This window comes from Aphanothece stagnina RSMan2012, from assembly GCF_046764815.1.
Lineage (GTDB): Bacteria > Cyanobacteriota > Cyanobacteriia > PCC-6307 > Cyanobiaceae > NIES-981.
This window is the reverse complement of the sequence record NZ_JBKOUC010000001.1, coordinates 1-108446: the sequence shown is the minus strand read 5'-3', so window position 1 is coordinate 108446 and position 108446 is coordinate 1. Positions and strand designations below refer to the sequence as shown.

Annotated in this window: 112 protein-coding genes, 1 tRNA gene and 1 pseudogene (1 of these 114 running past the window's edge); 54 read left to right on the top strand and 60 right to left on the bottom strand. The window is 69.9% G+C overall.

The window, feature by feature from the left end:
• On the bottom strand, nt 1–196 hold the 5' portion of the coding sequence (locus tag ACLNEE_RS00570; RefSeq protein ID WP_412006667.1) for a DUF3370 family protein. Its footprint begins 1400 nt before the window's first position; only the first 196 of its 1596 coding nucleotides appear in the window; it begins with the start codon at nt 194–196; the stop codon falls past the left edge of the window.
• Between the two features lie 391 nt (nt 197–587).
• On the opposite strand from ACLNEE_RS00570, the gene ACLNEE_RS00565 reads away from it, so the two are divergent.
• Nucleotides 588–779 carry a hypothetical protein gene (locus ACLNEE_RS00565; protein WP_411423479.1) on the top strand — a complete coding sequence of 64 codons (192 nt, stop codon included), beginning with the start codon at nt 588–590 and terminating at the stop codon, nt 777–779.
• Here ACLNEE_RS00565 and ACLNEE_RS00560 read toward each other — a convergent pair.
• The 5 genes from ACLNEE_RS00560 to ACLNEE_RS00540 all read right to left on the bottom strand — a co-directional run bounded on the left by ACLNEE_RS00560 (nt 727) and on the right by ACLNEE_RS00540 (nt 5339).
• Nucleotides 727–1527 carry a sigma-70 family RNA polymerase sigma factor gene (locus tag ACLNEE_RS00560; protein WP_411423478.1) on the bottom strand — a complete coding sequence of 267 codons (801 nt, stop codon included), beginning with the start codon at nt 1525–1527 and terminating at the stop codon, nt 727–729. The two genes, ACLNEE_RS00565 and ACLNEE_RS00560, sit on opposite strands and share 53 nt — an antisense overlap.
• Before the next feature lie 114 nt (nt 1528–1641).
• Entirely contained in the window at nt 1642–2484 is an 843-nt protein-coding gene (locus ACLNEE_RS00555) for an ATP adenylyltransferase family protein (protein ID WP_411423477.1), read from the bottom strand.
• Nucleotides 2474–3409 (bottom strand): SpoIID/LytB domain-containing protein, encoded by a 936-nt coding sequence (locus ACLNEE_RS00550; protein WP_412006666.1) that lies wholly within the window; start codon nt 3407–3409, stop codon nt 2474–2476. The genes ACLNEE_RS00555 and ACLNEE_RS00550 overlap by 11 nt, the downstream gene beginning before the upstream one ends.
• Before the next feature lie 44 nt (nt 3410–3453).
• Nucleotides 3454–4407 carry a PhzF family phenazine biosynthesis protein gene (locus tag ACLNEE_RS00545; RefSeq protein WP_411423475.1) on the bottom strand — a complete coding sequence of 318 codons (954 nt, stop codon included), beginning with the start codon at nt 4405–4407 and terminating at the stop codon, nt 3454–3456.
• On the bottom strand, nt 4404–5339 hold the full coding sequence (locus tag ACLNEE_RS00540) for an NAD(P)H-dependent glycerol-3-phosphate dehydrogenase (protein ID WP_411423474.1): 936 nt from the start codon (nt 5337–5339) through the stop codon (nt 4404–4406). The genes ACLNEE_RS00545 and ACLNEE_RS00540 overlap by 4 nt, the downstream gene beginning before the upstream one ends.
• 63 nt (nt 5340–5402) lie before the next feature.
• Between ACLNEE_RS00540 and ACLNEE_RS00535 the strand changes: the two genes are divergently transcribed.
• A complete protein-coding gene (locus ACLNEE_RS00535; RefSeq protein ID WP_411423473.1) occupies nt 5403–6197 on the top strand; it encodes an SDR family NAD(P)-dependent oxidoreductase in 795 nt (264 codons plus the stop codon).
• Nucleotides 6198–6228: 31 nt separating this feature from the next.
• Here ACLNEE_RS00535 and ACLNEE_RS00530 read toward each other — a convergent pair whose 3' ends face one another.
• Nucleotides 6229–6621 carry a DUF2237 family protein gene (locus ACLNEE_RS00530; protein ID WP_411423472.1) on the bottom strand — a complete coding sequence of 131 codons (393 nt, stop codon included), beginning with the start codon at nt 6619–6621 and terminating at the stop codon, nt 6229–6231.
• A 114-nt stretch (nt 6622–6735) separates the two neighbouring features.
• On the opposite strand from ACLNEE_RS00530, the gene ACLNEE_RS00525 reads away from it, so the two are divergent.
• Nucleotides 6736–7002, top strand: a complete 267-nt coding sequence (locus tag ACLNEE_RS00525; RefSeq protein WP_411423471.1) for a hypothetical protein — start codon at nt 6736–6738, stop codon at nt 7000–7002.
• Between the two features lie 100 nt (nt 7003–7102).
• On the opposite strand, the gene ACLNEE_RS00520 is transcribed toward ACLNEE_RS00525, so the two are convergent.
• From ACLNEE_RS00520 to ACLNEE_RS00510, 3 genes are read right to left on the bottom strand one after another with little or no spacing between them, the layout of a single operon-like run.
• Nucleotides 7103–7375, bottom strand: coding sequence for a small RNA NsiR4-regulated ssr1528 family protein (locus ACLNEE_RS00520; protein ID WP_411423470.1), 273 nt, complete (start codon nt 7373–7375; stop codon nt 7103–7105).
• A gap of 47 nt (nt 7376–7422) precedes the next feature.
• Nucleotides 7423–11172 (bottom strand): methionine synthase, encoded by a 3750-nt coding sequence (gene metH / locus ACLNEE_RS00515; RefSeq protein WP_411423469.1) that lies wholly within the window; start codon nt 11170–11172, stop codon nt 7423–7425.
• 11 nt (nt 11173–11183) lie between these two features.
• On the bottom strand, nt 11184–12101 hold the full coding sequence (locus tag ACLNEE_RS00510; protein WP_411423468.1) for a branched-chain amino acid transaminase: 918 nt from the start codon (nt 12099–12101) through the stop codon (nt 11184–11186).
• A 68-nt stretch (nt 12102–12169) separates the two neighbouring features.
• On the opposite strand from ACLNEE_RS00510, the gene cobN reads away from it, so the two are divergent.
• Entirely contained in the window at nt 12170–15952 is a 3783-nt protein-coding gene (cobN, locus tag ACLNEE_RS00505; protein ID WP_411423467.1) for a cobaltochelatase subunit CobN, read from the top strand.
• A gap of 93 nt (nt 15953–16045) precedes the next feature.
• Here the strand turns inward: cobN and ACLNEE_RS00500 are convergent, their stop codons facing one another.
• The 3 genes from ACLNEE_RS00500 to hemJ are packed head-to-tail and all read right to left on the bottom strand — an operon-like array spanning nt 16046 to nt 17874.
• Nucleotides 16046–16588 (bottom strand): hypothetical protein, encoded by a 543-nt coding sequence (locus ACLNEE_RS00500; protein ID WP_412006665.1) that lies wholly within the window; start codon nt 16586–16588, stop codon nt 16046–16048.
• A gap of 30 nt (nt 16589–16618) precedes the next feature.
• Nucleotides 16619–17281: a PHP domain-containing protein gene (locus ACLNEE_RS00495; RefSeq protein WP_411423465.1), complete on the bottom strand. Its 663-nt coding sequence runs from the start codon at nt 17279–17281 to the stop codon at nt 16619–16621.
• Between the two features lie 5 nt (nt 17282–17286).
• Complete coding sequence (gene hemJ / locus ACLNEE_RS00490; RefSeq protein WP_411423482.1) at nt 17287–17874, bottom strand: protoporphyrinogen oxidase HemJ; 588 nt, start codon at nt 17872–17874, stop codon at nt 17287–17289.
• 118 nt (nt 17875–17992) lie between these two features.
• Here hemJ and ACLNEE_RS00485 point away from each other — a divergent pair, with 118 nt between their 5' ends.
• Nucleotides 17993–18388 (top strand): DCC1-like thiol-disulfide oxidoreductase family protein, encoded by a 396-nt coding sequence (locus ACLNEE_RS00485; RefSeq protein WP_412006664.1) that lies wholly within the window; start codon nt 17993–17995, stop codon nt 18386–18388.
• Nucleotides 18389–18458: 70 nt separating this feature from the next.
• On the opposite strand, the gene ACLNEE_RS00480 is transcribed toward ACLNEE_RS00485, so the two are convergent.
• Nucleotides 18459–18773, bottom strand: coding sequence for a hypothetical protein (locus ACLNEE_RS00480; RefSeq protein ID WP_412006663.1), 315 nt, complete (start codon nt 18771–18773; stop codon nt 18459–18461).
• 151 nt (nt 18774–18924) lie between these two features.
• Between ACLNEE_RS00480 and ACLNEE_RS00475 the strand changes: the two genes are divergently transcribed.
• The 4 genes from ACLNEE_RS00475 to ACLNEE_RS00460 all read left to right on the top strand — a co-directional run bounded on the left by ACLNEE_RS00475 (nt 18925) and on the right by ACLNEE_RS00460 (nt 21689).
• Nucleotides 18925–19503, top strand: coding sequence for a superoxide dismutase family protein (locus ACLNEE_RS00475; protein WP_412006662.1), 579 nt, complete (start codon nt 18925–18927; stop codon nt 19501–19503).
• A 71-nt stretch (nt 19504–19574) separates the two neighbouring features.
• Entirely contained in the window at nt 19575–20528 is a 954-nt protein-coding gene (locus ACLNEE_RS00470; RefSeq protein ID WP_411423461.1) for an orange carotenoid-binding protein, read from the top strand.
• A gap of 19 nt (nt 20529–20547) precedes the next feature.
• Nucleotides 20548–21456, top strand: a complete 909-nt coding sequence (locus ACLNEE_RS00465; RefSeq protein ID WP_411423460.1) for a fatty acid desaturase — start codon at nt 20548–20550, stop codon at nt 21454–21456.
• Nucleotides 21363–21689, top strand: coding sequence for a hypothetical protein (locus ACLNEE_RS00460; protein ID WP_411423459.1), 327 nt, complete (start codon nt 21363–21365; stop codon nt 21687–21689). The genes ACLNEE_RS00465 and ACLNEE_RS00460 overlap by 94 nt, the downstream gene beginning before the upstream one ends.
• Nucleotides 21690–21744: 55 nt before the next feature.
• Here ACLNEE_RS00460 and ACLNEE_RS00455 read toward each other — a convergent pair whose 3' ends face one another.
• On the bottom strand, nt 21745–21945 hold the full coding sequence (locus ACLNEE_RS00455; RefSeq protein ID WP_412006661.1) for a hypothetical protein: 201 nt from the start codon (nt 21943–21945) through the stop codon (nt 21745–21747).
• A gap of 210 nt (nt 21946–22155) precedes the next feature.
• Between ACLNEE_RS00455 and ACLNEE_RS00450 the strand changes: the two genes are divergently transcribed.
• On the top strand, nt 22156–22368 hold the full coding sequence (locus ACLNEE_RS00450; RefSeq protein ID WP_411423457.1) for a hypothetical protein: 213 nt from the start codon (nt 22156–22158) through the stop codon (nt 22366–22368).
• A gap of 95 nt (nt 22369–22463) precedes the next feature.
• Here ACLNEE_RS00450 and ACLNEE_RS00445 read toward each other — a convergent pair whose 3' ends face one another.
• Entirely contained in the window at nt 22464–22709 is a 246-nt protein-coding gene (locus ACLNEE_RS00445; protein WP_411423456.1) for a hypothetical protein, read from the bottom strand.
• Nucleotides 22710–22807: 98 nt separating this feature from the next.
• Entirely contained in the window at nt 22808–23176 is a 369-nt protein-coding gene (locus ACLNEE_RS00440; protein ID WP_411423455.1) for a DUF1830 domain-containing protein, read from the bottom strand.
• A gap of 79 nt (nt 23177–23255) precedes the next feature.
• On the opposite strand from ACLNEE_RS00440, the gene ACLNEE_RS00435 reads away from it, so the two are divergent.
• On the top strand, nt 23256–23492 hold the full coding sequence (locus tag ACLNEE_RS00435) for a hypothetical protein (protein ID WP_411423454.1): 237 nt from the start codon (nt 23256–23258) through the stop codon (nt 23490–23492).
• On the opposite strand, the gene ACLNEE_RS00430 is transcribed toward ACLNEE_RS00435, so the two are convergent.
• Nucleotides 23471–23890, bottom strand: coding sequence for a nuclear transport factor 2 family protein (locus ACLNEE_RS00430; RefSeq protein ID WP_411423453.1), 420 nt, complete (start codon nt 23888–23890; stop codon nt 23471–23473). The genes ACLNEE_RS00435 and ACLNEE_RS00430 overlap by 22 nt on opposite strands.
• Before the next feature lie 417 nt (nt 23891–24307).
• On the opposite strand from ACLNEE_RS00430, the gene ACLNEE_RS00425 reads away from it, so the two are divergent.
• Nucleotides 24308–24451, top strand: coding sequence for a hypothetical protein (locus tag ACLNEE_RS00425; RefSeq protein ID WP_411423452.1), 144 nt, complete (start codon nt 24308–24310; stop codon nt 24449–24451).
• A 71-nt stretch (nt 24452–24522) separates the two neighbouring features.
• Here ACLNEE_RS00425 and ACLNEE_RS00420 read toward each other — a convergent pair whose 3' ends face one another.
• From ACLNEE_RS00420 to ACLNEE_RS00400, 5 genes are all read right to left on the bottom strand, one after another.
• Complete coding sequence (locus ACLNEE_RS00420; protein WP_411423451.1) at nt 24523–25431, bottom strand: MBL fold metallo-hydrolase; 909 nt, start codon at nt 25429–25431, stop codon at nt 24523–24525.
• A 37-nt stretch (nt 25432–25468) separates the two neighbouring features.
• Nucleotides 25469–25885 (bottom strand): dTDP-4-dehydrorhamnose 3,5-epimerase, encoded by a 417-nt coding sequence (locus tag ACLNEE_RS00415; RefSeq protein WP_412006660.1) that lies wholly within the window; start codon nt 25883–25885, stop codon nt 25469–25471.
• A gap of 110 nt (nt 25886–25995) precedes the next feature.
• Nucleotides 25996–26445, bottom strand: a complete 450-nt coding sequence (locus tag ACLNEE_RS00410) for a tellurite resistance TerB family protein (protein ID WP_411423449.1) — start codon at nt 26443–26445, stop codon at nt 25996–25998.
• 190 nt (nt 26446–26635) lie between these two features.
• Nucleotides 26636–27745, bottom strand: coding sequence for a transporter substrate-binding domain-containing protein (locus ACLNEE_RS00405; RefSeq protein ID WP_411423448.1), 1110 nt, complete (start codon nt 27743–27745; stop codon nt 26636–26638).
• A gap of 34 nt (nt 27746–27779) precedes the next feature.
• Entirely contained in the window at nt 27780–29420 is a 1641-nt protein-coding gene (locus tag ACLNEE_RS00400) for an ABC1 kinase family protein (protein WP_412006659.1), read from the bottom strand.
• A gap of 49 nt (nt 29421–29469) precedes the next feature.
• On the opposite strand from ACLNEE_RS00400, the gene ACLNEE_RS00395 reads away from it, so the two are divergent.
• From ACLNEE_RS00395 to msrA, 3 genes are all read left to right on the top strand, one after another.
• Complete coding sequence (locus ACLNEE_RS00395; protein ID WP_411424663.1) at nt 29470–30342, top strand: GNAT family N-acetyltransferase; 873 nt, start codon at nt 29470–29472, stop codon at nt 30340–30342.
• A 238-nt stretch (nt 30343–30580) separates the two neighbouring features.
• Nucleotides 30581–30814 carry a hypothetical protein gene (locus ACLNEE_RS00390; RefSeq protein WP_411424662.1) on the top strand — a complete coding sequence of 78 codons (234 nt, stop codon included), beginning with the start codon at nt 30581–30583 and terminating at the stop codon, nt 30812–30814.
• A 73-nt stretch (nt 30815–30887) separates the two neighbouring features.
• On the top strand, nt 30888–31574 hold the full coding sequence (gene msrA / locus ACLNEE_RS00385; protein ID WP_411424661.1) for a peptide-methionine (S)-S-oxide reductase MsrA: 687 nt from the start codon (nt 30888–30890) through the stop codon (nt 31572–31574).
• Here msrA and ACLNEE_RS00380 read toward each other — a convergent pair.
• From ACLNEE_RS00380 to ACLNEE_RS00365, 4 genes are read right to left on the bottom strand one after another with little or no spacing between them, the layout of a single operon-like run.
• Complete coding sequence (locus tag ACLNEE_RS00380; RefSeq protein WP_411424664.1) at nt 31571–33118, bottom strand: cryptochrome/photolyase family protein; 1548 nt, start codon at nt 33116–33118, stop codon at nt 31571–31573. The genes msrA and ACLNEE_RS00380 overlap by 4 nt on opposite strands.
• On the bottom strand, nt 33115–33414 hold the full coding sequence (locus ACLNEE_RS00375) for a hypothetical protein (RefSeq protein WP_411424603.1): 300 nt from the start codon (nt 33412–33414) through the stop codon (nt 33115–33117). Before ACLNEE_RS00375 ends, ACLNEE_RS00380 begins: the two co-directional genes overlap by 4 nt.
• 5 nt (nt 33415–33419) lie before the next feature.
• Complete coding sequence (gene uvrC / locus ACLNEE_RS00370) at nt 33420–35426, bottom strand: excinuclease ABC subunit UvrC (protein ID WP_411424602.1); 2007 nt, start codon at nt 35424–35426, stop codon at nt 33420–33422.
• 37 nt (nt 35427–35463) lie between these two features.
• On the bottom strand, nt 35464–35958 hold the full coding sequence (locus ACLNEE_RS00365) for a flavin reductase family protein (RefSeq protein WP_411424601.1): 495 nt from the start codon (nt 35956–35958) through the stop codon (nt 35464–35466).
• Between the two features lie 78 nt (nt 35959–36036).
• Between ACLNEE_RS00365 and coaD the strand changes: the two genes are divergently transcribed.
• Both coaD and ACLNEE_RS00355 read left to right on the top strand, forming a co-directional pair.
• The gene (coaD, locus tag ACLNEE_RS00360) at nt 36037–36540 is read left to right on the top strand and encodes a pantetheine-phosphate adenylyltransferase (RefSeq protein ID WP_411424600.1); all 504 of its coding nucleotides are present in this window, start codon (nt 36037–36039) and stop codon (nt 36538–36540) included.
• Nucleotides 36533–37417 carry a coiled-coil domain-containing protein gene (locus ACLNEE_RS00355; RefSeq protein ID WP_411424599.1) on the top strand — a complete coding sequence of 295 codons (885 nt, stop codon included), beginning with the start codon at nt 36533–36535 and terminating at the stop codon, nt 37415–37417. Before coaD ends, ACLNEE_RS00355 begins: the two co-directional genes overlap by 8 nt.
• A 57-nt stretch (nt 37418–37474) precedes the next feature.
• Here the strand turns inward: ACLNEE_RS00355 and dacB are convergent, their stop codons facing one another.
• Genes dacB through dapF form a run of 5 tightly spaced genes read right to left on the bottom strand, consistent with a single transcriptional unit; the run spans nt 37475 to nt 42498 of the window.
• Nucleotides 37475–38773: a D-alanyl-D-alanine carboxypeptidase/D-alanyl-D-alanine endopeptidase gene (dacB, locus tag ACLNEE_RS00350; RefSeq protein ID WP_411424598.1), complete on the bottom strand. Its 1299-nt coding sequence runs from the start codon at nt 38771–38773 to the stop codon at nt 37475–37477.
• A gap of 4 nt (nt 38774–38777) precedes the next feature.
• Nucleotides 38778–39308 carry a DUF4330 domain-containing protein gene (locus ACLNEE_RS00345; RefSeq protein ID WP_411424597.1) on the bottom strand — a complete coding sequence of 177 codons (531 nt, stop codon included), beginning with the start codon at nt 39306–39308 and terminating at the stop codon, nt 38778–38780.
• A 59-nt stretch (nt 39309–39367) separates the two neighbouring features.
• Nucleotides 39368–40060, bottom strand: a complete 693-nt coding sequence (locus ACLNEE_RS00340) for a DUF1995 family protein (RefSeq protein WP_412006658.1) — start codon at nt 40058–40060, stop codon at nt 39368–39370.
• A 25-nt stretch (nt 40061–40085) separates the two neighbouring features.
• On the bottom strand, nt 40086–41309 hold the full coding sequence (locus ACLNEE_RS00335; RefSeq protein ID WP_411423857.1) for a cysteine desulfurase family protein: 1224 nt from the start codon (nt 41307–41309) through the stop codon (nt 40086–40088).
• 10 nt (nt 41310–41319) lie between these two features.
• Nucleotides 41320–42498 (bottom strand): diaminopimelate epimerase, encoded by a 1179-nt coding sequence (gene dapF, locus ACLNEE_RS00330; RefSeq protein WP_411423856.1) that lies wholly within the window; start codon nt 42496–42498, stop codon nt 41320–41322.
• A gap of 31 nt (nt 42499–42529) precedes the next feature.
• Here dapF and ACLNEE_RS00325 point away from each other — a divergent pair, with 31 nt between their 5' ends.
• From ACLNEE_RS00325 to ACLNEE_RS00315, 3 genes are read left to right on the top strand one after another with little or no spacing between them, the layout of a single operon-like run.
• Nucleotides 42530–42781 (top strand): Hfq-related RNA-binding protein, encoded by a 252-nt coding sequence (locus tag ACLNEE_RS00325; RefSeq protein WP_411423855.1) that lies wholly within the window; start codon nt 42530–42532, stop codon nt 42779–42781.
• Nucleotides 42782–42823: 42 nt separating this feature from the next.
• On the top strand, nt 42824–45496 hold the full coding sequence (gene leuS, locus ACLNEE_RS00320; RefSeq protein WP_411423854.1) for a leucine--tRNA ligase: 2673 nt from the start codon (nt 42824–42826) through the stop codon (nt 45494–45496).
• Nucleotides 45493–45960: an EamA family transporter gene (locus tag ACLNEE_RS00315; RefSeq protein WP_411423853.1), complete on the top strand. Its 468-nt coding sequence runs from the start codon at nt 45493–45495 to the stop codon at nt 45958–45960. Before leuS ends, ACLNEE_RS00315 begins: the two co-directional genes overlap by 4 nt.
• A 9-nt stretch (nt 45961–45969) precedes the next feature.
• Here ACLNEE_RS00315 and ACLNEE_RS00310 read toward each other — a convergent pair whose 3' ends face one another.
• Together ACLNEE_RS00310 and ACLNEE_RS00305 are read right to left on the bottom strand one after the other, a co-directional pair.
• Nucleotides 45970–46698, bottom strand: coding sequence for an alpha-ketoglutarate-dependent dioxygenase AlkB family protein (locus ACLNEE_RS00310; protein WP_411423852.1), 729 nt, complete (start codon nt 46696–46698; stop codon nt 45970–45972).
• Nucleotides 46695–47591: a PfkB family carbohydrate kinase gene (locus ACLNEE_RS00305; RefSeq protein ID WP_412006657.1), complete on the bottom strand. Its 897-nt coding sequence runs from the start codon at nt 47589–47591 to the stop codon at nt 46695–46697. The genes ACLNEE_RS00310 and ACLNEE_RS00305 overlap by 4 nt, the downstream gene beginning before the upstream one ends.
• Before the next feature lie 72 nt (nt 47592–47663).
• On the opposite strand from ACLNEE_RS00305, the gene ACLNEE_RS00300 reads away from it, so the two are divergent.
• From ACLNEE_RS00300 to ACLNEE_RS00290, 3 genes are read left to right on the top strand one after another with little or no spacing between them, the layout of a single operon-like run.
• Entirely contained in the window at nt 47664–48893 is a 1230-nt protein-coding gene (locus tag ACLNEE_RS00300) for an exonuclease SbcCD subunit D (protein WP_411423850.1), read from the top strand.
• Nucleotides 48890–52036 carry an AAA family ATPase gene (locus ACLNEE_RS00295; protein WP_411423849.1) on the top strand — a complete coding sequence of 1049 codons (3147 nt, stop codon included), beginning with the start codon at nt 48890–48892 and terminating at the stop codon, nt 52034–52036. The genes ACLNEE_RS00300 and ACLNEE_RS00295 overlap by 4 nt, the downstream gene beginning before the upstream one ends.
• On the top strand, nt 52033–54510 hold the full coding sequence (locus ACLNEE_RS00290; protein WP_411423848.1) for a CPBP family glutamic-type intramembrane protease: 2478 nt from the start codon (nt 52033–52035) through the stop codon (nt 54508–54510). Before ACLNEE_RS00295 ends, ACLNEE_RS00290 begins: the two co-directional genes overlap by 4 nt.
• Before the next feature lie 16 nt (nt 54511–54526).
• Here ACLNEE_RS00290 and ACLNEE_RS00285 read toward each other — a convergent pair whose 3' ends face one another.
• The 4 genes from ACLNEE_RS00285 to ACLNEE_RS00270 form a co-directional block, all read right to left on the bottom strand.
• Nucleotides 54527–55138 carry a hypothetical protein gene (locus ACLNEE_RS00285; RefSeq protein WP_412006656.1) on the bottom strand — a complete coding sequence of 204 codons (612 nt, stop codon included), beginning with the start codon at nt 55136–55138 and terminating at the stop codon, nt 54527–54529.
• A gap of 126 nt (nt 55139–55264) precedes the next feature.
• Nucleotides 55265–56119, bottom strand: a complete 855-nt coding sequence (locus tag ACLNEE_RS00280; protein WP_412006655.1) for a sulfotransferase domain-containing protein — start codon at nt 56117–56119, stop codon at nt 55265–55267.
• A 55-nt stretch (nt 56120–56174) separates the two neighbouring features.
• Nucleotides 56175–56657, bottom strand: a complete 483-nt coding sequence (locus ACLNEE_RS00275) for a hypothetical protein (protein WP_411423845.1) — start codon at nt 56655–56657, stop codon at nt 56175–56177.
• A 170-nt stretch (nt 56658–56827) separates the two neighbouring features.
• Nucleotides 56828–57031, bottom strand: a complete 204-nt coding sequence (locus tag ACLNEE_RS00270; protein ID WP_411423844.1) for a hypothetical protein — start codon at nt 57029–57031, stop codon at nt 56828–56830.
• Between the two features lie 110 nt (nt 57032–57141).
• On the opposite strand from ACLNEE_RS00270, the gene ACLNEE_RS00265 reads away from it, so the two are divergent.
• Genes ACLNEE_RS00265 through ACLNEE_RS00255 form a run of 3 tightly spaced genes read left to right on the top strand, consistent with a single transcriptional unit; the run spans nt 57142 to nt 58728 of the window.
• Nucleotides 57142–57420, top strand: a complete 279-nt coding sequence (locus ACLNEE_RS00265; protein ID WP_412006654.1) for a DUF427 domain-containing protein — start codon at nt 57142–57144, stop codon at nt 57418–57420.
• A 37-nt stretch (nt 57421–57457) separates the two neighbouring features.
• Complete coding sequence (locus tag ACLNEE_RS00260; RefSeq protein ID WP_411423842.1) at nt 57458–58411, top strand: isopenicillin N synthase family dioxygenase; 954 nt, start codon at nt 57458–57460, stop codon at nt 58409–58411.
• Nucleotides 58412–58449: 38 nt separating this feature from the next.
• On the top strand, nt 58450–58728 hold the full coding sequence (locus tag ACLNEE_RS00255) for a TFIIB-type zinc ribbon-containing protein (protein WP_411423841.1): 279 nt from the start codon (nt 58450–58452) through the stop codon (nt 58726–58728).
• 13 nt (nt 58729–58741) lie between these two features.
• Here ACLNEE_RS00255 and ACLNEE_RS00250 read toward each other — a convergent pair whose 3' ends face one another.
• Nucleotides 58742–59650, bottom strand: a complete 909-nt coding sequence (locus ACLNEE_RS00250; RefSeq protein WP_411423840.1) for a cation diffusion facilitator family transporter — start codon at nt 59648–59650, stop codon at nt 58742–58744.
• Nucleotides 59651–59732: 82 nt separating this feature from the next.
• Here ACLNEE_RS00250 and ACLNEE_RS00245 point away from each other — a divergent pair, with 82 nt between their 5' ends.
• From ACLNEE_RS00245 to maeA, 4 genes are read left to right on the top strand one after another with little or no spacing between them, the layout of a single operon-like run.
• Nucleotides 59733–60368 (top strand): PCC domain-containing protein, encoded by a 636-nt coding sequence (locus tag ACLNEE_RS00245; protein WP_412006653.1) that lies wholly within the window; start codon nt 59733–59735, stop codon nt 60366–60368.
• A gap of 30 nt (nt 60369–60398) precedes the next feature.
• Nucleotides 60399–60980 carry a hypothetical protein gene (locus tag ACLNEE_RS00240; protein ID WP_411423838.1) on the top strand — a complete coding sequence of 194 codons (582 nt, stop codon included), beginning with the start codon at nt 60399–60401 and terminating at the stop codon, nt 60978–60980.
• A gap of 23 nt (nt 60981–61003) precedes the next feature.
• A complete protein-coding gene (locus tag ACLNEE_RS00235) occupies nt 61004–61447 on the top strand; it encodes a hypothetical protein (protein ID WP_411423837.1) in 444 nt (147 codons plus the stop codon).
• A 9-nt stretch (nt 61448–61456) separates the two neighbouring features.
• Nucleotides 61457–63982: an oxaloacetate-decarboxylating malate dehydrogenase gene (gene maeA / locus ACLNEE_RS00230; protein ID WP_411423836.1), complete on the top strand. Its 2526-nt coding sequence runs from the start codon at nt 61457–61459 to the stop codon at nt 63980–63982.
• Nucleotides 63983–63993: 11 nt separating this feature from the next.
• Here the strand turns inward: maeA and ACLNEE_RS00225 are convergent, their stop codons facing one another.
• Both ACLNEE_RS00225 and ACLNEE_RS00220 read right to left on the bottom strand, forming a co-directional pair.
• The gene (locus ACLNEE_RS00225; RefSeq protein ID WP_412006652.1) at nt 63994–66042 is read right to left on the bottom strand and encodes a glycosyltransferase family 2 protein; all 2049 of its coding nucleotides are present in this window, start codon (nt 66040–66042) and stop codon (nt 63994–63996) included.
• On the bottom strand, nt 66042–66749 hold the full coding sequence (locus ACLNEE_RS00220; RefSeq protein WP_411424297.1) for a DUF4079 domain-containing protein: 708 nt from the start codon (nt 66747–66749) through the stop codon (nt 66042–66044). The genes ACLNEE_RS00225 and ACLNEE_RS00220 overlap by 1 nt, the downstream gene beginning before the upstream one ends.
• A gap of 273 nt (nt 66750–67022) precedes the next feature.
• Here ACLNEE_RS00220 and ACLNEE_RS00215 point away from each other — a divergent pair, with 273 nt between their 5' ends.
• Together ACLNEE_RS00215 and ACLNEE_RS00210 are read left to right on the top strand one after the other, a co-directional pair.
• Entirely contained in the window at nt 67023–67322 is a 300-nt protein-coding gene (locus ACLNEE_RS00215; RefSeq protein WP_411424296.1) for a hypothetical protein, read from the top strand.
• Between the two features lie 106 nt (nt 67323–67428).
• Complete coding sequence (locus ACLNEE_RS00210) at nt 67429–67668, top strand: hypothetical protein (RefSeq protein ID WP_412006651.1); 240 nt, start codon at nt 67429–67431, stop codon at nt 67666–67668.
• On the opposite strand, the gene ACLNEE_RS00205 is transcribed toward ACLNEE_RS00210, so the two are convergent.
• The gene (locus ACLNEE_RS00205) at nt 67665–68282 is read right to left on the bottom strand and encodes a cysteine hydrolase family protein (RefSeq protein ID WP_411424294.1); all 618 of its coding nucleotides are present in this window, start codon (nt 68280–68282) and stop codon (nt 67665–67667) included. The genes ACLNEE_RS00210 and ACLNEE_RS00205 overlap by 4 nt on opposite strands.
• A gap of 53 nt (nt 68283–68335) precedes the next feature.
• On the opposite strand from ACLNEE_RS00205, the gene ACLNEE_RS00200 reads away from it, so the two are divergent.
• Nucleotides 68336–69697 carry a type I glutamate--ammonia ligase gene (locus ACLNEE_RS00200; protein WP_411424293.1) on the top strand — a complete coding sequence of 454 codons (1362 nt, stop codon included), beginning with the start codon at nt 68336–68338 and terminating at the stop codon, nt 69695–69697.
• A gap of 13 nt (nt 69698–69710) precedes the next feature.
• Nucleotides 69711–70865, top strand: coding sequence for a DUF819 family protein (locus ACLNEE_RS00195; protein ID WP_411424292.1), 1155 nt, complete (start codon nt 69711–69713; stop codon nt 70863–70865).
• Here the strand turns inward: ACLNEE_RS00195 and ACLNEE_RS00190 are convergent.
• Nucleotides 70808–72472 (bottom strand): NCS2 family permease, encoded by a 1665-nt coding sequence (locus ACLNEE_RS00190; protein ID WP_411424291.1) that lies wholly within the window; start codon nt 72470–72472, stop codon nt 70808–70810. The two genes, ACLNEE_RS00195 and ACLNEE_RS00190, sit on opposite strands and share 58 nt — an antisense overlap.
• 53 nt (nt 72473–72525) lie before the next feature.
• Here ACLNEE_RS00190 and ACLNEE_RS00185 point away from each other — a divergent pair, with 53 nt between their 5' ends.
• Genes ACLNEE_RS00185 through ACLNEE_RS00170 form a run of 4 tightly spaced genes read left to right on the top strand, consistent with a single transcriptional unit; the run spans nt 72526 to nt 75693 of the window.
• Nucleotides 72526–73050: a hypothetical protein gene (locus tag ACLNEE_RS00185; protein ID WP_412006650.1), complete on the top strand. Its 525-nt coding sequence runs from the start codon at nt 72526–72528 to the stop codon at nt 73048–73050.
• Nucleotides 73051–73061: 11 nt separating this feature from the next.
• Entirely contained in the window at nt 73062–74045 is a 984-nt protein-coding gene (locus ACLNEE_RS00180) for an ABC transporter ATP-binding protein (RefSeq protein ID WP_411424289.1), read from the top strand.
• Nucleotides 74042–74872 carry an ABC transporter permease gene (locus ACLNEE_RS00175; RefSeq protein ID WP_411424288.1) on the top strand — a complete coding sequence of 277 codons (831 nt, stop codon included), beginning with the start codon at nt 74042–74044 and terminating at the stop codon, nt 74870–74872. The genes ACLNEE_RS00180 and ACLNEE_RS00175 overlap by 4 nt, the downstream gene beginning before the upstream one ends.
• On the top strand, nt 74872–75693 hold the full coding sequence (locus ACLNEE_RS00170; protein ID WP_412006649.1) for an ABC transporter permease: 822 nt from the start codon (nt 74872–74874) through the stop codon (nt 75691–75693). The genes ACLNEE_RS00175 and ACLNEE_RS00170 overlap by 1 nt, the downstream gene beginning before the upstream one ends.
• Before the next feature lie 39 nt (nt 75694–75732).
• Here the strand turns inward: ACLNEE_RS00170 and ACLNEE_RS00165 are convergent, their stop codons facing one another.
• The gene (locus tag ACLNEE_RS00165; RefSeq protein ID WP_411424286.1) at nt 75733–77328 is read right to left on the bottom strand and encodes a glucose-6-phosphate isomerase; all 1596 of its coding nucleotides are present in this window, start codon (nt 77326–77328) and stop codon (nt 75733–75735) included.
• 163 nt (nt 77329–77491) lie between these two features.
• Here ACLNEE_RS00165 and ACLNEE_RS00160 point away from each other — a divergent pair, with 163 nt between their 5' ends.
• Nucleotides 77492–78403, top strand: coding sequence for a hypothetical protein (locus tag ACLNEE_RS00160; RefSeq protein WP_411423368.1), 912 nt, complete (start codon nt 77492–77494; stop codon nt 78401–78403).
• 31 nt (nt 78404–78434) lie between these two features.
• On the opposite strand, the gene ACLNEE_RS00155 is transcribed toward ACLNEE_RS00160, so the two are convergent.
• From ACLNEE_RS00155 to ACLNEE_RS00145, 3 genes are read right to left on the bottom strand one after another with little or no spacing between them, the layout of a single operon-like run.
• The gene (locus ACLNEE_RS00155) at nt 78435–79307 is read right to left on the bottom strand and encodes an N-acetylmuramoyl-L-alanine amidase (protein ID WP_411423367.1); all 873 of its coding nucleotides are present in this window, start codon (nt 79305–79307) and stop codon (nt 78435–78437) included.
• Nucleotides 79304–81028 carry a M61 family metallopeptidase gene (locus tag ACLNEE_RS00150; protein ID WP_411423366.1) on the bottom strand — a complete coding sequence of 575 codons (1725 nt, stop codon included), beginning with the start codon at nt 81026–81028 and terminating at the stop codon, nt 79304–79306. Before ACLNEE_RS00150 ends, ACLNEE_RS00155 begins: the two co-directional genes overlap by 4 nt.
• A gap of 25 nt (nt 81029–81053) precedes the next feature.
• Nucleotides 81054–81395 (bottom strand): DUF1257 domain-containing protein, encoded by a 342-nt coding sequence (locus ACLNEE_RS00145; protein WP_411423365.1) that lies wholly within the window; start codon nt 81393–81395, stop codon nt 81054–81056.
• Nucleotides 81396–81402: 7 nt separating this feature from the next.
• On the opposite strand from ACLNEE_RS00145, the gene purN reads away from it, so the two are divergent.
• Entirely contained in the window at nt 81403–82092 is a 690-nt protein-coding gene (gene purN, locus ACLNEE_RS00140) for a phosphoribosylglycinamide formyltransferase (protein WP_412006648.1), read from the top strand.
• Here the strand turns inward: purN and argC are convergent.
• Nucleotides 82072–83136 carry an N-acetyl-gamma-glutamyl-phosphate reductase gene (argC, locus tag ACLNEE_RS00135; protein ID WP_411423363.1) on the bottom strand — a complete coding sequence of 355 codons (1065 nt, stop codon included), beginning with the start codon at nt 83134–83136 and terminating at the stop codon, nt 82072–82074. The genes purN and argC overlap by 21 nt on opposite strands.
• A gap of 160 nt (nt 83137–83296) precedes the next feature.
• On the opposite strand from argC, the gene ribBA reads away from it, so the two are divergent.
• On the top strand, nt 83297–84940 hold the full coding sequence (gene ribBA / locus ACLNEE_RS00130; protein WP_411423372.1) for a bifunctional 3,4-dihydroxy-2-butanone-4-phosphate synthase/GTP cyclohydrolase II: 1644 nt from the start codon (nt 83297–83299) through the stop codon (nt 84938–84940).
• Nucleotides 84941–84969: 29 nt separating this feature from the next.
• Here ribBA and ACLNEE_RS00125 read toward each other — a convergent pair whose 3' ends face one another.
• Nucleotides 84970–85410: a peptidylprolyl isomerase gene (locus ACLNEE_RS00125; RefSeq protein ID WP_411423362.1), complete on the bottom strand. Its 441-nt coding sequence runs from the start codon at nt 85408–85410 to the stop codon at nt 84970–84972.
• A gap of 120 nt (nt 85411–85530) precedes the next feature.
• Here ACLNEE_RS00125 and mtnP point away from each other — a divergent pair, with 120 nt between their 5' ends.
• Nucleotides 85531–86418: an S-methyl-5'-thioadenosine phosphorylase gene (gene mtnP / locus ACLNEE_RS00120; RefSeq protein ID WP_411423371.1), complete on the top strand. Its 888-nt coding sequence runs from the start codon at nt 85531–85533 to the stop codon at nt 86416–86418.
• Here the strand turns inward: mtnP and murQ are convergent.
• From murQ to dnaK, 4 genes are all read right to left on the bottom strand, one after another.
• Entirely contained in the window at nt 86384–87346 is a 963-nt protein-coding gene (murQ, locus tag ACLNEE_RS00115) for an N-acetylmuramic acid 6-phosphate etherase (RefSeq protein ID WP_411423361.1), read from the bottom strand. The two genes, mtnP and murQ, sit on opposite strands and share 35 nt — an antisense overlap.
• Nucleotides 87343–87804 (bottom strand): DUF3110 domain-containing protein, encoded by a 462-nt coding sequence (locus ACLNEE_RS00110; protein ID WP_411423360.1) that lies wholly within the window; start codon nt 87802–87804, stop codon nt 87343–87345. Before ACLNEE_RS00110 ends, murQ begins: the two co-directional genes overlap by 4 nt.
• Before the next feature lie 76 nt (nt 87805–87880).
• Complete coding sequence (locus ACLNEE_RS00105; protein ID WP_411423359.1) at nt 87881–88840, bottom strand: DnaJ C-terminal domain-containing protein; 960 nt, start codon at nt 88838–88840, stop codon at nt 87881–87883.
• 5 nt (nt 88841–88845) lie between these two features.
• Nucleotides 88846–91158: a molecular chaperone DnaK gene (gene dnaK / locus ACLNEE_RS00100; RefSeq protein WP_411423358.1), complete on the bottom strand. Its 2313-nt coding sequence runs from the start codon at nt 91156–91158 to the stop codon at nt 88846–88848.
• A 148-nt stretch (nt 91159–91306) separates the two neighbouring features.
• Here dnaK and pstC point away from each other — a divergent pair, with 148 nt between their 5' ends.
• The 3 genes from pstC to pstB all read left to right on the top strand — a co-directional run bounded on the left by pstC (nt 91307) and on the right by pstB (nt 94138).
• Entirely contained in the window at nt 91307–92296 is a 990-nt protein-coding gene (gene pstC / locus ACLNEE_RS00095) for a phosphate ABC transporter permease subunit PstC (RefSeq protein WP_411423357.1), read from the top strand.
• 12 nt (nt 92297–92308) lie between these two features.
• Nucleotides 92309–93259, top strand: coding sequence for a phosphate ABC transporter permease PstA (gene pstA / locus ACLNEE_RS00090; protein ID WP_411423356.1), 951 nt, complete (start codon nt 92309–92311; stop codon nt 93257–93259).
• Between the two features lie 69 nt (nt 93260–93328).
• A complete protein-coding gene (pstB, locus tag ACLNEE_RS00085; protein WP_411423370.1) occupies nt 93329–94138 on the top strand; it encodes a phosphate ABC transporter ATP-binding protein PstB in 810 nt (269 codons plus the stop codon).
• 106 nt (nt 94139–94244) lie between these two features.
• On the opposite strand, the gene ACLNEE_RS00080 is transcribed toward pstB, so the two are convergent.
• A tRNA-Ser gene (locus ACLNEE_RS00080) sits at nt 94245–94331 on the bottom strand.
• Between the two features lie 38 nt (nt 94332–94369).
• On the opposite strand from ACLNEE_RS00080, the gene ACLNEE_RS00075 reads away from it, so the two are divergent.
• From ACLNEE_RS00075 to ACLNEE_RS00040, 8 genes are all read left to right on the top strand, one after another.
• On the top strand, nt 94370–94738 hold the full coding sequence (locus tag ACLNEE_RS00075; RefSeq protein WP_411423355.1) for a 2Fe-2S iron-sulfur cluster-binding protein: 369 nt from the start codon (nt 94370–94372) through the stop codon (nt 94736–94738).
• Nucleotides 94731–95702, top strand: a complete 972-nt coding sequence (locus ACLNEE_RS00070) for an inositol monophosphatase family protein (protein WP_411423354.1) — start codon at nt 94731–94733, stop codon at nt 95700–95702. Before ACLNEE_RS00075 ends, ACLNEE_RS00070 begins: the two co-directional genes overlap by 8 nt.
• A 31-nt stretch (nt 95703–95733) precedes the next feature.
• A complete protein-coding gene (locus ACLNEE_RS00065; RefSeq protein WP_411423353.1) occupies nt 95734–96912 on the top strand; it encodes an ATP phosphoribosyltransferase regulatory subunit in 1179 nt (392 codons plus the stop codon).
• A gap of 26 nt (nt 96913–96938) precedes the next feature.
• Complete coding sequence (locus ACLNEE_RS00060) at nt 96939–97163, top strand: indolepyruvate ferredoxin oxidoreductase subunit alpha (protein ID WP_411423369.1); 225 nt, start codon at nt 96939–96941, stop codon at nt 97161–97163.
• 85 nt (nt 97164–97248) lie between these two features.
• The gene (gene htpG / locus ACLNEE_RS00055) at nt 97249–99168 is read left to right on the top strand and encodes a molecular chaperone HtpG (protein ID WP_411423352.1); all 1920 of its coding nucleotides are present in this window, start codon (nt 97249–97251) and stop codon (nt 99166–99168) included.
• 75 nt (nt 99169–99243) lie between these two features.
• The gene (rpmB, locus tag ACLNEE_RS00050; RefSeq protein ID WP_411423351.1) at nt 99244–99480 is read left to right on the top strand and encodes a 50S ribosomal protein L28; all 237 of its coding nucleotides are present in this window, start codon (nt 99244–99246) and stop codon (nt 99478–99480) included.
• A gap of 64 nt (nt 99481–99544) precedes the next feature.
• On the top strand, nt 99545–100141 hold the full coding sequence (locus ACLNEE_RS00045) for a peroxiredoxin (RefSeq protein ID WP_411423350.1): 597 nt from the start codon (nt 99545–99547) through the stop codon (nt 100139–100141).
• 102 nt (nt 100142–100243) lie between these two features.
• Nucleotides 100244–101536, top strand: coding sequence for a Rieske 2Fe-2S domain-containing protein (locus tag ACLNEE_RS00040; protein ID WP_412006647.1), 1293 nt, complete (start codon nt 100244–100246; stop codon nt 101534–101536).
• A 4-nt stretch (nt 101537–101540) separates the two neighbouring features.
• On the opposite strand, the gene ACLNEE_RS00035 is transcribed toward ACLNEE_RS00040, so the two are convergent.
• On the bottom strand, nt 101541–102572 hold the full coding sequence (locus tag ACLNEE_RS00035) for a zinc-binding alcohol dehydrogenase family protein (RefSeq protein WP_411423348.1): 1032 nt from the start codon (nt 102570–102572) through the stop codon (nt 101541–101543).
• Nucleotides 102573–102654: 82 nt separating this feature from the next.
• Nucleotides 102655–103203, bottom strand: a complete 549-nt coding sequence (locus ACLNEE_RS00030; protein WP_411423347.1) for a methyltransferase domain-containing protein — start codon at nt 103201–103203, stop codon at nt 102655–102657.
• Nucleotides 103204–103317: 114 nt separating this feature from the next.
• Between ACLNEE_RS00030 and ACLNEE_RS00025 the strand changes: the two genes are divergently transcribed.
• Nucleotides 103318–105024: a glycosyltransferase family 2 protein gene (locus tag ACLNEE_RS00025; RefSeq protein ID WP_411423346.1), complete on the top strand. Its 1707-nt coding sequence runs from the start codon at nt 103318–103320 to the stop codon at nt 105022–105024.
• Nucleotides 105025–105044: 20 nt separating this feature from the next.
• Here ACLNEE_RS00025 and ACLNEE_RS00020 read toward each other — a convergent pair whose 3' ends face one another.
• The 4 genes and pseudogenes from ACLNEE_RS00020 to ACLNEE_RS00005 all read right to left on the bottom strand — a co-directional run.
• The gene (locus tag ACLNEE_RS00020) at nt 105045–105983 is read right to left on the bottom strand and encodes a hypothetical protein (protein WP_411423345.1); all 939 of its coding nucleotides are present in this window, start codon (nt 105981–105983) and stop codon (nt 105045–105047) included.
• 57 nt (nt 105984–106040) lie between these two features.
• Nucleotides 106041–106883 carry a methyltransferase domain-containing protein gene (locus tag ACLNEE_RS00015; protein WP_411423344.1) on the bottom strand — a complete coding sequence of 281 codons (843 nt, stop codon included), beginning with the start codon at nt 106881–106883 and terminating at the stop codon, nt 106041–106043.
• Nucleotides 106880–107755, bottom strand: a complete 876-nt coding sequence (locus ACLNEE_RS00010) for a sulfotransferase family 2 domain-containing protein (protein ID WP_412006646.1) — start codon at nt 107753–107755, stop codon at nt 106880–106882. The genes ACLNEE_RS00015 and ACLNEE_RS00010 overlap by 4 nt, the downstream gene beginning before the upstream one ends.
• A pseudogene (locus ACLNEE_RS00005) lies at nt 107745–108446 on the bottom strand (hypothetical protein); the annotation flags it as partial. The gene ACLNEE_RS00010 and the pseudogene ACLNEE_RS00005, both read right to left, overlap by 11 nt.

Below are 108446 nucleotides of genomic sequence, written 5' to 3'. Positions count from 1 at the left end.
CCGCATAGGAGACACCGGGGGCCGTGCTGATCAGGATCCCCGGGCCCTCCACTTCCTCGGGCTGGTTGGAATGCAGCACCGGGACGGTGTTGAAGATGCCATTGAGGGGCCTGGCCCTCTGGCCGGCCATCAGGGCGACATCGGCGTGGGCTGAGGGGCACGGGGCGACGATCGCCGCAGCCACTCCCAGCACCATCAGGGGGCGCCAGGACGCTCCAAGCATGGAACCGGCAGGGCCTGCGGATTTCAAATGTTGTCGGGGGTAAGGGACAAGGGGCAGGTCATCCCCGATCCCTTCCTGGAACGTTCCCTGGACTCGGGAGCGGCGTCCTGGTTGAAGGGCTGGACGAACCTGGCGATCGGGAGCTCCGCGGAACTGGATGGCCCCGACCGAAGGCTGGGGGAAAAGGTTACCCGGGACCTCCGCTGACTGACGAACGCTGAGCACGCCGCGGACGGCCGGTCGGCCATGGCACAGGGTGGGCTGGAGGGCTGAAGGAGACAGGCGACCCAGCCGGTGGAGGGGACCCGGCCTCCCGGCAGCGGGCTTGTGCCCGCTAGAACCTTGGGGTTGATTCCATCGTCCCATGTTCCCCCCCTTCGCCTGCTGCAGCGACGGCGACCACGGTCGCGACTCCATGCGGCGTCACCAGGAACGCAAGCTGCGGATGCTGCGCTTCTGGAGGGACGGGGTGGAGCGTCAGCTGGCCGCCGTCACGGCCGCGATCAGCACCCTGGAACAGCAGATGCAGCGGGACGAGTCGGCGGCCTCGAACTGACCAGGAGTTCGCGCAGCCTGCCCAGGCCCTTGTGCAGACGTCGCTGCACCGTCATCGGGCTGACCTGCAGGGCCTCGGCCGTACGGCGATAGCTCCAGCCCCCGAGCACAACCCGCTCCACCACGCTCCTGAGGGGCTCCTCAAGAAGCTGGAGGATGCTGGTGGAGCTGCCGTCCCCGAGCGCGTCGCCGTCCCCCGGGTTCTCCAGCTGCCAGGTCATGGCTCCGGATCCCAGCGCGTCGTCGGCAGGCCCATCCTGATCCGACTGCGGCGGCTCGAGGTCTGCGTGGTTCCGGGGGGCATCCAGCGACTGGACCCGCAGCATCAGCTCGGCGGCGATCAGGCGGCACCAGTGGACCTGATCGACACCGAGGGCCTGCCGTAGCTCAGCCTCGCTTGCCGTCCGATGGTGGAGGGTCAGCCAGTCCCGGCGCAGCCGGGCCAGTTGCAGGCGCTGTTCGTCGATCCGCCGGGGCAGTCGGATCGGCTGGGCCACGTCCCGGAGGTAGTGGAGAACCGCACCCCGGATGTGGGGCCTGGCAAAGGCCTCGAAGGGGGTGGCTGACGCGTCGCGGTAGAGCTCGGCAGCCCGCAACAGCCCCAGCAGGCCCACCTGCACGAGGTCGTCCAGGGGCTCGTTGCACCGCTGGCGGTAATGCAGAGCGATCGGCCGCACCAGGTCGCGGTAACGGCTCACCCGCAGGTTGCGGGCCTCGATGGCTGCCGAAGGGGATGGAGAGGTGGTCATAGGAGGAGATGGAAGGGAGCGACGGCGTGGGTGCCGTCCCCCTTCCAGCCACGCCCCTGCTGGCCCGGGTTGACAACCGTGGCGCCACTGAACCCTGCCGTCCCGATCCCGGGCTCAGGGTCCGCCGGCCGCGAGCGGTGTGGCCACCCGGCGCAACAACTCCAGCGGGCCATGGTCCTGCAGCCAGGCGAGGTCGGAGTGCTCGGTGGCCAGCAGATAGCCGCCAAATCCCAGCGCGTTGACGCTGTAGCCGGCGCAGTGCTCCTGCCGGCGGCGCAGCATCAGGAACCAGTCGTCATCGAAGAGCAGGTTGTAGGGATGGCGCGGCTGGGGATGCAACCCAGGGCGACCGAGCCCGAGGGCCTCGGCATGGTCCCGGTACAGCCGGTCCAGCTCATCGGGGTCATCCGGAGCGCTCCGGCGGCTGAGCTGGAAGCTCCAGGGCCAGGGGAGCGGATCACCCCGCAGATGCCGTTGAAAGGCTTCGGCCAGGGGGCAGCTGGGCTGACCGGCGTGGCGGGGGAGCAGCTGCAGATGACGATGGGGCTGGCTGGCGCCGGCCTCGGCGCAGCTGTTGAAGAACCAGAACCCGCCCGTGTCGGTGGACACCTGGACCACGGCCTGCCAGTCGACGGGATCCAGCCAGCCGGCCTGGGATTGCCACTGCTGGCTGATCACCAGCAGGTGACCGGGTTGCACCGGAAACTTGTTGAGCAGCACGACGTGGGTGGTGCCGAGCCGCTCGAGTTCGAGCTCCGCGTCCCAGGGAAGGAACGGATTGGGCCTCGGGCCGCCCGGCCGGAGGTGCTTGGGGGTGCGGCTGAGCAGCCGGCGCAGCACGAAGGGCTCCAGCCCAGCCAGGGCGACCAGCTCGGTCTGCAGCGGCACGAGGGCACCGGCCGCCTCGGCATGCTGTGCCCGTTGAAGAGCGCCGCGCCAGAGCCTTTCAGCCCGCACCGGCCTTGAGGCGGGCCAGGGAAGCGCCCTGGTAGTAATGACCCAGGATCTGGTTGTAGCGGAACCCCTGCTGGGCAAGATCCTGGGCACCGTGCTGGCTCATGCTGGCGCCGAGGTGGCCGTGGGCTTCCAGGCTGATCTGGCGGTTGGCGGCGTAGAGACTCTCGACGATGGCCCCCTGGTAACTGAGGATCAGCCCGGCCGTGGCGGCCGTGGCCTGCCGGGTCCGGTCGGTGACACTCCCCTGGCCGCGGTAGGCCTGCCAGCGGGTCGTATCGCCCAGATGCCAGTGGCGGTTGGCCGGCCTGGCCATGTGGGCGAGGGCATAGGAGCGGGCCGCCACCGCCTGGGCGCGCAGGGCCTCCATGGACCAGCTGCTGGGCATCTCGGCGCCCACCACCGAGCTGATGTACTCCTCCAGCGCCAGGTGGTTCACCAACCTCAGCCCGGAGCTCTCCTGGATCAGCCGGAGGCGACCGCCATAGGGCTGACCGTTGACGAGCAGGGCCGGCCCGGTGGTCTGCAGCCAGGTCTCGGGGCCGGCCTGCCAGAGGGCACCCAGATCGACGCTCTGACCGGCCGCCCCCTGCTGCAGCAACTGGCCATCGCGGCTCAGCAGCTGCCAGGGCCCTTGAGCGGAGAGGCTGGGGCTGCCGCCGGCCCTGAGCAGTGCGACCCGGATCTCGAGATCCACAGGGTCCCCCGCCTCCGGCTCGGCCAGTCCCAGCTGGGGCGGGCGTGGAGCAGCGCCGGGAGCGGCGCGGCGGGCCTCGAGGTTGCGCAGCTGCTCAGCCGCGGCGGTCGTGTCCGGCGGCGGGGGTGGAACCGCCATCAGGGTGTCCAGCAGCTCCCCCTCCACCGCGGCATAGGGGCGCGGGGCGTGCCCCTGGGCGACGAAGCCCACGGTCACCGCCACCACCGCCATGGGGGTGGCGATCAGGAACTGGCGGGCAACCGGGGAACTGAGCCTCAGGCCAAGAGGCCATCCCAGCCGCAGCCGGCCCGGATGGCACCAGGAGGGGAGGGCTGGCCGGGGGATTCGCCCCCGCAAGCCCTGGAATCGAGATGCAAGGTTCCGTCCCACAGGAGATGGCCCGATCCGCACAGGCGGATCATGCCTGAAGATGCGTGTTCGCACAGCATCCCTCCTGGACGGTGGGAACACTGCCAGCCCGCGACGCGCTCCAGCGCCAGCCGCTCGAGCCACCACGGGGCCACCAGGGCATGGGCCGACCCGGTGACCGGATCTTCATCGATCCCCAGCCCGGGGGCCAGGAACCGCAGCTGATAGCGGCACGGCATGTCCAGCACCCTGGGGCCAGTGCAGGGGTCCAGGGGCTGCATCAGCACCAGGCCTCCCTGATCGGCTTCGGGGAGGTCGCGGGATGGCAGCACGGCCGTGGCCAACGCAGCGTCGGCGGGCAGCAGGCCCACCGTGTACCCCAGCGGTGACGTCCAGTAGCCCTCCAGGGCCGACTGGAGCCGCTCCTGCACGAACACCTCAAGGGCAGGAGATGGCCCGGCGGGGATCAGCCCGGAGCTGGGCAGCACGATCTGGGCGACGCCGTCGACTGCCGCGTCCAGCTGGGCCCACAGGGGACCGCTGCGGCTGTGAAGCGTCAGCGGTTGCCCGGCCGCGAGCCGGCCCCAGTGGCCCAGGGCCAGCACGGCCGCCAGGGTTCCGTGCCCGCACAGGGGCACCTCGCAGGTGGGCGTGAACCAGCGCAGCAGCCACTGCCCCCCGTGCGGGAGCAGGAACGCCGTCTCGGACTGGTTGAGGCTGCGGGCCAGCGCCTGCATCTCCCCGTCCTCCAGGGGACGATCCAGCAGCACCACGGCGGCCCCGTTGCCTTCACAGGGCCTGGAGGCGAAGGCCTCCACCAGCACGGCAGGGTGGAGGCCTGGGTCGGCGGCCCGGCTCATGGCTGCCGCTCCGACCTGAGATCCCGTTCCATCAGCGCCTGGACGGCCTCCCGGGGAAGCGCGCTGCCCTGGAGCACCCGCACCACCTGCGCACAGATCGGCAGGGACCAGCCATGCCGCTGCGCCAGACCCACCGCCGCACGGGCGGTGCGCGGCCCTTCCACCGTCGCGCCGATGCGCCGTTCCGCCTCGGCGGGCTCCAGGCCCTCGGCCAGGAACAGCCCGAAGCGGTAGTTGCGGCTGAGCTCACTGGTCGCCGTGGCCAGCAGGTCCCCCAGCCCGGCCAGGCCGTACAGCGTGCTGCAACGCCCCCCCAGGCCCTCCAGCACCACGCCGATCTCCGCCAGGCCGCGGCAGAGGAGGGAGGCCCGGGCATTGGCACCCAGGCTGAGGCCATCGGAAATCCCAGCCGCCACCGCCATGACGTTCTTGAGGGCACCGGCGACCTCCGTGCCCACCGGATCGTCATTGGTGTACAGCCGCAGGCTGGGGCCGCTCAGCCGGAGCTGAAGATCGGCCGCCAGGTCCGCCCGGTCGCTGGAGAGCACACTCGCGGCCGGCAAGCCGCGCCGAAGCTCCGTGGCGAGGTTGGGACCACTGAGCACCAGCAGGGGGACCTGGGGGGGGAGGTGGCGGCGCCAGAGCTGGGTCGGGGTGGCCAGCCGGTCGAGGTCGATGCCCTTGCTGCAGCTCAGCAGCGGTATGGCGTCAGGCCAGTGGCCGGCCAGCTGCAGGCCGATCGGTTCGATTCCCGCCATCGAGACGGCCGCCACGACCAGCTCGGCCTCGGCCAGCAGGTCCGGGGGGAGGGGGCCATCCCGGCGGGACCAGGAGCGGATGCTGTGCCCCTGGCCGCTCCAGAGCGCCGCCAGGGTCTCCCCCCAGGCCCCACGGCCGAGCAGGGCGATGCGAAGGCCCAGGCGGAGGCCCATGGACAGCGCGTGTCGTCGGGGAGCTCCAGGTTGCCATCATGCGGATCCCCGGAGGCTGCGGCCGTGTCCAGTCCCCAGCCCCCCCTCGCCGACTGGGTCGGCCGGGCCCTCGTGGTGGGCTGCGGCGGGATCGGCAGGGCGCTGCTCGCCGAGCTGGAGCAGCGGGCCCCCGGCCTGCAGCTGGTGGGGGCCTCCCGTCATGACTTCCGCCGTGACGTTCGCCGCGACTCCCGCGAGGACGTTCGCAGCGGCGAGAAGGCCTCCTGGGAACGGGTGAGCCACTGGCCGCTCGACCTCACCGACGACGGCAGCCTCGCCCGCCTGGGCGATGCCCTGCAGGATGGTCCGCCGCTGCGGCTGGTGCTGAACACGGCCGGGGTGCTGCACGACGGAACCCTGCGGCCCGAGAAGCGGCTGGCCCAGGTGTGCCGGGCCAACCTCGAGCGCAGCTTCGCCGTCAACGCCTTCGCCCCGGTGCTGCTGGCCCAGGCCGTCGAACCGGCGCTGCCCCGCCAGGCCCCCTTCCATTTCGCCAGCCTCTCGGCGCGGGTCGGCAGCCTCGGCGACAATCGGCTCGGCGGTTGGTACAGCTACCGCTCCGCCAAAGCCGCCCAGAACCAGCTATTGCGCACCCTGGCCCTGGAGTGGAGCCGGCGCCTGCCGCTCGGCTGCGTCAGCCTGCTCCATCCGGGTACGACGGCCACGCCGCTGTCAGCACCGTTCCAGGCCTCCGTCCCGCCGGAGCGGCTGTTCAGTCCCCAGCGCGCGGCCCGGCACCTGCTGGCGGTGCTGAACGGTCTCGGACCAGAGCAGAGCGGTGGCTTCTGGGCCTGGGACGGCCAGCCGATTCCGTGGTGAGACGATGGCGTATCACTGAGCCTTTGGCCTCTCAGGCGGCGTGCTGGCGGAGGATCTCGAGGGGGATCAGCGCGAGCGTGCTCTCCTCCGTCGCCTCCAGACGCACCGGCGGCGCCATGCCGTCCTCGTAGGCCTCGAGCCATCGCGGCGCACACACGCACCAGTGGTCGCCGGGCCTCAGACCGGCAAAGCCGTACTGGGGAGCTGGCGTGCTGAGATCGTTGCCCTGGGCGCGGCTGTAGCTGAGGAAGGCGTCGTTGACCACACAGCACACGGTGTGGAGGCCCAGATCAGCACCGTTGGTGCGGCAGGAACCATCCCGGAACCAGCCGGTCATCGGCTCACAGCCGCAGATCGTCAGCGGTTCGCCCAGCACATTGCGGGCGGTCGGAGCAGAGGTGTCGGAGGCGCTGGGCTCGCTCACGGCGGCGCGGAACGCGAAGGCCCATCAGTCTGGCGAATGTGACGGACTGCCCGCCAGACGAAGAAAGTTGGCCCGGGAGGTTGACGGCTTCCGGGGGGTAGGCGTTAAAGGTCGTTGACCGCGTTCCCTCTGTCGTTCGACGCGCCCCCCTTCATGAGCTGGGAATTCAACGAAGACGCGGCCTTCCTGGCCCTCTGCGATGCCTACAAGGAAAGCGGGGAGCCCTCCGCCATGGAGTTCCTCGCCCACGGTGAAGGCGCATTCCACTTCCAGGAACTGACCCAGAACGCCGCCGGCGAGGGTCTGGACCTCAGCGACTCCTCCGACCTCGAGGAGTTTCAGCAGGAGGTCATCGAGGCCCTTGAGGAGATGTGCAGCTGAGCCGCTGACTGCAATCCAGCTGAGCCGCTCGCGCTCTGCCCTCGGCGTCGCTCCATCCCCGGGGGCTCGGCGTGACCGCCGCGGGGGCAGCCCAGCCGGGTCAGCCGTAGAAGAAGGCGATCTCCCTGTCCTTCAGACCGTCCCATCCGGCGGCCTTCAGGCGGGCATCGAGTTGCTCCTGATCCAGATGCTTCGAGCCCGTCTTGACCACCCGGTTGCGCATTGATTTGGTGACGCCGGAACGGGCCCGCTGGCTCTCCAGCGCCATCACCTCGTTGTAGAGGGCCAGCATCTCTGCAGGAATCGGCGAGCCATCGAGATCCACCCCGGCCTTGATCGCAGCGTCGACACCGTCAGGACCGGCGATGGCCATGGGAACAAGGGCGGGAGGGTCACCACGCTAGGCCGAAGGGGGTGGCCTCAGGCACTGAAATAGCGGGCCTTGCTGTGGAGCGCCACCAGGGCCGTGGTGCTCTGCTCCGGCTCGAGCTGGTCGCTGTCATCCATCGTCAGACCGATGCGCTCAGCCCCCAGCCAGGCGAGCTGCTGGCGCGAGTCGGCCACGTTCGGGCAGGCGGGGTAACCGAAGGAATAGCGGCTGCCGCGGTAGCGCTGGGCCAGCACATCCCGCAGGGTGGCGGGCTCCTGAGCACCGAAGCCCAGCTCCCGGCGGATGCGGGCATGCACCCATTCCGCCAGGGCTTCGGCCATCTGCACGGCCAGGCCGTGGAAGTAGAGGTAGTCGGTGTACTGATCCTGCCGGAACAGCTGCTGGGCGAAACGGGTGGCCTCCTCTCCCATGGTCACCGCCTGCATCGGCAGCACGTCGCTGGGGGCTGGATCGGCGCCGGGTGTCAGCTGCAGATCGCGGTAGAAGTCGGCGATGCAGTAGCGGTTGCCGGCCCGCTGGCGGGGCAGCTCGAAACGACCCACCGGGGAGGCGCGCCTGGCGGGGTCGAAGACCACCACGGCGTTGCCGTCCCGGCCGCAGGGGAAATAGCCATAGACCACCCGCGGGGTCAGCAGCCCCTCGGCCAGGCAGCGGCGCTGCCACTGCTGCAGCACAGGCTCGGCCTTCTCGGCGAGCATCGCCTCGTAGGCCTCCCGGCTCTGCTGCTGGGTCTTGCGCAGCTGCCACTGGCCGGCGAAGAGGGCCGAGCGATCGAGGTAGGCGAACACCTCTTCGAGGTCGATGTCAGCCTCGGTGAGCACCCGGCTGCCCCAGAAGGGTGGCTCCAGGGCGGGCTCCTCCGGCACCGCCGCGGAGCGGTGGTCATTCGGTGTGGACGCCACCGGGGCCCCTGGCGCGGACTCCTCCTGGCTGTCCGGATCGGCAGGGTCAGCGGCGCTGGCGGTGTCGGTCGCGGTCTCGGTGGCGGTGTCGGTGGCGGTGTCGGTGGCGGTGTCGGTGGCGGCCCGGGGATCCCCGAGCCCCAGCCCTTCGGGTGCCCCGTCGAGGAAGCCCTGCCGGTCATCCCAGCGACCCGCAGCCTTGGCGTCCATCAGGGCATCCATGAAGCGCAGGTCGGCGAAGGCATCGCGGCCGTAGACCACCTGGCCCCGGTAGGCGGCACGACAGTCGCCGTGGACGAATCGGGGCGTGAGAGCGGCTCCCCCGAGAATCACCGGTGCGGCGATCCCGACCTCGTTGAAGGCCTCCAGGTTGTCCTTCATGAAGGCCGTGGATTTCACCAGCAGACCACTCATGGCGATGCAGTCGGCCTGGTGATGCTGCTGGGCCTCGATGATCGCCTCACAGCTCTGTTTGATGCCCAGATTGATCACCTCGTAGCCATTGTTGGTGAGGATGATGTCGACCAGGTTCTTGCCGATGTCATGCACATCGCCCTTCACGGTGGCGATCAGAAACTTGCCCTTGCTGCTGCTTTCCCCTTCCACACGCTCCATGTGGGGCTCGAGCTGGGCCACCGCCGCCTTCATCGTTTCGGCGCTCTGCAGCACGAAGGGCAGCTGCATCTGACCGGAGCCGAACAGCTCCCCGACCACCTTCATACCCTCCAGGAGGAAGGTGTTGATGATGTGGAGCGCCGGATGGCTCTGCAGGGCCTCCTCCAGGGCGGCCTCCAGGCCGATGCGCTCGCCGTCGATGATGTGCTGGCGCAGGCGTTCCTCCACCGGCAGATCGGCGAGTGAAGGACCCGCGGCTCTGGCCTCCTTGGCACTGACGCCTTCGAACAGGGTGGTCAGGACGGTGAGCGGGTCGTAGGTGCAGATGGCACCGGCGGCTTCGCTCTCGAAGCGCCGGCGGTCGTAGATCAGATCCCGGCAGATCTGCTGGTGTTCCTCACTGATCTTGACCAGCGGCAGGATCTTGGCCGGACTGACGATCGCCGCATCCATGCCGGCCTCGCAGCAGTCATGCAGGAAGACGGAGTTGAGCACGATCCGGGCGGCGGGGGAGAGACCGAAGCTCACATTGCTGACCCCCAGCACCACGTGAACCCCGGGCAGCTTGTCGCGGATCTGGCGGATCGCCTCCACCGTGGCCGCCCCGTTCAGACGGTCCTCTTCGATTCCCGTGGAGATCGGCAGGGCCAGGGGGTCGTAGAAGATTTCGTGGGCGGGGATGCCGAACTCCAGGGCATCGCGGTAAGCACGCTGCGCGATGGCGAACTTGCGTTCGGCCGTGCGGGCCATCCCCTCCTCATCGATGGTGCCCACCACGACGCCGGCGCCGTAGGCCTTGGCCAGCTCGAGCACCTTGAAGAAGCGTTCATCCCCGTCTTCGTAGTTGGTGGAGTTGAGGATGCACTTGCCGCCGGCCACCTTGAGACCGGCCTCCATCTTCTGCCACTCGGTGGAGTCGAGCATCAGCGGCAGATTCACATTGGTGACCAGCCGGCTCACCAGCTCGCGCATGTCGCGCTCTCCGTCTCGGCCCACATAGTCGACGTTGACATCGAGGACGTGGGCGTTCTCCTTCACCTGGCCGCGGGCGATCGCCACCAGGCCATCCCAGTCGTCCTCGGCGAGAAGTTCGCGCACCTTCCTGGAGCCGCTGGCGTTGAGCCGCTCCCCGATGATCAGGAATGAGTTGTCCTGCAGGTAGGGGGTGGTGGCGTAGATCGAGGCGGCCGCCGGCTCGTAGTGCAACAGGGGCCGCGGCGCTCCATCCTCGCGGGCATCAGAGCGGCGCACCGGCCGGGGGGCGGGGCTCATCTCGGCCGCCAGTTCGGCGAGGGCGCCGATGTGGGCCGGGGTCGTGCCGCAGCAGCCACCGATCACCTGCACGCCGAGGTCCTCGACGAAGTGCAGCAGCTGCATCTTCATCTCCAGCGGTGTCAGCCGGTAATGGGCCACGCCGCCGATGTTCTCCGGCAGGCCGGCATTGGGGATGCAGCTCACCACAAACGGGCTGTGCTCGCTGAGGTAGCGGATGTGCTCCTTCATCTGCTCCGGCCCGGTGGCGCAGTTGAGGCCGAGCACATCGATCGGGAACGGCTCCAGGATCGCCACCACGGCAGCGATGTCCGAGCCCACCAGCATGGTGCCGGTGGTTTCCATGGTCACGCTGACCATCAGCGGCCGGTGCTGGCCCGTCGTCGCAAAGGCGGCCTCGATGCCCTGCAGCGCCGCCTTGATCTGCAGCACGTCCTGGCAGGTCTCCACGATGAACAGATCCACATCGCCGGCCAGCAGGCCTTCGGCCTGCTCCTGGAAGGAGGCCTTCATCGTGTCGAAGTCGACGTGCCCGAGGGTGGGCAGCTTGGTGGTGGGGCCCATGGATCCGGCCACGAACCGCGGCTTCTCCGGAGTGCTGTAGGCATCGGCCATCTGGCGGGCCAGCTCCGCCGCCCGCCGGTTGATCGCGAAGGCCTGGTCGGCGATGTCGTATTCGGCCAGCACCAGGGAGGTGGCTCCGAAGGTATCCGTCTCGATCACATCGGCACCCACCTCCAGAAACTGCCGGTGGACAGCCTGCACCGCGTCGGGACGGCTGAACACGAGAACTTCGTTGCAGCCCTCCAGGGCAGCCCCACCGAAATCCTCGGCGGTGAGGTCCATCTGCTGCAGGGAGGTGCCCGTGGCCCCGTCGAAGACCAGCACCGGCCGATCGGGGCCGTGCAGGCGCTCGAGAAAGCCGGGTCTGCGGCCCGGCTCCGCCTGACCGCTGGGGGATGGGGTGGCCGGTGGGTTGGCGAGGGTCATCGGGCGGGGCCTCAGCTGTCGATGCGGATCCGCGTCACCCAGTGGTCATAGGCGGGATCACGGCCTTCCGTGATCAGGGTCAGCCGCTCGCGGAGGCTCTCCATCACGGGACGTTCCAGGGGGAGGTCGGTGGTTTCCACCCGACGGACCGGGGTGACCTTGGCTGCGGTGCCGCTGAGGAAGACCTCGTCGGCCACGAACAGCTCGCTCTTGTCGACGGCCCGCTCGATCACCTCGAGGCCCATGGCCCGGGCGAGTTCGATGACGCTGGCCCGGGTGATGCCCTCAAGGATGTCCTGGTCGACGCCGGGGGTGATCAGCTGGCCGTCGCGCACGATGAAGAGGTTCATGCCGCTGGCCTCACTCACCTTGCCGCGACTGTTCATCAGGATCGCTTCATCGAAACCGCTCTTGACCGCTTCGGTCTTGGCCAGCGAGCTGGTGATGTAGGCACCGCTGATCTTGCCGCGCAGGGGCAGGGAGCGGTCCTCCTGACGGGTCCATGAACTGATCCGGCAGCTCACCCCCTCAGGCGAGAGGTAATCGCCGAGCTCGAGTCCATAGATCAGGAAGTTCGTCTCGATGTTGTGCAGACGCGGGGCAATGCCCAGATCGCTGGTGTAGACGAACGGACGCAGATACACCGGGCAGGCCGGCTGGTTCGCGACCAGAAACGCACGGATGGCGTGGTGGATCGTCTCCTCGCTCAGATCGGTCAGCAGCAGCCGCGCGCTCTGGCTGAGCCGACGGGCATGGCGGTCGGCCCGGAACAGCAGGATCTCGCCCGGGTCCGATGGGTTCGGGAGCGCCCGCATCCCGCCGAAGGCCCCGGTGCCGTAGTGGAGCGCATGGGTCGCCACCGACAGGGTGGCGTCCTCGAACCGCACGCACTCGCCATGGAACCAGGCGTAGGGCAGGAACTGGTGCATGGCGGAGGGAGGTACGGGCAGGAGCTGGATGGCCCCGATCTTCTCACCGCAGCCAGCAGGATGGGTCCATGCACAGACTGGCGGCGATTCCGGGGGGCGGCGACGAGCCCGATGGCGGCAGCTATGTGGAGCAGCCACCGGCGCCGGTGCTGCTGCTGACCAGTGCCGACACCGATCTGGTGAGCGTCGATCGGGCCCTGGCCAGGGAGCCCGACCTGCTGGGCGCGGAGTTGCGGGGCCTGAATCTGGCCGCCCTGGGCCATCCGGCCCTGATCGATCACTACCTGGCCAGCACCGTGCAGCAGGCACGGCTGGTGGTGGTGCGGCTGCTGGGGGGGCGGGGGCACTGGAGCTACGGGCTGGCCCGGCTCGAGGACTGGGCCCGCGAGCGGCCCGGCCGGCGGCAGCTGGTGGTGCTGGCCGGCACGGCCGGCGACGAGGAGCTCCTCGCCCGCAGCGGCACGGTGGCACCGGAGCTGGCCCGGGCCCTCGCCCAGGGACTGCGCGAGGGGGGGAGCCGGAACGTGCGGGCGGTGCTGCAGGCCCTCGGGGGGCTCCTGCGCGGCGAACAGCCCCCCCCGCCATGCGTGGAGCGCCAGGCGGACCCCCTGCCGCACGACTGGCGTGCGGAGCCCGGCCCCCGGGTGGGTGTCATCGCCTACCGGGCCCTGCTGCAGGCCGGTGACCTGGCGCTGATGGAGGCGACCCTGGACGCGCTGCGGCGCGGGGGACTGGTTCCCCGGGCCCTGTGGGTCAGCAGCCTGCGGGACCCGGCCGTGCAGCAGGGGGTAGGGGATCTGCTGGAACGGGAAGGGGTCGAGGCCGTGCTGTGCTGCACCTCCTTCGCCTCGGTGCAGTTCGAGGAAGCCGGCCTCGGTGCGCCGCTCTGGGACTGCCTCGGGGTACCTGTGCTGCAGCTGCTCTGCAGCAGCCAGCCCCAGCGGCTCTGGCAGGCCAGCAGCATCGGCCTGGCCCCCACCGACCTGACCCTGCAGGTGGCCCTGCCGGAACTGGACGGCCGCATCACCACCCGCATCGGGGCCTTCAAGGAGACCGAGGGGGCCAGTGACCGCCTGGTGTCGGCACTGCAGGGCTACAGGCCCGATCCGGAACGCCTCGACTGGATCGCCACCCTCACCAGCCAGTGGGTGCGGTTGCGGCAGACCCCGCCAGCGCAGCGTCGGATTGCGCTGGTGCTGGCGAACTATCCCAACCGGAACAGCCGAGTGGCCAATGGGGTCGGTCTCGACACACCGGCCTCCACGGCCCTGATGCTGCAGTGGCTGCGGGAGGCCGGCTACAGCCTCGGCGGCACGACGGACGCCGGGGGCTGCGACCTGCCGGCCGATGGCGATGCCCTGATCGAACGCCTGCTGCGCGGGCTGAGCAACGACCCCGAGAGCATTCACCGCCCTGCGCTGGCCCACCAGGACCTGGTCGGTTACCGGAGCTGGTACGACACCCTGCCCCTGGAGGGGCGTCAGCGGCTGGAGGCGGTGTGGGGCCCGCCCGAACGGGATGCCGGGCTGGCCAGGCCGTCCGATGGGCCGCCGGGCTTCCCGGTCCGCGGACTGGCCTTCGGCCATGTGGTGGTGCTGCTCCAGCCGGAACGGGGCTACGGCCGCGACCCGAGCCTCAGCTACCACTCCCCCGACCTGCCCCCCACCCACGCCTACCTGGCGCAGTACCTCTGGCTGCGGCAGACCTTCGCCGCCCATGCCGTCGTGCATGTCGGCAAACACGGCAACCTCGAATGGCTGCCTGGAAAGGGGCTTGGCCTCTCGCCGCAGTGCTTTCCGGAATGGGCCCTGGGCCCCATGCCCCATCTCTACCCGTTCATCGTCAACGATCCGGGCGAAGGGTCCCAGGCCAAGCGGCGCAGCCAGGCGGTGATCCTCGACCACCTCACCCCGCCCCTCGGCCGGGCTGGGCTGCATGGCGATCTGCAGCGGCTGGAAACGTTGCTCGATGAGTACTGGGAGGCCTGCCAGCTGGGCAGCGCCCGCAGCGCCCCCCTGCGGGCCACCCTGCTGGAGCTGCTCCAGCAGCTGGAGCTGCCCCTGACAGCCTTGGCTGCCGAGGCGGATCAGGACGCCAGGCTCGACGCGGCGGACGGCTACCTCTGTGAGCTCAAGGAGGCCCAGATCCGCCTGGGGCTCCACACCTACGGCCAGCTGCCCGGAAGCGAGCGGCTGGCCGAACTGCTCCTGTGTCTGGCGCGCGCACCCCAGGGCGGGGTGGCGGGTCTCACCCAGGCCCTGGCCCGGGACCTGGGCCTCGCGTTCGACCCCTGGACGGACCCGGAGGAGCAGCCCCTGGAGGCCGCCGATCTACAGCGGTTGCGGGCGGCCGGACTGAACGCCACGAGCCGGCTGCGCTGTGTCGGAGACGGGGTGGCGCTGTTGGAGGAGCGGGCCCTGGAGCTCTGCCGCCTGGTGCTCGCGGCGCCGCGCGAAGGGCCTGCCGAGGAGTGGGCAGCTGCCGACGAGGGCACGCCGGGCCCGGCCACCGCGGCAGTGGTGGCCAACCTGCAGCAGCAGTGGAAGCCCCGGCTGCTGGCCTGTGCCGATGCCGAACGGCGGGCCCTGCTGGAGGGGCTGGAGGGCCGGCGCATTGCCGCCGGCCCGGCGGGGGCGCCCACCCGGGGGCGCCCGGATCTGCTTCCGACCGGCCGCAACTTCTATTCCGTCGATCTGCGCGGCCTGCCCACCGAGGCCGCCTGGGACCTGGGCCGACGCAGCGCGGAGCTGCTGCTGGAGCTCCACCTCCAGGAGGAGGGGGAACATCTGCGCAACCTGGCCCTCTCCGTCTGGGGCACCAGCACGATGCGGAACGGCGGCGAGGACATCGCCCAGGCCCTGGCCCTGCTGGGGGTCCGTCCGGTCTGGGACGGACCCACCCGGCGCCTGGTGGACCTGGAGGTGATTCCACTGCGGCTGCTGGGGCGCCCCCGCGTCGATGTGACCCTGCGGATCTCGGGTCTGTTCCGCGACGCCTTTCCCCAGCTGGTGGGCTGGATGAACCGGGCCACGGCGATGGTGGCCGCCCTGAGCGAAGAGGGCAGCGCCAATCCCCTGGCCGAGGCCGCCCGGCAGGACGGTCACAGCGCGCGCGTCTACGGCTCAGCGCCGGGGGCCTACGGAGCCGGCCTGCAGGGGCTGATCCACAGCGGGGAGTGGGACAGCCGCGCGGATCTGGGCGAGGCCTTTCTGAGCTGGAGCTGCTGGCGTTACGGGCCGGCGGGCGACGGGGCCCCCGGGATGATCGATGCCGCAGCGGATCGGCAGGGCCTCGAGCAGCGACTGGGGGCGGTGCAGGTGGTGCTGCACAACCAGGACAACCGGGAGCACGACCTGCTGGATTCCGACGACTATTACCAGTTTCAGGGCGGGCTGAGTGCGGCCGCCGAATCTCTGCAGGGATCAGCCCCGGCCCTGTGGTTCGGCGACCATTCGCGCAGCAGCAGGCCGCGGCTGCACCGGCTGGAGAAGGAGTTGGACAAGGTGCTGCGCAGCCGGGTGCTCAATCCCCGCTGGATCCAGGCGATGCGGGAGCACGGCTACAAGGGGGGATTCGAGATGGCCGCCAGCCTCGACTACCTGTTCGCCTACGACGCCAGCACCGGACGGGTACCGGACTGGAGTTACGGCGCCCTCTGGGAGAGCTGGCTGGGCGATGGAGAGGTGCGCCGCTTCCTGGAGCGCGCCAACCCCTGGGCCCTGCGGGACATGGCCGAGCGACTGCTGGAAGCCCATCACCGGGGCCTCTGGGAGGGGGCCACCGAAGCGCAGCTCCGGGGACTGCGGCAGCTCGTGCTGGAGAGCGAAGCCCTCATCGAGCAGCGCCCCTGACCAGCCAGGGACGCTGAAGAGGGCCCTGAAGAGGGCGCCGAATGGAGCCCTGACGGCGGCCGGCCGGATGGGCGGTGCGGGGTGGGCGCCGGTTCAGCTGTTGAGCTCGCGCACCATCTGGCGGAAGGGATCGATCTCACCGGGCTTGGCCGGAGCCTGCTGGGCGATCTGGGGCTGGGACGCCGCTGCGCTGGAGGCCTGGTCGGCCTCCTTCTTGATGGCCGCGGGGCCACCGGGCACGTTCACGCCCACGGCTGATCCCTTGCGGCGCTGCTCCAGCTGGGCTGGCGACATCTGCTGGGCAAAGGTCTTCTTCACCGGCTTGGGCACCCCGCCGGTGAGGTTGATGTCGGCCTCGGCGCGGCCCGCGCCGGGCAGGCCTTCGGACATCTTCTCGACCTTGGCCTCCATCGAGGAGACCTCCGCGACCATCTCCTTGGTACCAGGGCTGGCGGCGGTGCCCGGGAACGTGTGGCGGATCGTGTTCGACCGCTTCATCAGGTTGACGTCACCCAGGCTGCTGGAGGCATCGGCATCGAGGAACACTGCCTCCGACTGCTTGCGGGGGTTGGGCTTGGCGGCAGGGGCGCTGTTCGCGCCGGAGCCGGAAGAGAACAGGCGATCAAACAGACCCATCGACAGGCAAGGGGAAAGCGTCAGCAAACCCTAGCGGCCGTGGAGGTGCAGACCATGGGTATCCGTACCACAACTCATCAATAGCCGCCGCTGCGAGAGCTCCCGGGCGATGCTCTCGCACACCAGGGGGGTGGGCGACCAGCGTGGCTGGAGGCCGTAGTCGTACCAGGCCTCGGCCCCATCGAAGCCCAGCCGGTCGGCGGCGGCGATCAGCCGCTGGAAGGGCAGCCGGTACCGGGCGGGATGGGCGAGCAGGGCCAGGCCCTCGGCCGCATGGATGGCCTCCACCACAGCCTCGGCCCGCAGAGCCGCTCCGACCACCGCCTGGCCCTGCAGATAGGCGTGCAGGCTCGGGTGCTCTTCGGCGAATCCCAGGCCCAGCACGTGGACGAGGCATCCCTCGAGCAGGCAGCTGATCTCCACCCCGCGCCACAGGGTGGGAGCCGGGCGGCCCTCGCCGGCGGCCCGCTCGAACGTGGCGTGGATCTCGCCATGGGCTCCGGTCGCATGGTGATCGGTCACGGCCAGGTGCTCCAGACCGAGGGCGAGCGCCTGGTCCGCGAGGGCCGCGGGGGCAAGGCTGCCGTCGCTGCAGGTGGTGTGGCAGTGGAAGTTGAACCGGGTCGGACAGCTGGCGGGATCGACCTGCCGCAGCACGGCGGCAAGGGGATGGGCAGAACGCGCAGCCGCCATGCCGCTCAGCCTTCTGCGGCCAGGCGCTCGGAGCGGAGCCGACGCCAGCGGGCATAGAACTGGATCGAGGCGGCCATGAACACCACCAGCGCCACCATGAACCAGGTGGCGGCTCCGGTGGGGAACTGGTCCTTGAACACCACCAGCATCACCACGATCACCAGCAGCAGGGTGGGCAGTTCGTTGAGGGCGCGGAGCTGCCGGCCATTCCACTGGCACTCCCGCCGCTGCAGCTGCCCCATCAGGCGGTAACAGAAGGCGTGGTAGGCGAGCAGCGCGGCCACGAAGGCGAGCTTGGCGTGCATCCAGCTCTGATGCAGCCAGGTGGGCGTGACAGTGAGCAGACCGACGGCACAGACCACGGCCACCACCATGCCCGGGGTGGTGATGATGTTGGCCAGCCGGCGCTCCATCAGGCCGTACTGCGCCTCGAAGGCCTCGCGCAGGGGGGGATCCAGCTCCGCGGCCTCCCGGTGGTAGATGAACAGGCGCACGAGGTAGAAGAGCCCCGCGAACCACACCACCACCCCCACGATGTGGAGGGTCTTGAACCACAGATAGGCCTGCGGAGGCCAGGAGAGGGCGAGCAGCATGCCGCTCTGGAAGGGTCGGTTCAGGGTAGGGGGAGGCGCCCCCTCTGACGGGGAGGCTTCAGCAGCGGAGCGAACGTGCTGCAAGGTGGACGATCGAATCCTGGCTTCCCCTTCTCCCGTGACCCCGGCCTCCTCCCCCATGGTTCTGGTGTTCGACGGCGGCTGCCCGTTCTGCCGCCACTTCGCTGAACTCAGCGAGCTGCGCAGCGGCATTCCAGGGCTGGCCATCCGTGATGGTCGGGCGGATGGCTCCCTGCGCCATCAACTGGCCGCCCGCGGTTTCCACCTGCGGGATGGGGCCGTGGTGCTCGACGGCGATCGGGTCCTGCACGGGGCCGAGGCGCTGGCCTGGATCAGCGCGCGCATGAGACCCAGCTCAGCGCTCCTCCAGGTGCTGGCGCCGCTGATGGCCGGAACGGGCCGCGCCAGGCTGCTCTACCCCCTGCTGCTGCTGGCTCGACGCGCGGCCCTGGGCTGGCGGGGCCTGCCGGTCGATCCGGACGGTCGTCCCTGAAGGGGAAGGCCCAGGAGGCGACCCTCAGGGGGAAGTGTTCTGCCGCTGGGCGTGGCGGTGGCTGGCGCCGTCACACGGTGTCCTGTCGGGCCCGGACGCCCGCCCTGCCGGCCTCCCAGGCCGTGACGGCGGCGATCAGCAGGAATCCCCCCAGGCCGATCAGTCGGCTGCGCTGAAGACGATCGGCCATCAGCACGGGATCCAACCCCTGGGTCTGCATGGCACCGGCCACGAACCAGAGTGTCGCAATCGCCGAGGTGAGCCAGTAGGCCCTCCAGCGTCGCTGGTAGATGTAACCGGTGCCCAGACCCGGCACGAGATTCAGCACCACGGCAAGCCAGACGCTTGCCGCGGCCAGGATCTGCGGCTTGGTGGCGGTGGTCATGCGGGCAGGTCGGCAAAGGGCGAATGGAATGGCGGGACCGGAGAGGCGGAACGGCCCAGGGCGACGGGACGGCAGTGCTCACCCGTGGTCCATGCCTAGCGCAGGCCGCCACTGCCTAGGGTCTTCCCGGAACCACGGTGGAGCCGAGGGCATGGAGCTGCGGCAAGGTGTTGGGCACGAGTCACCCTGGAACCCCGCCCTGCTGGCGGTGCTCCTGGCCTGCCTGCTCAGCCTGCTGCTGTTTCTCCCCCTGGCAGCGGGAGCTGATCAGGAGCTCCGGGTTGCCCTGCGCAGGATCGACGCGGAGGGGGTGCACGCAAGCCTCGGCTCGCTCAGCCTGCGGGACAGCCCCGAGGGGCTGGTGATCCTGCCGGATCTGCAGGACCTGCCACCCGGCGAGCATGGTTTCCACCTCCATGCCCTCGGTGACTGCGGCCCCGGCGACGCTGAGGAGGGCCCGGTGGCTGGCCTCAGCGCCGGGGGGCACTGGGACCCCGACGGCAGCGGCCATCACCTCGGCCCGGACGGCAACGGACACCGGGGAGACCTGAGCCGCCTGGTGGTGGCCGCTGATGGCAGCGCCCGTCTGCCGGTGCGCGCCCCCCGACTCCGGGTGGGGGATCTGGCGGGCAAAGCCCTGATCGTGCATGCCGGCGGTGACACTTACAGCGACACCCCGCCGCTTGGGGGTGGGGGTGCCCGCATCGCCTGTGCCGTGGTGCCCGGCTGAAGCCGCTGCAAGCGGGTTCAGCGCAACGTCTAGGTTGGGGAGGGCTACACATCAACTGGGAGACATGAACCATGTTCACAATTGAGAAGGCCACAAAGATCTTTCCGGAAACGCTGCAGGCGGACGTGGTCCCCGCCATCACGGCGCGCTTCAGGCTGCTCAGCGCCGAAGACCAACTTGCCCTGATCTGGTTCGCCTACCTCGAAATGGGGCGTACCATCACCATTGCAGCCCCCGGCGCGGCCCGGATGCAGTTTGCCGAGGGGGTGCTGAATGAAATCAAGGCGATGGACTTCGCCCAGCAGAGCCAGGCGATGTGCGATCTGACCAATCGCACGGACACACCGATCTGCCGCACCTACTCCAACTGGTCTGTCAACATCAAGCTGGGTTTCTGGTACCAGCTGGGCGAGTGGATGGCTCAGGGAATCGTGGCACCGATTCCTGAGGGTTACCGCCTCTCCGCCAATGCGACCGCCGTGCTCAATTCACTGAAGGAAGTGGATCAGGGGCAGCAGATCACCCTGCTGCGTAACTTCGTCGTGGACATGGGCTACGACCCCGAGAAGGGCGAAGGACAACGGGTGATGGAGCCTGTTGTGAACCCCACGCCCGAGGAGAAGCGGGTCAAGGTGTTCATCGAGGGCGTGATCAACCCGACGGTGAATAATTATATGGATCTGCTGAATGCGAACGATTTCGACAATCTGATCAAACTTTTCCTGCCGGACGGTGCTCTGCAGCCGCCCTTCCAGAAGCCAATCGTGGGAACCGATGCAATCCTGCGGTTCTTCCGGGAAGACTGCCAGAACCTCCGACTTCTGCCGGAGCGTGGCTATGCCGAGCCCACCGAGGGCGAATTCACCCAGATCAAGGTGACCGGCAAGGTGCAGACCCCCTGGTTCGGTGCCGGTGTGGGCATGAACGTGGCCTGGCGCTTTCTGCTGAACCCGGAAGGCAAGATCTACTTTGTGGCCATCGACCTGCTGGCCTCGCCAGCCGAACTGCTGAAGTTCGCCCGTTGAGCACAACGCTGAAGCCCCCATGCTTCAGGCCGATGCCGTGATCCCGACCCGCTACGGGGGACTGCTGCCGGCCGCCGCCATCGTGCTGGGCTGGCTGATCACCCTGGTCAGCCTGCTCAGACTCGAGGTGCTCGAGCTGGCCTTCCCCCTGCTGGCCCTGGCCGTGCTCGGCCGCACCATGCTCCAGACCGGACTGTTCATCGTGGGCCACGATGCCATGCATGGTGTGCTGCTGCCGGACCACCCGCGCTGGAACATCAGGCTGGGCGCCCTCTGCCTGGGGCTGTATGCCGCCCTGCCCTATGGCCCATGCCAGCGGAACCACCATCAGCACCACCAGGCGGAGGCGACGCCGGGGGATCCCGACTTTCACCCTGATCCGCAGGCAGGCCTGCTGCGCTGGTATCTGCGCTTCATGGGGGGCTACCTCTCGCCGCGCCAGATGGGCCGGCTACTCGGCGGCTGGGCTCTGCTCGGCCTGTTCTGCCGTCTCGGCGGAGCGCACAGCTGGAGCAGCGCCTGCACCACCGTGCTGCTGCTCTGCACGCTGCCCCTGCTGCTCAGTTCGCTTCAGTTGTTTGCCTTCGGCACCTATCTTCCCCACCGCCACCAGCGCGCCGGCTCGGCAGGGCGTAACGGCCAGGGCGCCGCAGCCACGAGTCTGGACCTGCCGGTGTGGGCATCCCTGCTGGCCTGTTACCACTTCGGCTACCACCGGGAGCACCATGAGCAGCCGAGCCTGCCGTGGTTCGCCTTGCCGCAGCACAGGCTCGCGGCGGGCCGTGGAACCTCGGTAGCCTTGAATACACGATCATCCCGGGATGCCCCTACGCCATGGAGACCACGCTGGAGGGCTGGACTGAAACCGAACAGTCGATCGCCCGTGATGCCTTCGACCGTGCCTACAGCCGAGCGATCGACCAGCTGATTCAACGGGTCAGAGCCAGTGTGGAGGGTCTTGAGACTGCCGAAACGGTCTGGAAACTCCACGACTACCTCAGCATCGAACGCCACACCATCGAAGGGCGTTTCGACTTCCGCCTGCAGGGGATTCTGTTCGTGTTCGCCAGCCTGGTGAAGGAGGGCCTGCTCGACCTTGACGAACTGTCGGGACTCGAAGCGCAGAAGCTGGCGAAGATCGAGGCAATGTCGAGGTTCTGAACCCCACTGCCCCAACTCAGTGCCGTACCTCAGTGCAGCATGTCAGTGCCGCGCCTCAGGGAAGAAAACCGAGATCCTGAAGCTGGGGGATGAGCCAGCCTGGGATGCCGTCATTCTCCCATTTCCAGAAATCGCCCCGGCCCAGGTACACGGGCTCACCGGAGCGATAGGCCTGGGCAACGGTGGAAAGATCCAGCTGTTCCAGAGCATCTTCGCGGCTCACCCGTCGGACCCGTTCAGCTGGGGACATGGTCATGGAACCAGGCGAGGCACAACGGGAAAGCTGGAGCCGAGAGTCTGAGGCAGCCAGAACGATCAGCGGGGCATGTTCTGAGGAGAACGTCCTGAGGAGAACGGCTGGCGCAGAGGGATCGGCGACGTACGCAGCTTGCCATCGTACCGGCACCGCCCCAGCCGAGCGGCGATCGGCACACGCCACAGTGGGACACAGCACGGCAGCACTGCCATGGGATCCCTCAGCGCCGAAACCCTGGCCCTGGTGCTGTGGTGCGGCATGGTGCTGATCAAGCTGGCTGGCCTGATCCGCTGGTGGCGGCAGCGCCCGGGTTCGGAGCTCAGCCATGGATTCAGCCTTGAAGTTCAGCGCCGGGGCCTCACCCTCGGCGGGAGGCCAGCCGTTGACCAGGCTGCAGGGCTGGACCCTGATGGCTCGACCTGAACGGAGCGGGATCTCAAGAGCTGGCCCGTTTCTCAAGGTCAGCAGCTCTGGGGCCGCAGCTCTGAAGGTGAGCGGTCAGGGCCTTCATGGCCGGCTCAGCGCTGGAAACGGGAGTCCCGCTCCATCCACCGCTCCAGGGCAGCCAGTCCCTCGATGCAGGCCCAGACGGTGAGTCCGAGCACCAGGACACCACCGACCGCCATCACCGTGGCCACGACCAGGGGAATCGCGGCGAGCACGACCAGGGGAAGCACCACCAGGGCTCCGATGGCCGCCAGACCCAGCACCGGCGCCACGAGGGCGGAGGGAGGTCCACTCCTCATCGGCTGGATGGAGGTCATGACGAACTCAGCAGGGACTTTGCGCCATTCTGGCGGGACAGAACGCCTGGGGAACGGGCTCAGATGGGCGGTGAACCGTCCATCCGCCGCGGCAGAGATCAAGCCATGCCCGGCAGGTAGTGGATCAACGATTGCTCCAGCTGGGTCAACCGCTGGCGGTTCTCCGGGCTGGGCTCGCAGGCGTACCGCTGGCGCAGATCCCGCAGCATCGCTTCCATGCTGGCGGGCAACAGGGGATGCTGATCGCTGGCTTGAAGGCCCAGCAACAACGTGTCGGCATCGAACTGCTCCAGCAGCTCGGGGTCGTCGGCGGTGGGGCCGTAGATCAGCACCGTGGCGCCGGGCGGGGCCAGAAAGGTGAGCAATTCAAACGGGAAGATCACCCGCTCCAGTCGGAAGCCATCGGCTGCGATGCAGCAGAGGATCACCAGATGGGCGCGCTCATTCCGATAACCACAGTCGAGCATGGCGGCCCCCAGCAGCAGCGATTCGACTCTTGGGGATCGGAACCGGCAAGACAGTGGTCGCTGGCACCAAATGGCGCAGATGAGTATCTTCACTCATCGGCTCGTGCCCATCAGTTCGACCCCAACGCCTCGACCCAACGGCCCGATCCAGACGGCCGAGATCAATCCCCTGGCCCACTGGCTGCACCGGGAGGGGTACAGCATGGAAATCCCGCTGCTCCGGGGCCACGGCACACGGGTGGAAGACCGGGAGCCGGTGGCCGCCGGCCTGGAGGCACTGCGTGACTGGGACGTTCAGCCGACGAAGCGGCCGTAGAGCCAGCGCACGAACCCACCGATGACCGGGACAGGCGCAAAGGTCGGCCCCACGAAATCGAAGTAATCACGGTGGTCGACGATCTTGCCGGCATCGTCGAGCAGCAGGCGGGTCGTGCCGGGATAGATGAACTCGATGCCCTTGATCTTCAGACCCATCACCCACTCGATGAAGGCGGTCCTGCCCGCGATCGCAATGGCGGCGGGCTCGAGCTTCACGTCATCGCAGCGGCTGAGCAGTCCCTCCTGGGCCCGGATGTAGGCCTGAAGACCCTGACGCTCCTGGGTGGGGTCCTGGAAGTGAACGTCCTCGGCGTAGTGGGAGCGCCACAGCTCTTCACCCGGAGCGGGAGTTCCGTAATCCCGGCTGAACAGGAGGCGCAGGCTGGCTTCATCCATGGCAGAGATCCCGGCGGGAGGAGGGTGGTGGTGTCAGCCATTCCACAGGACACAGGCGCCGCAGAAGACGCCGACAGCAACGCCAGCACTCCGCACCGCCTGGGCAGCGCCGGACGGCGGCCATGGTGTTATGGCACGTGTCCCGTCCCGACTGGAGATGTCCAGTACTGCCCGGGTGGAGATGTCCAGTACTGAAGGATGTGTCCTCTTCTTAAGGAGTGAAACGAGAGGCGACAGAACGTCCGGGCTCGCTGGTGGTGGGTGGGATGCACTTTTAGGTTCAGATTGATCGGGCCGTGTCAAGCCGCACGGGTGCTTCAGGTCACCATGAACCACCAGAGCAACGAGCAGACATCCCCGCGAAGTGGTTGGACGTCTGCTCGGTCCGGTTCGCGATGGGCATCCACCGACGATGCCGTGCTGGTTCACCTCATCACCTCGGTGGCGGTGGGCGCCATCCTGATGGTGCCGGCCTTTCTGCTGCTGGATCAACTGACCCCAACCCTGGGGGCATCGCTCACGACCGCTCCGCGCAGCCTCGAGCGGATCGCCCTCGACTGACTGAAGCTTCAGGGTGGTCGCCGATCCTGTCCCCTGGCCGATCCTGCCCCCTGGCTCAGGTCTCGGCCAGCTCAGAAGCCCTCCCAGATCACCGCAATCCAGCGGTCACCCGGGAACAGTCCCTGACCCCAGCGCGCCTCCAGATCCAGCAGGGGCTGGGCGGCGACGACCTGCTCGAGGCTGAGCCCCTGCTGCTTCAGGGCCGAAAGCCGCTCCAGGGCTAGGGCCAGCATGGCGCGGTAGCTCTCCAGATCGTCCTTCCCCCCCACCGGGCCATGGCCTGGAATGATCCGGGTTTCGGGTCCGGCCAGAGCCAGCACCCGATCCACACCGGCGATCGCCCCGGCCAGGGTGCCGCCATGGCCGGTGTCGATGAACGGATAGCTGCCGTTGAACCACACATCACCGGTATGGATGACATCAGCCCTGACGAAGTGCACGATCGCGTCCGTGTCGGTGTGGGCCGCGGGTAGATGCAGCAGGTCGACGGTCTCGTCGTCGATGTGGAGACGCAGCTTCTGCTCGAAGGTCACAACCGGCAGGGCCTCGGGCGGCGCAGGCGGGGTCACCCGGTCAAAGGCCGCGATCCTGGATCCCTGGGCCAGACGGGTGCGGACTTTCTCCTGCGCGACGATCGTCGCCCCACGACGGGCGAACCCGGCATTGCCGTCCGTGTGATCGAAGTGGAAGTGGGTGTTGATCAACCAGGCCGGATCCTGGCCGCCCAGGGCCTGGACGGCAGCCAGCACCGGCGCCACCGTTCGTTCGAACTTGGCGTCCACCAGCAGGGTGGCCTCCGGGCCGGTGAGCACCCCGATGTTTCCCCCCTCACCGCTGATCACGGCCACCGGCCCGCGCACCGGTGCGGCGCGGAACGGCTCGGCCGCGGCACCCTGGGCAGCCAGCGGTGGGTGAGGGAGCAGACCGAAGAGCAGCGCCGCCGCCACGGCACAGAGAACCAGAACCGGGGGCCGACGCATCTCGTGCCTTGTGCTGATGGGGCGCATTCTCCCCGATCTAGGCGAGGGTGAGGGCCTTCCAGTCCTCCAGCAGGGCCTGGGGGACCTGCCGGGGCCGGTAATCGCGGGCATCGCTGGGGCCGTGGCGCAGAACCGCATTGACAAGCAGGGCCGGGGTGCGGCCGCGGTTGATCGCACCATGGGGCACACCGGGCGGAATGCGCACCCAGGCCCCCTCATCCTCACGCAGGCAGATCCGGCGCAGGGTGCGCTCCTGAAGCACCACCAGATCGATCGCACCCCGCAGCACCATCAGCTGGTCGGTCTGATGACGGTGGCAGAACAGCTCGCAGGACGCCTGGGTGCCGATCTCGGCAATCAGGGTCTCATCGCTGGGCTGGGGCTGGGAGAAGTAGGCCTGACCGGAGCGGTTACCACTGAACGGCAGGATCTCGACACGACGGGACAACGCCATGGCACGACACCGAATATCGTGAAGTTTCACGAAAACATCGCCGGCCATGGCGTAGCTGCTGGTACCAGACCGACCGACAGGGGTCGGATGTCATCAATCCAGCACGGGCCTCAGGCCAGGTCGGCATGGAGCAGGTCCATGACCGAATGCACGGGGATGGTCACGGCGTCGGAGAGACCCAGCACGGCGGCGAGGTTGCTGAGGATGTTGCGCTCGTCATCCTCGAGGGGGCCATCGGAGCGCATGATCTCCGCAGCCACGGCGTAAGCGGTGGCGCGCTGCTCCGGATTGAGCACCTCCGCCGCCATCACCATCAGGTGCTGCGGCCCCTGCTGGCGCAGGGTCGCCATCAGTCCATCGAGGAGTTCGACCATCCGCTCGGGGCTGTAGCTGCGAAACGGCGTGCGGTAATCGAGGCAGTGCCGCAGGGCACGGGATCCGGCCATGGTCAGCACGCCATCCCAGGAGACCGCCGCCAGGGCCACGGCGGCGAAGGCGGTGGCGGGATCCATCGGCTGGCTCGTCTCGAGCGCGGTGGGGGAGGAGAGGGTGGTGGTCATCAGCGGATTCAGATAACGAGGCCATGGGGCCAGGGGTGAATCCACCCAAGACCTGTGCCACCCCCCCTGGCGGTAGCGATGCCGACCGAGGCAGCCAATTAGGAGGGAATACCTAGAGCTTGGGGAGAGACTGGGGAGAGCCTGGGGCCGGCCTGAAGCCGCGAAGGGCTGCCCCCTCAGCCATCGCGGCTCAGCCGCTGGTCGTGCCCGACACTTCGAGCCAGTTGCGCTGGATGGCGTCGATACGGCCGGAGCGGCTCAGCCGCAGCAGGCTCACATCCAGGGGACGCTCCAGGGGACTGTTGGCTCTGAGGGCAAAGCCGTAGGTCTCCTGGGCCAGGATGAAGCGGGCCAGGCGCATGTCGAGATGCGGGTGCTGGCGCAGGTGGTAGCGCAGGGCCGGGGCGTCGTAGATCACGGCATCGACGGCCCGGCGTTCCAGCTCGGCCACCGCCGTCTCCAGGGTGGGCTGGGGCTTCACAAAGGCGCCGCTGATCCGGCCCCATTTCTCGCTGGTCGTGCCGAGGACCACAGCCACCGGCCGGTTCCGCAGATCATCCGGCGTGCGGATGCCGTCGCCGGGAACCTGGGCCAGCGCCAGGGTGAAGGCGGAGGCCAGGCCGGCCGTGATCGAGGAGACCGCCAGCAGGGTGATCATCATCCACACCCCGGCGATCACGCGGCCAGTGCGGGTGACCGGGGAGCGATCGCCGTAGCCCACCGTGGTGAGCGTGACGATGGCGAACCACATGCCATTGCCCACGCCCTGCAGATAGGGGCGCGGAAACTGGCCAGGATTGCGCCGCCGTTCCGCCAGCCAGATCAGGTTGCCCACGAGGAACAGGGACAGCAGCAGCACCCCGATCGAGGTGAGAGCCGCCGTGCGGAAGAACGGCCGGATGCGCTGCCAGAGGCCACCTTCGCGCTGGGAGACCAGCACACCCACATGGCCGAAGAAATAGGGCTGGGTGAATTCCACGGCGCCGCTGCTGAGCCGCTCCGGCGTGATGCTGATCGGGCCGATGGCCAGATCGATCTCGCCACGGGCCACCGCCTGGAGGTTGGCCGCCGTGTTCGGCTGCGGCACCAGCTGGTAGTCGAGGGACTGCTCGAGGGCGACCTCCCGCCAGACATCCGCACTGATGCCGGTGATCTCGCCCTGCTGCTGGATCAGGAAGGGCTCCGTGCCGCTGATGCCGACCCTGAGGGTCCGGCTGGCCACAGGGACGGGGAGCAGCGCCGCGCAGGTCAGGCCCAGGGAGGCCAGGCGGGTGGCCATGCAGCTGGGGGACTGGACCACGGCTGGATTGGCGACCGCCGCGACCCTAGGGGGATCAGCGGCGGCCGGAGCGCATCAGCGAGACCACCAGCCAGACACCGAGCACGTTGGCGGCGATGAACAGCCCCTCACTGAGCTGCCGCAGCAGCTGCAGCTCGGACTGGGTGGCCATCACCGTGGCACTGAGCAACAGGGAGGCCACCAGGATCGCCAGGGCGATCCGGCGGGAGAGCACGTCGAGATTGCCGAGCAGGCGTTCCAGTCCCTGGAGCTGGAAGGCAAAGACCAGGTCGTCCCCGCTGAAGCGCTGCAGCAGGCCACTCAGCTGCCGGGGCGACTCCAGCACCAGGCTGCGCAGGTCGAGGCCGAACTGCAGCACCCGCTGCTGCGGCAGCAGCAGGGCGCGTGCCATCAGCCGGGTGACCAGGGGCTTCATCGCCTCGGTGAAGCAGAAGTCGGGGTTGAGGTCCCGGCCCACCCCCTCGAGGTTGGTGACGGCCTTCACGAACAGGCCGAGGTTGCCGGGCACCAGCAGACCGCAGGCGTTGGCGATCTGCAGCAGATCCGCCAGAAACAGGGCGAAGTTGAGCTGGTGGAGGGGCTTGGCGAAGTTGGAGCGAATCAGCTGATCCAGCTGGCGCCGCAGGCGGCGGCGGTCGACGGCGTCCTCGCGGGGCGGGGCCAGCTGCACCAGCAGGTCGGTCGCCCTGGCGGGGTCCTCGTTGATCAGGGCGAGCACCAGATCCAGCACCAACGTGCGGGTGCGGGGATCGAAACTCCCCACCATGCCCAGATCGAGCAGGGTGATGGTGCCATCCGGCGCCACCATCAGGTTGCCGGGATGGGGATCGGCGTCGAAGAAGCCCTCCACGAAGAACTGCTCCACGAAGGCGCCGAGCAGATGGCTGGTGGCACCGTCGAGACCGTTGGGACTGTCCCGCAGGGCAGCCCTGCCGGCCTCGCTCAGGATCGGATCGCCGTCGAGCCACTCCAGCACCAGCATCCGCTGACCCGAGATCTCGGCAAAGACCCGCGGAACCCGCAGGGTTCCATCGCCCACGAAGGAGGAGCGCTGCAGCAGTTCCGCGAGCCGCTGGGTGTGGCGCGCCTCGCTGCGGAAGTCGATCTCGCCCTCGAGGGCCGACATCAGCTGGTCCGCAAGCCCGGGCAGGTCGTAGCGGGAGCCCAGCGGCGTCTGGGCCGCCAGAGCAGCCACCTGGCGGAGCAGCTGACCGTCCTCCTCCACCTGCCGCTCGATGCCCGGTCGCAGCACCTTCACCGCCACCGCACGACCATCGGGACGCTCAGCCCGGTAGATCTGGCCGATGCTGCCCGCCGCGACCGGAGTCTGGTCGAAGCTGGCGAAGGCCTCCTCGAGGGGGCCGTTCAGCTGCTCCAGCAGGCGCGGCTCGACCTCGCTCCACGGGGCGGCCGGCACAGCGCTCTGCAGCCGGGCCAGGGCGCGGATGTAGGCATCGGGCAACAGGTCCGGACGGGTGCTGAGCAGCTGTCCCACCTTCACGAACACCGGCCCGAGCTCGGTCAGCACCCGGCAGAGCACCTCGGGTGCCGGCAGGCTGGGCTGCTGGTCCTGATCGGTTGCCCACGGGGTGCTCAGCAGGCTGCGCAGGTAGTCCCACTGGTGCTGGGAGACCACCCGCACGATCTCGAGAGCCCTGGAGGAACCGCTGAGCATCCCGGCCCGCCGCTGCGGCCCCATCCTGGTAGGAACCGGGTGCGCCCGCATGGTCCATGGCTCGATCCGTCCGCTCCGCCGTCAGGACATCCCCACGGTGGTGGGCTGGGCCAGGGAGGCGGGGTTCTGCCCGGGCCTCGGCGATGTGGCCGTCTACCGCCACACCGACCGCCAGGGCCTGTGGGTGCGGGAGCTGAACGGCCAGCCGATCGGCTGCATCGCCGGTGTGCGCTACAACGCGGCCTACGGGTTCATCGGCCTGTTCCTGGTCGATCCGGCCCACCGGGGGCTGGGGCATGGGCTGGCCCTGTGGCGGCATGCCATGGCCCACCTCGAGGACCTTCCCTGCATCGGCCTCGAGGCGGCGCAGGAGCGGGTCGAGGACTACCGGCAATGGGGATTCGAGCCGGCCTCACCCACCTGCCGCTGGCAACTGGTGGCCAGCGGCCACCAAGCCATGGCAGCCCCCGACGACGACCTGCAGCTGGTGGAGGGTGCGGCCCTGCCCAGCCAGGCCGTGCAGGCCTACGACGCGCAGCGGGAGCCGACGCCGCGCCCCCATTTCCTGGCCGACTGGCTGAACCAGAGCGGCGGTCGGGTGCTGGCCCTGGTCGATGGGCAGGGGGCGTGTCACGGCTTCGGAAGGATCCGCCCCTGCCTGCTGAGACGCGGCGAAGGCTGGCGGATCGGTCCGCTCCTGGCGGACAACCCGCAGCTGGCGGAGCGGCTGCTGCGGCGCATGCTCGACAGCCACCCGGGGGTGGTGCTGATCGATGTGCCCGGAGCCAACGCGGCAGGCGATCCTCTGATGCGGCGGCTGGGTTTCCAGCCGGTGGACAGGATGCTGCGGATGTATCGCGGCGAGCCCCCGGCGGTGGGGCTGGGCGATGTCTACGGACTGGCCTGTCTCGAGCTCGGTTGATCCTTCACCAGACCCGCTGCCCTCGCCAGGGAGGGCGGCAGCAGCTGGCCCTGCCCCAGGGTGCGTGCCGCCGTAACGATCATCGCCATAGTTTTCCCGAAGTAGCGAAGCCCAATTAAGCTGAAAGTACGCGAGTGAATGAGTATCCATACCCACTTAATTCCTGGCCAATTCCGGTCATCTCAGGTCCCAGCAAAGTCGTCAGCGTCACCTCTCCCCCCTCCACCGCCGCACTGCCATGACCACCCCCTCCACCAACACCCTTGCCTCTACCCCTGCCCCCACGCTCCACGACGCCAGGGAGATGCTCTACCGCTGCATCCTCGCGACGGATTCGAATCCGATGAGCTGTGAGCAGAAGGAACACCGCTGGGATGCGGTCGACACCTACTTCACCTGTCTTGTCGCCTGTGATCTGCTGGATCACAGCTGCTCCACAGCCTGTACCGAGGCGTTGCGACAGACCGGCTGACCACCTCCCTCCTGCCGGCACGGCCATCCGTTGGCCCCCGTGGCCGGTAGACAGAGAAGGCTTTCCGATCGCCATGCGCCTGCCTGTCCTGGTTCCGATCAGCGCCGCCCTGGCCGCGCTGCTGGCCCTGCCGCTGCTGCTGGGCGGCGAGGTGCCGCTGCGGCCTGGAGCCGCCCAGGCATCGAGCCTGCCCGATCCAGCCCTCGACCCGGGCCGGCAGCCAGGAGCCGACCGCACCGCCGTGCTCGCCGGCGGCTGCTTCTGGGGCATGGAGGCGATCTTCGAGGCGGTGAAGGGGGTGAGAAGCGTGGAGACCGGCTATGCGGGCGGCTCTGGTGAGACGGCCCGCTATGCCGAGGTCAGCCGGGGCACCACCGGCCATGCCGAAGGGATCCGCATCACCTACGACCCCACCCAGGTGAGCTACGGCCAGCTGCTCAAGGTGTTCTTCGCCGTCGCCCACGACCCGACCGAACACAACCGCCAGGGGCCGGACGTGGGCCCGCAGTACCGCTCGGCGATCTTCACCACCGATCCCCAGCTCCAGAGCGTGGCGCGGGCCTACATCCAGCAACTGGATCGCTCCGGCAGCTTCGACAGACCGATCGCCACCCGGGTGGAAGCCAGCGACCGTTTCTATCCGGCGGAGGACTACCACCAGGACTTCGTGCGGCGCAATCCCCTGCATCCCTACGTCGTGGTGCACGACCTGCCCAAACTGGCCGCATTCCGTGCAGCCTTTCCCCAGCTGAGCCGCTAGCCGGGCCCGGGATCGCCGCCCGTGCCGCCCCATCCCTCCCGATGGGCGGCCGCCGTGGCACGGATGGCCTCGAGCTCCTCGGGTGGCAGTTTCTCCAGCTGCCGCATCACCAGGGCCATGCGGGGGTTACCGCCGAGGCGATCGCGGTGGCGTTGCAGAAAATCCCAGTACAGGGCATTGAAGGGGCAGGCTCCGGAGCCGACGCGCTGCTTCACGTCGTAGCGGCAGCCGCGGCAGTAGGTGCTCATCCGGTTGATGTAGTTGCCGCTGGCCGCATAGGGCTTGCTGGCGAGCCTCCCCCCATCGGCGAACAGGCCCATGCCGAGCACATTGGGCTGCATCACCCAGTCGAACCCGTCGATGAACATGCGGTGGAACCAGGCGGTGAGGGCCTGGGGGTCGAGGCCGGCCAGGAGCCCGTAGTTGGCGATCACCATCAGCCGCTGGATGTGGTGGGCGTAGCCGCTGGCTTCGATCTCGGCGAACACCGTGTCCAGGCAGGCCATGCCGCTGCCGCCGAGGGCCTCGAAGCTGGGGGGCAGCGGCCGGCGGTGGTCGAAGTGATTGCTGGCGGCATAGTCCGCCCCGAACCAGCCGTAGAGGCCGTGCATGTATTCCCGCCAGCCCAGGATCTGGCGGATCAGACCCTCCAGGCTGGGCAGGGGGGTGCCGCGCTCCAGCCCGGCCTGCTCCAGGCGGCGGATCACCTCCAGGGGATGGAGCAATCCCAGGTTGAGGTAGGGGGAGATCAGGGTGTGCCACAGGGTCGGCTCCCCGCCGACCATGGCGTCCTGGTAGGGACCGAAACCATCGAGACGGGTGGCGATGGCGTGCTCCAGGGCCGCCAGGGCCTGCCCGCGGCTGATCGCCCAGCCGAACGGCCGGCTGTGGCCGGGGAGGTCGGGCAGGGCCTCCACCTCACGGATCACGGCTTCGGTGATGGGGTCCGGATCGAACCACAGCGGACGGGGCCCGCGGAGGCCCTTGGGGGGAGCCTGGCGGTTGGCCTGGTCGAAGTTCCACTGGCCCCCGAGCGGCTGGCCCTGCCCATCGAGCAGTACGCCGAAACGCCGCCGTCCCTCCCGGTAGAAGCGCTCCATCCGCAGCTGCCGGTAGCGGCCGGCCCAGGCGTCGAAGGCCTCGCTGCTCCAGAGGAAGGCGTTGGAGGGATGCCAGACAACCCGGGGAGCCGTGCCTTGGGAAGCCAGCCGAGCCAGCAGCTCCTCGATCGCCGCGCGGAAGGGGCGGTCCGCAGGCTCCATCAGGTGCAGGTCCCGGATGCCGTGGTCGTCGATCCAGGCCCCGACGGCCTCGGCGAAGGTCGACGCCCGGCGGTGGTCCACCGGCCAGCCCAGCTCCCGCAGGTCCTCGGCGAAGTGGCGCATGGCGCTCCAGACCAGCACGAGCTTCTGGCGGTGGTAGCGGCGCTGGGCCAGCACCGAGAGGCTCTCCACCAGCAGCACCCGGGCCCCGCCGGGCCGATGGGCCGCCAGGGCGCTCTGGGCGGGGTGGAGCTGGTCCCCCAGAACCCAGATGCCGATCATCGGGAGGCCAGACGGCAGGCGCGGCGGGCCACCGCGGCGGCATAGCCCCGCTCGACCGAGCCGCTGGCCGGGCTGAGCTGGCCGCTGCGGCAGTCGACCACGAGGCGCTCGTGCCGGCCCTGCTGGTCATTCACCCGCAGGCGCAGCTGCCAGTGGTGCTTGGCGCTGCGGGTGATCTCGTCGCCACAGACCGGACCGACGCACAGCCCGGGCGCCGCCAGCAGAGGGGCGGGTACGCCCAGACCCGCGGCCAGCAGCAGGACCAGCAGGGCCCCGAGGCTCAGCCACCGCTTCACACGCCTCAACCCGCCAGCTCCAGGGGAGCGCCATTCTCCCCGGGGGGCTCGTCCACCTGGGGGTCCAGCGGATGGTCATCCGCGGGATGGAAGTGGTCGAAGATCTGGCGGGCCAGGGTCGGCCCCATGCCGGGGGCCACGGCGATCTGCTCGGGAGTGGCGAGCTGGATCGCATCGATGGAGCGGAAGTGGGCGAGGAGGTCGCGGACCCGCTTGGGCCCGAGCCCCGGGATGTCGGAGAGGCGGGAGCGCTTCATGCGCTCTCCCCGCTGCTGGCGATGGAAGCTCACGGCGAAGCGATGGGCCTCATCCCGCAGGCGCCGGAGCAACTGCACGCCGAGCTGCTCCGACTCGCTTTCGAGGGGTTGGCTGGCGCCGGGGAGGAACACCTCCTCCCGCTGCTTGGCGAGGGAACAGACCACCAGCTCATCGTCCAGGTTCAGCTCCCGCAGGGCCTCCATCACGGCCGACAGCTGGCCCTTGCCGCCATCGATCATCACCAGATCGGGCCAGTCGTTGAGCCCATCGGTGTGGAGGGCCGTGGCGGCGCTGCGCCGCAGCTCACGCAGGTCCTCGCCCCGGCTTTTGGCCTGGGCCCAGCGGCGAAAGCGCCGGCGCATGATCTCGGCCATGGCCATGAAGTCGTCCGAGTGGCCGGCACGGATCGAGCTGCTCTGGATCCGGTACTTGCGGTAGTGCTGCTTGGCGGGGAGGCCATCGATGAACACCACCTGGGAGGCCACCGCATCGCTGCCCTGGATGTGGCTGATGTCGTACCCCTCGATCCGGCGGGGCGGGACCGGCAGCTCGAGCAGCTGGGCCAGGTCCTCGGTGGCCAGCAGATTCTGCTCACTGGCCCGCTGGGCCCGCTGCAGTTCGTAGCCGGCATTGCGCACGACCAGCTCGATCAGCTCGGCCTTCTGCTGCCGCTGGGGCACTGCCAGGCGCACCCGGCGACCCCGCTGTTCCCCCAGCCAGGCCTCGATCAGCTCCTGCTGGGGCAGGGGATGCTGAAGCAGCAGCTCGGGAGGGATTTCAGCCGGCTCCACCTGGCTGTAGTGCTCCTCCACCACCCGCTGCAGGATGCGGCCGAAATCCGGGGCGCCCGGCGGCTGGGCGGGGACCTCGGCCATGTAACCGAGGCGGCCCACCAGCTTGCCGGCCCGCATCTGGAACAGCTGCACGGCGGCCACCCGCTCATCGGCCGCCAGGGCGATCACGTCGCGGCTCACCGAGCTGTCACCGATGCTCATCTTCTGGTCGGCGGTGAGGGTGCCGATGCCCTGCAGCTGATCCCGCACCCGGGCTGCACTCTCGAAGTCGAGCCGTTCGGCGTAGCGCTCCATCTGGTCGTGGAGGAGGGCCAGCAGCTCTTCGTTGCGGCCCTGGAACACCATCGCGACCTGGCGCAGGGTGCGGTGGTAGTCCTCTGAGCTGATCTTCTGCTGGCACACCCCGGGACAGCGGCCGATGTCGTAGTTGAGGCAGGTGCGGTCGCGGTAGAGGGGCTGGGGCCGCTGGCGCAGTGGAAAGACCCGCTTCACCAGCGCGAGGGTGCGCCGCAGCAGCCCCACGTCCACGTAGGGCCCGTAGAAACGGTCGAGGGGGGAACGGAAGCGCCGCCGCCGGGTGATGAAGATGCGGGGGTAGGCCTCGCTCCAGGTGATGCAGAGATAGGGGTATTTCTTGTCGTCCTTCAGCAGCACGTTGAAGTGCGGCTGGTGGTGCTTGATCAGGTTCGACTCAAGGGCCAGCGCTTCGGCTTCGCTGTCGGTGACGATGAACTCCAGCTCACACACCTGGCGCACCATCAGGGTGATGCGGGGGCTGTGGCCGTGGCCGCTGCCGCTCTGGAAGTAACTGCGCACGCGGTTGCGCAGCACCTTGGCCTTGCCGATGTAAAGGATGCGGTCATCCGCATCGCGCAGCAGATAGCAGCCCGGCTCGGCCGGCACCTCCCGGAGACGGGCCTGCAGCCGCTCCGGGTGCTGAATCAGGGGGGTGGCGGCCAAGGTGGGAGCGGGGCCCTTCGGAAGGAGGACGAGCCGCTCAGCCGCCGTACTGCCAGCCGGTGCTGCCGAGCTCCAGGGCTGCCCCGTCGCGGTGCAGGGTGGCCGTCTTCACCTCGCCCACGAACACGGTGTGATCCCCGTGGGCCACATGACCCACCAGCTCACACTCCACCGCGCCCAGGGCGTTGTCGAGGATCGGCAGACCCAGCTCCCCCAGCTGGAAGGGTGCGGCGTCGAAACGACCGCCGATGCCCTTCTGGGGCTTGAAGAACACCGCGGCGAGGTCCTTCTGATCGGCCGCGAGCACATTGAGCGAGAACCTGCCGGTGCGCTGGATCATGCCGTTGCTCGTGCTGTCGGCCCGCACGGCCATCACCACCAGGGGCGGCTCGAAGGAGCCCTGGGTCACCCAACTGGCCGTGAAGCCATTGACCTCCTCGCCCTCGGCCACGCCGCAGATGAAGACGCCGTGAGGGATCTTGCGCAGCAGGGTCTTCTTGGCGTCGGCGTTGAGGGAGGGGTTGGAGGCCATGGCGGGCAGGGGCCCCGAAGGGCGGCGGGAACGGAACCGACTCTAGAAACGCGGCCATGCCGCCCATAAGGTGGCCCGATGCGCGCGCTCTACCCCGGCAGCTTCGACCCGCTCACCCTGGGGCACCTGGATCTGATCGCACGGGCAACCCGCCTTTTCGATGCGGTGGTGGTGGCCGTGTTGCAGAACCCCGGCAAGCGGCCAGCATTCCCACTCGAGCAGCGGCTGGCCCAGATCCGCGGAGCCACCGGGCATCTGGGCGGGGTGGAGGTGGGCAGCTTCGATGGCCTCACCGTGGAGTACGCGCGCCGCTGCGGGGCCCAGGTGATCCTGCGGGGCCTGCGGGCGCTGAGCGACTTCGAGTTCGAGCTGCAGATCGCCCACACCAACCAGAGCCTTGACCCCCGGGTGGAGACGCTGTTTCTGGCCACCGCCGTGCATCACAGCTTTCTCAGCAGCTCGGTGGTGAAGGAGGTCGCCCGCTTCGGGGGTGATGTGGGTCACATGGTGCCGGCCGGAGTGGCGCAGGACCTGGCGAGGCTTTTTAATCAGGACGCAAGCAGAGGCGGCAGCGATGGCTGAAACCAATATCACGGTGATTGATCAGCTCGATCAGATCGAGGATCTTCTCCTCGACGGAACCCGCATCCCCTTCAGTGGCGGAAGGCTGGTCAACGAGCAGGACGCCATCGAACTGATCGACGCCGTGCGGGAGTCGATCCCTCCCCAGCTGAGCCAGGCGGTGGAGCTGCTGCGGCAGCGCGATGAGTTCATCGCCCAGGCGCGCAAGCAGGCCGAGGAGATCGTGGCGGTGGCCAAGCGGGAGCGGGAACAGCTGATCAGCAACGCCTCCGTGCGGCAGGAGGCCGAGCGGCAGGTGGCCGAACTGCGCGAACAGACCCGTCAGCACTGTGACCAGATGCTGCAGCAGGGCCGCCAGCAGGCCGCCGCCGAAGAACAGGAACAGCAGTCCCGCATGGCCCAGCTGGAGCAGCAGTTCGCCGCCCGCCGCCAGCAGCTGGAGCAGGAGGTCGCCGAGCGGAACCGAGGCCTGCTGGAGCAGCACGAACGCAACCGCCAGCAGGCCATGGCCGAACTGGAGCAGATCCGCCAGGAGGGCCTGCGTGTGCAGCGGGAGAGCCAGGCCGAAGCCGAGCGGCTCCACAACGACGCCCTGCAGTTTCGCCAGCAGACCCAGCAGCAGTGCGACGCCCTGGTGGGCCGCAGCCGCCAGGAAGCGGCCACGATCAGCGAGGGCGCCAACCGCTACGCGGAGCAGGTGCTGGGCGAACTGGAGACTCGCCTCAAGGAGCTGGGCCAGGTGGTGGTGGCGGGTCGCCGCGAGCTGGTTCGCCTGCAGGTGCCGGAGCAGCCGGACGTCTCTGCCATGGACGAGCAGCCCGCAGCCCCCAGCCGCCGCCGCCGCACCCCATCTGCCCTGAGGAGGCTGGCGGGCTGAGCCCCGCTCCTCAGCGGATGGTTGGAAGCGCCCCGATCATCCCGAACACAACCGGGATCACCCCGGACACAACTGGGTCTGCTGAGCCTGACGCAACACCTGGCCGATCGTGGTGTTGGGCTGGGAGGCCCCATTGCTGATCGCGCTCACATAGCGCGGTCCAGCGGAGGTGAGGAGCACCCCGCTGATCGAGCGAACCCCGGTGAGCGTGCCGGTCTTGCCGTAGAACTGGCCCTGCAGGGGCGTACCCACGTAGAGGCGCCGCAGGGTGCCACGCTGGCCGGCCACCGCCATCGAGGCGAGGTAGTTGCGTCCGTAGGGGTGCTGGTCCATCCGCAGAAGGAGTGCCGCCAGGAAGCGGCTGGTGAGGCGATTGGCCCGGTCCAGGCCGCTGCCGTCCGCCACCCTGACCCCCTGCATGGGCAACCCCTGCTGGCCGAGCCACAGGGTCTCGCGCTGCTGGGCCTGAGCGAGGTTCCAGGTGCCGGCTGCCTGGCGCAGCAGCACCTCAGCGGTGAAGTTGTGACTCTCGGTGTTGGCCAGACTGAGCAGGCTGTGCATCGGTGCGGAGGACTCCTGGTGGAGCAGCACCGCCTCGGGGGGGAGGGCCGTGGTCGCCGACACCATGCGCACCTGCACCTTCCCGCCCTGCTGATCCACGGACTTCTGAATCAGCGCCTGAAGCCTCGACGGAGGGTTCATCACCGCGTCGTTGATCGCGTTGCTGGTCACCGCCAGACGGGTGATCGGCGCGCCATAGGCGTAATAGCGGTCATCCGGATGCCAACCCTGGGGCCACCAGGCCTGCTTCGGCTCCTCCGCCAGCTCGAGGGTCACCAGGGAGGGCGTGCTCCCGGTGGAACCACCGGAGCCGAGGGCGAGCTTGGCGAGGCGCTGCAGCTGGGGCAGGGCCAGATCCGGGTCACCTTCTCCGGTGAGGCGGAGACTGCCGTCCGGCAGCCGCCAGAGCCGGGTGGCCAGGCGGTAGTCGGGGCCCAGACGGTCGAGGGCGTAGGCGGTGCTGACCAGTTTCTGGTTGGAGGCCGGCACCCGTGGCCGTGTGCCGTTGACATCGGCCAGCAGGCGCCCGCGGGAATCGGCGATGCTGACGCTCCAGACGGCCGTCTCCCCGCCCAGCACGGCCTGCAGGCGCTGCTGGAGAGCCGGACAGCTCACCTGGCTCTGCAGCTGGGGGAAACCGATCGGCGGCGGGCTCGGGGGAGGCACGGCCAGGGGTGCCGCCTCCAGCTCCAGGCTGGTGATGGCTGGACGCTGCTGGGCCTGGGCCGGCAGCAGCGTGAGGTTCAGCGGCAGCAGCGTGGCCGCGAGCAGCAGGGGATGGGGAACACCGCGCATCAGATCAACCTCCCTGAACCGCGATGCCGGTGACGTTGCCGGTGACCCGGTAGCCCTCGCCCTCGATCTCGATCGGGCTCCCGACCTTGACGCTCTGGCTGCCGAACACCACTCCGCCACTGCCCTTGAGCCCCTGGGCCTCGAGCACGAAGCGGGCATCGAGGTTGCTGAAGTCCTTGCCGCTGGGATCCACGGCGGTCACCACCGAGCCATCGGGCTGCACGGCCACCAGGCGCCGCTGCAGGGGGCGGATCTCCCGGATCGAGACCGTGCCATGGGGCTGGTTGCGGATCACGATCGCCACCTTGCCCTCCTGGCGGGCAGCGGCGACGAGAGCCTCAGGATCGGCCACCGGCACACCGCGCACATCCACGAGCACGGTCACCGGCACCAGGCCACCCGTGGCCTGGGCGACAGCCCCCGAGAGCTTGGGGCTCCAGATCACGCCGGCCGCCGCAAGCAGCACGGCGGCAGCGGCGCCGAGGTCCACCAGGCTCCAGCGGCGTGCTTGGGCGGCAGGAGTCTCGGGAGCCATTCGGAGCAAGCGGCGTCGGGCGCACTTTACGGAGAGTGCCCAGGCTTGCCCAGACCACCTCAGTGGCGCAGGCCCTCCAGGAAGCTGTCGAGGGCCTGGAGGTTGCCGGCCATCCCGCCGCCAGCCTCGCCGGCCAGGGCCACGGCACGCTGCTCCCCGTCGGGCTTCTGCTCGAACGTGCCCACCAGCCGATGGCCATCGGCATCGCGCCGGTACAACTGCCAGGGTCCCGGAAAGGCGCGCCGCAGGGCGCCTTCGGCCAAGGGCATCACGGCATAGGCGCTCTGCCAGCCGGACAGGAAGCCGCGGCGGCGCTCGCGGGCCACACTGCCGATGCCCACCGCCGCATCCTCGAGGCTGCCGTTGAGCATCACCACGGCACCGCGATGCAGGGCGCAGACCTGCTCCACGTCGTCGTAATCGGCGGGGGCGGGGGCCACGAGCACCAGGACCCCCTCGCTGCCTCCGTCAGCCTGCTGCAGCCGCATCTGGTCGCGCAGGCTGGCCAGCTGGGGGGCGAAGTCGGGTCCGTCCCGCTTGGCCAGGGCCGTGGCACCCGCATCGGCAAACAGCATGCGCAGGCCCGGTTGAGCTCCGCCCAGCCCGGCCAGGAAGCGCAGGGCAACGGGCAGCAGACGCAGCCCTTGGAAGCGAAACTCCACCGTCCAGAGTCCCTTGGGGGTGGCCGCCAGGGCCGCCTGGATGGCCTCGAGGGCTTCGGCCTCCGCCGTGCGCAGATCAGCAGGAAGCATCGGATCACCAGGTCCTGGGGCGACCTTAACGACTGCTCGCTCGTCCATCGGCCTGTGCCAGGGCCGCACGGGAGCGCATCAGCGCCTCGGGCACGCTCTCCAGGTCGGCGGCCTGCAACCAGGGCCCCAGGCTGAGGCGCAGGCCACTGGCGGCTTCGGCCTGCGTGAGGCCCATCGCCTGCAGAACCGGGCTGGGGGCGGGGCCGCCACCGGAACTGCAGGCCGAGCCACTGCTCGCCGCCACCCCCTGCCGCCACAGCATCGGCACCAGCCGGCGGCCGGAGAGGGGGGCACCCGCGGTGTCGGAGATCAGCAGGCTGATGTGATGGGGAAGGCGGTCGTCCGAGGCGGCTGGCCCGCCGAGAGGATCCGGGCCACTGAGCCGCAGGCCGGGCAGGTCGAGCAGCCGGCGCAGCAGCCCATCCCTGAGCGCGGCCACCGGATCGGTGCCGCCATGGGCCGCAAGGCGGGCGTCGCAGAGTTCCAGGGCCCGGGCGAAGCCGGCCACCAGCGCCACGGCCTCCGTCCCCCCCCGGCGGCCGCCCTCCTGGCCACCACCGCCGATCAGGGGCACGAAGGGGAGATCGGGGCGCACCAGCAGTGCTCCCACGCCGCGCGGCCCCTGCAGCTTGTGGGCCGCACAGCTGAGCAGATCGATCGGCAGCCGGTTGAACGCCACGCCGCGGTGACCGACCACCTGCACCGCATCCACATGCAGCGCCACGCCGGCCTGACGGCAGCGGCGACCAATCGCCTCGATCGGCTGCACCGTGCCCACCTCGCTCTGCCCCCAGATCACCGACACCAGGCGCGTCGGGGGCTCCAGCAGGGACTCGAGGGCCGTCAGATCGATCCGGCCCAACCGATCCACCGGCAGCACGGCCACCTGCCAGCCGCGCCGCTCCAGGGCAGCCGCGGCAGCCAGGGTGGCGGGATGCTCCACCGCCGAGATCAGCAGACGGCCACTGGGAAGAGGAGCGGCGGCCCCCAGCAGGGCCGTGTGGATCGACTCGGTGCCCCCCGAGGTGAACACCAGGGCCTCCGGATCGCAGCCGAGGCTGCTGGCGATGCCCAGCCGGCTGCGCTCGAGCAACTCGGCGGCGGCGAGGCCGAAGCCATGCAGGCTGGAGGGATTGGCCCAGGCGGTGGCGGCGGCCGACGCCATGGCCTCCAGCACCGCTGCCGCGGGCGGCGTGGTCGCACAGGCGTCGAGGTACAGCGGGCCGTGGCCGGAAGCGGCGGTCGTCACGCCCGACGGCTCAGCCCGGCCGACCCGTGTCCCGCTCGAAACGGGCCCGGGTGCGGCTCTCGAGCGAGCTGGTCGCCAGGTTCACCAGATCATCGAGGGAGCTGCTGCTGAGCAGGGCCTCCACCCGGGCTCGCGCCGCGGCAGAAGGGCAGGCCTCGGGACGGATGCAGCCCTGCACACACACGGTGGCGCAGTCGACGGGCGGCGGCGCCGGTGTGGCCTCCTCCGCGAGGCCGGCCTTGGCGGGCTCAGCCGTGAAGGGCTCAGCGGTGGCGGGCGTGAAGGGCAGATCCTGAGAAGCGTCAGGACCGGAGGTCTCGGGGGCCTCCCCCCACAGCGAGGGCGCCAGCACCGCGTCGAACACGGCCTCGGCCGGCCCGGTCATCATCACGTGATCGGTGGCGCCGTCCCAGGCGATCCACAGGGGGCCACCCGGCAGATCGACCCGGGCCTCCCGTTCGGCGAGGCCGAGGCGATGGCAGACCACGAGCGTGGCGCACGCCCCCGTGCCGCAGGCCAGGGTCGGGCCCGCGCCGCGCTCCCACACCCGCATCACCAGATGGCCCGGGTCGAGCACCTGCACGAAATGCACATTGGTGCGGGCCGGGAACGCGGCATCCACCTCGAGGGCCGCACCGAAGCGCTCGAGATCCACCGCGTCCACATCCTCCACGGGGATCACCACATGGGGATTGCCCATCCCGGCCGCCCCCACCAGGAAGGAGGCACCGCAAGCCTCCAGCTGCCCCTGCGGGATCCCGGCGTCGCCGATCGGCAGGGTGGTCGGAACCGCCGCAGGCTCCAGGAACGGCGCGCCCATGTCGACACGGATGGTGCCGTCGTCCTGCAGCTCGGGCACGATCCGCCCGGCCAGGGTTTCGATCTGCCAGCAGCGCCCCGGGGCATCACCATCGCTGTCGGCGAGGAAGCGGGCCAGACAGCGGATGCCGTTGCCGCACATCTCGGGCTCGGTGCCATCGGCATTGAAGATCCGCATCCGCAACTCACCGCCCTCGCGGGGAGGCACGGCCAGGATCACGCCGTCGGCGCCGATGCCGAAACGACGGTCACACAGCCGCTGGATCCGTTCGGGGGTGAGGCCGAAGCACTCCTCGCTGGCGGCGGCGTCGCGACCGTCGACCAGCAGAAAGTCATTGCCCAGACCTTGATATTTGCTGTACTGCAGCACGATGGGGCAACCTCAGCCTGGAGCGAATCCTATGCAGAGCTTCCTCGATCACAAGCCGACGACGCTGGATACGGCCCAGCCCAGCGTGCGCCACATCCAGAACCTGATCCGCCGCAAGCAGGCGGTGGGAATCCAGGTGGTCGGAGGCGGTGAACTGGAGGGGGTGATCCAGTGGCAGGACGTCTATTACATCGGGCTGCGCCAGGGCGAAGAACCCAACAGCGAACGCCCCCTCACCCTGATCAACCGGGAGCAGGTGAGCGTGATCCGCTGCCTGGGCTGAACGCGCCTGTGGCACCATCACAGATCCGAGTCCTGGCCTGACGTGAGCGAGAGCAGCCGCTACCAACCGCAGGCCATCGAAGAGCGCTGGCAGCGCCACTGGGACCAGCAGCAGCTGCACCGCACCCCCAGCGGCGGCACCGGTGACAGCGGCGGCAGCGCCGACAGCGGCGACCCGAAGCCGTTCATGGCCCTCTCGATGTTCCCCTACCCCTCGGGGAACCTGCACATGGGCCACGTGCGCAACTACGTGATCACCGACGTGATCGCCAGGGTGCAGCGGATGCGCGGTCACCGGGTGCTGCACCCGATGGGCTGGGATGCCTTCGGGCTGCCGGCCGAGAACGCCGCGATCGAGCGGGGGGTGGACCCCGCCGACTGGACCGACCGCAACATCGCCGCGATGCGGCAGCAGCTGCAACGGCTCGGACTCTCGATCGACTGGGACCGAGAGGTGGCCACCTGTCACGCCGATTACTACCGCTGGACCCAGTGGCTGTTTCTGCAGTTCCTGGAGGCCGGCCTGGCTTACCAGAAGGACGCCACCGTCAACTGGGATCCGGTGGATCAGACGGTGCTCGCCAATGAGCAGGTGGACAGTGAGGGGCGCTCCTGGCGCTCCGGAGCCCTGGTGGAGAAACGCAAGCTGCGCCAGTGGTTCCTCAAGATCACGGCCTATGCCGACCAGCTGCTCGACGACCTGCCGACCCTGGAGGGCTGGCCCGAGCGGGTCCGCACGATGCAGGCGAACTGGATCGGCCGCAGCACCGGCGCCGAACTCAGCTTCGCCGTCGTCGATGGCGAGGGCCAGGAGAGTGGAGAGCGGATCACCGTGTTCACCACCCGGCCCGACACCCTCTACGGGGTGAGCTACCTGGTGCTGGCACCCGAGCATCCCCTGGTGGCCACGCTCACCCAAGCGGAGCAGCAGCTCGCGGTGGAGGCCTTCTGCGACCTGGTGAGCCGCCAGAGCGAGCAGGAACGCACTGCCGAAGACAAGCCCAAGCGCGGCGTGCCGATCGGCGCCCGCGTGCGCCACCCCCTCAGCGGCGAACTGATCCCGCTGTGGATCGCCGACTATGTGCTGGCCGACTACGGCACCGGTGCGGTGATGGGGGTGCCGGCCCACGACCAGCGCGATTTCGTCTTTGCCCGCCAGTACGGACTGCCGGTGCGGCAGGTGATCATCCCCGAGGGCAGTGACGAGCGCGCCTACGAAGGTGGGGCCTGGACGGAGCCCGGGGTGATGATCCACTCCGGGCCCTTCGATGGGCTGGCCAGCGGCGAGGCGAAGCAGGCGATCACCCGGACGGCGGCGGAGCAGGGCTGGGGGTGGCAGAAGGTTCAGTACCGCCTGCGCGACTGGCTGATCTCCCGCCAGCGCTACTGGGGGTGTCCGATCCCGGTGATTCACTGTCCCAGCTGCGGAGTGGTGCCCGTGCCGGCCGATCAGCTGCCGGTGGAACTGCCCCGCCGTGCGGCCATCAGCGCCCGAGGCGGCTCCCCCCTGGCCCAGCTGGAGAGCTGGTGGCAGGTCGCCTGCCCGAGCTGCGGCCAGGCCGCCCGGCGGGAGACGGACACCATGGACACGTTCATGTGCTCCAGCTGGTACTACCTCCGCTACAGCGACCCCCACAACGACGCCCTGCCCTTCCGCCGTGAGGCGGTCGACGACTGGTTGCCGGTGGACCAGTACGTGGGTGGGATCGAGCACGCCATCCTGCACCTGCTCTATGCCCGCTTCTTCACCAAGGTGCTGCGGGACAGGGGCCTGCTCGGTTTCTCCGAACCCTTCACCCGTCTGCTCACCCAGGGGATGGTGCAGGGAATCACCTACAAGAACCCGGTCAGTGGCAAGTACATCGCCCCGGCCGATGTGGCCGACCCCACCGACCCCCGCGACCCGACGACCGGCGAGGTGCTGGAGGTGTTCTACGAAAAGATGTCGAAGTCGAAGTACAACGGCGTCGACCCGTCCGTGGTGATCGACCGCTACGGGGCGGACACGGCACGGATGTTCATCCTGTTCAAGGCACCTCCGGAGAAGGATCTGGAGTGGGACGACGCCGATGTGGAAGGGCAGTTCCGCTTCCTGCAGCGCCTGTGGCGCCTGGTGGACGGGGCCCGCGCCCGGGGCCTGAGGCTCGATGGCGACGGGACGGCAGCCCCGGGGGAGAACCCGGCGGCCGTGTCGATCGATGCCGCGGCGCTCAACCCCGGCGCCAGGGAGCTGCGCCGGGCGGTGCACACCGCCATCGCCGCGGTGAGTGACGACCTCGACGGCGACTTTCAGTTCAACACCGCGGTCTCGGAGCTGATGAAGCTCAGCAACGCCATGACCGAGCACCTCGAAGCCGCCCCAGAGCCGGTGGCCCGGGAGGCGCTGCGCACCCTGCTGCTGCTGCTCGCGCCCTTCGCGCCCCACCTGGCCGAGGAGCTCTGGGCCATGCTCGGCGCTGGCAGCGGCGCCGCTGCCAGCATCCATCTGCAGAGCTGGCCCCGCGCCGATGCCCAGGCGCTGCTGCGCGACACGATTCCCCTGGTGATCCAGATCAAGGGCAAGGTGCGCGGCAACCTGGACGTGCCGGCCGATGCCGACAAGGCCACCCTCGAGCGGATCGCCCTCGACAGCGAGATCGCCGCCAAGTGGCTGGAGGGGAAGGCCCCAAGCCGCGTGATCGTGGTGCCCGGCAAGCTCGTGAACCTGGTGCCATGAGCAGCGGGGCCGACGAGGTGGTGGGAGCGGGCCTGCTGGCGAGCTGGCAGTTCTGGGCGGTGCTGGCGGCGGCTAGTGCCGCCCTCACCTCCCTGCTGGCCAAGCTCGGCCTGGCCGGTCTGGAGCCCAACCTCGCCACCTTTCTGCGCACCCTGGTGGTGGTGATCGCTCTGGCGGTGGGGTTGCTGGCCACCGGCCAGCTGCAGGGACAGGCGCTGGGCAGCCTGCCCAGGGGGAGCCTGGTGGCCCTTGGACTCTCCGGCCTGGCGACGGCCGTCTCCTGGCTCTGCTACTTCCGGGCCCTGGAACTGGGTCCGGTCTCCCGCGTCGCCCCGATCGACAAACTCAGTGTGGTGCTCGTGGCCCTGCTGGGCGTTCTGGTGCTGGGGGAGCAGCTGAGTGGGCGGAGCTGGCTGGGGATCGCCCTGATCGCCCTCGGAGGGGTGCTGGTCGCCCTGCCCTAGGGCCCCGGATCACTCGGCCATCGAACCCCCACGGGGGATGACGCGGCGGAAGGTGAGGTTGATCCGGGCGTCGCGGATCCGGCGGCGCGGCGGCAGCTGGTGCTGCCAGTGGCGCTGGCTGGGGGGATCCATCACGAGCAGATCGCCACGGCCGAGCTCGAGGCTCAGCGCGCCCAGGGGGCCTGCGTCGCTGTTCGGAGTCGGGGCCGGGGTTGGGGTCGGGGCCGGCCGGGTGCGGGGCCGCAGCCGGAAACAGCGGCTGGCCCCCAGGCTCAGGGAGGCGATCGGGGCGGTGGGGTCCAGGCTGGGCTCCGCATCGGCATGCCAGCCCATGTGGTCGTGGCCGTCGCGGTAGAGGTTGAGCAGCACGTTGGTGAAGCCCGGGGCCGCGTCGCTGGGCTGGGTGGGGTCCCGGGGGTACAGCAGGGCCTCGACCCGCCGGCGCAGCTCCTCGACCGCGGAGCTCCAGGGCTCGAGGGGATTGGCCACGCCGCTGTAGCTGTAGTGGCAGCCGGGGTCACCCATCGCCGCGGTGAGCCGCGGCAGCGGATGGCGGCGGCCATGCAGGACGATCCACTCCTGCTTCCAGGGCACCTCGATCAGCAGCCGCTCCAGCCAGAGATCGGCATCGTCGAGCCAGGCCGGCCAGTGGCGCAGCACCAGGCCGGGGCGCTCCAGCCGCAACGGCTGACCGGCGGGTGGGCCCAGAAGGCTCAGCTGCTGCCGCGAGGCCATCATCCGACGGGCTTCAGGGCGCCCGAGGCGGTGCGGTGCAGCTGGCTGGCATAGGGACCGCGCCCATCCAGACAGGCACTGCCGCAATGGCAGCCCAGGCTGATCGCCGCAGGCACGCCCCAGCCGGCCGCCAGGCCCGCGGTGACCCCAGCGGCGAAGGAGTCCCCGGCCCCGTAGGCATCGAGGGCGGGACGATGGCGCAGTGGCGCGGCAAAGGGTCCGAACGGCCAGGATTCCCCTCCCGCCGCCCCCGCCGTGGCGATCCGCAGGGCAGGCTCGGGCTGCAGGGCGCCAGCCTCGACCCGCTCCGCCGGATCCAGAGCACTGCCGATCAGGGCATCGAGGCGCACGCCGGCCTGGCGCAGCACGGGCAGGCGCACCCGCGGTGTGGCGGCCAGCAGCCGGGCCCTGCGGGCGTGCTGGAGAGCCATGGGATCGGCCGCGGTCACGAACACCCCGTCACAGGCCGTGAGGCTCGACCAGGGCAGGGGATCCTCACCGCCGGGGTTGAGCCGCTCGCCGATCACCGTGATCGTGCGCTCACCCGAACTGTCCACGAAGGTGACCCCCCTTCGGGTGGGCCTGTCGCGCCAGGCCACATGCAGCTCCAGCCCCAGGGCCTCGAGGTCCGCCGCCGCCCGCTCCCCGACGGCATCGCGCCCCAGGGCGGTGAAGAAGGCCACCGGGGAGCCGGTGAGGCGGGCGAGCTGGACGGCGACGACCGCACCGCCGCCGGCAGCCACCTCCAGGCAGCTGCGGGCCGTCTGAATCTCCCCGGCCTCCGGCAGACGGTCCACCGCCAGGAAGGTGACCACCTCGACGTGGCCCACCACCGCCAGCCGCAGCGGCGGCAGGGGGGGCAGCTGGGCCAGGGGCAGCGGTGCGCGGCAGGGCATCGGGACAGGGCGGGGGGATGGGAACAGCCCCACAGCCCCCCCCGCCAGAATGGCCGTTCCCTCGGGCCTGCCGTGCGCCTGCTGCACACGTCCGACTGGCACCTCGGCCGCAGCTTCCACGGCCATTCCCTGCTGGAGGCCCAGGCGGAGGCCATGGAGCGGCTGGTGGAGCTGAGCCGGGATGCCGAGGCGGACCTGGTCGTGATCGCCGGTGATCTCTACGACCGGGCGATCCCGCCCGCGGAGGCGGTGCGGCTGTTCACCGACACCATCGCCCGACTGCGCCAGAGCGGCACCGCGGTGGTGGCGATCGCCGGCAACCACGACTCCCATGTGCGGGTGTCGGTGTACGACGAACTGCTCTCGGCGCTGGAGGTCACGATCCGGGGCAGCTGGCGCCGCTCGGCCGAGCCGGTGCTGGTGGCGCCGCGGCGGGGGGGCTCCCCCGTGGCGGTGTACCCGCTTCCCTACCTCGAGCCCCTGCTCGACGGGCCGGGCCTCCAGCAGGCGACGGGGGCGGAGCCGCTCGGGCGCTGGCGCCACCAGGAAGTGACGAGCCTGGCCCTGGAGCGGATCCGCGCTGACCTGCAGCAGCGGGGCGGTGGCCGCTCGGTGCTGGTGGCCCATGCGTTCGTGGCCGGCGGCAGCAGCTCCGACTCGGAGCGGGAGCTGTCGGTGGGGAGTGTCGATGCGGTGCCGGTGGAGGCCTTCCGGGGCTTCGATTACGTCGCCCTGGGTCACCTGCATGGCTCCCAGCAGCTGGACGGTCCGCGGCTGGCCTATTCCGGCACGCCGCTGGCCTACTCCTTCTCGGAGGAGCGGCACGTGAAGTCGGTGAGGCTGGTGGAGCTGGCCGAGGACGGTGGACTGCGGGTCGAGGTGGTGCCCCTGGGGGTCGGGCGCCCCCTGCGCAGCCTCAGCGGCCGCTTCGAGGCCCTTCTGGCCGATCCTGAACTGGAGACGGCCCGCCAGGCCTGGGTGCGGGTGGAACTGACGGATGAGCTGCTGCCCCTGCAGGCGATGGCGCGGCTGCGGGTCCGGTTCCCCCACATCGTGGAGCTGCGGCACCGTCGCCCGGAGGGGACCCCCGCCTCGGCCAGTGGCCGCACGCTCAGCATCCGCAGCGCCCGGGGGCCTCTGGAGCGGAGCCTGGCCTTCTACGCCGACCAGCAGGGTCGCCCGCCCCTGCCCGCCGAAGCCGAGCTGCTGCGCCAGGCCCTGGCGGCGGCCGGCCGAAGGGATGGCGGGGAGGCCCCTGGGGATCGGCAGCACCCCACTGGGCAGGAGGCGACGGAACGATGAGGCCGCATCTGCTGGAGATCGAGGCCTTCGGGCCCTATGCCGAAGCGGTCCGTGTGCCCTTCGACAACCTCGCCCGCGATGGGCTGTTCCTGATCCACGGCAGCACGGGATCGGGCAAGACCTACCTGCTCGATGCGCTCTGCTTCGCCCTCTACGGCGAGGTCTCCGGTGAGCGCAGCGTCAAGGGTCTGCGCTCCGACCATGCCCCAGCCGGGGCCGTCCCCCGGGTGGCGCTCGAATTCTCGGCGGCCGACGGCCGCTGGCGGGTGGAGCGGCAGCCGGCCCACGAGGCGCCGAAGGCCCGCGGCAGCGGCACCACCTCCCGACCGGCGAAGGCGGCCCTCTGGCGGCTGGTGGGGGAGGGCCGCGAGCCGGTGGCGGGCAATGTGACGGAGGTCAGCCGGGAGATCACCCGGCTGGTGGGTCTCGATGCAGCCCAGTTCCGCCAGGTGATCCTGCTGCCCCAGGGGCGCTTCGCCGAGGTGCTGCGGGCCCGGGACGAGGAGCGCGAAGCCCTGCTCAAGACCCTCTTCGACACCACGCTCTACGAGCGCGCCATGGGCTGGCTGGAGGATCAGGCCCGCCAGGCCCGGGTTGGCCTGGCCGAGCAGCGCCGCTGCCTGGCGACATGGCGCGAGCAGGTGTGGCAGGCGTGGGAACCCTGGTCGGAGCCTGACGCCTCGATCCGGGCGGACGCGGCACCGCAGCCGGACGGCCCTGAGCTGGATCAGGCCGCTCTCGAGGCCCTCGGGGCGGCCATCGCCACCCAGGAGGCCACGGCACGATCGGACCATGAAGTCGCCGTGCGCCGGTTCGAACAGGCCCAGGCCGACCTGCAGGCCTGCCTGACGCTCACCGAACGGTGGGACCGCCGCCAGGGCGCCCGCCAGCGGCTGCAGGAGCTCGAGCGGCAGGACGCCGCGATCGCCCAGCTGCGGCTGAGGCTGGACCTGGCGGAGCGGGCGGAGCAGCTGCGGCCCAGCCTCAGGGCCATCAGCGAAGCCCGGGAAGCCCGCAACAGGGCGGAGCAGGCCTGCCAGGCTTCGCTGAGCGTCGCGCGGCATCGGCGGGACGGGGGCCAGGGGCTGCCGGACGTCGTGGTGGCCATGGACCTGCTCCAGCCGCCGGACGCGGGGGCACTCACGACGGCCCTCACCAGCCTGGCTGCCCGGCGAGGGGAGCTGAAACGCCTGGTGGGCCTGAGCCAGGAAGCGCGGGAGGCCCACACCGCCCAGCGCCAGGCCGCCGCGGCGGTCGAGGAAGGCACCGCCCGCATCAGCCGGGGGCTGGCCCTGGTGGCCGCGCACCAGGAGCGGCGCAGCCAGCTCGAACCGCGGATCCTGGCCGCCCGTTCCTGCCGCGACGCCCTCACCGGCCTGGCCCAGGCCGCCGCGCAGGCCCGGGCCCGGACCGGCCTGCTGGAGCAGCTCGAGGCCGCCCAGCGGCAGGCCGTGCAGGCCACGGCCGCGGCGCTGTCGGTCGAGGAGCGGCAACAACGGGCCCGCCGCCACCAGCTCGATCTGCGGGAACGCCAGCTGGCCGGCATGGTCGCCCGACTGGCCGCCGGTCTGCAGAGCGGTGTGCCGTGCCCGGTCTGCGGCTCCAGGACACACCCGCAGCCAGCCACCGCCGGAAAGGGGGCGGGTGCGGGGCAGGCTGTTGGCGAACACAGTCTCGACGGATCGGCCCCTGACGGGGACGCCCTTGACGGATCGGCCCTTGACGGGACGGTCGTCGACGACCAGGCCGTGGCGGCCGCGGAGCAGGACCTGGAGGCCGCCGCCCGCGCCCTGGCCGAGGCCCGGGGCGAGCAGGCACGCTGCCTGGCGCGGCGCCAGAGCCTCGAGGAGCAGGTGGGCCCTCTGGAGCCCGATCTCGCCGGGGCCCAGCGGAGCGCCCAGGCGGCGGCCGCCGCCGCCGAGAACGAGCTGGCGGCCGCCCGCCGGCAGGCGGAGGCCCTGCCCGAGCTGGAGCTGGACGATCAGAAGCTGGGGCAGGAGCTGCTGACCTACGAGAAACGTCTGGAGCAGCTGCGCCTCGATGGGGCCAGGGACCGGGAGCGGGCCCGCAGTGAAGCGGAGCGGGCCCGGGGCCTGCAGGAGCGTCTGACGGCCGAGCTCGGCGAGGGGCAGGATCCCAGCCGCCTGCTCGAGGACGCCACGGAGCTGGCCCGGGCCCTGGACCATCTGGCCCGGGCCAGCCAGGCCTGGCACGGAGCAGTCAGCCGCGAGCAGGAGGCTGGGCGGCGCCTCGCCGAGGATCTCCTCAGCGCCGGCTTCAGCGATCGGGCCACCCTGGAGCAGGCTCTGGCCGAGCCGGACCAGCGGGCGGGGTGGCAGGCGGAGATCCAGCGCCACGCTGAGGAACGGCTGCGGCAGCAAGGGGTGCTGGCCTCGCTGGAGCTGCAGGATGTGCCGCAGGAGCGTCCCGATCCCGCGGCGGCCTACGAGGCCCGCGCGCAGGCCGATGCGCGCCGCGAGGCCGCCCTGGAGCGCCTCACCCGGGCGGCTGGCGCTCGCCAGACGATCTCGGCCCTGGTGGAACGCCACCGCCAGGGTGAGCAGCAGCTGCGCGGGCTGCAGACCACGGCCGACCTGATCAACGCCGTGGCGGACCGCTGCTGGGGACGCAGCCAGCCCCACATCTCCCTGCAGCGCTGGATTCTCTCCGCCTACCTGGAGGAGATCTGCGGCTACGCCAACCAGCGCCTCGCCCTGATGAGCGGCGGCCGCTACGACCTGCGTCTCTCGGACGACTCGGGTCAGCGGCGCGGCAGCAAGGCCGGCCTGGGTCTGAGGGTGCTGGATGCGTTCACCGGGGAGGAGCGCGAGGTCTCCAGCCTCTCCGGCGGGGAGACCTTCCAGGCCTCCCTGGCCCTCGCCCTGGGGGTCGCCGACACGGTGCAGGCCCACAGCGGCGGGGTGCGCCTGGAGGCCCTGTTCATCGATGAGGGGTTCGGCAGCCTGGACGCCGACAGCCTGCAGCTGGCGATGGATGAACTCGACCGGCTGCGCGAGGGCGGTCGCATGATCGGGCTGATCAGCCACGTCGGCACGTTGCGGGAGAGGATCCGCAGCGGCATCGCGGTGGTCGCCACCGAGCGGGGCTCGCAGCTGGACATCGGCATCCTGGAGGGACCATGAGCAACGCGAGCTGGAGCGCCTTGGGACGGCGCCGTTGGCTGACCGGCCTGCTGGCCATGGCCGTCGTGCTGCTGACGGGACTGCCCCAGCTCCTGGGCCCGCTCCTGGCCGAGCCAGGCCGGCGGGGAACCCCGACCGACCCCCTGCCCGTGAGCAGCGAGGCCCTGGCGCGCCGCTCGCCCTACAGCCAGCCGGGCGCCTATCCCCTCGACCGACGCCCCTCACCGCTCCTGTACCGACCCCACGCCGCGTGGATGGGTCGGTTGATCCTGCCGACCCCCGCCGAGACCGCCAGCCGCGGCGGCGACTGGGTCTGGGTGGAGCTGGAGCAGACCCCCGCCGGACAACAGCAGCTGCGCGGACGGCGGCTGCGGCTCACCTGGGCCGAACATCCCGAGCTCCAGGCCCTGGTGGCGGCCGTCACCACGGACATCCATCTGGGCGCCTCGGCCCGCCAGGCGGCAGCAGCGGCCAACGTGGTGCCGACACGCCTCGATGGTCGCAAGGCGGTGGGGCCCCTGCAGTCGCTGGCCGGGGCACGACCGGTGGACGACCTGACCGTGCAGCTGGAGGAGGTGAGCCTGGAGGGCGACACCCTGCGCATCGGCCGGCCGCCGGTGCAGACCAGCGGCCGCTGGATGGCCCTGGCCACCGTGGTGGCTGCGGTGCCGACCCCAGATGATCCCGACCGCGTGCTGGTGCGCCACTTCGACCCGGCCAGCGGGGGCTTCGACGGACCGGAGGAGCGCATCCGCATTCCCCGCCTGCCCCCCGACCGGTTCGGCCGGTTGATGCTGGATCCCACAGGTCTGGCCGGCTCCCCGCTGAACGCCCAGGGATGGCTGCTCTATGGCTCACCCACGGCCGATGGGGTGTTCACCGTGCAGGCGATCCAGCCCCGCGCCCTGTTGAGCCTCACCCCGCAGCGGGTGGTGCGGGGCACCAGTGCCGCTCTGGCGGTGATCAACCGGGAGACCTGGTCAGCGGCCACGTTGCGACGGGGCAGTCTCCAGTCCATCGCCGTGCTCCCCGACAGCGTGGACCCGCCGGCATCGGGGTCCCGCCCGCCGGGCGCCCCAGAGGGGCCGCCCCTGGCCGCCGTCGGGCAGCGGGCCCTGCTGGTGCACAGCTTCGGCGGAATCGGGGGAGCCGATGGGGAGCCCACCCCGGGCTGGACCGTGACGGGCCACTTCGCCTTCGGCGAGGCACGGGTGGTGCGCGATCCGTTCAGCGGCGATCCCCGGCTGGATCTCCGCTACCACCAGATCTACGCCAACAATCCGAACGGCATCGTGGCGGGCAGCCAGGACTGGAGCGCCTACGCCGGCAACCTCCAGCGGGGCTGGGTCGGCACCCGACCGATCGCCGATGTGCTGGTGCCCCTCGATGGCCCCCTGCTGGATGTGCTCGCGGTCCAGAGCGAGATCCTCAGCGCCCGTTACCGCTCCGGGGACGGGACCGGGGTGGCCCTGGTGACGCCGGCCACCTCCTGCGTGCAGGACTCCAGCCAGGCCCTCTGGATCGCCCTCGATCTGCTGCGCCGGCAGGGGAGCCTGGCCGCCGATCAGCCACCTGGGGAACGGAGCCGCCGTGAGCGGCTCGGCGAGGCCCTCAACAGCCTGCTCACCCCCTTCGGCATGGTGCGTCAGGACTGGCGCCACAATGCCGGCGTCACTGCCAGCGCCGGCACCGGACGCCAGGAAGGCGCCGCCAGCGCGACGTTCCAGACCAGCCAGCGGGCGCAGGACGTGCTGCTGAGCTGGCGCTCCATGCTCCCCCGCCGGGCCCATGACGGCATGGCCACGGTGTTCGTGCGGGGAGGACTGCCGATCTGGATCCTGCGCACCAATCAGATCCCGGGCAAGGACGACACCCTCGCACCTCTGGCCCCCACCAGCCTGCTCGGCCAGCTGCCCGTGGTCGGCACCCTGCTCCAGCGGCTGGGGGATGCCCTCTTCCCGCCAATCCTGGGTCCACCGCTGAGCTGGTCCCTGCTGGTGCTGGGGTTGTATGCGGCCGTGGCCCTGCCGCTCGGCTTTCGCAGCGGCTTTCTGCAGGGCCCCTGGCGCTGGGGGCCGTGGCGGCTGACGCTGCGGCGTGCCGCCGGGCTGCTGCTGATGCCGGCCCTGGTGGAGGAGCTGGTCTTCCGGGTGCTGCTGCTGCCCCACCCGCTCGAAGGGGTGGGCGGCGGCGCCATGGCGGCCTGGGGGGCGCTGAGCGTGGGTCTGTTCGTGGCCTACCACCCGCTGGCGGCAAGGTTCTGGTATCCCCAGGGGTGGGCGGTGTTCCATGACCCGCGCTTTCTGCTGCAGTGCACCCTGCTCGGCAGCGCCTGCGTGCTGGAGTACGTCCTCAGCGGTTCCCTGTGGTCCGCAGTGCTGCTCCACTGGCTGGCTGTGGTCATCTGGCTGGAGCCCCTGCAAGGCAGGCGGTGCCTGGGGAGCGGGCGGGAAAGGGTCAGCTGGCGCCCCTGATCGCTGACGCCCCTGATCAGGGAATCTCGATCTCGACGAATTCCACCAGCCCCTCCCGCAGCAGCACCTCGGCAATGGCCGGAGCGGCGGCGACCTGCTGGATCCGCTGGGTCACCCGGTTGAGGGCCTGCTGGGGATCAGTTCCGAGGGGCAGCGTCGCCAGCACATCGGGAAGGGCCAGCTGGCCGATCGCGATCACCGGCTGACCGGCCACGATGCCGGCCTGCAGAAACTGGGTGAGCGTGAGAATCCCCACCGGGGAGGCCGTGCCCGTGGCCAGAGCCAGGTTGGTGAGCCGGGTGGCGATGGAGGTGCAGCGGTGGGAGACCGAGACCCCGCCCACCGGTCCGGAAAGCTGCGCGATCGGACGCAGTCCCGATCCCTTCAGGGGGGGAACCGACATCGGATTGAGCGCCAGATCAAAGCTCGGCCGGGGGATCAGGCCGAGGCCGACCAGATAGTTGCCGTCCTGCTGCACGCAGCCGAAGCCGTACACAGCCTCCTGGGATGTGGCGGCTTCGGCCGGCGCCGCCGGGCTGGGGGAAGCAGCCGCCAGCGCCATCAGGCCAGCTGCCGCAAGGGATCCAGCACGGGCAAGGCAGCAGGAGAGATGGGGTTGGCGGAGCATCGGAATGGGAACGGATGGGACCACGGTGGACGGCAGCACGGTGGAGGGTGGCGCCCCGGACACCAGCGGGGACAGGACGGAATCCTGGGGCCGTTGGCCCTGACCACCATTCAAGGTCTTCGGCCCTCACCAACGCCAATAGTCCGTTGCTTTGCCGATGGAAGCAAGAAAGGCTTCGGCATCCGGGCGCAGACGGTCGATCACCTGGCGGCGCAGCTCAGGGGGCCAGCGGGGTGAGGGCACGAGCGTCCGCCCCTTCTCCCCAGCCTTGTTGACCGCGGGCAGGCTGCCGTCGTCGAGCAGCTGTTCCGGCGCGACCGAGGCAGCACCGAGGAACGCGAGCAGCCTGGCCAGCTCATCAGCGGGATCGGCCAGAAGATCCTCAAAGGTCATGCAGTGAATCTGAGCCTCAGGGAAATGGGCCCGGTAATCGCTGATCCGGGCGTGGTAACTGGAGCATCCGATCAGCAGATTCGCGGCATGGCGGTTGGAGAGAAAGTCCTCGAAGGCCACGAAGTCCGGCTTGCGGCCCCGGAGATGGCGCCAATGGGAGACGAGACGATCGAGGGGATGGCCAACGACATAGACAATCCTGAGATCGGGGAGGTAGCGCTGCATCAGCGCAGGAGCACAGCGAAACTCAGGAAGCGCACTGGCGTACATCGTGCTGGCCTCCCCCCGCAGGGGATAGCCCCGGCCGGGGAGAAAGAGTTTGCGATACCACATCCACCCCTTGGCGTAATGCCGCCCGAAGAACTTCGGCTCCTTCGGGCGGCTGATGAAGATCTGGGGATGGCGGGGAAGAATGGTTGTGAGGGTCGTCGTGGCTGATTTGGCGGCCCCGATGATGATGAAATTGGGCAGGATGCGCCGCACCACGAGGGCCCTCTGCCGGTGCTGACCCTGCAGCCCCTCGGCCGTGGCCCGATGCAGGGGAGAAACCCTGACAGAGCCCAGCAGCTGCTGAGTCAGATCGAACACACCCGCTCCTCTGGAGGCTTCGGGCATCATCCCGTCACAGCAACGCTTCCCACCGTCAACGACCCTGAACAGCGGCTCGAGCCGGCAGCCAGTCGCCGGCCCGGGATCCTGAAAACAGGGGCCTGCCCAGCCTGGAGCGGGAATCGGGGCCCTGCGGCTGCGGCTGCGGCGGAGGTGAACCGCTGGCTCGGCGCCTCCGCCCGAGAATCTGGCGCAGGGCCTCCAGGCCCTCCAGCAGCCACACCAGGGCGATGGCCAGCAGCAGAACCCATTCCCTGCCCCCCAGGTCCCTGCTCCCGAAATCCCTGCCCCCGAAATCCCGGAGCTGGACTTCGGCAGTCGGCTGGTCGGTGCTCAGCTTGTCGTTGCTCAGCTGGTCGGTGCTCGTCGGGTCACTGGTCGTCGGGTCAGTCGGCTGGCGCAGCACCTGCAGGGCCACCGGGGTTTCCAGCGGAAGCCCCCAGGGAGCGGGGGGATGGCAGCGCCAGTAGGGGTCATGGCTGCGGGCCTGGAGACGTTCCGAGAGGGTGGGGATCATGACCCAGGCCGAACGGGCGCAACCAACCCACCTGTCCTACAGCGAATGTCGGCCATGGGTATGACGTCCTGCCCAGGGCACGGCGGGGCAGCGGCACGGCGGAGCGGCACGGCGGAGCGGCACGGCGGAGCGGCATGGCGGAGCGGCACGGCACCCCCGCGGCGGGGGCGTCAGGCCGAAGCAGCGAGGCGCTGACGCAGCAGGGGCAGCTCCTCGTCGATCAGGTCCCTGGCCTCGCGGAGATTGGCGACCTCGCCGAGCGACAGGCCGCTGGGGTGGGTGATCCGGAACGGGGCGACACGGCCGGCGTCGGCGCAGAGATCGACGCTGCAACCACGGTGACGCCAGGAAGCCAGGGCTGTGGGGTGATCCATCACAGACTCCCTCTCTTCTGAACGGTGGCTGCACTGAACTGGAACCTGACGGGGTTGGCAAGCGCCGGCCCGGTGGAAGGGCCAGGATGGCGCCCATCCGGGAGACCTTCATGCAAGCCAGCTGGAACGGTGCGGTGATCGCCAGCAGCGACGACATCGTGCGTGTGGAAGGGAACGCCTATTTCCCCGCCGAGGCCCTGAATCCGGCCTGCGTGCGCCCGTCGGATCACCGCACCGTCTGCGGTTGGAAGGGCGAGGCCCACTATTACGACGTGGTGGTCGACGGCCAGGTGAACGCCAATGCCGCCTGGTACTACCCCGAGCCGAAGCAGGCCGCCCGGGAGATCCAGGGGAGGGTGGCTTTCTGGAAAGGGGTCTCGGTGGCCTGAGCCCAGTGCCCAGTCCCGTGAGCGCCGCCCGACCGCGATGAACCTCCCGATGCTCGATGTCGACCTGCTGCGCTTCGAGCGGGGTGACCGCACGGCCCGGGAGGCCGTGGTCGATGGGGTGCGTCGCAGCCTGGCGACCGGATTCGTGTACACGAACCACGATCTACCGACAGCCCTGCTGGATGAGGCCTATGGACGACTGGAGCAGTTCTTCCGGCTGCCCCGCCCAGAAAAGGAGGCCTTCACCGTCGAGGCTGCCTGCGGCCAGACCGGGTACACCGGAACCCTGGTGGAGACGGCAGCCGGGGAGGGTCTGGCCGACTGGAAGGAAATGCTCAACTGGGCTGCGCCGCTGCCGGCCAGCCATCCGCTGCGACGGCGCTTCCCGCTTCTCTATCCCGAACCCCTCCTGCCCGAGGCCGCCGTGCCCGGGATCACCGCCGTGCTGGGGGCGTTCCACCGGGCGATCGCCGATCTGCAGCGCCGCTTTCTGCGGGTGATCGCCGTGGGGCTCGGCGTCCATGAGGACATCTTCGAGGCGATGGTGGCCGACGCCCCGACCCTCACCCGGGCGGTCCACTACCCCCCGATCATCCAGGCGCCCAGGGAGGGTCACGCCTGGGCAGCCCCCCACGCCGACATCAATCTGATCACCGCCCTGCCACGTGCCACCGCACCAGGCCTGCAGGTCCGGGTGGGCGAGGACTGGGTGGATGCCGTCCCGCCGGAAGGCCAGGTGGTGATCAACAGTGGACTGATGCTGGAACGGCTCAGCAACGGGCTGATCCCGAGTGGCTGGCACCGGGTGGTGGCCCCGCCTGGCAGCCAGCAGGCCCGGCTCAGCGTCGTGCAGTTCTGCCACCCGCGGCCCTCCACCCTGTTGCAGCCCTTCGCCAGCTGCTGCACAGCGCAGCACCCCCAGCGCTACGCCGGCCAGCTGGCCGCTGACGCCCTGGAGGAGGTGCTCTACCTGCTCAAGCTGGCGGGCTAGAAGCGGAGGATGCACACCCACGGGCAGGGAGGTTGGTGATGGCGTGCCCCAACTGCGGCAGCTGGTCCGTGAAGGCCGATCGAAGTCTGGGCGGCCGCTATGTCTGCGGACGCTGCGGCCGGCCGCTGGGCATGCAGGCCGAGCGGCGCCAGCGCCTGCCGCGTCGATCGGGCCGGGTGGGGCCTCCGCGGCGGTGGTGGCTGCTGCTGGGGCTGGTGGGGATCGCTGCCCTGCTCGCCAGCCTCGAACCGCCGCGATGGGCCCCGCCACCACCGGGCGGAACGCCGGGTCTGCAGGGTCCGGCCCGGGCGCTGTGAGGCACGGCAGCCCTCAGCCCTGGTCCCATTGGAAGCCGCCATCGTTCCAGGCGACGGGGTCCTCGATCGGCTCCAGGTGCGTGAACACATGGGCCCGCGGGAGCAGGGCAACGATCTCGCGCTCCAGCGCCTCGCAGTAGTCATGCCCCGTCTGGACACTCCAGGCACCGGGCACCAGCACATGGAGCGAGACGAACCGCCGGGAGCCTGCCACGCGGGTCCGGACGGCATGGAAGGCCACGGATGTGCCGGCATGGGAGGCCAGCACCGCTTCCAGCAGCTGCTGCTCGGACTCCGGCAGGGATCGGTCCATCAGGCCCGAGGCCGTCTCCCGCAGGAGCCTCCAGCCGGTGCCCAGGATGTTGATCGCCACGGCGATGGCCACCAGGGGATCGAGCAGGGTGAGCCCGGTGAGGGGAACCAGCAGCAGGGAGGCCACCACCCCGATCGAGGTCCACACGTCGGTGAGGAGGTGGTGGGCGTCGGCCCGCAGCGTGATCGAATCGAACCGCCGGGCGGCCCGCAGCAGCAACAGGGCCACCAGGCCGTTGAGAGCCGTGGCCACCAGGGAGAGGGCCAGGCCCACGTCCAGGGGCCCCAGGGGCTGGGGTTCGAACAGGCGGCCCACGGCCGTGTAGAGGATGGCCACGGCCGCCACCAGGATCAGGGCACTTTCCAGACCGCTGGAGAAGTACTCCGCCTTGAAATGCCCGTAGTGGTGCCGCCGGTCAGCCGGCTTGGCGGCCAGGCTGAGGGCACCGAAGGCCGCCAGGGCCGCCACCAGGTTGACCACCGACTCGATGGCATCCGAGAGGAGACCCACCGATCCGGTGAGCTGCCAGGCGGCGGTCTTCAGCACGATCGTGGCGACGGCCGCCCCGATCGAGAGAAGGATGTAGGAGCGGGGGGCGTTGAAGGCCATGGTCAGGGCCGGAGACCCGATCGGGGCGAGGGAACGGGGAGAGGGAGGTTGCAGGCACGGGCGTCCCTGGCGAAGGGTAGGTTTGCCTGGCCGTTCAGCCCTGTCGCCGATGCGTTTCCTGGCGCTCCACCTCGAGCCCGGCAGTGACGTGCGCCAGGCCCTCGAGGAGCTGGCCCGGCAGGAAGGCTGCAGCGGTTTCGTGCTGAGTGTGGTGGGCAACCTCTCCCAGGCGGCCTTCCAGTGCCCCGGCCAGGCCGATCCCACCGTGCTGCGGGGGGAGCTGGAGATCATCACCCTGCAGGGCACCCTGGCCCCCGAGGGGGTGCACCTGCACCTGAGCTTCTCCGATGGTGCCTGCCAGGTGTGGGGCGGCCATCTCGAACCGGGCTCCCAGGTGCTCAAGGGAGCCGACCTGCTGGTGGGGATGTTCGACCCCGCCCAGCCGGATGCGGCTCTCCCGGTGGCGCAGGCGACAGTCGCACCCACCCCAGTGAGCAACGAGCCGCCCCGGGTGGAGATCGCCGTGCTGCCGGGCTGCCCTTACTCCGCCAGGGCCCTGCGGATGCTGCGCACCCTCGGCATCCCGCATCGGGTGAGCCATCCCCAGGAGCCCGGCCGGGTGCCGCAGATCTTCATCGACGGCCAGCTGATCGGCGGCTACGACGCCCTCGCCGATCTCCATGCCAGGGGAAGCCTCGAGGTGCTCCGCGAGTTCTGACACGCCCCTGACACGCCGATCCAGGACGCCATGACCCCACTGCAGCTCGCCACCCTCGGGGGCTGCGGCCTCAGGATCGGCGCCTACCCCGGCTTCAGCTACGACGCACGCGGCGGTGGTGGCCAGGCCCAGCTGGGCGTCAGCGGGAGCGACGGCCGATGCTCCGTGGTGTTCGACCCCGCCGGGCTGACCATCCCCCCGCTCACCTGGCGCACGACCCGGTTTCTGGGCCTGCCGCTGCCGCCGGGGCTGTGCATCGCCATCGAGGCCCAGGAACTGGCCGGCAGCCTCGACCCCCGCAGCGGCGGACTGGAGCTCCGCTTCACGGCCCTGTTCCATTGCAGCTTCGGGCGGATCTACCGGCCGCCGGCTCTGAGGATCGCCACCACCCTGGCCACGGGGAGGGCCACGGGCCAGCGCCACCGGGCCGAGGGCACCGCGCTCCAATCCGACGGCAGCGCCCTGCTCGTGGGGGTGGCGCGGGTGGAGCCCAGCGGCGACGCCTGGCTGGATCGCTTCCTGGGGCTGCCGGATGAGGCCCTGGCCGCTTTGCGTTGCCGGTTCAGCTGGCCGGATGGATCGTGCGCGGGCGATGGGCGTGCCATAACTTGAGGCGGCGGCAAGCGGTCGGCCCCATGCAGCGCAACCCGGTCCAGGACTTCCTGCTGTTCCTGGTCGGTGGCAGCCTCTTCGGCGCCGGCATCTTCCTGTTCACCAACCAGGTGATGGTGGGCTCGGCCCTGCGCTTCGGCCTCGGCCGGGGCGGCGGCTACGGCGCCTTCTTCACCGGCACCCTGGCCCGCGGCGTGGGCGATGGCTTCGGGCTGCTGATGCTGCCGCTGGGGGTGGGGGTCTGCCTTCTGTTCGCCGGCCGCTGGTCGAAGGCCGGCTGGTTCCTGATCTGGGCCTCCCTGGCCGCCGTCGGGGTGGGGGTGCTGCAGAGTCTGTTCTTCAGCTTCCGCGAGACCAGTCTCTGGAGCCTGCTCACCATGGTGGTCCTGATGGCGGCAGGCGGGGGTCTGATGTTCCGCTCCCTGGGCGGATACGACAGCGGCAACGGCCGTGGTCCGGACAGCTGAGCCATCCCGATGTTCTTTGAGATCCACCACGAGCTGCACTACCGCTACGGGCGGCCGGTGTTTCTCGAACCGCACACCCTGCGCCTCACCCCCCGCCAGGATGGGACCCAGCGGGTGCTGAGCCACACGCTCCAGCTGAGCGACCCCGCGGACGGCTGCTCCGTGGTGCTGGAGCCGGGGGGTGGGGACGCCACGGTCTGCTGGTTCAGCGACCTGCGCCAGCGGCTGTCGATCCGCTCGACCGCTGTGGTGGAGACCCTGCGGCAGAACCCGTTCGACTGGATCCTGACCGAGCCGGGGAGCCAGACCCTGCCCATGGCCTACCCCCCGGTCCAGGCCCAGGCCCTGGCCCCGTTCCTGGCAGGCGGCACCGGCGATCCCGTGGATGACACGGTCGCCCGCTGGGCGGCCGCCCTCGCCGCGGAGGTGGAGCACCGCACCACCGACGTCCTGATGCACCTGGCCGACCGCATCCACCACACCTTCCACCACGTGGGGCGCTTCGACGGGGAGCCCATGCCGGCGGCGGAGACCCTGGCCCAGCGGCAGGGGGCCTGCCGCGACACGGCCGTGCTCTACGTGGACGCGTGCCGCAGCCTCGGACTGGCGGCCCGTTTCGTCAGCGGCTACTCGATGCACCATCCACCGGAGGTGAGTGAGCACGAGCTGCATGCCTGGGCGGAGGTCTGGCTCCCGGGGGGCGGCTGGCGCGGATATGACCCCAGCCTGGGCCTGGCTGTGGCCGATGGCCACGTGGTTCTGGCGGCCACGGCCGATCACCGCCTGGCCGCCCCGGTGAGCGGCCATTACCGCGGCACCGGCGTGAGCTCCGAGTTCAGCTACACCACCAGGATCCGAGCCACCCCCTCGGAGCCCGACCGGCGCCGGGGGACGGCGGTGCTGGCGGATCCGCTGCTGAACCGGGACACGGGCTTCAGCCACCGGGAGCGCCGGGCCCTCGGGCTCGAAGCCCTGCTGCCGGCGGCGGTGGAGACCCTCGACGTGCAGGTGCAGCGGGTCTGGGAGGGCTTCTGCCGGCTGCAGGGCAGCCTGGAGCGCTTCACCTACCTGAGCAGGCTGCGCCGCAGCAATCTCACCCTCTTCCATGCCTTCCTGCGGGATCACGTGGAGGAGGCCCTGCCGGTGGTGTACACCCCCACCGTGGGGGCGGTGATCGAGGGCTTCGGCCATGCCCACCAACCACCCGACCTGGGTGTCTACCTGACGCCGGAGCACCAGGGGCAGCTCCCCGAACTGCTGCGCCAGGCGGCCCCGGGGCCGGTGGAGCTGGTGCTTGTCACGGACGGCGCTGGGATCCTCGGCCTCGGCGACCAGGGCGTCGGCGGCATCCAGATCTGCCAGGGGAAGCTGGCCGTGTACACCCTCTGCAGTGGACTGCACCCGGGCCGCGCCCTGGCCGTGACCCTTGATGTGGGGACCGACCGGGCCAGCCTGCTGGAGGATCCCCTCTACCCCGGCCTGCGCCGCCCGCGCCTGGGCGGCGAGGCCTACGACGCCTTCGTGGACGCCTTCGTCGCCGCCGTGGCGGAGGTGTTTCCCGGGGCCTTCCTGCACTGGGAAGACTTCGGCAACCGTCAGGCCCGCCGGCTGCTGGAACGCCACCGCCAGCAGCTGCCGAGCTTCAACGACGACATCCAGGGCACCAGCGGCGTGGCGGCGGCGGCCGTCCTGGCGGCCTGCCAGGGGCTCGGCCAGGAGCTCACCCAGCAGCGGATCGTCATCTTCGGGGCGGGAACGGCCGGCTGTGGCATCGCGGACCGGCTGGTGCGGCTCCTCGAGGCCGCGGGGCTGGAGCCGGCCGAAGCCCGCGCCCGCCTCTGGGCCATCGACCGGGCCGGATTGCTCATCGAGGGGGAGCCCGACATCCCGCCGGCGGCCCAGACCTTCGCCCGCCCCGCCGCCGAGCGGGGCCTGTTCCAGGCGGGCGGCGACGGGGGGATCGGCCTGCTGGAGGTGGTCCGGCGGGTGCGGCCCACGGTGCTGATCGGCACCTCCACCGTCCGCGGCGCGTTCAGCCGCGAGGTGGTGGAGGCGATGGCGAGCGCCACCCCCCGGCCCGTGATCCTGCCGCTCTCGAACCCCACCAGCCTCGCCGAAGCCACCCCGGCCGACCTGCTGCAGTGGACCGATGGGCGGGTGCTGGTCGCCACCGGCAGCCCCTTTGCGCCGGTGCCGTGGGAAGGCGTGCCCCGGGTGATCGGCCAGTGCAACAACTGCTTCCTCTACCCGGGCCTCGGCTTCGCCTGCGTGGCGGTGGGGGCCAGGCAGGTGACCGACGAGATGATCGATGCGGCCCTGAAGGCCCTGGCGGCGGCCATTCCCGCCGCCCGCGACCCGGGCCAGCCCCTGATGCCGCCCCTCTCCGAGGTCCGCGCCGTGTCCCGCGCCGTGGCGGAAGCGGTGGCGGTCACAGCGGTGGAGCAGGGGCTGGCGCGGCTGGCCGCCAGCCCCGCCGAGGCGCTCGCCTGCCTGGATCGGGCCAGCTGGGAGCCGAGCTACCCGCCCCTGGACTAGGCCCCAACGCCCTAGGCCGCCAACTGCTGAAGCGTGGACGCCCTCCGGGCGGGGATGGCACCGAGCCGGATCGGCAGCAGGCTGCGCCGAAACCAGCCTTCGGGGGGAACCGGTCGGAACAGCCTGCCGACCAGCACGGCCAGGGCCAGCGGTTCGGACGGAGCCCGCCGCACCGGCCACAGGCCCGGTCGGCGGTACAGCAGCTCCTGCAGGGCCTCGCGCTGCCGAGAGGTCAGGGGGCCCCAGCAGCAGCCGATCCGGTCGCCCCGGGTGAGCGCCACCGTCACGGGCCAGGCGGCGGGATCCGTCTCCGACGACTCCGACGACTCTGACGACTCCACCAGCACCAGGGACAGCCGCAGCACCTGACCGGGCTGCAGACGCGCGGCCGTCCCGGCTGCCCCCGTCAGCTCGACACCCTCTTCACTGATCGCCTGCAGCCGAACCGGTCGATCGGCCAGCCGCGCGATCAGCGCAGCCTCCCCAGCCTCGGTGGCCACCGCGAACCAGGGCACGTCGGAGTGCCGCGGACGGTCCCAGCAGGTGCGGATCGCCAGCAGCAGGAGCAGGCCATTGAGCAGCCCCCAGCTCACCCCCAGCGCCAGGGCACCGCCCGCCAGGGGCGGCAGGGGGCGCATGGCCGTGGCCGGGCTCGGGGCGAGCAGGTGCACCAGGGCCAGCAGCTGCAGGGTGAGCAGGGTGAGCAGGGGCAGGAGCAGCCGCGGATCGGGGCCCAGCTGCCGTCCCGTGGCCAGGGCCTTGGGCGTGACATGGAAGTGATCCGGCCGGTTCAGGGTCGTGCGCGCCAGGGCCCCGATCAGGGGCACAAGAAAGATCCAGCGGTAGAGCTCGGGCAGGATCGCGGTCCGGGCCTGGCCACTGAACCAGCGGGCCAGCAGCAGCTGCGCCCCGTAGAACGGCAGGGCCTGCTGCAGCAGACCGGCGGCGGTGAACTGGAGGGGCGCCACCCCCAGCACCCCGATGCTCAGCGGCATCAGGGAGAGCACCAGCTGGGGCAGGGCATTGAACCAGTGCAGGATCCCCTCCAGGAAGGCCAGCCGCTGGAGGGGATTCAGTCCCGGGATGGTGAGAGGGTTGGCCCGCGTGCGCAGGGTCTGCAGCGTGCCGCTGGCCCAGCGGCAGCGCTGGCGGGCCATGGCGGCGGCGGTGAAGGGAGCCAGGCCGGCGCTGAGCTTCTCCGGCACGAACAGGCAACGCCATCCGGCGGCGGTGATCCGGATGCCCGTGGCCAGGTCCTCGGAGGGGGTGGCCGTCTCGAAACCGCCCACCGCCAGCAGGGCCTCTCGCCGCACCACGAAGGAGGTGCCGGCGCACACCACGGCCCCGACCCCCTGACGGACCGGCTCGACCCAGCGGTAGAAACTCTCCTCGTCGGGCATCAGCCAACGCTCCAGCCGCAGGTTGCGCATCACCGGATCCGCGTTCATGTAGGTCTGGGGGGTCTGCACCAGGCCCACCCGATCGTCGTCGAAGAGGCCCACCGTGCGGGAGAGGAACCCCGGGAGCGGCACCACATCGGCGTCGAACACGGCGATCAGCTCGCCGCCCAGACCGGGGAGGGCGTGGTTGAGGTTGCCGGCCTTGGCGTGGTCCCGGGCCTCCCGGCTGCGGTAACGGCAACCGAGCTCCGCGCACAGCTCACGCAGCTCGGACCGGGCCCCATCGTCCAGCAGCCAGACGGTGAGGAGGGGATAGTCGAGGGCGTTGCACCCGCGCAGACAGCGTTCGACCACGGCCAGCGGCTCGCCATAGGTCGGCACCAGCACATCCACGGCGGGGAGGCGCTCCGGCTGCAGCCGGCAGCGGCGCTCCAGCAGTGCGGCGGCATGGGCGCAGCGGTCGGTCAAGCCGGGATCCGGGGCCAGGCTGAACAGGAGCTGCAGAAAGCCGTGGGCCAGCAGCCAGACCTCGGCCACCAGCATCGTCAGACTCACACTGCCGGTCAGCACGCCATCGAGCACCAGGGTGCTGGTCACCCGCCAGTGCAGATAGCGGCCGGCCAGGACGGCCAGCAGCAGGACCGCCCAGGGGAGGCGCATCAGGTTCCGGGGGGAGGAACGGGAGCGGCCGGAGGACAGACCTGCCGCTGGAAATCACAGGCGTAGACCGCGGGTTTCTGCCAGCTGAGCGGGATCTCCAGCAGATCCCGGGGCCCGCTGATTCCCTGGGCCAGGAAGATCAGGGCGGCCAGGATGTTGGCTGAGAGGTGAAGCCTGCGCCAGCGCAGCTGGCGCAGGATCTCAGGCCGTGCCGCCACCGAGAAGAGCATCAGGCCGGTCAGCCCCATCCCTCCCCAGAAATGGGACTGCCAGAAGGCCGGCTCCAGGGGGTTGTCGCTGAGTCGCCAGACTTCCGGCTGCAGGCCGAGGCCGAGCACCCCGGCGAAGCAGAGCAGGGCGAAGGCGGCGCGGTAGGCCGCCTGCCTGACGCGCCAGAGGGCCAGCAGGGCGGCCACGGTGCCGGCCAGCACCAGCAGGAGCAGGGCGGCACGGCCGGGGCTGAGCGCCGAAGGCACCTTGGTGACGATCACCACCGCGAAGGCGACCAGCTCGATGCCGACCACCGCCGCCGCCAGCCAGCGGCCCAGATCGGCATGGTCCGTACCGACGCTGGGGGGGTGCTTCACCTTGGCGATGCGGCGCTGGCGGGTCTGCTGGGCCAGCCGCAGCACCATGCCGAGCAGGGGATAGACCAGCACGACCGCGAGAGCGGGATGGATGATCCAGAGCCAGTCGATGCTGGTCATCGGAGAGCGATCACGCGGAGGGCAGCGAAGGGATCGGGCTGAAGGGTGGGCCGTGCAGGCAGGGTGCCCAGGGGAACGCGGGGCAAGCAGCGGGGCGAGAAGCGAGGCGGCATCGCGCCGGAGCTGGTGCCGTGGAATCCACGCTAGTCAGTACCGCCGTGGCGGCCGGAAGGTTTTCCCATGGGAGAGCCCTGACACAACAGGCGGTTGGTGTGGATCGACACCGCTGCCGGGACGGGGGCTCGGAACCCTTGGCCCAGCGGCTGCCCCTCCATGCTCAGTCCCCAGGTACGGCTTCGGCTCCACGCGGTTCTGCGGCGGATCGCAGCGGGAGAACCGGTGAGCCTCCAGGAACGGATCGAGCTCCAGAAGCACGCCGATCGCCATCCCACCGTGGCGGGTTGGCTGCGGCGGGCGCGGCGCGAGCAGCAGGGCGCACCGCTGGATGGCCTGGATCGCCTGCTGCGCGATCTGGATCTGGGCAGTGCGGATCCCGAACCGGGCCCCCGGCGTGACCCCGATGACCTCGGCGACTGGTTCTCGGGGGCACCGGGATGGTTGCGGCGCAGTTGATCCGGCCCGGTCTGCAGCCCCCGGAGGGCAACTGTGTCAGTCGCCCCCCGGGGGCTGGGCGGAAGCGCCGATCCCACCAGAATTGCCCCAAGCCAGAGCCAACGTGATGTCCCCTAGCACCATCCCGAACGCGTTCCGTGCCAGCGCGAAGGCCTCCAGCAGCAGCGACCTGTGCGTCGGCACGCTCTTCCTCGAGGCCCTGCTCACCGGGGTGATCACCCCGGGCGAACTGCAGTGGGTGACCAGCCACCAGCAGCAGTTCAACCGGGTGGAGGAAGCCACCGCCATCCGGCTGGGCCGGCTGCTCGACACCGGCCGGATCCAGCTGGGCTGCCGGCTCGGCTAGGGGGCCGCCGGCAAGAGCCGCGCCAAGTCGTCGACCGCCAGCAGGTGGGCATAGCCGCGGAAGCACTCCAGCGCCTGCTGGTGACGCTCCAGGCTCTCGGCCATGCAGGCATCCGTGAGGCAGAGCACCCGGTAGCCGCGATCGGCGGCATCCTTGACGGTGTGGTCGATGCACTGGTCGGTGAGCAGGCCGATCACCACCAGAACCTCGATGCCGATGTTGCGCAGCAGGTAGTCGAGCGTCGTGGAGCTGAATGGCGAGGAGGAACTCTTCGGCAGCACCAGCTCATCGGCCAGGGGAGCCAGCTCGGCGATGACCCGGGTGGCCGGGGAACCGGGGGCGAACCCCATCCCGCAGCGCTTGTAGTCGAAGCTGCGATCCCGCCCATCGGCCGTGAGATCGGCGATCACCGTGTGGATCACCTCCAGGGACGCCCCCCGGGCGAGGGCCAGGGCACGGCGGGCCGCCGGCAGGGTGCGCTGCCGCACCAGGGCATCGAACTGCGGCCGCGGACGCGGCTGGGAGCTGCCGCAGGTGCCCTCCTGAAGGTCCACCAGCAGCAGGGCGGTGCGGGCGGGATCGAGACGCGGAAGGGGATCGACAGCGGGGTCCATGCGCGCGGACGGAGGCGCACCCACCATGGTGAGAGGACAGATCGGCTCCGGCCATGGCTGACGCCCCCCTCGACCTGGCGGCTCTCGAACGGGAGCTGCGGCACAGCGGTCTGCGGCGTCTGGCCATCAGCTGGGTGAACCATGCGGGCGCGACCCTGGTGAAGGTGGTGCCGATCGGCGCGCTGGCCGCCGCGGCTCGGGTCGGAGTCGGGTTTTCGCCGGTCTCGGACGCCTTCCGCAGCGATGGGGTGATCGATCCGGCCCATGGCCTGGCCCGCCCCGATGGCGACCTGCGGCTGGTGGCCGACCTGGAGGCCCTGACCTCCCTGGAGGCCAGCAGCGGCTGGGCCTGGGCGCCGGGAAACCGACGCCATCGGGATGGGACCCCTTACGCCGGTGATCAGCGCAGCTGCTGCCAGCGCCTTCAGCGGCAACTGGAGCACAACGGCCTGACCGTGCAGGCGGGTTTTGAACTGGAGTGGATGGTGGGTCTCCCAACGGCAGAGGACCGGGCGCTGGAGGCCGTGATGGCAGGGGGCCCCTACGGCGCCGACCGGCTGGTGGAGGGACTGGACTACGCCGCCGCGATCGGCGATGCCTGCGACAGCGCCGGACTCCCCTGGCTCCAGTTCCACCCGGAATACGGCCGGGGCCAGTTCGAGCTGTCCCTCGCGCCGGGCAGCCCCCTGGAGGCTGCCGACAGGCTCGTGCTGGCCAAGTTGCTGGTGCAGCGCGTCAGCCGCCGGTTCGGCTGGCACTGCAGCTTCAGTCCGAAACCGATGGCCGAGCTGGTCGGCAACGGCGGCCACCTCCACCTCAGTGTCCGCCGCCACGGTGACCCGCTGCTCCAGGGCGGCAGCGGACCAGGGGGGCTGTCGGAGGCTGGGGCCTCGCTGCTCGGTTCCCTGCTGGAGCACCTGCCGGCGCTGCTGCCCCTGGCCTGCAACCATCCCGTCTCCTTCCGACGCCTGGCCCCGGGCAGCTGGTCGGCACCGTTCCAGGCATGGGGCATCGAGAACCGGGAAACCGCCCTGCGCCTGGTGCCGGCCGGCGGCGATGGGGCCGCTGCCCACCTCGAGCTCAAGGTCGCCGACCTCACTGCGAACCCCTACCTGCTGCTGGGGGCTGTGCTGGCGACGGTGGCGGAGGGGCTGGCCACGAGCTACCCGCTGCCGGAGCCCATCGAAGGGGATCCCGCTCGCCTGGGCGCCGAGGCCCCACCCCGGCTGCCGGCCGGCCTGGCCGAAGCCAGTCAGGCCTTCGGCCGCAGCAGCCTGCTGCGGGCGGCCCTGGGGGAAACGCTGCACGGCTCGCTGCTGGACTCGCAGCAGGCCGAGTGCCGCAGGGCCGAGGGGTGGGACGACGACACCCTGCTGGCCGCCAGCCGCTGGTGGCCCATCGTGGGAGGCCTCTAGGCCAGCCACGGGCATGGTGCTCTCCCTCCTGCTGATCGCCCTGCTCACGGCCGTGGGCTGGTGGCTGGCGGAGCACACCCCCGTGGGGCGGCAGCTGGGGATGACCCTGCTGGTGCTGTTCCTCGGCCTGCTGACCACCAACCTGCTGGGTTGGCGGCCGGAGGCGGCAGCGGAGGGGTGGATCAACGGTCCCCTCACGTCGCTGGCCATTGCCCTGTTGCTGCTGGCCGTCGATCTGCGTCGGGTGTGGCCCGGTGCCCAGCGGTTGCTGCAGCCTTTCAGCGTGGCCGTGGTCGCCACCGTGGCCGGCACGGCGCTCGGAGCCTGGCTGTTGGCCCCCCAGCTGGGAGGGGATCTGCCTGCCCTGAGCGGGCTGTTCACGGCCACCTTCAGCGGGGGGAGCCTCAACTTCGTCTCGGTGGCCCGCACCCTGAACCCCCCGCAGGAACTGGTGCTGATCGCCACCGCGGCCGACCACGTGGTCTTCAGCGTCTGGTTTCTGATCAGCCTGGGCCTGGGCCGCCGCAAGGACCGCCTGGCCGGATCGGCAGCGGCGGTGCCACGGCCCGGGCCTGAAGAGGCCGCGGCGCACCCGGGCTGGCAACGGCTGGAGGCCCAGCCTCGCCAGCTGCTCAGCCGCCAGGGTGCCGTCGCCCTGCTCTGGGGGGTGGGGGTGGTGCTGGTCAGCGACCTGCTCACCGGCTGGGCCCAGATCCTCTGGCCCGGACTGCCCGCCATCCTCGTGCTCACCAGCGTGGCGCTGCTGGCCGCCCAGCTGCCAGCCGTGGCCCGCAACGGCCTGACCTACCCCTGCGGCCTGCTGCTGATCCAGCCGTTCTTCACCGTGATCGGTCTGAGCTCCCCCGTGGCGGGGCTGCTGGGGGAGGGCCGCTGGGTGCTGCTGCTGGCCACCCTGATCGTGGCCGTTCAGGGCGTGGTGGTCCTGGTGCTGGGTCGGTATCTCGGCTGGGGGTTGGTGGAATCCCTGGTGGGATCCCAGGCCGCCGTCGGCGGGCCCAGCACCGCCCTGGCCCTGGGAAGCGCCCTGCGCCGCCCCGACCTGGCGCTGCCCGCCGTGGCCATCGGCCTGCTGGGCTACCTGGTGGGGACCTACCTGGGCCTTGCCGTGGCGGCTGGCCTGGCCGGGGTGGCCGGGGTGGGCCCCTGATCAGGCGGACGCCTACCGATCCCCCGACGGCGCTGCCAGAGCGCCGTGAGCAGCAGCACCAGGGCCATCGCGCCGTACCCCGCCGCCCAGGGGCTGCCCGCTCCCCAGCCCAGCGACAGCACGGTGTCGGCCTGGTCGAAACGCCAGGCGTGGATGATTCCGAACCACGCGGCCAGGGCCGCCACCGCAGCACAGAGCGCGGCAGCCAGGAAGCGCTGCTCGATCACGTACACCAGCAGAGCCGCCAGCAGCATCGCCGTGATGATCAGGCCCTGCTCCAGCGCGAAGACCCCGCTGGCCCAGACGTCCGCCCTCTCCAGGGGCGGCAGCAGGGCGGGCCCGAACGGCAGGGCCTGGGTGCCGGCCCCGGCGGCACGCAGACCGGCCTTGAGCATCAGGGCACCCCAGCCGGCCAGGCCCGGCAGCATCCCCAGCACGACGGCCGGAGCGTGGTGGCGCGGGGTGGCCTGGAAGGCCTGCGCTGCCATCACGACCCCCAGGTAGAGCACGATCGCCATGCCGGCCTCGATCGGCACCAGCTCGCCGATCACGCCGAAGGCGCCGGCCAGGCAGGCGGCTCCCATCACGAGGCCGTTGACCCAGGAATAGCCGAGCCGGGCCCCCATCGCCTTCCAGCCGGGATGGCCGATGTAGAGGGTGGTGGGGAAGCAGGAGCCGAACAGCGCCGCCGCCACCGTGCCGATGCCGTTGATCAGCAGGGAGGAGCGCACGGGGTAGGTGTCGCCGGCCGCCGCCGCACTCTCCAGGTTCTGCAGGGAGCCGATCACGTTGAACAGCCCCATCGGCACGATCACGCCGAGCCAGGGGAGCAGTTCGCTGCGGGCTGACCAGAGGGCGCCCAGCTGCAGCCGCGGCAGGTGCAGACCGAGCTGCTGGGTGGCCTGGCGCCAGCTGAGCGGATCCACCGTGAGCAGTCCGCTGCTCCAGGCCAGGGCGATGCCGAGCAGCACGGCCACCAGCCCCCCGGGCAGGGGGAGGCGAACCCCGCCGAAATACACCACCAGGATCACCGCGAGCACGGCCAGACCCACCAGGGGCTGGGCATAGGTGCGCAGCAGGAAACCCAGGGCGATGTAGCCGAGGGCGATGCCGGCCAGCGTCGAGAGAAGGGCCGCCCGGGGCAGCCAGCGCTGGAGCAGATCGGCCACGAAGGCGCCGCCGACCTCGATCAACCCCGACCCCAGGCAGGCCATCAGGCCCGCTTGCCACGACAGGGTGACGGCCGCCTCCGGGCTCAGTCCCGCCGCCAGCGCCGCCAGCTTCACCGGCAGCATCACCAGGAACACGTAGGCGAACAGGCTCACGGTGTTGATGCCGTAGGGCAGCGCGGTGCGCCCCGAACCACCCTCGCGCTGATCCAGCCGGTAGGCCTGGCGGGCGTAGGCGAGATTGCCCACGACCAGGCTGATCCCCGTGGCCGGCAGCACGGTGCCGAAGACCAGGGCGTCGGGATAGCCGAGCAAGCCCCGGCAGAGGCCCAGGATCAGCAGGATCTGGATGAGATTGTCGAGGCCCAGACCCAGCAGACCGTCGAGATCGCCGCTGACCCACCAGCGGGGGCCTGGCCGCGTTGGGATCGGGGCCATGGCAGGGGGTCGGGTGCGGCCCCCAGAATGGCTCCAGAACCCCAGGCTGCGCCATGGTCCGCCCCACCGAGCAGCTCAGGCCCTCCCAGCGCGCCCTGTTGCGGATCGTCTGCTGGGTGGCCTGGGCCGATGGCGACTTCGCCGAGGAGGAGCGCCAGCTGCTGGAGCGGATCGTCGCCGACACCATGCCGGAGGCGGCCAGCCCGATCCTGGCGGCGGATGCCGCCGCCCGCCTCGCGGGAGAGAGCCCCGATCCGCGGGCGCTGGAGCACCTGGTGGGGATGCTGGAGTCCGACGACCAGCGCCAGCTCGCCCTCAAGCTGGCCTATCAGATGGTGAACGCCAGCCGGACGGCCGGGGAACCCTCGGCGGTGAACCTGCAGGAGAAGCTGGCCTACCGGCGCCTGGTGGACGCCCTCGGGCTGGATGAGCAGGCCGTGCAGGAGGCCGAGTGGGCCGCCCGGCAGGATCTGGGTACCGGCAGCAGCGCCTTCGACCTGCTGGCCAGCGGCCTGATGGGGCTGGGAGCCTGGCCGAGCGCCGACATGCTCGGCGTCTCGATGGGGCACTGGTTCTGAACGGCGACGCGATGCCGATCATCGAGGCCCGGGCGCTGAGCAAGACGTTCCGGGTGGCCGACAAGCGTCCCGGCCTGGGGGGAACGCTGCGCCACTTCCTGCGCCGCCGCTACCGCGATGTGGCGGCGGTGCGGGAGGTGAGTTTCGCCATCACGCCGGGGGAGGTGGTGGGGTTCCTGGGCCCCAACGGCGCCGGCAAGACCACCACGCTGAAGATGCTCACCGGGCTGATCGAGCCGAGTGGGGGCCGGGTCGCCGTGGCCGGCTGCGTGCCCTTTCGCCGCCAGGAGCGTTTCCTGCAGCAGATCACCCTGGTGATGGGCAACCGGCAGCAGTTGATCTGGGACCTGCCCGCCCTCGACTCCTTCCGGGTCAATGCGGCGGTCTACGGGATTCCGGACCGGGTGGCGGAGCGGCGGATCGCCCAGCTGGCCGAGATGCTCGAGCTGGGGGAGGAGCTGCGACGCCCGGTGCGCAAGCTGTCGCTGGGGCAGCGCATGAAGGCCGAGCTGCTGGCGGCGCTGCTGCACGAGCCGGCGGTCCTGTTCCTCGACGAGCCGACCCTGGGCCTGGATGTGAACGCCCAGGCCCGGGTGCGGGACTTCCTGGCCGATTACAACCGCCGCACGGGCGCCACGGTGCTGCTGACCAGCCACTACATGGGAGACATCACCGCCCTCTGCCGCCGGGTGCTGCTGATCCACGAGGGCCAGCTGTTCCACGACGGATCGCTGGAGCGCCTCACCCAGGAGCTCGCGCCGCACCGGGAGGTGCGCCTGGAACTCCAGGACCTGCAGCCGGCCGGGACCTTCGAGGCCTATGGGGTGGTGGAGAGTCACCAGGGCCACCAGGTGCGGCTGCGCATTCCGCGGGAGCAGCTCACCGAACGGGTCGCGGCCCTGCTGGGACGCTTCGCCGTGGTGGACCTGGAGGTGGCGGACCCGCCGATCGAGCAGCTGATCGGCGAGCTGTTCCGGCGGGAGGCGGCGGCTTGAGGCCCGGGCAGCGCGGGCTGCCGAGCCGTGGTTGGCGGCCTGGCCGCACCTGGCGCATCGCCCGGGTGCTGCTCGAGACCCAGTACGCCTACATGCTCGAGTACAGGGCCGAAATCGCCCTGTGGGCCCTCTCCGGAGTGCTCCCCCTGATCATGCTCGGCGTCTGGAGCGGCTCCGGAGCGGCCGCCGCCGCGGGCCTGGGGCCCGAACGGCTGGGGCCCTACTTCCTGGCGGCCTTCCTGGTGCGTCAGTTCACGGTGGTGTGGATGATCCACGTCTTCGAGGAGGACACCCTGCAGGGCAAGCTCTCCCCTTACCTGCTCCAGCCCCTGCTTCCCCTGTGGCGCTACCTGAGTGCCCACCTGGCCGAACAGGCCACCCGCGTGCCGTTCGTGGCGGTGATGCTGCTCGGGGTGGCCCTGGTGGCCCCGGGGATGCTGCGGGTGCCCCGCCCCGAGGCGCTGGTGCTGGGGGTGCTCGCGATCGGCGCGGCCTTCCTGCTGCGCTTCCTGCTGCAGACGCTCACCGCCATGGCCTGCTTCTGGACGGAACGGGCGGCGGCGCTGGATCGGTTGCTGATGATTCCCTACCTGTTTCTCTCCGGCCTGGTGGCCCCCCTGGAGACCTTCCCGCCGCTGATGCGCCGGATCGCCATGGCCACGCCGTTTCCCTGGATGGTGGATTTCCCCGCCCGGCTGCTGGCGGGCGAGCCGGTGCTCGCCCGCGAGGGGTTCGGCGCGATCGCCCTCTGGTGTCTGGCGCTGCTGCCGCCGATCGCCTGGCTCTGGCGCCGGGGCCTGCGGCGCTACGGCGCCATGGGGGCCTGATGGCGGGCCCCGGCCGCCTGGCCCGCTACGGCCGCAGCCTGCTGCGCTTCTGGAGCACGTCCCTGCAGGCGGAACTGGAATATCCCGCCAACTTCTGGATCGAGGCCATCGCGGTGCTGGGCAACCTCGCCGGCAGCGTGTTCGTGCTCGGCCTGCTGTTCGGCGGGGCCGACCAGGACCCGGCAGCGCGGCTGGGCGGTTGGAGCTGGCACCAGGCCCTGGTGGTGCTGGGGCTCTACACGCTGCTGGATGGCCTCACCAGCTGCGTGCTCCAACCCAACCTGAGCAGGATCGTGGGTCATGTGCAGAACGGCACGCTGGATTTTGTGCTGCTGAAGCCCGTGGACAGCCAGTTCTGGCTCTCCGCCCGGATGTTCTCGCCCTGGGGCGTGCCGGGGATCGCCGCAGGGCTGGGGCTCAGCCTCTGGGCCGCCGGCAGGGCCGGCGCCAGCTGGGAGGCCTGGGCCGTGGGTCTGGCGGCCCTGATGCTGGTCAGCAGCGCCGTGATCCTGTACAGCCTGTGGTTTTTGCTGGCGGCGCTCAGCATCTGGTTCGTGAAGATCTGGAATGCCACCGAGGTGCTGCGCTACACCCTGGTGGCCGGCCGCTATCCGGTGAGTGCCTACCCGCCGGCCCTGCGGCTGGTGTTCACCTTCGTGCTGCCGGTGGCCTTCCTCACCACGGTGCCCGCCGAAGCCATCCTCGGCCGGGCCTCCGTGCCCTGGACCCTGGGGGCCATGGCGATGGCGCTGATCGCCGCCCTGGCCAGCCGCTGGTTCTGGCGCCATGCCCTGCGGTACTACACCTCCGCCTCAAGTTGAAGGGATCGACTGAGCCGATCAACGCAAGGGATCGGGCACTCAGACCCGGGCGAAGGCCAGCGAAGCCGGCTCTGCCCAGCTCCCGCTGACCCGGTAGGCCGGGTCATTGGCACTGAGATGGCGCAGGATCCAGAAGAGCGGCTCGGGATCGGCGGTCTGCAGCTCCTGCCCCAGGGCCTCGAGGGTGCGGGGGGCGCCATCGGCCAGCAGTCCCTCGAGCCGGCCCTGCAGGTCGAGGATGGAGGCGGCGGCGAGTTTGCCCGCCTCGACCCCCGGCTGGTCGTAGGCATTGACGTTCACCAGTTCGGCGTAGAGGCCCACGGCCCGCTCGAACAGGGCAACGAGAGCACCAAGGCTGCGGGCGTCGAAACGGCGCAGGGTGATGGTGAGACTCTGGCGACCGCTTTCCATCAGGGCCGTTCGTGTGCCCTGCAGGAACCCCTCGAGCACATCGCCGGGCCGCTCGCCCGCCAGGGCGGGGATGTCGGCCGGATCATCGAGAGCCTCGATGAAACTCACGAAGAAGTTGTCGACCCCATCCCGCAGCTGCTGCACATAGGCGTGCTGGTCGGTGGAGCCCTTGTTGCCGTAGACGGCGATGCCCTGATTCACGACCTGACCATCGCGGCTGAGCTTCTTGCCCAGGCTCTCCATCACCAGCTGCTGCAGGTAGCGGCTGAACACGGCCAGGCGGTCGCGGTAAGGCAGCACGACCATGTCGCGCTGGCCGCGCCCATGGCCGGCCACATGCCAGGAGGCCGCGAGCAGGGCCGCGGGATTGGCGGTCAACGCGGCGGCGCGGGTCGCGGCGTCCATGGCGGCGGCGCCGTCGAGGAAGGCGCGCAGGTCGGTGCCGGTCAGGGCAGCCGGCAGGAGTCCGACGGCGCTGGTGATGCTGGTGCGACCACCCACCCAGTCGAACATGTCGAAGCGGGCCAGCCACTGCTCGGCTTCGGCGAGTCGGTCGAGCCGGCTGCCGACCATCGTGACGGCCACAGCCTGACCGGCCCAGCGACCGCCGCGCTGCTCCAGGCGGGCGCGGACCTGCTCCATGGCGATCCGGGGCTCCGGGGTGCCGCCGGACTTGCTGACCACGATCACCAGGGTCGTGCCGAGCCGGTCATCGAGGCGGCCGAGGATGCGGCTGATCCCCTGGGGATCGACGTTGTCGATGAAATGGAAGGGCAGACCCTGGCCCTCGGCCTGGAGGGCTTCGATCACCAGCAAGGGCCCGAGGCCGGAGCCGCCGATGCCGATCCAGAGCACATCGGTGAAGGTCCCACCGCCGGGGGCCTGCAGCCCTCCGGCCAGCACCTGGTGGCCGAAGGCCTCGATCCGGTCGATTTCGCCGGCGATGTGGCCGGCGGTCTCGGCATCGGGGGCGAGCTCCGGGGTCCGCAGCCAGTAGTGGCCGACCATCCGCTGCTCGTCCGGGTTGGCGATGGCACCGGATTCCAGGGCCGCCATGGCCGCGAAGGCCTTGGCGAAGGCGGGCTGCATCCCCTCGATGTCCCGCTGGTTCAGGGCCATCCGGCTCACGTCGAGCCAGAGCCCCAGCCCCTCGTCGTACCAGAGCAGATCACAGAAGCGCGCCCACCGGGTGGCGGGATTGGAGCCATCGAAATCGGCGGGCATGTCCTCGGCTTCGGGGCCGTCCGTGAACGGCTGTTCTCTCGCAGGAAACCTAGGGCTGACCCCGGCCAACCTCCAGAAGTGGGGCCGGCCGATGGACCGTTCCGCCTGGCGGGAACAATCTGGAAATCCTTCTTAAGATGCAGGAACTTCTCGATAGGTATTTGTGCCCCCTCTCGCCGCTGTGGGGAAACCCTTCTCCCTGCTGCCGGTCCGCCTCGGACGGGGACCCGGGCGGCGGGGACTGGGGCGCCCGGAACGGAGGCCGGCGCTGCCGAAGCGAGTGGCGCTGCCGAGGCGGGTGGGGCTGGTGATGGCCCTGGCCCTGGTGGCCGCCCTTCCCGTCAACCGAGGGCCGGAGCCGCAGACGCCGTCCCGCCTCCAGCACGGGGCGCAGGCACCCCTGCTCCACCCCTCCACGCCCGGTGAGGGGGGCGACCCGCTCCAGTTCTCCGCCAGCGAACTCCAGGAGCTGCAGCGTCGTTTCGGGGTGCATGGTCCCCAGCCGCGGATCGCCCAGCTGTTCACCAGCGGCATCGACCAGCTCCAGCCGCTGCGGAACCACACCCTGGCCCGCATCGAGGAACTGCGGCCCACCATCCTGAGCGAATCCGCCCGTCAGGGCATCAACCCGATGCTGGTGACGGCGGTGCTGTTCGATGAGATGCGGCATGCCAAGCCGGGTGAGGACCTGCCGCTGGCCGCCCATTCGGGACTGTTCAGCACCCACGGTCCGGCCCAGCTCGGCCTGGGCGAGATGGTGCACCAGGGTCTGCTGAGTCCCGAGGCCTCCCCCGAGGAGATCGTGGAGGCCCGCCGCCAGCTGCTCGACCCCAGGCAGAACATCAGCCTGCTGGTGGGCAAGTTCGCCCGGCTCAGCAAGGCACTGGGGCTGCCTCCGGGCCGGGTCCTCCAGGCCAGCGCCAGCCCGCGGGAGGCCAAGGCCCTGGCCACCCTGGCCTATCTCCACAACGGCAAGCTCGACTATCCCCGGCGCATCCTGCGCTCGATGCAGGACCCCGAACTCCACGCCATGCTCTACGGGCTGCGCCGACCGCCCGTCTCACCGCTCATCTGAAGCGGAGCCCCAGCCGGAGGGGGCCAGCTGCTCAGCACAGGCTTCCCAGCGTGGCCAGCCTGCTCTCCAGGGCCTTCCAGTCAAAGCTGCGGGGATCGGCCCGCTCGCCGCCCAGATCCACCGCCCGGTGGGTGGTGATGTGGTCCGGGGGGATGGGGAAGCGTTCCATCCAGTCGGCCAGCAGCACGGCCAGGGCGTCGTACTGGGCTGCGGTGTAGCCGCTGTGGCGCGGGCCGTCGTCCTCCCCATCCAGGGGCGTCTCGAGGCTGATGTGCAGCGCGAAGTTGTTGACCGAGCCGCCCACCTCGGGATTGGTGACCACCCACTGGCCCCGGAAGGCGGAATTGCCGGCGCCGAAGGCCCGCTGGCTCGGATCCAGCAGCTGCACCACCTTGCCGTCCAGGCCGATCAGGGCGTGGTAGCTGACCTGGTCCTCATCCCTGGGGTGGGGGGTGAGGAAGGTGTTGATCGCGGAGCCGATGCCGTACACGGTCTCGTGCAGCACCACCACCCGGGGGGTGGGATCGAGCGGGTTGCCGAAGGCATCCCGGCTGAAGCGCTTGCCGTAGTTGGTGGGATCGATCCGCACCCGCACCGGGGCGCTGCGCAGCTCGGTGAGCAGGGTCTGAAGCCGCTGTCTGCGGCCCTGGTCCCCGCCCGGCGGGCAGCTGCGGCGCAGGGGTGAGGCCCAGGCTCTGGATCCGGGGGGGGATGGGGCATTGCGGCGACCCGGCTTCGGAGCCATCGGGGGTTGGCGCACCTCCTCCAGCAGTTCGAGCAGGGAGGCCTGACCCCGGCGCCCTTCGGAGTTGGAGAGGTCACGAGCCAGCCAGCCAATGCCGCCGAGGCCGAGGATGCCGGAGGCCAGCCCTGCCAGGACAAGCGGCTGTCGGCGCAGGGTCATGGCAGCTCCAGGGTGAGCCAGCGGCGACGCCGCTCCGCCGCCGCCTCGGAGGCCTCGGGATCGCAGACGAGGCTCCAGTGGTCCACGGCCGGCGGCTCCGGCAGCAGCCGGGTGGTGCGCACCTGACCGTCGCGGCTGTAGAGCACGGTGCGCGCAACAGGCGGGCGGTCCGGCGGGAGCAGGGCCGTGAGATCCTCCGGCTGGCGAAGCCTCCACCCGTCCAGGGCCAGCAGTTCGTCGCCCACCGTCAGCCCAGCGCTCTGGGCAGGAGCGTCACGCACGAGACGCTGCAGCGTCAAGCCCTGCGGTGCGGCCTGCAGCTGCCAGCCCACCCACTGGAGCGGTGCGGTGGCGGGCTCGAGCTTCAGCCCGACGAAGCCCAGGGCGGACGCGAGCGGGGGATCCTCCAGGCCGCGCAGCCAGGCCGGCAGCAGCAGCTGCAGATCGGGGGCCTGCGCTGCGAAGGCGGCCACCAGATCCTCCTCGTGGTAGCCCCGGCCGGCCGCCCCCAGGCGGCGCCAGAGGTCGCGCAGCACCACGGGCAGGGCACTGCCGTGACGGCGCAGGTGCAGGTCCAGCACCAGGGAGAGCACCGCCCCCTTCAGGTAGTAGCTGATCTGGTTGTTCGGGGCATGGGCATCGGCCCGGTAGAGCTTCACCCAGGCTTCCTCGCCGCTCTGGCGCAGGCTCTGCACCCGGCGCCCCGGGGTGAGCAGGTAGCGGCTCAGGTCGCTGGCGAGATCGCGCAGCACCTCCTCTTCGCTGCAGCACCCCGCGGCGTGGGGCAGCAGCTGATCCACATAGCTCGTGACTCCCTCAGCAAACCAGAGGGTCGGGATGACCACGGGCCGGCTGTAGTCGTAGGGGATGAGTTCGGCCGGCCGCAGCCGCCGCACGTTCCACTGGTGGAGGTATTCGTGGGCCACCAGCTGGAGCAGCTTGCGGCGGCCATCGGGCTGGGCCAGGCGCCGGCGTCCGTACTGGAGCACCGTGCTGGCGTCGTGCTCGAGGCCGCCGTAGCCGTTGTCGTTGAGGTGGAGCACGAACAGGTAGTGGTCCGCCGCCGGCCTCTCGACCCCCATCAGGCGGCAGCAGGCCAGGCACACCTGCTCCACATCGGCCAGCCAGCCGGGATCCTCCGCGACCGGATCGGCCCCACCCAGGGTGCGGCCCCAGCTGACCCAGCGGTGGGGCACGCCGGCCACACCGAAGGAGTGGGCGGCATGGGGACCGACCTCGATCGGGGTGTCGACCAGCTGGTCGAAATCGCGGGCAGTCCACCCCCCGTCCGGGTCGGCGGGCAGGGGCACGAAGGGCTGCCAGCCCTCGGGCAGGCACAGCCGCAGCCGATGGGGGCTCCAGCGCTCGCCCTCGAGCTCCAGCGCCACCGCGGCCAGGGCCAGGAAGCCATGGTCGGCGTCGCAGTGGCAGGTGCGCACGGTCAGATCCTTGGCCAGGATCCGGTAACGGATCTCCACCGGCTCCAGGCTGGGCAGATCCAGCTGCCAGGCACTGGTGCCCGTGCGCCTCACGGGCAGGATGCGCTCCTGCTGGGTGACCTCCAGACCCTCCAGCTGGCTGACGTAATCGCGGATCAGGTAGGAGCCTGGAGTCCAGGCGGGAAGGGAGAAGCGGAGGCAGGAACGGCGGGGGCGGTGCTGAAGCCGGACAGTCACCTGATGGGACAGGGCACCGAGGAAATCGAATTCGAAGGCCGGCAAGGACGACAGGGGCACCGCAGCAGGGTCAGGGGCTGACGCTCACGTGGGCATCCGTGAACTGCTCGGCCGCGGCGAGGGCCATGCGGGCGGCATAGCCGCGGGTGATGCACCCCAGCAGCTCCTGCAGGGAACGGCTGCGGCTGATCTTCTGAAGATCCCCGACCAGCGCCAGGGTTCCATCAACCTGGCGGGTCCAGCCCAGGGCGAGATCGTCCTCCAGAGCCACCTGGAGCAGCACCGGCTGGCGTTCGCCGCCGAAACCCGCGAGGCTGCCCCCCCGGATGGGCGTCAGGCCGAGGGCCCGCAGGCTGGCGGCCAGGCCCTCGGTGTCACGCAGCACCGTTGGCAGGATGGAGAGATGGGACATGGACCCGATGCCCGCTTTGACCGACCCTAGCGATCACGGGCCCAGCATCCAGTGGCCGTTGCCACCGCAGGAACCGGCGGATTCGCTCCACCAGGGCCGACCGCTTCGGCTCGGGGTGATGGCCTCGGGGGAGGGCAGCAACTTCGAGGCCCTGGTGAACGCGGCCCGGGCGGGCGGGCTGGCCGCCGAGATGGCCCTGCTGGTGGTCAACAACCGGGGCTGCGGCGCCCAGGTCCGGGCGGAACGGCTCGGGGTGCCCTGCCGGCTGCTCGATCACCGCGAACAGCCGAGCCGCGAGGCCCTCGACCGGGCCCTGATCGAGGCCTTTCGCCAGGCGGCGGTGGATCTGGTGGTGATGGCCGGATGGATGCGGATCGTCACGCCGACCCTGATCCAGGCCTTCCCGGACCGGCTGGTGAACATCCACCCCTCCCTGCTGCCCAGTTTCCGCGGCATGGATGCGGTGGGGCAGGCCCTGGCGGCCGGCGTGAAACTGAGCGGCTGCACGGTGCATCTGGTGAGCGAGGCCGTCGACGCCGGTCGGATCCTGGTGCAGGCCGCGGTGCCCGTGCTTCCCGGCGACAGCCACGCGCAGCTCGCCGCCAGGATCCGCCGCCAGGAACATCGGATCCTGCCCCTGGGGGTGCGGCTGGCAGCCCGCGACCTGGACCGCGCCCTAGGGGTAGAAGGGCAGTAGGGGGAGGCCCGTGGTGGCGGCGAGGCCCGCCATCAGGTTGAGGCACTGCACCCCCTGGCCGGCCTGGCCCTTCACCAGATTGTCGATGGCACCCATCACGATCAGCTGGCCGGTGCGGGTATCGGCCTGCACGCCGATCAGGGCACGGTTCGTCTGACGCACCCACTTGGTGGAGGGGTAGGTGCCGACGGGCAGCACCTCGACACAGGGGGCGTCGCGGTAGGCCGTGCGGATCAGCGTGGAACAGTCGTCGGCGGTGAGACCCGGATCCCGCAGGCGGCAGTACACCGTGGCCAGCAGGCCGCGCACCATCGGCACCAGGTGGGGGGTGAACTGCAGCTGGATGGGCTGGCCGGCCACCTGGCTGGCGATCTGCTCGATCTCGCTGGTGTGACGGTGGCCGACGACGCCGTAGGGGGCGATCGCCTCGGAGGCCTCGGCCAGCAGCAGGTGCTCCTTGGCCGCCCGCCCGCCGCCGCTGGTGCCGGTCTTGGCATCGATGACGATGCCCGATGGCTCGATCAGTCCCTGCTTGAGCAGGGGCAGCAGACCGAGCAGCGACGCGGTGGGGAAGCAGCCGGGGGCGGCGACCAGCCGGGCGCTGCGGATCCGCCGCTCCTCCCACTCCGGCAGGCCGTAGACCGCCTCGGCGCAGAGATCCTCGTCGCCGCGGTTGAGGGCCAGGGCTTCACTGCTGTAGACCTCCTTCCAGGTCTGCAGGGAGCGGTAGCGGTAGTCGGCAGAGAGGTCCACCACCCGCACGCCGCGGGTCAGCAGAGCGGGCACGAGCTGGGCGGCCAGGCCGTTGGGCAGGCTCAGCACGGCGAAGTCGGCGGCCGCGGCGATGGCGTCCGGGTCCGGGTTCTGCACCACCGGATCGCCGGGCAGGGGCAGGAAGGGGGTCAGCTCGCTCCAGCGCTTGCCGCTGCTGCGCTCCCCGCCCAGGAAGGTGACGCTCAGGTCCGGATGGTCGTGCAGCAGCCGCAGGGTCTGGAGACCGCCATAGCCACTGGCACCGATCACCGCAACGCGCTTGCTGGCCATGGCGAAGCCCCGGAGGGGAGTACGTCCCGGGCTTTATAAAGGATGATTGCGCCCGGGTCCTTCGGCCCCACCGCCCGCGTTGACCCTTCTGCGCAACCAGTCGTCCGCCAGCACCGGGTCCACCCCGCCGCCGGGATCGGCGCCGGGCGCGGCGAGGGAGATCCGTTTCGATGCCATCGCCGATGCCCTGGCGGCGATCCGCAACGGCGAATCGATCGTCGTCGTCGACGACGAGAACCGCGAGAACGAGGGCGATCTGATCTGTGCGGCCCAGTTCGCCACCCCCGAACAGATCAACTTCATGGCCACCGAGGCCCGCGGGCTGATCTGCCTGGCGATGGAGGGCGAACGGCTCGACGCCCTCGATCTGCCCCTGATGGTGGATCGCAACACCGACGAAAACCAGACGGCGTTCACGGTGAGTGTGGACGCCGGCCCGGAGAACGGGGTGAGCACGGGCATCTCCGCCGAGGACCGGGCCCGCACGATCCAGGTGGCCATCCATCCCGCCACCCGGCCGGAGGACCTGCGCAGGCCGGGGCACATCTTCCCGCTGCGCGCCCGCCAGGGGGGCGTGCTCAAGCGGGCCGGCCACACCGAGGCCGCCGTGGACCTGGCCCGGCTGGCGGGCCTCTACCCCGCCGGGGTGATCTGCGAGATCCAGAACGCCGATGGGTCCATGGCCCGGCTGCCCGAGCTGGCCGCCTATGCCCGCCGCCATGGACTGCGGCTGATCAACATCGCCGACCTGATCGGTTACCGCCTGGACACCGAGCGGTTCGTGCGACGGCAGGCCGAGGCGGCGCTGCCCAGCAGTTTCGGCAGCTTCCGCGCCATCGGCTACCGCAACGAGCTGGACGGCAGCGAGCACGTGGCGATCGTGAAAGGCCATCCGGAGCAGGCCACGGGGCCGGTGCTGGTGCGGGTGCACAGCGAGTGCCTCACCGGCGATGCCTTCGGATCGCTCCGCTGCGACTGTCGGCCCCAGCTGGAGGCCGCCCTGCGGATGGTCGAGGCCGCCGGGGAAGGGGTGGTGGTGTACCTGCGCCAGGAGGGCCGCGGCATCGGCCTGATCAACAAGCTCAAGGCCTACTCCCTGCAGGACACGGGCCTGGACACCGTGGAGGCCAACGAGCGCCTCGGCTTTCCCGCCGACCTCCGCAACTATGGTGTGGGAGCCCAGATCCTCAGCGACCTGGGCGTGCATCGGCTGCGGCTGATCACCAACAACCCCCGCAAGATCGCCGGCCTGGGGGGCTACGGCCTGCAGGTGGAGGACCGGGTGCCGCTGGTGATGGATGCCAGCGCCCACAACGCCGACTACCTGGCCGTCAAGCGCTCCAAGCTGGGGCACCTGATGGGGGATGGACCGAGCTGCCCCCTGGGCCCCACGGCCGTGCTGGCCTGGACGGGGGACACCGGGTCGGAGGAACCGGATGAGCGGCTGCTCGCCCAGCGGCTGGAGCAACTGCAGGCCTGGGCCCTGGAGCAGGGCCTGCTGCTGGAGCGGGAGGAGCATCCCCGCCTGCTGGCCCTGCTGAACCATCCCAGCCTGGCGGTGCTGATCGGCCCCGGTGATCAGCCTGCGGGCAGCCTGTCGGCGGCCGGCATGGCAACGCTGCTGCAGCGCCTGGCCGGGTGGCCCCACAGCCGCAGCGTGGGGCTGCTGCTCCGACCCGATGCCCAGCGGGGCAACCACCCGAGCGTGGACCTCGAGCCGACCCGGCGGCCCCTGGCGGAGCTCAGCTCCGGAGCCGCCAGGGGACTCGATCTGCAGGCCGAGGTGTTTGTGATCTGGCGCTGAGCCCCAGCGCAGCGCCGGATCCTGGCCGGTCAGTCCTGGATGGTGAGCTTGTTGATCCGGGTGCCGTTCTTGAGGGCCATCACCACATCCATGTCTCCAGTCAGGCCGAAGACGGTGTGGACCCCATCGAGATGGGGCTGGGCACCGTGGCAGATGTAGAACTGCGAGCCGCCGGTGTTCTTGCCGGCATGGGCCATCGCCAGGGTGCCGGCCTGGTGCTTCTGGCCGTTGATCTCACAGTCGATCGTGTAGCCGGGGCCGCCGGTGCCGGCCATCCCGCGCGCACCCTCACGGCTGTTCGGACACCCCCCCTGGGCCATGAAGCCGGGGATCACCCGATGAAAGGCGAGGCCGTCGTAGAAACCCTCCTTCGCCAGCTTGGTGAAATTGGCGACGGTGTTGGGCGCATCGGCCTCGAAGAGTTCGAGCGTGATGGTGCCGGCGTCCGTCTCCATCAGGGCTTTGGTCACGGTGGCAGGAGAGCAAAGGCCGACTGTATGGGGCTGTGATGAAAATGGGGGGTCGGTTCTCCCTCCGCCCGCCATCCGCCGATGAGCAGCACCTCCCCAGCCCAACCCGTCAGCACCGATCTGGGCGGGGCCCGGCTGGGGGTGCTGGGAGGCAGCGGGCTCTACGCGATGGACGGGCTCGAGGAGGTGCGGGAGATCCAGGTGGACACGCCCTACGGCCCGCCCTCGGACACGCTGCGGCTCGGGCGCATCGACGACCTGGAGGTGGTCTTCCTGGCGCGCCACGGACGCCACCACAGCTACACGCCCACGGAGGTGCCCTACCGGGCCAACCTCTGGGCCCTGCGGTCCCTGGGGGTGCGGTGGGTGCTGTCGGTGTCCGCGGTGGGGTCCCTGCAGGAGCAGTACCGCCCCCTCGACATGATGGTGCCCGATCAGTTCATCGACCGCACCCACCAGCGGCCGCTCAGCTTCTTCGGCGGGGGTGTCGTGGCCCACGTGACGGCTGCCGATCCCTACTGCCCGGTGCTCAGCCGGCTGCTGGCCGATGTGGGAGACAGCCTGATGCCCCCCGGGCGCCAGCTGCACCGTGGCGGCACCTATCTCTGCATGGAGGGGCCGGCCTTCTCCACCCGGGCGGAATCGGAGCTCTACCGCAGCTGGGGCTGCGGCGTGATCGGGATGACCAACCACACCGAAGCCCGCCTGGCCCGGGAGGCCGAAATGGCCTACGCCACGCTGGCGATGGTGACCGACTACGACTGCTGGCACCAGGAACACGCGTCGGTGACGGTGGAGCTGGTGATCGACAACCTGCGCGCCAATGCCGCCCTGGCCCAGCAGATCGTGCGCCAGGCCGCCGCGCGGGTCGGGGAGCTCCGCCCCGCCAGCAGCGCTCACCACGCCCTGCGCCATGCCCTGATGACCCCAGCGGAGCACGTGCCGGCCGAAACCCGCCGCCGGGTCGACCTGTTCACATCGCCCTACTGGGGGCCGTACCCGGACTGAAGCTGGCGCCGCAGGCAGCGAGCGCATCGCGCAGGCGGGGACCGTGGCGCTCCAGCTGCCGGGCGGCCTCGGGCGCCTCGAGCCCAGCCGCCGCCATCAGCAGGGCCAGCTTCACCGATCCACCGCTCTGGGCGAGCAGCTCGGCGCCCCGCTCCCGCTCGACCCCCGCCAGGTCCCGCAGGATGCGCAGGGCCCGATCCTCGAGCTTGGCGTTGGTCACGGCCACATCCACCATGCGGTTGCCGTGCACCTTGCCCAGCCGCACCATCACGCCGGTCGAGAGGATGTTGAGCGCCATCTTGGTGGCCGTGCCGGCCTTGAGCCGGGTGGAGCCGGCCAGCAGCTCCGGGCCGGTGAGCAGGCGGATGTCGATCTCCGCCGGCATCGGCACCTGGTCGGCGGGCACGCAGGCCATGGCGATGGCAAGGGCACCGATGGCGCGGGCGTGGCTGAGCCCGCCGAGCACGTAGGGGGTGGTACCGCCGGCCGCGATGCCCACCAGGCAGTCGGCCGCTGTGAATCCCCGTGCCTCGAGATCGTGGCGGCCGGCGTCGAAGAGGTCCTCCAGGCCTTCGGAACTGCGCAGCAGCGCCGGCGCACCGCCGGCCAGGACCCCCTGCACCAGCTCAGGCGGGGTGCAGAAGGTGGGGGGACACTCGGCCGCGTCCAGCACCCCCAGCCGGCCCGAGGTGCCGGCGCCCAGGTAGAAGAGGCGCCCGCCGGCCTGCAGACGCGCCGTGATGGCGTCGACGGCGGCGGCCAGGGCAGGGGCGGCGGCGGCCACGGCCCGCTGGGGCTCGCGGTCGTTCTCACAGAACAGCGCCACCAGCTCCGGCGTGGGCAGGGTGTCGAGGTGCTCGCTGAGCGGATTGGCCTGCTCGGTGAGCAGGTGGCCCCGATCCCGACCCGCCGAGGCCTGGGCCGTCACAGCAGACCCTCCAGCTGGCGGCGGAAGGCCTCGAGCTCGGGGTCCCCGGAGCTGATCGGCTCACGGCTCGCCTCCGGAGCCGCATCGGGTGGCGGATCGGCGACTGCCGAACCGGAGGACGGAGCGGCCCCGGCGGCAGGCTCGTCCTGCCAGTGCTCCACGTCCATGTTGCGCTCGGGCGGGGCGATCAGCAGGCGCTCCTCCGGGGTCTGGGGCAGGAAGCCGACGGGGACGAAGCGGGCCTCGTAGCCGGACTGGCGGCAGAAGGCCTCCATCTCCTCCCGGTCCAGGGCTTCGACGGTGGGGACGGGAAAGTCCTGGGCCTCGAGCAGTCCGGCATAGCGCTCGGCGTCGTCGCGGGCCTCGAACAGCAGCACCACCGTGCGGCCGCCGATCTCAAGGGAGTGGATGCCCTCCTGATCGGTCCCGGGGTCGAACAGCAGCACGTGCACCGGCATGGATGGTGATGGAAGTGCGGCGGGTCCCTCAGTGTGTCACCGCGGCCCGATCGAGAGCCGGACAGGGGGCGTCGGCTCAGGCTCCGGCAGCCTCCTGGGACGCCTCCCGGGACGCCAGTTCGGCGAGTTCCTGGAGACGGCGGTACAGGGCGATCTCGGCGTCGTCGAGCTGGTCCGGAACGACGATCCTCACCTCCACGAGCTGGTCGCCCCGCTGGCTGCCCCACTCCATGCCACGGCCGCGCAGCCGCAGCAGCCGGCCGCTGGAGGAGCCCTGGGGCACCGTGAGTTTGACGGGGCCCCGCAGGGTCGGCACCACCACACGGCAGCCGAGGGCCGCTTCCGCGGGGGTGAGCTCGAGGGGGTAGAGCACCCGCAGGCCGTCAATGCGCAGGCCCTCCGCGGTGCGCACCCGCAGGTGGAGGAAGTGGTCACCGCCTCCAGGGGTGACGCCGGCGAGCCGCAGCCGCCAGCCATCCCCTGCCAGGGGCGGTGTCCAGACCTCGACGCAGGTGCCATCCGCCAGTTCGAGTTCCACGCGCTCCCCCTGCAGGGCCTGCTCCGGGCTGAGGTCCACGAGGCTCTCGTCATCGCTGGAGGCCTGCACCGGGGGCGGGGGTGCCGGGGAAGGGGTCACGGATCCGGCCGGCTCGGCGGGCGGCGGGCCCGGCCAGTCCTCTTCCGCCGGGGCCTCGGCGGCTTCAGCCACGTCCCCCCGTCCAGGACGCTCGCCGAACAGTTCGGCCAGGTAGTCCTCAAAGCTGGGGAACCCCGTGGCGAAGGGATCCGCCGGGCCCTGCTCGGCCTGGGTCTCGCCCCGCTCCCAGGCGCGCCGCCGCAGGGGATCGGAGAGGACCGCATAGGCCTCGTTCACCAGCTTGAACTGGTCCTCGGCAACGGGATCGTTGCCGTTGAGATCCGGATGCCAGCGGCGGGCCTGGGTGCGGAAGGCCCGCTTCAGCGTGGCGGCATCGGCGCCGGGCTCGATCCCCAGCACACGCCAGTAGTCAGGGGGCGCAATCGGGCTGTGACTCACCGCGGCTACACGTCACCCCAGGGATCGTCGTCCGGAACCCGGGCCGGCGGGCGCGATGGGGAAGCGGACCGCTCGGCGCCGTAGCGACGCTCGGGCGGGGCTTCGCCCCGAAAGCGCTGCTCCTCGAAGCGGCTGCCGGCATCGCGGTACTCCGGGTCGCCGTACTCCGGGTCGCGAACCTGGGGATAGCGGTCTGCAGGGTAACGCGCTTCGGGGTAACGCGCTTCGCCGTAGCGATCCTCCCGGTAGCGGTCCTCCCGGTAACGATCCTCCCGGTAGCGGTCCTCCGGAAGGGCGCGGGAGGGGGTGCGCTCCCAGCTGCCGTAGCGGTCGGCGCCCGAGAGCGCGCCGCGGTCACGCCCCGGCGGCATCGCCCACGGATCGCTGCCCGGACGGCTCCAGTCGTCCCAGTCGTCATCGGCGAACAGCTCATCCTTGAGCGAGCCGAGCGTGTTCTTCAGCCCCTGCAGGGGGCCCTGCTCGGAGCGACGCTCGCTGAGCAGACGGCGGTTGAGGCCGAAGAGCGCCTCCTGCAGCTGGCTCACCGCCATGTCGAGCTCGCCGGGGTCGGTGCTGCCGCGCTCCTCGAGGGCCAGCAGATCCTGCACATCGCGCAGGGCCATCTCCACGCTGCGCTGCTGGCGCTCCGCGCCGTAGGGCCCCAGCTCCAGGGACGCGTCGCGCAGGCGCCGCTCCGCCTGGGCCACCAGGGTCTGGGCCTTGTTGCGGCGGTCGACGGCCGCCCGCTTGCGACGGTCTTCGGCAGCCTTGCGTTCCGCCTCCTCGATCAGCCGGGCGATCTCCTCCTCGCTGAGGTTGGAGCCCCCCTGGATGCTGACGCTCTGCTGGCGGCCGGTGGTGCGGTCCGTGGCCGACACCTGCAGCAGACCGTTGGCATCGATGTCGAACGACACCTGCACCTGGGGCACACCCCGGGGAGCCGGGGGAATGCCGGAGAGGCGGAAACGCCCCAGGCTCTTGTTGTCGGCCGCCATCTGCCGTTCCCCCTGCACCACGTGGATCTCCACGGAGTTCTGGTTCGCCTCGGAGGTGCTGAACAGATCGCTCTTGCGCACGGGGATGGGCGTGTTGCGGAGGATCAGCACCTTCATCACCCCACCGATCGTCTCGAGCCCGAGGGAGAGGGGCGTGACGTCGTTGAGCATCAGATCCCGCAGCTCCCCGGTGAGGATCCCGGCCTGGACCGCCGCACCGATCGCCACCACCTCGTCGGGATTCACCGACTGGCACGGCTCCCGCGGGATGAGGGTGCGCACCATCTCCTGCACCATCGGCATGCGGGTGGAGCCGCCCACCAGGACGACATCGTCGATCTCGTCGGCCGCCAGCCCGGAATCGCGCAGGGCCCGCTGCACGGGGCGCAGCAGGCGGTCGAGCAGGTCGGGACAGAGGGCCTCGAAGGTGCGCCGCTCGAGGGTGGTCTCGATGTGGAGGGGCCCCTCACTGCCGGTGGCGATGAAGGGAAGGGAGATGGGGGTGCTCTGCACACCGCTCAACTCGATCTTGGCCTTCTCCGCCGCCTCGGTGAGGCGCTGGAGTGCCTGGCGGTCGCGCCGCAGGTCGAGGCCATGCTCCTTCTCGAACGCATCGGCCAGCCAGTCGACGATGCGACGGTCCCAGTCGTTGCCGCCGAGCTGGGTGTCTCCACTGGTGGCCTTCACGTCGAAGACCCCCTGGGCGATGCGCAGCACGGAGACATCAAAGGTGCCGCCGCCCAGGTCGAACACCAGCACGCGCTTCACGGCCGAGCGATCAAAGCCGTAGGCCAGTGCGGCAGCGGTGGGTTCGTTGAGGATGCGCTCCACGCTGATGCCCGCCAGTCGGCCGGCATCGCGGGTGGCCTGGCGCTGGGCGTCGTTGAAGTAGGCCGGCACCGTGATCACCGCCGCCTCGACCGGCTCCCCCAGGTAGGTGGCGGCGTCGTCGGCCAGCTTGCGCAGGACGCTGGCCACCAGCTCCTCGGGGGCATACTCCCGCTCGGTGGCCGGGCAGACCACCCGCACGTTTCCCTGGTCGTTGGCCCGGATGGTGTAGGGCACGCCGAGGCTCGACTCCTCGAGTTCCTCCCACTGGCGCCCCACGAAGCGCTTGAGGTTGGCGAAGGTGTTGCGGGGATTGAGCACCAGCTGGCGGCGGGCCAGCTGCCCCACCAGCAGTTCCTGATCGCGGCTGAACCCCACCACCGACGGCGTGGTGCGGCTGCCCTCGGCACTGGCGATCACCACGGGGCGGCCACCCTCGAGCACGGCCACCACCGAATTGGTGGTTCCCAGGTCGATGCCGACGATGCGACCCATGAACAGTGCGGCCCCGTCACCCGTCTGGCGCCCCAAAACTACCGGGCTGACAGCCGTTAATCACGGCTTAAGGCAAGCAGATGCCTTCCTTCGTAGATTCGGCGCGGAACGGCCTGGCCCGGGCTGGCCCCAACGCAACCCGATCTCCATGACAGGCGAACTCCTACCAGCGGCCTCAGCTGAGGCGCTCTCGGGGGATCGCGACGATGCCTTCACCCTGCGCCGCAGGCCACCGGCGGAGAAACTGCTGGACATCGGCTTCCGCCAGCTCACCCTGAGCCTGGCCGCGGTGGTGGCCATCGTGCTGCTGGGCATCTTCCTGGTGGTGCTCCAGGGTTCCCGCGAAGCCATCGCCAGCTTCGGGCTCGGCTTCCTCACCACCTCGGCATGGGATCCGGTCAACGAGCAGTACGGCGCCCTGATCGCCATCTACGGCACCCTGGTCACGTCCCTGCTGGCCCTGCTGATCGCCGTTCCCCTGGGCGTGGGCACCGCGATCTTCATCACCGAAGACTTGGTGCCCCGCGTGGTACGCGAGGCGATCGGCCTGATGGTGGAGCTGCTCGCCGCCATCCCGTCCGTGGTGCTGGGCCTCTGGGCGATCTTCGTGATGGAGCCGGCCATCCGGCCAGTGCTGAACCTGCTGCACCAACTGCTGGGCTGGTCTCCGCTGTTCGACACCTCAGCCAAGGGCCCCGGCATGGCCCCGGCCATCCTCATCCTGGTGGTGATGATCCTGCCGATCATCACGGCGATATCGCGGGATGCGCTCAACCAGGTACCCGCGGAGCTGCGCCAGGGGGCCTACGGGGTTGGCACAACCCGCTGGGGGGCCATCAGCAGTGTCATCCTGCCAGCCGCCATTTCCGCCATCACCGGAGGGGTCATGCTCGCCCTGGGCCGGGCCATGGGTGAGACCATGGCCGTGACCATGATCATCGGTAACGCCCTGAACTTCAGCTTCTCGCTGCTGGCTCCCGGCAATACGATCGCCGCCATGCTCGCCAACCAGTTCGGTGAAGCGAGCGGCATCCAGGTGTCGGCCCTGATGTATGCAGCCCTTGTTCTGATGCTGCTCACCTTCCTCGTCAATGTGCTGGCCCAGTGGCTGGTTCGTCGGCTCAGCCTCCGCTACTGAACCACCGCGATCGTGATCAGCCCCACCCTGGCCAGGCACAGAAGGGAGTTCAAACCCTCCGGCGGCGAACCTGATCCGCCGGAGAGCCTCTTTGTGCGGCGCCCCCTGCAGTTCGACAGGTCGCTCGGCCGCAACCGCCTCAACCGCCTCTGCACCGGAATCGCCGGCCTCTTCGCCGCCTGCGCCGTACTGCCGCTCTTCCTGGTGCTGGTGTACGTGCTGATCCGAGGCGGGAGGCTGATCAGCCTGGGCCTGTTCACCCAGCTGCCGCCCGCGCCAGGGCTGGAGGGTGGAGGTATCGGCAACGCCATTCTGGGCACGCTGATGGTGACGCTGATCGCCTCCCTGATCGCCGTCCCCATCGGTGTCGGTGGAGGGATCTACCTCACCGAATATTCGCAGCGGGGTTGGTTCGCGCGCTTCGTGAGCTTCGGCAACGACGTGCTGGCCGGCGTGCCCTCGATCATCTGCGGCGTGTTCGTCTATGGGGTGGTGGTGGCCACCCGGATTTTCTTCAACCAGAGCTACAGCGCCGTGGCTGGTGGTATCGCCCTGGCCACCCTCATGCTGCCCACCGTGATCAAGACCACCGACGAGGGGCTGAAGCTCGTTCCGCAGGAACTGCGCTGGGGGGCCTACGGGGTGGGGGCCTCCAAATTCGTCACGGTGATGCGCATCACCGTGCCGGCCGCCTTCACCCCCATCGCCACGGGGATCGTGCTCGGGATTGCCAGGGCGGCAGGGGAAACCGCGCCGCTGATCTTCACGGCCCTGTTCTCACCCTTCTGGCCAGACGGGATCTTCAACCCGATTGCCACCATGTCGGTGTTGATCTTCAACTTCGCCATCATGCCTTATGAGGCCCAGAACGAACTCGCCTGGGCAGCCTCCTTCGTGCTGGTGATCATGATTCTGCTGGCCAATCTCCTGGCCCGCTGGCTCAGCAGCCTCACCCGCACCTAACCCATCCCTCCTGATCCTTCATCGCGACTTCCCGAACTCCACTCCATGAACACGGCTCCCTCCATCAGCATGGGCACGAGCGCACCCGAACCCAACAACGACGACATCTGCCTGTCGCTCGATGGAGTCACCATCTCCTACGGCAACTTCGAAGCCGTAAGGGATGTCTACATGGACATTCCCCGCGGCAAGGTAACGGCGTTCATCGGTCCGTCGGGTTGTGGGAAATCCACCGTATTGCGGGCTATCAACCGAATGAACGACCTCATCCCCGGTTGCCACCTCAAGGGCCGTGTGGTGTTCGATGGTCACGACATCTACGACAGGCGCGTGGATCCGGTGGAGGTGCGCAGACGGATCGGGATGGTGTTTCAGAAACCCAACCCCTTCCCCAAGACGATCTACGAAAACATCGCCTTCGGTGCCAGGATCAACGGTTACCGAGGCAACATGGATGATCTGGTGGAGCGCGCGTTGCGCAAGGCCGCCGTGTGGGATGAATGCAAGGACAAACTCAAGGAGAGCGGCCTGGCCCTCTCCGGCGGTCAGCAGCAGCGCCTCTGCATCGCCCGGGCCATCGCCACCGAGCCGGAGGTGATCCTGATGGATGAACCCTGCTCGGCCCTGGATCCGATCTCGACCCTCAAGATCGAGGAAACGATGCACGAGCTCAAGCGCAGCTACACGATTGTGATCGTGACCCACAACATGCAGCAGGCCGTGCGGGTGGCGGACATGACGGCGTTCTTCAACGCGGAAGCGGTGGAGGGAGGTTCCGGCAAGGTGGGCTACCTCGTGGAGTTCGAGGAAACGGAGCGAATCTTCAACGCCCCCAACCAGCAGGCCACCCAGGATTATGTGAGCGGCAGGTTCGGCTGAGCTGGACACCAACCCAGCCGAGGGCGCCATCGATCAGCCGTGGAGGCGGCTGGGAGGCCCCAGGGAGCCAACAAAAAAGCCGACCATAAGGTCGGCTCTGGAGAAACGGAGAGGGAGGGATTCGAACCCTCGATAGAGTTGCCCCTATACAGCATTTCCAGTGCTGCGCCTTCGACCACTCGGCCACCTCTCCAGCGGCAAAATGGGGCAATCGAGTGGCAATGTAGCAGCATGACCACCACCCACCCCATCACGGTCCACTGGCGCCAGGCCGGTCGAACCATTCGCCACGAGGTCCCCGAGGGGGATTACATCCTGCGCAGCTTCGAACAGCAGGGCGACCCCCTGCCGTTCAGTTGCCGCAACGGCTGCTGCACGGCCTGCGCCGTGCGGGTGCTGAACGGCCGGATCGACCATCGGGAGGCGCTCGGCCTGTCGCGGGAGCTGCGCGACAAGGGCTACGGCCTGCTCTGCGTGGCCCGCGCCATCGGGCCGCTCGAGGTCGAGACCCAGGATGAGGATGAGGTCTACGAGCTGCAGTTCGGCCGCCACTTCGGCCGGGGCAGGGTGCTTCCTGGCCTCCCCCTCGACGATGAGTGAGACCACCACCGGCACGGCAGCGGGATCGGATCGGGCCCGCGAGGCCTCGGGACTCTCCGCCTCGGAGCTGGAGCATCTGGCCGCGGTCGCCCGGCAGGCCGCCGCGACCGGCGGCGCCGAACTCACCGCCCACCGGGGGCGCCTCAACCAGGTGCGGGAGAAGGGTCGCTGCGGCGATCTGGTCACCGAGGCCGACCTGGCCGCCGAGGCGGCCGTGCTGGCGCTGCTGGAGGCCGAGACCCCGGAGATCGGGATCCTGGCCGAAGAGAGCGGCCGACGCCAGCGGCCCGGCGATCTGCCCGGCGATCTGCCCGGCGATCCGCCCCGCGATCTGGAGTGGTGCGTCGATCCGCTCGATGGCACCACCAACTACGCCCACGGTTACCCCTTCTTCGGAACGTCCGTGGGCCTGTGCTGGCGCGGCCAGCCCCTGCTGGGTGCCCTGGCGGTACCGGCCCTGCAGGAGCTCTACTGGGCCGCGCCCGGCCTGGGCAGCTGGTGCAACGAGCGCCGCCTCCAGGTGAGCGACTGCCAGCGACTGGCCGAAGCCCTGCTGGTGACGGGGTTCGCCTACGACCGCTTCACCCGGCTCGACAACAACTACGCCGAATTCGCTTACTTCACCCACCGCACCCATGGGGTGCGGCGCGGGGGTGCCGCCGCCGTGGACCTGGCCTTCGTGGCCGCCGGCCGCCTGGACGGCTACTGGGAGCGCGGCCTGTCCCCCTGGGATCTGGCGGCGGGGGTGGTGCTGGTGGAGCAGGCCGGCGGCCGGGTGAGTGCCTACGACGGTGGCCCCCTCGATCTCGCCAGCGGGCGTCTGATCGCCGCCGCACCCGGCCTGCATGCCTCTCTGGTGGAGGGTCTGGCGGCCTGCCGGCCGCTGCCGGGAGCCAGCTTCGGAGCTCCCGAACTCGACGCCGGCACGGCCGGGCGTGAGCCCACCTCAGAGCCCACTCCATAGGATCAGCCGACTGCGATCCGCTCCCCTTCCCATGGCCCTGCAACCCGCCGCCGGCGCCAGGGATCTCAATCCCCGGGAGGTGGAACGCAACCGCTCGATCTGCCAGGAACTGGCGGCGGTGTACCGGCTCTGGGGCTACCAGGAGGTGGCGCCACCGGGTTTCGAGCGGCTCGACACCCTGCAGGCCGGCGGGGGCATCGACGGCCGTGAGCTGGTGCGGCTCGCTGCGGACGAGCCCCTGGGCCTGCGACCGGAGCTCACCGCGTCGATCGCCCGGGCGGCCAGCACCCGGATGGCGGAGCGGCCCCGCCCGCTGCGGCTCTGGGCGGAGGGCTGCACCTTCCGCAGCAGCGTGGCCGACAGCGGCCACCAGCGGATCCACGAACAGCTCCAGAGCGGCGTTGAGCTGCTGGGCGAGCGTTCCGCCGCCGCCGATGCCGAGCTCACCAGGCTGCTGCTGGCGGCGGCGGGCAGCCTCGGCCTGCGCCGGGAGCACAGCCCGCGCCTGCTGGTGGGCCACCACGGCGTGCTGAAGGCGTTGCTGCAGCAACTGCCGCCCGAGCAGCAGGGTGGGGCCCGTGCCGCCCTCACCGGCTTCGATCCGATCGCCCTGGCGGCGCTGCCCCTGAGCCGCACCGAATGCCAGCGGCTCACGGCCCTGATGCGCCTGCGGGGCAGGCCCGACGGGGTGCTCTACCAGCTCGAGCAGTGGCTGGGGCCGATCCCGCTGCTGGCCGAACTCGGCGCGACCCTGGCGGTGATCACCCCGGCGGCGGAGCGGCTGGGGGTGACGGTGCAGCTGGATCCCACCTTCCAACCCCATTTCGACCTGTACGACGGCCTGGTGCTGAAGCTGGTCTGCCAGGGACAGGAAGCACCGGTCGCCATCGCCGGCGGCGGTCGCTACGACGCGCTGGTGGGCCGCTTCTGTGCCGACAGCCAGATCGCCGCCGGGGTGGGGTTCGCCTTCGATGTGGAAGCCGTGCGCGAACTGCTGGCCGCTGGACTCACGGCCCCGACGATGGCCGGGCCGACCCTGGTGGCCTACGGCAGGCCTGAGGATCTGCCCCGTGCCCTTGACGCCCTCGAGGCCCTGCACAGGGCCGGCAGCTGCGCGGAACTTCTCGGCCACGCCGTGGACAGCCGCGCCAGTGCCGAAACCCGGGCGGCGGAGCGGGGATGCGCCGGGGTGCACTGGATCGCTCCCTAGGATCCCCGCGACCCACCGAGCCCGCCATGGCCCACACGATCGTCACCAACGTCTGCGAAGGGGTGGCCGATTGCGTGGATGCCTGCCCGGTGGCCTGCATCCACCCCGGCAAGGGAGCCAACCGCAAGGGCACCGGCTTTTACTGGATCGATTTCGACACCTGCATTGACTGCGGCATCTGCCTGCAGGTGTGCCCCGTCGAGGGGGCGATCCTGCCGGAGGAGAAGCCGGAGCTGCAGCAGCGCGGCTGAGGGTCGGTTCGGTGACCCCTCCCTCCGGCCCATTGAGGCGGAGCGGCGGGGATCCGTAGGGTCAGCGTCAGTCAGGTGAGCTGCCATGCCGGTGCTGGAAGAGAAGGGTCAGATCCAGATCCATACCGAGAACATCTTCCCGATCATCAAGAAGGCCGTCTACAGCGGCCACGAGGTGTTCCTGCGGGAGCTGGTGAGCAACGGCGTGGACGCCATCAGCAAGCGCCGCATGGCCGCCATGGCGGGCGACTGCAGCGAAGGCGAGCAGGGACGGGTCCAGATCCGCATCGACCGGGAGCAGAAGACGCTCACGATCTCCGACAACGGCATCGGCATGACCGCCGACGAGGTGAAGCGCTACATCAACCAGGTGGCCTTCTCCAGTGCCGAGGATTTCCTCGAGAAGTACAAGAGCGAAGGGGACGCGATCATCGGCCACTTCGGCCTCGGCTTCTACTCCAGTTTCATGGTGGCCCGCCAGGTGGAGCTGGTGAGCCTCAGTGCCCGCGAGGGGGCCGAGGCCGTGCGCTGGACCTGTGACGGCTCCCCCAGCTTCACGCTCGAGAGTGCCGAGCGCAGCGAACCGGGCACCGATGTGATCCTCCATCTGATGGAGGAGGAGCTCGAGTACATCGAGCCCGCCCGGATCCGCACGCTGATCTCCACCTACTGCGACTTCCTGCCGGTGGAGGTGCAGCTGGAAGGGGAGACGGTCAACAAGCGCGAGGCCCCCTGGCGCAAGAGCCCCCGCGAGCTGAGCGACAACGACTACATCGAGCTCTACCGCTACCTCTACCCCTTCCAGGGCGACCCCCTGCTGTGGGTTCACCTCAACACCGACTATCCCTACAACCTGCAGGGGATTCTGTACTTCCCGAAATCCAGCGGCCGGGCCGACTGGGAGAAGGGCGAGATCAAGCTGTACTGCAACCAGGTGTTCGTGAGCGACTCGATCAAGGAGGTTGTTCCCCGCTACCTGCTGCCCCTGCGGGGGGTGATCGATTCCCCCGACATCCCGCTGAACGTGAGCCGCTCGGCCCTCCAGACCGATCGGCGCGTCCGCTCGATCGGCGGCTTCGTGGCCAAGAAGGTGGGCGATCGGCTCAAGGAGCTGCATCGCGACGATCCGAAGCGCTACGCCGAGATCTGGGAGTCCCTGGCCCCGTTCATCAAGATCGGCGCGATGGAGGACGAGAAATTCGCCGACCAGGTGGCCGACCTGGTGCTGTTCGGCACCACGGCAGCTGCAATCGAGGGCGATCCGGCCGAGGGGCAGATCCTCGATCCCATCCCCGCCGGAGACGGCAGGGCCTACACCACCCTCTCCGCTTACCGCTCCCGGCTGAGCGCCGAGAACGACAAACGGGTGCTCTACTGCACCGATGAGGCCGGCCAGGCCGGAGCCCTGGCCCTCTGGCGAAGCCAGGACGCCGAGGTGCTGCTGGCGGACAGCTTCATCGACACCCAGTTCATTCCATGGCTGGAGATGCGGCACGAGGAACTCAAGTTCCAGCGGGTGGATGCCGAACTCGACGACTCGCTCCAGGAGAAGGAGAGTGAACTGGCCGATGCCGATGGCAAGGATGCCTCCGAGAAGCTCCGCGAGCTGTTCAAGGCCGCCCTGGCCGATGACAAGGTGACGCTTCAGGTCCAGGCGCTCAAGGGGGAGAACGCCCCCGCCGCCCTGATCCTGCTGCCGGAGCAGATGCGCCGCATCAACGACATGGGCGCCCTGATGGAGCAGCGGCTGCCCGGCCTGCCGGATCACCACGTGCTGCTGATCAACCGGCGCCACAAGCTGGTGGAGGGGCTGCTGAAGCTGAGCGCCGGCTCCGTGATCACCGGCAGCGGCAGCTCGCCCAGCCAGGAGCTGGCCAACGCCCTCGGCCGTCACATCTACGAGATGGCGCGGCTGGCGGTGGGGGGGCTGGAGCCGAACCAGCTGGCCGGCTTCCAGCAGCGCAGCTGCGATCTGATGGGGCAGCTGATGGAGCGGGGCCTCTGAACGAGGCTCCCTTTCCATTTGGTAAAGTCTCCGCTTGGGCTGATGCCCAGATGTTGTTCTGAACGGTTGTAGGTCATGTCCCGGGTCTGCCAGCTCACCGGCAAGCGCGCCAACAACGGCATGGCCGTCTCGCACTCCCACGTGCGCACCAAGAAACTCCAGCAGGTGAACCTCCAGGAGCGGCGTCTGTGGTGGGCCGAGGGCAACCGCTTCGTCAAGCTGCGCGTTTCCACCAGGGCCCTCAAGACCATCCAGAAGAAGGGTCTGGGGGCCTATGCCAAGGAACTGGGTGTGAACCTGGCCAAACTCTGAGCCAGCGGCCTGCCGTCAGCAGAGCCCTGGAGCCCAGGCGCCAGCCCGGGCTGAGGTCCGATCGATGCACCCCTCCGACCATCGCCGGCACCATGTCCAGCGCCGGGATGTGCTCCGTCTTGCCTTCTGCGGCGGAGCCTCCCTGGCGTGTGGGCTTCTGGCGGTTCCCCGGCAGGCTGCGGCCCTGGGGGGAACCCTGCCGGATCTGGATCATGCGGCCCCGGATTTCCGGCTTCAGGGAATCCGTCCAGGCCGCGGGGGTGAGCTGGAGGAGGCTGAGCTGGGGCTGCAGGACTTCGCCGGGCACTGGCTGGTGCTGTACTTCTACCCGCGGGATTTCACCGAAGGCTGCACGCTGGAGGCCCGCGGCTTTCAGCGTGATCTGCGCCGCTACCGGGCTCTCGATGCCACCGTGGTGGGCATCAGCGCCGACGATCCAGGCTCCCACGCCGAGTTCTGCGGCAGCGAAGGGCTGAGCTATCCCCTGCTCTCCGATCCCGGTGGGCGCGTCAGCCAGGCCTATGGCAGCTGGCTTCCCCCCTTCTCCCAGCGGCACACATTCCTGATCGATCCGGAGGGAACCCTGCGAGCACGCTGGGTGGCGGTGCGCCCGGCCGGCCACAGCGCCGAAGTGCTGGCCAGCCTGGCGGCGCTGCGCTGATCCTGGCAGGCTGGCCGCGTTGCCGCGCTTGGATGGGGCCAGCTCAGCCATCCCTGGGGATCCCAGCCTTCCGCCCAGCCACGTGATGTTCATCGCCTTTCCATGCCGCTGATGCCAGTGATGCTGCAGGGCACGACGCACCACCCTGCCGGCCTCGAACCCTCCCCCACCGGGATGGCCTGCGCCGCCAGGGATCTGGTGCGGAGCGGCCAGATCCTGTCCATTCCACGCTGCATCACGGACGACGATTGGCTGGGCCGCCTCCAGGGCATCGTCCGGGACGGCCTGCGGCTCGCCGGTGGCGACCCCGCCCTGAGCCGAACGATCCGGCTCGAGGAGATGCACCGCCACTACAGCGGCGAGCAGATCGTGCGGGCGGCGGATGCGTCGATCCGCCAGATCAAGCCGCTGAGCGGTCGGTTGCTGAAGCATGTGCTCCGCAGCCGTCTCGGCATGGAGCAGCGCTTCTGGTTCGATCGCCGGCCCAAGGTTCGCTTCCACCCACCGTCGGCAACCCTGGAGGAGGACCGGCAGGTTTTCCAGGACTACGCCCGGCGCCGGGGCCATGGCAAGGTCGACGCCCACGACCCCCACCTCGACAGCTGGCATCACTGTCCGGTGAACTCGGTGAACCTGTGGATCGCCCTGGGGAGGGTGACCCCCCGCAATGGCATGACGGCCTTCCCCGACACCCACGGGCGCGCGTTGGTGCAGCGCGACCACGCCCACGATGTGGCGGGCGACCAGTGGTTCGGCACGGGGGTGGACACCGATCTTCGGCCCGGCGATGCCTGGCTGTTCCCGGGTGATCTGCTCCACACCTCGATCCTCAACGCCTCGGATGAAACCCGGGTGGCGATCAGCTTCCGGCTCACCTTCAGCAAGCCGTACTTCTCCGGATCGGGGACCGAGTCGTTCGTGGATTCGCGCTACGCCGACAGCCCCCTGGAGTTCTGGACGCTGCAGCATCCCGCCGATCCGATCCGCGGAGTGGTGCGCCACTGGCGCGGCCCCCGGCGCGGCCCTGAGGTGAACCGGGGTCCGCAGGTGGTGCACGACCACCTGGAGCCGCTGGAGGTCCACATCCACGAGGATGGGTCCGCGACCTTCGCGGCGGAGGCCATGGCACCCGGCACGGTTCGCGTGCTGGATCGCCAGCGGTTGGTCTGCCGGGATCTCCAAGGGACCTACACGGTGGTGGGCCGGCACTGCCCCCATCGCGGCGCCGATCTGGCGGCCGCGGAACTGAACGCCGAAGGGCTGGTGTGCCCCTGGCATCGGCTGGTGTTCAACCCCGAGAACGGCTCCAGCGTGGGGCATTGTGACCATGCCCTTGCCGCCAACCCCTGCCAGGTGCGTCACGGAGAGGTGGTGGTGCCGCCAAGCTCCCGCTGAGGGGTCAGGGCGGGTCAAACCCCTCCAGCACCAGCTTGCCGACCATCCCGTGCGAGGCGATCCGCCGGTGCGCCTGATGGAGATGGGCGGCGGTGATCGCACCGCGATGCTCCTGCAGGGTGCTGACCAGCACGCCCCGATCCACCAGGTCGGCCGCCCGCTGGAGCAGGCGTCCCTGGGCGGCCAGATCCGGCGTGCCGTAGAGGGAGCGGGTGAACATCAGCTCCCAGTGCAGGGCCAGGCTCTTGGACTTGAGCGCCAGCACATTGATCGCGGCCGGGTCCGGATCATCGATCAGGGCCAGTGCCCCCTGGGGGGCCAGCAGATCCACCAGCGCCTCGAAGTGGCGGTCGGTGTGGGTGAGGCTGGCCACCCACTGCACCGCCGGAATCCCCAGGGCCTCGAGCTGGGGACGCAGGGGCTGGTGGTGGTCCACCACATGGTGGGCTCCCATGCGCAGGGCCCAGGCGCGGCTCTCGGGCCGGGAGGCTGTGCCCACAAGCGTGAGCCCGGTGAGGGCGCGAGCCAGCTGCAGCAGCATCGACCCCACCCCACCGGCCGCGCCGACGACCAGGAGGCACTCTCCCCGGGAGGTCTGGGGATCCTGGGGGATCCGCAACCGGTCGAACAGCAGCTCCCAGGCGGTGATGCTGGTGAGGGGCAGGGCGGCGGCCTCGGCGGGGCCCAACCGCTCCGGCGCCCTGGCCACCAGGCGGTGGTCGACGCAGTGGAGCTCCGCATTGCAGCCCTGACGCTGCAGCGCGCCGGCGTACCAGACCCGCTCACCGGGCCGGAAGCCCTCCACCCCCGGCCCCACGGCCTCGATTCGCCCCACGGCATCCCAGCCAAGAATGCGCCAGCCGCCGCGTTCGGGATGCTCGCGGGCCCGCACCTTGCCATCTACGGGGTTCACCCCCACCGCTTCGATCGCCACCAGCAGGTCGAGGTCGCTGGGGCAGGGGTCCGGAAGCTCAAGATCCTGCAGGTAGAGCGGATCCTCCAGGGAAGCCGCGGCTTGATAGCCGATGGCACGCATGGGCCGGTGGCGAGTCAACCCAGCATGGCCAGCCCCTGGTACGGCTCGGCAACTGAAAAGACGTGCGGATAGGAGCGCAGGCTCAGGAATCGGCTGGGTATCCGGGCGGAAATGGCTTGATAGCACGGAGCTTCCAGATCAGATGGCTCGTGTCCCAGGCCTGGTACAGCAGATCGAAACACCCCGTGAAGCCATAGCGACGGCCGAGTTCAGGTCCCCAGGGATCGATCGGGGTGCCATCGGCAGACACCCGTCGGGCGAAGTAACTCACGGTGGTGTCGGTGATGACGTTCACATGGGTGGGGTCCTGGAACGCCTCCGGATGGGGGTAGGCCGGCGTGCGGGCCAGGAAGATGCCACCGGGTTTGAGAATCCGCCAGGCCTCGTTCATGGCTTCGATAAAGGGATTGACCAACAGTCCTTCCTTCCAGATGGCGCGAGGAAGGTGCTCGAGGAAGTCGAAGGCTGTCACGGCGTCAGCACAGGCGTCACCGAGGGGAAGGGGATCAAATCCGACCCAGCAGTTCATCACCTGTTCCCCGCCGGCCTGGCTGTCGATGCCGATGACCCGCTCCGCACCGAGGGGGTTGGCGGGGTTCGGTCCGCTGCCCAGGTCAACAGCAAGAGACATGAAGGAAACGCGCAGACATTGTATCCATTATCTCAGGATTCCAACAAACATGCCAGCCATTACAGCATTCGGTAGCGGCATTGATAGAATCAAAGACAAGTTCAGCAGGCCGCCGTGATCCCTAATTCGCTAGTGATTGGCTTTGGCCTAGTCAAGAACGAAGAAGACATCATTGAGGCCTTCGTACGCCATAATTTACATTACTGCACAGCACTCTTTCTCGCAGACAACGGCTCATCAGATTGCACGGCCGAGATTCTAACCCGACTCATCGAGGAAGGCCTGCCACTGGCAGTCGTGCAGGATCCAGTCTTCCCCCATGCCCAGTCTCAGAAGATGACAGAACTAATGCACAGGCTCGCTCTTGCCTCTGACGCTGATTTCCTCATCCCACTCGATGCCGATGAATTTATACAAGCAGAAAGTCGATCTGAGTTTCTAGCCCAACTCCAGCAGATACCACTTGGCGGTTGTGGACTTTTGCCGTGGAGAACCTATTTGCCGATGGATCAGAGAACAACCGTGCTTCAGAAACGATTTAGCTGTCACAGGGCTGCCGAGCACCCTCAGTACTACAAAGTTGTGGTGCGGTCAATCCGTACCACGGAGGTATTCAGACTCTATCTCGATCAGGGTTCCCACAACCTGTTGTGTGATCTTGATCCTGTGAGCGCAAGGCCGATAGACCCCCTAGCCCTTGCACACTTGCCTGTCCGCTCCAGTCTTCAAATCGGCAAGAAGGGTATCAGTGCTTGGATGGCGAATCTGGCACAATTTCAGGGGGATCCAAGGTCTTCGGGAGCACAATGGGGCCATGTCTATAGGCAGGTCCTTGCCAACGGGTTGTTATCGGAAGATGAGACACGAATTCTCGCACTTCGCTACGCCCAAGACCCCCCAGCGGAGAACAGCGAGGTTTTCAGCTGCGACAATCCCCTCAGGGTTGAGCCACCCGAAAGCGCGCTTGCAACTGCAAACCATACTATCAGCGGACCAGGAGAGCCGGATGCCCCTGCGTTAAAGCTGCTGAGGGCGGTCTGCGCCGCTTGGGAACGCTCATTGCAACCTCCGCACGAATTCACTCCGGAACTTCATGATCACGCCGGTTCACCGCACACGGACTCAAATCCGGACAAGAAGATTCCCGGGGCATTCTCTCCAGACTGGCATAGTCAGAAACTTTTCTTGGATCTGCCCTTCCTGGAATGGATCGTGAAGCGCTACCGGCCCCGGTCAGTGCTGGACGTTGGTTGCGGATCAGGCAGTTGCCTCTCGGCATTGCGCTGGCTCGGTGTGGAAGAGACATACGGCGTGGATGGCATCCAGCACGTACACGCCCTGATCCCGTCCTCGATGTATCAACGGTCGGACCTCCGCCAGCCATTATCCCTGCATCGAACCTACGAAGGCGTTCTCTGCCTGGAAGTAGCTGAACATTTACCTCCAGGCTCGGAATCCACACTCATCGGTACGATTCTTCGACATGCCGAAAGATTCGTCGTGTTCTCCGCCGCGCAGCCCGACCAGCCTGGTGATGGACACATCAATGGGAAGCCCCAGGAGTATTGGATCAGGCAGTTTCACCAGGCTGGATGGAACTGCGCCGTGATTGATAGCCTCCTTTTGCGCTCCATGTCCACCTTCCAATGGTTACGGCGCAACCTGCTGCTCTTCAAGCCAGCGACCGCGCAGGACAGCATGGCTCCGCCAGAGCTACCGCTCGATCACCTCATCGCTTCATCCCGCGAGGGTGCCCCCTGGGGCGCAGACAGTCCCGGAATCATTTCGCATGTCTTCTCCCGGCCGATTCTGAAGCTTTGAGCTCTCATCGATAGGACAAATCACAAGCCTGAGCCCACCGCCACCTCCAGCTCCCGCCAAAACTGCTCATCGACCCCGAACCCCATCGCCCGCATCAGCCGCGTCCGCACGAGCAATTCCTCCTCTTTGCTGAGCAGTCCGTTGGAGAAGCGGGTTTCGAGCGAACCGCAGCGGCGTACATGGCTCATCGGCGCCAGGTCGACGGCCGCGAAGCGCCAGGCGCCAAGGTGGGCGGCGACCAGGGGCAGCGCGAAGCGATCCAGGCCGTAGCCGCTGCGAATCCCGGCAACGAAGGGCATCGCCAGCTCGAGCAGATCGCCGCGAATGAAGGGCGCCATGATCTCCACGATCGGCACCCGATGCAGATGGAGACCGGGCCGCTGCCGCAACCAGCCGTATTCGGGGCTGAGGCTGCTCGAGAAGCTCACGGCCGGTTGAGCAGCGCTGAGCCGATGGATGCGGGCCACCGCCAACAGACGCTGCACGTCGCTGGTGGCGATCAGAACGTCGTCGTCGACGAAGCCGAGATAGGCATCCGCTGGCGGCCGATCCAGCCGCCGCCAGGCTTCCTCCATGAGATGCCCCTTGCACTCGGTGGCCACGCTCAACACCTCCCACCCCTGCGGGTTGGTGCCGGGCTCCAGCCCCTCGCCGGTCCAGTCGAACAGCACCACACGGCAGGGCAGGGGGTGATCCACCACCAGGCAATGGCGGCCCCGGCGGCAGGCCACCACCACCACATCGTCAGGCCAGGGCCCAGGATTGGCCACCGGCTGGCCGAAGTGCACCGGATCGGCACGGTCGAGGTCGCCCACCGCCGCCACCATCTCGGGGATGAACTGGTCGCTGTGGCTGCCGAGCACCCAGCGGGCCCACTGCTGCCGCTCCGCCTCGGAATGTCCGGCCAGCAACCCGGGCCATTGGCCGCCAGGGCCGGTCGCTATAGGGATGGGCGGCACGAAAGCCTTACGGCTGAGCAGGATTCTCGCCCAGCTCCCTCCGGGACAGCGGCGAGATCACAGCGACAGCTCATGCCGCCGCCGGGCTATGTGGCGGTTCACCAGGAGCATGTAGTCACACTGGTCACGCCGATGCATCAGCTCGGCGGCCTGGGCATCCAGCGGATCCATATCAGCCGTGTTGAAGGGTCGGATGATCTCCAGCAGGGGCGGCTGGCCTGGATCGAGCTCGGCGGGTTGGTAGGGCAGCGCAACCGACGGGGCGGCAGCGGGTTGAAACAGCAGCAGGTTCTTGGGCGTCCACCAGTTGGCATGGGTCTGGTCGCAGCCGAGGAGGAGGGCATTGCGAAACGCCACGGTGGTGGGGACATCCACCACATAGCCCAGCTCACGGAAGGCCGCGATCCAGAATCCGGGCCCCTGCTCGTTCACGTGGGTGGGGTTGCGGTCAAGATCCTGCAGCCAGCTGGCGGCACCGAACAGCACAAGACCCGGGCGGTGGGTGGTGAGCACCCCCAGCAGGCCTGCCGCCGAGGCGAGAGGCAGGTGTTCAGCCACCTCCAGGCAGCACACCAGTTCCGTGGGTGGCATGGCGGAACTGGCGGCGGTGGTGTCGCGCAGATCCACCAGGCGGTAGGCATCACGCCACTGCGGCGGCCAGATCCGCTCGGCGGCGGCGCTGCCTTCGAGACCCCAGCTCTCGGACAGGCCAGCGGAGCGCAGGGCCTCCACCAGCAGACCATGGCCGCAGCCCACATCCACCACGCGGCAACGGTCGGGAGCGATCAGCAGGCCGCGCAGCACGCTGGCGAAGTGGGTGAAGAAGCCCGCGTTGGCCAGGTGATCGGCGAAGAAGGCCTCGTCGTAGGCGGCGAGATCATCGCCCCGGGGGATCCTCATCGTGCTTGCTGTGGTGTCCAACCGGATGGGAGGCCAGCATGCAGGGCACTCCAGCGCTGCAGGAACAGCCGGTCGGCGGCGTAGAACGTCTCCAGCGCTGTCAGAGCCTCCGGGGTGAGATCGCTCACCGCCAGACGGCGGAACGGATCGACGGCGGCCTGGCCGGCCGACACGTGCAGCGGCGCCGGCGGGATCGGCCGTCCAGCGGCCTGGCTCCAGTGGCGTACGAGATCGTTGATCGCCTCCATCGGCACCAGATCGTGGATCAGAGCCGGATCGCCGCCGAGGAAGGCCGTCTGCGGCAGGGTGTGGTGGCTCCAGTCGATGTGACACGGAATCCAGCGGGGCAGCTCCAGCGCCACCCGGTTCATCATCGCCGCCGGATCGGAGTCGTCGTCGTAGCTGCGCACGCCGTGACGGCGGAAGAGGGCATCATGCACGGCCACGCACCGCTCGAAGTCCTGGCCAGAACTGCTGGCGTTGCGCAGCTTGGCCAGGATGCGGGACGTGGTGAGTTCAACCAGGTGGCTGCGGCAGGCCGACACGAACCGCTCGACCGGGTCGCGCCACACCGCCACCACCTGCCGCTGCCGCGCCGTCGCCGCCAGCTGGTCCGGGCTGCGCCAGTGGGTGTAAGGGAGCACGGCACCGTGCACGTCGAGGTGGATGGGTTCGGCGGCCGCATCCACGCTCCAGGGGCCCAACGCCACCAGCCAGGCGCGCTTGAGGGTGGTGCAGCCGTTCTTGGGAATCCAGAGGTAGGCGGCGGAATCGCCCAGCGGCAAGAGCGGCGCCATGGACTCGCCGGCCTGCATCGCCACCTGCACCGTGATCCAGTCGTGATCGGGCGTGGGAGCCAGCTCAGGCGACATCGGCAGCATGGGGCAGGGCCGGCTCGCGGGCGGGAGTCTCCGGCGCAGGGGCCACGCCATCGGCCACAACATCGCCCCGGGCCACCGCCCCCAAAGCGGCCGGGTACCCGGGCGCCGGGGCCTGGCCGCGGGCTGGAGGTCTGCGGCACACCTCCTCCACCGTCACCTGGAAGGCCTGAGCCACGCGGGGGTCCTTGAACAGCCGGCCCTTGCGCTCACGCACCAGGCCCTTCACGTGCGCGTGGAAGGCCGGATCCTGCAGCAGCCGCACGCTGGTGGCCACGTAGGCGTCGCGGTCCGCCGCGATCAGCTCGGGGATCTCCATCTCCTGCAGCATCGCCACGGTGTGGCGGCCGCGCATGAAGGCGGTGGGGCAGGTGAGCACCGGGCAGTCGCGGCTGAAGGACTGCAGCGAACTGTTGCCGCCGTTCCAGTCGATGGTGTCGAGGGTGTGATGGGCGATGTCGAAGAGGCCCATGAAATCGCCGTAGTCGAGGCGGGGCAGGATGCGCAGGTGGTCGTCCATCGCCAGGCCGCGGTGCTCGAAGTGGGGCCGCAGCCGCTCGGCCAGGCGCCGCGCCATGGCCGGATAGCCCATCGGACCCACCAGCAGAATCAGCGCCTCAGGGTGGCGGGCGGCGATCTCGGCGTAAGGCCAGTCGTTGCGGGGCAGATACTTGAACGTGCTCTG

Excerpts from the sequence above, each read along its gene's own strand:
- ACLNEE_RS00565 (WP_411423479.1), top strand. The coding sequence starts at position 588 with ATGTTCCCCCCCTTCGCCTGCTGCAGCGACGGCGACCACGGTCGCGAC.
- ACLNEE_RS00560 (WP_411423478.1), bottom strand. The coding sequence starts at position 1,527 with ATGACCACCTCTCCATCCCCTTCGGCAGCCATCGAGGCCCGCAACCTG.
- ACLNEE_RS00550 (WP_412006666.1), bottom strand. The coding sequence starts at position 3,409 with ATGGCGGTGGTGGCGGTGACCGTGGGCTTCGTCGCCCAGGGGCACGCC.
- ACLNEE_RS00545 (WP_411423475.1), bottom strand. The coding sequence starts at position 4,407 with ATGAGCCGGGCCGCCGACCCAGGCCTCCACCCTGCCGTGCTGGTGGAG.
- ACLNEE_RS00540 (WP_411423474.1), bottom strand. The coding sequence starts at position 5,339 with ATGGGCCTCCGCCTGGGCCTTCGCATCGCCCTGCTCGGCCGTGGGGCC.
- ACLNEE_RS00520 (WP_411423470.1), bottom strand. The coding sequence starts at position 7,375 with ATGGCCATCGCCGGTCCTGACGGTGTCGACGCTGCGATCAAGGCCGGG.
- metH (WP_411423469.1), bottom strand. The coding sequence starts at position 11,172 with ATGACCCTCGCCAACCCACCGGCCACCCCATCCCCCAGCGGTCAGGCG.
- ACLNEE_RS00510 (WP_411423468.1), bottom strand. The coding sequence starts at position 12,101 with ATGCACCAGTTCCTGCCCTACGCCTGGTTCCATGGCGAGTGCGTGCGG.
- cobN (WP_411423467.1), top strand. The coding sequence starts at position 12,170 with ATGCACAGACTGGCGGCGATTCCGGGGGGCGGCGACGAGCCCGATGGC.
- ACLNEE_RS00500 (WP_412006665.1), bottom strand. The coding sequence starts at position 16,588 with ATGGGTCTGTTTGATCGCCTGTTCTCTTCCGGCTCCGGCGCGAACAGC.
- ACLNEE_RS00495 (WP_411423465.1), bottom strand. The coding sequence starts at position 17,281 with ATGGCGGCTGCGCGTTCTGCCCATCCCCTTGCCGCCGTGCTGCGGCAG.
- hemJ (WP_411423482.1), bottom strand. The coding sequence starts at position 17,874 with ATGCTGCTCGCCCTCTCCTGGCCTCCGCAGGCCTATCTGTGGTTCAAG.
- ACLNEE_RS00480 (WP_412006663.1), bottom strand. The coding sequence starts at position 18,773 with ATGACCACCGCCACCAAGCCGCAGATCCTGGCCGCGGCAAGCGTCTGG.
- ACLNEE_RS00475 (WP_412006662.1), top strand. The coding sequence starts at position 18,925 with ATGGAGCTGCGGCAAGGTGTTGGGCACGAGTCACCCTGGAACCCCGCC.
- ACLNEE_RS00470 (WP_411423461.1), top strand. The coding sequence starts at position 19,575 with ATGTTCACAATTGAGAAGGCCACAAAGATCTTTCCGGAAACGCTGCAG.
- ACLNEE_RS00465 (WP_411423460.1), top strand. The coding sequence starts at position 20,548 with ATGCTTCAGGCCGATGCCGTGATCCCGACCCGCTACGGGGGACTGCTG.
- ACLNEE_RS00460 (WP_411423459.1), top strand. The coding sequence starts at position 21,363 with ATGGAGACCACGCTGGAGGGCTGGACTGAAACCGAACAGTCGATCGCC.
- ACLNEE_RS00455 (WP_412006661.1), bottom strand. The coding sequence starts at position 21,945 with ATGACCATGTCCCCAGCTGAACGGGTCCGACGGGTGAGCCGCGAAGAT.
- ACLNEE_RS00450 (WP_411423457.1), top strand. The coding sequence starts at position 22,156 with ATGGGATCCCTCAGCGCCGAAACCCTGGCCCTGGTGCTGTGGTGCGGC.
- ACLNEE_RS00445 (WP_411423456.1), bottom strand. The coding sequence starts at position 22,709 with ATGACCTCCATCCAGCCGATGAGGAGTGGACCTCCCTCCGCCCTCGTG.
- ACLNEE_RS00440 (WP_411423455.1), bottom strand. The coding sequence starts at position 23,176 with ATGCTCGACTGTGGTTATCGGAATGAGCGCGCCCATCTGGTGATCCTC.
- ACLNEE_RS00435 (WP_411423454.1), top strand. The coding sequence starts at position 23,256 with ATGAGTATCTTCACTCATCGGCTCGTGCCCATCAGTTCGACCCCAACG.
- ACLNEE_RS00430 (WP_411423453.1), bottom strand. The coding sequence starts at position 23,890 with ATGGATGAAGCCAGCCTGCGCCTCCTGTTCAGCCGGGATTACGGAACT.
- ACLNEE_RS00420 (WP_411423451.1), bottom strand. The coding sequence starts at position 25,431 with ATGCGTCGGCCCCCGGTTCTGGTTCTCTGTGCCGTGGCGGCGGCGCTG.
- ACLNEE_RS00415 (WP_412006660.1), bottom strand. The coding sequence starts at position 25,885 with ATGGCGTTGTCCCGTCGTGTCGAGATCCTGCCGTTCAGTGGTAACCGC.
- ACLNEE_RS00410 (WP_411423449.1), bottom strand. The coding sequence starts at position 26,445 with ATGACCACCACCCTCTCCTCCCCCACCGCGCTCGAGACGAGCCAGCCG.
- ACLNEE_RS00400 (WP_412006659.1), bottom strand. The coding sequence starts at position 29,420 with ATGCTCAGCGGTTCCTCCAGGGCTCTCGAGATCGTGCGGGTGGTCTCC.
- ACLNEE_RS00395 (WP_411424663.1), top strand. The coding sequence starts at position 29,470 with ATGGTCCATGGCTCGATCCGTCCGCTCCGCCGTCAGGACATCCCCACG.
- ACLNEE_RS00390 (WP_411424662.1), top strand. The coding sequence starts at position 30,581 with ATGACCACCCCCTCCACCAACACCCTTGCCTCTACCCCTGCCCCCACG.
- msrA (WP_411424661.1), top strand. The coding sequence starts at position 30,888 with ATGCGCCTGCCTGTCCTGGTTCCGATCAGCGCCGCCCTGGCCGCGCTG.
- ACLNEE_RS00380 (WP_411424664.1), bottom strand. The coding sequence starts at position 33,118 with ATGATCGGCATCTGGGTTCTGGGGGACCAGCTCCACCCCGCCCAGAGC.
- ACLNEE_RS00365 (WP_411424601.1), bottom strand. The coding sequence starts at position 35,958 with ATGGCCTCCAACCCCTCCCTCAACGCCGACGCCAAGAAGACCCTGCTG.
- coaD (WP_411424600.1), top strand. The coding sequence starts at position 36,037 with ATGCGCGCGCTCTACCCCGGCAGCTTCGACCCGCTCACCCTGGGGCAC.
- ACLNEE_RS00355 (WP_411424599.1), top strand. The coding sequence starts at position 36,533 with ATGGCTGAAACCAATATCACGGTGATTGATCAGCTCGATCAGATCGAG.
- dacB (WP_411424598.1), bottom strand. The coding sequence starts at position 38,773 with ATGCGCGGTGTTCCCCATCCCCTGCTGCTCGCGGCCACGCTGCTGCCG.
- ACLNEE_RS00345 (WP_411424597.1), bottom strand. The coding sequence starts at position 39,308 with ATGGCTCCCGAGACTCCTGCCGCCCAAGCACGCCGCTGGAGCCTGGTG.
- ACLNEE_RS00340 (WP_412006658.1), bottom strand. The coding sequence starts at position 40,060 with ATGCTTCCTGCTGATCTGCGCACGGCGGAGGCCGAAGCCCTCGAGGCC.
- ACLNEE_RS00325 (WP_411423855.1), top strand. The coding sequence starts at position 42,530 with ATGCAGAGCTTCCTCGATCACAAGCCGACGACGCTGGATACGGCCCAG.
- ACLNEE_RS00315 (WP_411423853.1), top strand. The coding sequence starts at position 45,493 with ATGAGCAGCGGGGCCGACGAGGTGGTGGGAGCGGGCCTGCTGGCGAGC.
- ACLNEE_RS00310 (WP_411423852.1), bottom strand. The coding sequence starts at position 46,698 with ATGATGGCCTCGCGGCAGCAGCTGAGCCTTCTGGGCCCACCCGCCGGT.
- ACLNEE_RS00305 (WP_412006657.1), bottom strand. The coding sequence starts at position 47,591 with ATGCCCTGCCGCGCACCGCTGCCCCTGGCCCAGCTGCCCCCCCTGCCG.
- ACLNEE_RS00295 (WP_411423849.1), top strand. The coding sequence starts at position 48,890 with ATGAGGCCGCATCTGCTGGAGATCGAGGCCTTCGGGCCCTATGCCGAA.
- ACLNEE_RS00290 (WP_411423848.1), top strand. The coding sequence starts at position 52,033 with ATGAGCAACGCGAGCTGGAGCGCCTTGGGACGGCGCCGTTGGCTGACC.
- ACLNEE_RS00285 (WP_412006656.1), bottom strand. The coding sequence starts at position 55,138 with ATGCTCCGCCAACCCCATCTCTCCTGCTGCCTTGCCCGTGCTGGATCC.
- ACLNEE_RS00275 (WP_411423845.1), bottom strand. The coding sequence starts at position 56,657 with ATGATCCCCACCCTCTCGGAACGTCTCCAGGCCCGCAGCCATGACCCC.
- ACLNEE_RS00270 (WP_411423844.1), bottom strand. The coding sequence starts at position 57,031 with ATGGATCACCCCACAGCCCTGGCTTCCTGGCGTCACCGTGGTTGCAGC.
- ACLNEE_RS00265 (WP_412006654.1), top strand. The coding sequence starts at position 57,142 with ATGCAAGCCAGCTGGAACGGTGCGGTGATCGCCAGCAGCGACGACATC.
- ACLNEE_RS00260 (WP_411423842.1), top strand. The coding sequence starts at position 57,458 with ATGAACCTCCCGATGCTCGATGTCGACCTGCTGCGCTTCGAGCGGGGT.
- ACLNEE_RS00255 (WP_411423841.1), top strand. The coding sequence starts at position 58,450 with ATGGCGTGCCCCAACTGCGGCAGCTGGTCCGTGAAGGCCGATCGAAGT.
- ACLNEE_RS00250 (WP_411423840.1), bottom strand. The coding sequence starts at position 59,650 with ATGGCCTTCAACGCCCCCCGCTCCTACATCCTTCTCTCGATCGGGGCG.
- ACLNEE_RS00240 (WP_411423838.1), top strand. The coding sequence starts at position 60,399 with ATGACCCCACTGCAGCTCGCCACCCTCGGGGGCTGCGGCCTCAGGATC.
- ACLNEE_RS00235 (WP_411423837.1), top strand. The coding sequence starts at position 61,004 with ATGCAGCGCAACCCGGTCCAGGACTTCCTGCTGTTCCTGGTCGGTGGC.
- maeA (WP_411423836.1), top strand. The coding sequence starts at position 61,457 with ATGTTCTTTGAGATCCACCACGAGCTGCACTACCGCTACGGGCGGCCG.
- ACLNEE_RS00225 (WP_412006652.1), bottom strand. The coding sequence starts at position 66,042 with ATGCGCCTCCCCTGGGCGGTCCTGCTGCTGGCCGTCCTGGCCGGCCGC.
- ACLNEE_RS00220 (WP_411424297.1), bottom strand. The coding sequence starts at position 66,749 with ATGACCAGCATCGACTGGCTCTGGATCATCCATCCCGCTCTCGCGGTC.
- ACLNEE_RS00215 (WP_411424296.1), top strand. The coding sequence starts at position 67,023 with ATGCTCAGTCCCCAGGTACGGCTTCGGCTCCACGCGGTTCTGCGGCGG.
- ACLNEE_RS00210 (WP_412006651.1), top strand. The coding sequence starts at position 67,429 with ATGTCCCCTAGCACCATCCCGAACGCGTTCCGTGCCAGCGCGAAGGCC.
- ACLNEE_RS00205 (WP_411424294.1), bottom strand. The coding sequence starts at position 68,282 with ATGGACCCCGCTGTCGATCCCCTTCCGCGTCTCGATCCCGCCCGCACC.
- ACLNEE_RS00200 (WP_411424293.1), top strand. The coding sequence starts at position 68,336 with ATGGCTGACGCCCCCCTCGACCTGGCGGCTCTCGAACGGGAGCTGCGG.
- ACLNEE_RS00195 (WP_411424292.1), top strand. The coding sequence starts at position 69,711 with ATGGTGCTCTCCCTCCTGCTGATCGCCCTGCTCACGGCCGTGGGCTGG.
- ACLNEE_RS00190 (WP_411424291.1), bottom strand. The coding sequence starts at position 72,472 with ATGGCCCCGATCCCAACGCGGCCAGGCCCCCGCTGGTGGGTCAGCGGC.
- ACLNEE_RS00185 (WP_412006650.1), top strand. The coding sequence starts at position 72,526 with ATGGTCCGCCCCACCGAGCAGCTCAGGCCCTCCCAGCGCGCCCTGTTG.
- ACLNEE_RS00180 (WP_411424289.1), top strand. The coding sequence starts at position 73,062 with ATGCCGATCATCGAGGCCCGGGCGCTGAGCAAGACGTTCCGGGTGGCC.
- ACLNEE_RS00170 (WP_412006649.1), top strand. The coding sequence starts at position 74,872 with ATGGCGGGCCCCGGCCGCCTGGCCCGCTACGGCCGCAGCCTGCTGCGC.
- ACLNEE_RS00165 (WP_411424286.1), bottom strand. The coding sequence starts at position 77,328 with ATGCCCGCCGATTTCGATGGCTCCAATCCCGCCACCCGGTGGGCGCGC.
- ACLNEE_RS00155 (WP_411423367.1), bottom strand. The coding sequence starts at position 79,307 with ATGACCCTGCGCCGACAGCCGCTTGTCCTGGCAGGGCTGGCCTCCGGC.
- ACLNEE_RS00145 (WP_411423365.1), bottom strand. The coding sequence starts at position 81,395 with ATGTCCCATCTCTCCATCCTGCCAACGGTGCTGCGTGACACCGAGGGC.
- purN (WP_412006648.1), top strand. The coding sequence starts at position 81,403 with ATGCCCGCTTTGACCGACCCTAGCGATCACGGGCCCAGCATCCAGTGG.
- argC (WP_411423363.1), bottom strand. The coding sequence starts at position 83,136 with ATGGCCAGCAAGCGCGTTGCGGTGATCGGTGCCAGTGGCTATGGCGGT.
- ACLNEE_RS00110 (WP_411423360.1), bottom strand. The coding sequence starts at position 87,804 with ATGCCGGTGCACGTGCTGCTGTTCGACCCCGGGACCGATCAGGAGGGC.
- dnaK (WP_411423358.1), bottom strand. The coding sequence starts at position 91,158 with ATGGGTCGCATCGTCGGCATCGACCTGGGAACCACCAATTCGGTGGTG.
- pstC (WP_411423357.1), top strand. The coding sequence starts at position 91,307 with ATGACAGGCGAACTCCTACCAGCGGCCTCAGCTGAGGCGCTCTCGGGG.
- pstB (WP_411423370.1), top strand. The coding sequence starts at position 93,329 with ATGGGCACGAGCGCACCCGAACCCAACAACGACGACATCTGCCTGTCG.
- ACLNEE_RS00075 (WP_411423355.1), top strand. The coding sequence starts at position 94,370 with ATGACCACCACCCACCCCATCACGGTCCACTGGCGCCAGGCCGGTCGA.
- ACLNEE_RS00070 (WP_411423354.1), top strand. The coding sequence starts at position 94,731 with ATGAGTGAGACCACCACCGGCACGGCAGCGGGATCGGATCGGGCCCGC.
- ACLNEE_RS00065 (WP_411423353.1), top strand. The coding sequence starts at position 95,734 with ATGGCCCTGCAACCCGCCGCCGGCGCCAGGGATCTCAATCCCCGGGAG.
- ACLNEE_RS00060 (WP_411423369.1), top strand. The coding sequence starts at position 96,939 with ATGGCCCACACGATCGTCACCAACGTCTGCGAAGGGGTGGCCGATTGC.
- htpG (WP_411423352.1), top strand. The coding sequence starts at position 97,249 with ATGCCGGTGCTGGAAGAGAAGGGTCAGATCCAGATCCATACCGAGAAC.
- rpmB (WP_411423351.1), top strand. The coding sequence starts at position 99,244 with ATGTCCCGGGTCTGCCAGCTCACCGGCAAGCGCGCCAACAACGGCATG.
- ACLNEE_RS00045 (WP_411423350.1), top strand. The coding sequence starts at position 99,545 with ATGCACCCCTCCGACCATCGCCGGCACCATGTCCAGCGCCGGGATGTG.
- ACLNEE_RS00040 (WP_412006647.1), top strand. The coding sequence starts at position 100,244 with ATGCCGCTGATGCCAGTGATGCTGCAGGGCACGACGCACCACCCTGCC.
- ACLNEE_RS00035 (WP_411423348.1), bottom strand. The coding sequence starts at position 102,572 with ATGCGTGCCATCGGCTATCAAGCCGCGGCTTCCCTGGAGGATCCGCTC.
- ACLNEE_RS00030 (WP_411423347.1), bottom strand. The coding sequence starts at position 103,203 with ATGTCTCTTGCTGTTGACCTGGGCAGCGGACCGAACCCCGCCAACCCC.
- ACLNEE_RS00015 (WP_411423344.1), bottom strand. The coding sequence starts at position 106,883 with ATGAGGATCCCCCGGGGCGATGATCTCGCCGCCTACGACGAGGCCTTC.
- ACLNEE_RS00010 (WP_412006646.1), bottom strand. The coding sequence starts at position 107,755 with ATGTCGCCTGAGCTGGCTCCCACGCCCGATCACGACTGGATCACGGTG.